This window comes from Sphaerisporangium flaviroseum, from assembly GCF_039537005.1.
GTDB lineage: Bacteria > Actinomycetota > Actinomycetes > Streptosporangiales > Streptosporangiaceae > Sphaerisporangium > Sphaerisporangium flaviroseum.
This window is the reverse complement of the sequence record NZ_BAAAZR010000002.1, coordinates 599,132-714,020: the sequence shown is the minus strand read 5'-3', so window position 1 is coordinate 714,020 and position 114,889 is coordinate 599,132. Positions and strand designations below refer to the sequence as shown.

The 114,889-nt window shown below is 70.4% G+C and carries 92 protein-coding genes (1 of these 92 only partly in view); 39 read left to right on the top strand and 53 right to left on the bottom strand.

What is annotated here, in order from left to right; all coding sequences use genetic code 11:
- Positions 1 to 436 precede the first annotated feature (436 nt).
- Together ABD810_RS09360 and ABD810_RS09355 are read left to right on the top strand one after the other, a co-directional pair.
- Positions 437 to 2,218 carry an RICIN domain-containing protein gene (locus ABD810_RS09360; RefSeq protein WP_344936839.1) on the top strand — a complete coding sequence of 594 codons (1,782 nt, stop codon included), beginning with the start codon at positions 437 to 439 and terminating at the stop codon, positions 2,216 to 2,218.
- Between the two features lie 6 nt (positions 2,219 to 2,224).
- Entirely contained in the window at positions 2,225 to 3,676 is a 1,452-nt protein-coding gene (locus ABD810_RS09355; RefSeq protein ID WP_344936836.1) for an arabinofuranosidase catalytic domain-containing protein, read from the top strand.
- A gap of 138 nt (positions 3,677 to 3,814) precedes the next feature.
- On the opposite strand, the gene ABD810_RS09350 is transcribed toward ABD810_RS09355, so the two are convergent.
- From ABD810_RS09350 to ABD810_RS09335, 4 genes are read right to left on the bottom strand one after another with little or no spacing between them, the layout of a single operon-like run.
- Positions 3,815 to 5,539, bottom strand: coding sequence for an amylo-alpha-1,6-glucosidase (locus ABD810_RS09350; protein WP_344936834.1), 1,725 nt, complete (start codon positions 5,537 to 5,539; stop codon positions 3,815 to 3,817).
- Between the two features lie 35 nt (positions 5,540 to 5,574).
- Positions 5,575 to 6,393, bottom strand: a complete 819-nt coding sequence (locus ABD810_RS09345; protein WP_344936831.1) for a carbohydrate ABC transporter permease — start codon at positions 6,391 to 6,393, stop codon at positions 5,575 to 5,577.
- On the bottom strand, positions 6,390 to 7,355 hold the full coding sequence (locus tag ABD810_RS09340; protein WP_344936828.1) for a carbohydrate ABC transporter permease: 966 nt from the start codon (positions 7,353 to 7,355) through the stop codon (positions 6,390 to 6,392). The genes ABD810_RS09345 and ABD810_RS09340 overlap by 4 nt, the downstream gene beginning before the upstream one ends.
- A 19-nt stretch (positions 7,356 to 7,374) precedes the next feature.
- The gene (locus ABD810_RS09335) at positions 7,375 to 8,643 is read right to left on the bottom strand and encodes a sugar ABC transporter substrate-binding protein (RefSeq protein ID WP_344936825.1); all 1,269 of its coding nucleotides are present in this window, start codon (positions 8,641 to 8,643) and stop codon (positions 7,375 to 7,377) included.
- Positions 8,644 to 8,805: 162 nt separating this feature from the next.
- Between ABD810_RS09335 and ABD810_RS09330 the strand changes: the two genes are divergently transcribed.
- A complete protein-coding gene (locus ABD810_RS09330; protein ID WP_344936823.1) occupies positions 8,806 to 9,849 on the top strand; it encodes a LacI family DNA-binding transcriptional regulator in 1,044 nt (347 codons plus the stop codon).
- 10 nt (positions 9,850 to 9,859) lie between these two features.
- Here ABD810_RS09330 and ABD810_RS09325 read toward each other — a convergent pair whose 3' ends face one another.
- The 6 genes from ABD810_RS09325 to ABD810_RS09300 form a co-directional block, all read right to left on the bottom strand.
- A complete protein-coding gene (locus ABD810_RS09325; RefSeq protein WP_344936821.1) occupies positions 9,860 to 12,715 on the bottom strand; it encodes a glycosyl hydrolase family 95 catalytic domain-containing protein in 2,856 nt (951 codons plus the stop codon).
- Between the two features lie 670 nt (positions 12,716 to 13,385).
- Complete coding sequence (gene larC, locus ABD810_RS09320; RefSeq protein WP_344936818.1) at positions 13,386 to 14,501, bottom strand: nickel pincer cofactor biosynthesis protein LarC; 1,116 nt, start codon at positions 14,499 to 14,501, stop codon at positions 13,386 to 13,388.
- The gene (gene larB, locus ABD810_RS09315) at positions 14,498 to 15,163 is read right to left on the bottom strand and encodes a nickel pincer cofactor biosynthesis protein LarB (RefSeq protein WP_344936815.1); all 666 of its coding nucleotides are present in this window, start codon (positions 15,161 to 15,163) and stop codon (positions 14,498 to 14,500) included. Before larB ends, larC begins: the two co-directional genes overlap by 4 nt.
- 61 nt (positions 15,164 to 15,224) lie before the next feature.
- Positions 15,225 to 16,481 carry a nickel-dependent lactate racemase gene (gene larA, locus ABD810_RS09310; protein ID WP_344936813.1) on the bottom strand — a complete coding sequence of 419 codons (1,257 nt, stop codon included), beginning with the start codon at positions 16,479 to 16,481 and terminating at the stop codon, positions 15,225 to 15,227.
- Positions 16,482 to 16,526: 45 nt separating this feature from the next.
- Positions 16,527 to 17,282 (bottom strand): SDR family NAD(P)-dependent oxidoreductase, encoded by a 756-nt coding sequence (locus ABD810_RS09305; RefSeq protein WP_344936810.1) that lies wholly within the window; start codon positions 17,280 to 17,282, stop codon positions 16,527 to 16,529.
- Positions 17,279 to 17,773, bottom strand: a complete 495-nt coding sequence (locus ABD810_RS09300) for a fumarylacetoacetate hydrolase family protein (RefSeq protein WP_344936808.1) — start codon at positions 17,771 to 17,773, stop codon at positions 17,279 to 17,281. Before ABD810_RS09300 ends, ABD810_RS09305 begins: the two co-directional genes overlap by 4 nt.
- A 164-nt stretch (positions 17,774 to 17,937) precedes the next feature.
- On the opposite strand from ABD810_RS09300, the gene ABD810_RS09295 reads away from it, so the two are divergent.
- The 3 genes from ABD810_RS09295 to larE are packed head-to-tail and all read left to right on the top strand — an operon-like array spanning position 17,938 to position 20,786.
- Positions 17,938 to 19,230 carry an L-fuconate dehydratase gene (locus ABD810_RS09295; protein ID WP_344936806.1) on the top strand — a complete coding sequence of 431 codons (1,293 nt, stop codon included), beginning with the start codon at positions 17,938 to 17,940 and terminating at the stop codon, positions 19,228 to 19,230.
- A 1-nt stretch (position 19,231) separates the two neighbouring features.
- Positions 19,232 to 19,942 (top strand): FadR/GntR family transcriptional regulator, encoded by a 711-nt coding sequence (locus tag ABD810_RS09290; protein ID WP_344936804.1) that lies wholly within the window; start codon positions 19,232 to 19,234, stop codon positions 19,940 to 19,942.
- Positions 19,935 to 20,786 carry an ATP-dependent sacrificial sulfur transferase LarE gene (gene larE / locus ABD810_RS09285; RefSeq protein WP_344936802.1) on the top strand — a complete coding sequence of 284 codons (852 nt, stop codon included), beginning with the start codon at positions 19,935 to 19,937 and terminating at the stop codon, positions 20,784 to 20,786. The genes ABD810_RS09290 and larE overlap by 8 nt, the downstream gene beginning before the upstream one ends.
- 32 nt (positions 20,787 to 20,818) lie before the next feature.
- Here larE and ABD810_RS09280 read toward each other — a convergent pair whose 3' ends face one another.
- The 11 genes from ABD810_RS09280 to ABD810_RS09230 all read right to left on the bottom strand — a co-directional run bounded on the left by ABD810_RS09280 (position 20,819) and on the right by ABD810_RS09230 (position 32,365).
- Entirely contained in the window at positions 20,819 to 21,865 is a 1,047-nt protein-coding gene (locus ABD810_RS09280) for an ABC transporter permease (RefSeq protein WP_344936800.1), read from the bottom strand.
- Positions 21,858 to 23,426 (bottom strand): sugar ABC transporter ATP-binding protein, encoded by a 1,569-nt coding sequence (locus ABD810_RS09275; RefSeq protein WP_344936798.1) that lies wholly within the window; start codon positions 23,424 to 23,426, stop codon positions 21,858 to 21,860. Before ABD810_RS09275 ends, ABD810_RS09280 begins: the two co-directional genes overlap by 8 nt.
- An 11-nt stretch (positions 23,427 to 23,437) precedes the next feature.
- The gene (locus ABD810_RS09270; protein WP_344936796.1) at positions 23,438 to 24,517 is read right to left on the bottom strand and encodes a sugar ABC transporter substrate-binding protein; all 1,080 of its coding nucleotides are present in this window, start codon (positions 24,515 to 24,517) and stop codon (positions 23,438 to 23,440) included.
- A 342-nt stretch (positions 24,518 to 24,859) separates the two neighbouring features.
- Positions 24,860 to 25,570 (bottom strand): FadR/GntR family transcriptional regulator, encoded by a 711-nt coding sequence (locus ABD810_RS09265; protein WP_344936794.1) that lies wholly within the window; start codon positions 25,568 to 25,570, stop codon positions 24,860 to 24,862.
- A gap of 210 nt (positions 25,571 to 25,780) precedes the next feature.
- Positions 25,781 to 26,821, bottom strand: coding sequence for an alpha/beta hydrolase (locus tag ABD810_RS09260; protein ID WP_344936792.1), 1,041 nt, complete (start codon positions 26,819 to 26,821; stop codon positions 25,781 to 25,783).
- 183 nt (positions 26,822 to 27,004) lie between these two features.
- Entirely contained in the window at positions 27,005 to 28,615 is a 1,611-nt protein-coding gene (locus ABD810_RS09255; protein WP_344936789.1) for a solute symporter family protein, read from the bottom strand.
- Positions 28,608 to 28,940 (bottom strand): DUF485 domain-containing protein, encoded by a 333-nt coding sequence (locus ABD810_RS09250; protein WP_344936786.1) that lies wholly within the window; start codon positions 28,938 to 28,940, stop codon positions 28,608 to 28,610. The genes ABD810_RS09255 and ABD810_RS09250 overlap by 8 nt, the downstream gene beginning before the upstream one ends.
- Positions 28,941 to 29,141: 201 nt before the next feature.
- The gene (locus tag ABD810_RS09245; protein ID WP_344936783.1) at positions 29,142 to 30,872 is read right to left on the bottom strand and encodes a sodium/solute symporter; all 1,731 of its coding nucleotides are present in this window, start codon (positions 30,870 to 30,872) and stop codon (positions 29,142 to 29,144) included.
- Complete coding sequence (locus tag ABD810_RS09240; RefSeq protein ID WP_344936781.1) at positions 30,869 to 31,015, bottom strand: hypothetical protein; 147 nt, start codon at positions 31,013 to 31,015, stop codon at positions 30,869 to 30,871. The genes ABD810_RS09245 and ABD810_RS09240 overlap by 4 nt, the downstream gene beginning before the upstream one ends.
- The gene (locus ABD810_RS09235) at positions 31,012 to 31,395 is read right to left on the bottom strand and encodes a hypothetical protein (RefSeq protein ID WP_344936778.1); all 384 of its coding nucleotides are present in this window, start codon (positions 31,393 to 31,395) and stop codon (positions 31,012 to 31,014) included. Before ABD810_RS09235 ends, ABD810_RS09240 begins: the two co-directional genes overlap by 4 nt.
- Before the next feature lie 196 nt (positions 31,396 to 31,591).
- The gene (locus tag ABD810_RS09230; RefSeq protein ID WP_344936776.1) at positions 31,592 to 32,365 is read right to left on the bottom strand and encodes a LytR/AlgR family response regulator transcription factor; all 774 of its coding nucleotides are present in this window, start codon (positions 32,363 to 32,365) and stop codon (positions 31,592 to 31,594) included.
- A 230-nt stretch (positions 32,366 to 32,595) separates the two neighbouring features.
- Between ABD810_RS09230 and ABD810_RS09225 the strand changes: the two genes are divergently transcribed.
- Both ABD810_RS09225 and ABD810_RS09220 read left to right on the top strand, forming a co-directional pair.
- Entirely contained in the window at positions 32,596 to 33,087 is a 492-nt protein-coding gene (locus ABD810_RS09225; protein ID WP_344936774.1) for a SigE family RNA polymerase sigma factor, read from the top strand.
- Positions 33,084 to 34,127, top strand: coding sequence for an SMP-30/gluconolactonase/LRE family protein (locus ABD810_RS09220; RefSeq protein ID WP_344936772.1), 1,044 nt, complete (start codon positions 33,084 to 33,086; stop codon positions 34,125 to 34,127). Before ABD810_RS09225 ends, ABD810_RS09220 begins: the two co-directional genes overlap by 4 nt.
- A 30-nt stretch (positions 34,128 to 34,157) precedes the next feature.
- On the opposite strand, the gene ABD810_RS09215 is transcribed toward ABD810_RS09220, so the two are convergent.
- The 5 genes from ABD810_RS09215 to ABD810_RS09195 all read right to left on the bottom strand — a co-directional run bounded on the left by ABD810_RS09215 (position 34,158) and on the right by ABD810_RS09195 (position 38,657).
- Entirely contained in the window at positions 34,158 to 35,351 is a 1,194-nt protein-coding gene (locus ABD810_RS09215) for a sensor histidine kinase (RefSeq protein ID WP_344936770.1), read from the bottom strand.
- A gap of 307 nt (positions 35,352 to 35,658) precedes the next feature.
- Positions 35,659 to 36,111 carry an HIT family protein gene (locus ABD810_RS09210; protein ID WP_344936768.1) on the bottom strand — a complete coding sequence of 151 codons (453 nt, stop codon included), beginning with the start codon at positions 36,109 to 36,111 and terminating at the stop codon, positions 35,659 to 35,661.
- Positions 36,112 to 36,203: 92 nt separating this feature from the next.
- Complete coding sequence (locus tag ABD810_RS09205; protein ID WP_344936765.1) at positions 36,204 to 37,361, bottom strand: acyl-CoA dehydrogenase family protein; 1,158 nt, start codon at positions 37,359 to 37,361, stop codon at positions 36,204 to 36,206.
- A gap of 13 nt (positions 37,362 to 37,374) precedes the next feature.
- Positions 37,375 to 37,926, bottom strand: a complete 552-nt coding sequence (locus tag ABD810_RS09200) for a MaoC family dehydratase (protein ID WP_344936763.1) — start codon at positions 37,924 to 37,926, stop codon at positions 37,375 to 37,377.
- Positions 37,927 to 38,276: 350 nt separating this feature from the next.
- Complete coding sequence (locus ABD810_RS09195) at positions 38,277 to 38,657, bottom strand: DUF5335 family protein (RefSeq protein ID WP_344936761.1); 381 nt, start codon at positions 38,655 to 38,657, stop codon at positions 38,277 to 38,279.
- Between the two features lie 250 nt (positions 38,658 to 38,907).
- On the opposite strand from ABD810_RS09195, the gene ABD810_RS09190 reads away from it, so the two are divergent.
- Positions 38,908 to 40,134: a MalY/PatB family protein gene (locus ABD810_RS09190; RefSeq protein ID WP_344936759.1), complete on the top strand. Its 1,227-nt coding sequence runs from the start codon at positions 38,908 to 38,910 to the stop codon at positions 40,132 to 40,134.
- 16 nt (positions 40,135 to 40,150) lie between these two features.
- Here ABD810_RS09190 and ABD810_RS09185 read toward each other — a convergent pair whose 3' ends face one another.
- Both ABD810_RS09185 and ABD810_RS09180 read right to left on the bottom strand, forming a co-directional pair.
- Complete coding sequence (locus ABD810_RS09185; RefSeq protein WP_344936757.1) at positions 40,151 to 41,089, bottom strand: diacylglycerol/lipid kinase family protein; 939 nt, start codon at positions 41,087 to 41,089, stop codon at positions 40,151 to 40,153.
- Positions 41,090 to 41,216: 127 nt separating this feature from the next.
- Positions 41,217 to 43,985 (bottom strand): immune inhibitor A domain-containing protein, encoded by a 2,769-nt coding sequence (locus ABD810_RS09180; protein WP_344936756.1) that lies wholly within the window; start codon positions 43,983 to 43,985, stop codon positions 41,217 to 41,219.
- 338 nt (positions 43,986 to 44,323) lie between these two features.
- Between ABD810_RS09180 and ABD810_RS09175 the strand changes: the two genes are divergently transcribed.
- From ABD810_RS09175 to ABD810_RS09130, 10 genes are all read left to right on the top strand, one after another.
- Positions 44,324 to 45,682, top strand: a complete 1,359-nt coding sequence (locus ABD810_RS09175) for an FAD-binding oxidoreductase (protein ID WP_344936754.1) — start codon at positions 44,324 to 44,326, stop codon at positions 45,680 to 45,682.
- A gap of 78 nt (positions 45,683 to 45,760) precedes the next feature.
- Entirely contained in the window at positions 45,761 to 47,560 is a 1,800-nt protein-coding gene (locus ABD810_RS09170) for a serine/threonine-protein kinase (protein WP_344936752.1), read from the top strand.
- Positions 47,561 to 47,798: 238 nt separating this feature from the next.
- Positions 47,799 to 49,343, top strand: a complete 1,545-nt coding sequence (locus ABD810_RS09165) for an acyl-CoA carboxylase subunit beta (RefSeq protein ID WP_344937571.1) — start codon at positions 47,799 to 47,801, stop codon at positions 49,341 to 49,343.
- A gap of 4 nt (positions 49,344 to 49,347) precedes the next feature.
- Positions 49,348 to 51,366 (top strand): acetyl/propionyl/methylcrotonyl-CoA carboxylase subunit alpha, encoded by a 2,019-nt coding sequence (locus ABD810_RS09160; RefSeq protein ID WP_344936750.1) that lies wholly within the window; start codon positions 49,348 to 49,350, stop codon positions 51,364 to 51,366.
- Positions 51,363 to 52,169 (top strand): enoyl-CoA hydratase-related protein, encoded by an 807-nt coding sequence (locus ABD810_RS09155; RefSeq protein WP_344936748.1) that lies wholly within the window; start codon positions 51,363 to 51,365, stop codon positions 52,167 to 52,169. The genes ABD810_RS09160 and ABD810_RS09155 overlap by 4 nt, the downstream gene beginning before the upstream one ends.
- Positions 52,166 to 53,953 carry an acyclic terpene utilization AtuA family protein gene (locus ABD810_RS09150; RefSeq protein WP_344936746.1) on the top strand — a complete coding sequence of 596 codons (1,788 nt, stop codon included), beginning with the start codon at positions 52,166 to 52,168 and terminating at the stop codon, positions 53,951 to 53,953. Before ABD810_RS09155 ends, ABD810_RS09150 begins: the two co-directional genes overlap by 4 nt.
- 41 nt (positions 53,954 to 53,994) lie before the next feature.
- A complete protein-coding gene (locus ABD810_RS09145; RefSeq protein WP_344936744.1) occupies positions 53,995 to 54,498 on the top strand; it encodes a DinB family protein in 504 nt (167 codons plus the stop codon).
- Positions 54,499 to 54,629: 131 nt separating this feature from the next.
- Positions 54,630 to 54,872 (top strand): hypothetical protein, encoded by a 243-nt coding sequence (locus ABD810_RS09140; RefSeq protein WP_344936742.1) that lies wholly within the window; start codon positions 54,630 to 54,632, stop codon positions 54,870 to 54,872.
- 71 nt (positions 54,873 to 54,943) lie between these two features.
- Positions 54,944 to 55,795, top strand: a complete 852-nt coding sequence (locus ABD810_RS09135) for a helix-turn-helix domain-containing protein (protein ID WP_344936740.1) — start codon at positions 54,944 to 54,946, stop codon at positions 55,793 to 55,795.
- A 75-nt stretch (positions 55,796 to 55,870) separates the two neighbouring features.
- Entirely contained in the window at positions 55,871 to 56,128 is a 258-nt protein-coding gene (locus ABD810_RS09130) for a hypothetical protein (protein WP_344936738.1), read from the top strand.
- Here ABD810_RS09130 and ABD810_RS09125 read toward each other — a convergent pair.
- Genes ABD810_RS09125 through ABD810_RS09115 form a run of 3 tightly spaced genes read right to left on the bottom strand, consistent with a single transcriptional unit; the run spans position 56,101 to position 60,426 of the window.
- The gene (locus ABD810_RS09125) at positions 56,101 to 57,516 is read right to left on the bottom strand and encodes an aspartate aminotransferase family protein (RefSeq protein ID WP_344936736.1); all 1,416 of its coding nucleotides are present in this window, start codon (positions 57,514 to 57,516) and stop codon (positions 56,101 to 56,103) included. The two genes, ABD810_RS09130 and ABD810_RS09125, sit on opposite strands and share 28 nt — an antisense overlap.
- A gap of 1 nt (position 57,517) precedes the next feature.
- Positions 57,518 to 58,750 (bottom strand): aromatic ring-hydroxylating oxygenase subunit alpha, encoded by a 1,233-nt coding sequence (locus ABD810_RS09120; RefSeq protein WP_344936733.1) that lies wholly within the window; start codon positions 58,748 to 58,750, stop codon positions 57,518 to 57,520.
- On the bottom strand, positions 58,747 to 60,426 hold the full coding sequence (locus ABD810_RS09115; protein ID WP_344936732.1) for a phytoene desaturase family protein: 1,680 nt from the start codon (positions 60,424 to 60,426) through the stop codon (positions 58,747 to 58,749). Before ABD810_RS09115 ends, ABD810_RS09120 begins: the two co-directional genes overlap by 4 nt.
- 210 nt (positions 60,427 to 60,636) lie before the next feature.
- On the opposite strand from ABD810_RS09115, the gene ABD810_RS09110 reads away from it, so the two are divergent.
- The 5 genes from ABD810_RS09110 to ABD810_RS09090 all read left to right on the top strand — a co-directional run bounded on the left by ABD810_RS09110 (position 60,637) and on the right by ABD810_RS09090 (position 65,345).
- Positions 60,637 to 61,806: a polyamine ABC transporter substrate-binding protein gene (locus tag ABD810_RS09110; RefSeq protein ID WP_344936730.1), complete on the top strand. Its 1,170-nt coding sequence runs from the start codon at positions 60,637 to 60,639 to the stop codon at positions 61,804 to 61,806.
- On the top strand, positions 61,803 to 62,711 hold the full coding sequence (locus ABD810_RS09105; protein WP_344936729.1) for an ABC transporter permease: 909 nt from the start codon (positions 61,803 to 61,805) through the stop codon (positions 62,709 to 62,711). Before ABD810_RS09110 ends, ABD810_RS09105 begins: the two co-directional genes overlap by 4 nt.
- Positions 62,708 to 63,682, top strand: coding sequence for an ABC transporter permease (locus tag ABD810_RS09100; RefSeq protein ID WP_344936727.1), 975 nt, complete (start codon positions 62,708 to 62,710; stop codon positions 63,680 to 63,682). Before ABD810_RS09105 ends, ABD810_RS09100 begins: the two co-directional genes overlap by 4 nt.
- Before the next feature lie 144 nt (positions 63,683 to 63,826).
- Positions 63,827 to 64,456: a PadR family transcriptional regulator gene (locus tag ABD810_RS09095; protein ID WP_344936725.1), complete on the top strand. Its 630-nt coding sequence runs from the start codon at positions 63,827 to 63,829 to the stop codon at positions 64,454 to 64,456.
- A 169-nt stretch (positions 64,457 to 64,625) separates the two neighbouring features.
- Positions 64,626 to 65,345, top strand: a complete 720-nt coding sequence (locus ABD810_RS09090) for a class I SAM-dependent methyltransferase (RefSeq protein ID WP_344936722.1) — start codon at positions 64,626 to 64,628, stop codon at positions 65,343 to 65,345.
- 296 nt (positions 65,346 to 65,641) lie between these two features.
- Here the strand turns inward: ABD810_RS09090 and ABD810_RS09085 are convergent, their stop codons facing one another.
- From ABD810_RS09085 to ABD810_RS09070, 4 genes are all read right to left on the bottom strand, one after another.
- Positions 65,642 to 66,901, bottom strand: a complete 1,260-nt coding sequence (locus tag ABD810_RS09085; RefSeq protein WP_344936718.1) for an MFS transporter — start codon at positions 66,899 to 66,901, stop codon at positions 65,642 to 65,644.
- A 114-nt stretch (positions 66,902 to 67,015) separates the two neighbouring features.
- Positions 67,016 to 68,185 carry an acyl-CoA dehydrogenase family protein gene (locus ABD810_RS09080; protein WP_344936716.1) on the bottom strand — a complete coding sequence of 390 codons (1,170 nt, stop codon included), beginning with the start codon at positions 68,183 to 68,185 and terminating at the stop codon, positions 67,016 to 67,018.
- 43 nt (positions 68,186 to 68,228) lie between these two features.
- Complete coding sequence (locus tag ABD810_RS09075; protein WP_344936713.1) at positions 68,229 to 68,402, bottom strand: nuclear transport factor 2-like protein; 174 nt, start codon at positions 68,400 to 68,402, stop codon at positions 68,229 to 68,231.
- Between the two features lie 264 nt (positions 68,403 to 68,666).
- Positions 68,667 to 69,317, bottom strand: a complete 651-nt coding sequence (locus ABD810_RS09070) for a TetR/AcrR family transcriptional regulator (protein ID WP_344936710.1) — start codon at positions 69,315 to 69,317, stop codon at positions 68,667 to 68,669.
- A gap of 121 nt (positions 69,318 to 69,438) precedes the next feature.
- Between ABD810_RS09070 and ABD810_RS09065 the strand changes: the two genes are divergently transcribed.
- Both ABD810_RS09065 and ABD810_RS09060 read left to right on the top strand, forming a co-directional pair.
- Entirely contained in the window at positions 69,439 to 71,643 is a 2,205-nt protein-coding gene (locus ABD810_RS09065) for an acetate--CoA ligase family protein (RefSeq protein WP_344936709.1), read from the top strand.
- Positions 71,644 to 72,709: 1,066 nt separating this feature from the next.
- Positions 72,710 to 73,126, top strand: coding sequence for a ferritin-like domain-containing protein (locus tag ABD810_RS09060; RefSeq protein ID WP_344936707.1), 417 nt, complete (start codon positions 72,710 to 72,712; stop codon positions 73,124 to 73,126).
- A 289-nt stretch (positions 73,127 to 73,415) separates the two neighbouring features.
- Here ABD810_RS09060 and ABD810_RS09055 read toward each other — a convergent pair whose 3' ends face one another.
- Positions 73,416 to 74,957, bottom strand: a complete 1,542-nt coding sequence (locus ABD810_RS09055; RefSeq protein ID WP_344936705.1) for a phytoene desaturase family protein — start codon at positions 74,955 to 74,957, stop codon at positions 73,416 to 73,418.
- 99 nt (positions 74,958 to 75,056) lie between these two features.
- On the opposite strand from ABD810_RS09055, the gene ABD810_RS09050 reads away from it, so the two are divergent.
- From ABD810_RS09050 to ABD810_RS09040, 3 genes are all read left to right on the top strand, one after another.
- Positions 75,057 to 76,061: a pseudouridine-5'-phosphate glycosidase gene (locus tag ABD810_RS09050; protein WP_344936704.1), complete on the top strand. Its 1,005-nt coding sequence runs from the start codon at positions 75,057 to 75,059 to the stop codon at positions 76,059 to 76,061.
- Positions 76,061 to 76,984: a carbohydrate kinase family protein gene (locus ABD810_RS09045; RefSeq protein WP_344936701.1), complete on the top strand. Its 924-nt coding sequence runs from the start codon at positions 76,061 to 76,063 to the stop codon at positions 76,982 to 76,984. The genes ABD810_RS09050 and ABD810_RS09045 overlap by 1 nt, the downstream gene beginning before the upstream one ends.
- Before the next feature lie 120 nt (positions 76,985 to 77,104).
- The gene (locus ABD810_RS09040; protein WP_344936700.1) at positions 77,105 to 78,931 is read left to right on the top strand and encodes a hypothetical protein; all 1,827 of its coding nucleotides are present in this window, start codon (positions 77,105 to 77,107) and stop codon (positions 78,929 to 78,931) included.
- On the opposite strand, the gene ABD810_RS09035 is transcribed toward ABD810_RS09040, so the two are convergent.
- The 5 genes from ABD810_RS09035 to ABD810_RS09015 all read right to left on the bottom strand — a co-directional run bounded on the left by ABD810_RS09035 (position 78,921) and on the right by ABD810_RS09015 (position 85,327).
- Positions 78,921 to 79,379, bottom strand: a complete 459-nt coding sequence (locus ABD810_RS09035; RefSeq protein WP_344936698.1) for a GNAT family N-acetyltransferase — start codon at positions 79,377 to 79,379, stop codon at positions 78,921 to 78,923. The genes ABD810_RS09040 and ABD810_RS09035 overlap by 11 nt on opposite strands.
- A 171-nt stretch (positions 79,380 to 79,550) precedes the next feature.
- Positions 79,551 to 80,717, bottom strand: a complete 1,167-nt coding sequence (locus tag ABD810_RS09030) for an acyl-CoA dehydrogenase family protein (protein WP_344936696.1) — start codon at positions 80,715 to 80,717, stop codon at positions 79,551 to 79,553.
- A gap of 4 nt (positions 80,718 to 80,721) precedes the next feature.
- On the bottom strand, positions 80,722 to 81,732 hold the full coding sequence (locus ABD810_RS09025; RefSeq protein WP_344936694.1) for a hydroxymethylglutaryl-CoA lyase: 1,011 nt from the start codon (positions 81,730 to 81,732) through the stop codon (positions 80,722 to 80,724).
- The gene (locus ABD810_RS09020) at positions 81,729 to 83,738 is read right to left on the bottom strand and encodes an acetyl/propionyl/methylcrotonyl-CoA carboxylase subunit alpha (protein WP_344936693.1); all 2,010 of its coding nucleotides are present in this window, start codon (positions 83,736 to 83,738) and stop codon (positions 81,729 to 81,731) included. The genes ABD810_RS09025 and ABD810_RS09020 overlap by 4 nt, the downstream gene beginning before the upstream one ends.
- 2 nt (positions 83,739 to 83,740) lie before the next feature.
- On the bottom strand, positions 83,741 to 85,327 hold the full coding sequence (locus tag ABD810_RS09015) for a carboxyl transferase domain-containing protein (protein ID WP_344936692.1): 1,587 nt from the start codon (positions 85,325 to 85,327) through the stop codon (positions 83,741 to 83,743).
- A gap of 85 nt (positions 85,328 to 85,412) precedes the next feature.
- On the opposite strand from ABD810_RS09015, the gene ABD810_RS09010 reads away from it, so the two are divergent.
- The 4 genes from ABD810_RS09010 (at position 85,413) to ABD810_RS08995 (ending at position 88,630) form a co-directional block, all read left to right on the top strand.
- On the top strand, positions 85,413 to 86,009 hold the full coding sequence (locus ABD810_RS09010; protein WP_344936689.1) for an SACE_7040 family transcriptional regulator: 597 nt from the start codon (positions 85,413 to 85,415) through the stop codon (positions 86,007 to 86,009).
- A gap of 87 nt (positions 86,010 to 86,096) precedes the next feature.
- Entirely contained in the window at positions 86,097 to 86,774 is a 678-nt protein-coding gene (locus tag ABD810_RS09005) for a PadR family transcriptional regulator (protein WP_344936687.1), read from the top strand.
- Positions 86,771 to 87,754, top strand: coding sequence for an ATP-binding cassette domain-containing protein (locus ABD810_RS09000; RefSeq protein ID WP_344936685.1), 984 nt, complete (start codon positions 86,771 to 86,773; stop codon positions 87,752 to 87,754). Before ABD810_RS09005 ends, ABD810_RS09000 begins: the two co-directional genes overlap by 4 nt.
- Positions 87,755 to 87,757: 3 nt before the next feature.
- Positions 87,758 to 88,630: an ABC transporter permease gene (locus tag ABD810_RS08995; protein WP_344936681.1), complete on the top strand. Its 873-nt coding sequence runs from the start codon at positions 87,758 to 87,760 to the stop codon at positions 88,628 to 88,630.
- 74 nt (positions 88,631 to 88,704) lie between these two features.
- On the opposite strand, the gene ABD810_RS08990 is transcribed toward ABD810_RS08995, so the two are convergent.
- Positions 88,705 to 90,081: a hypothetical protein gene (locus tag ABD810_RS08990; protein ID WP_344936679.1), complete on the bottom strand. Its 1,377-nt coding sequence runs from the start codon at positions 90,079 to 90,081 to the stop codon at positions 88,705 to 88,707.
- Positions 90,082 to 90,360: 279 nt separating this feature from the next.
- Here ABD810_RS08990 and ABD810_RS08985 point away from each other — a divergent pair, with 279 nt between their 5' ends.
- The gene (locus ABD810_RS08985) at positions 90,361 to 92,496 is read left to right on the top strand and encodes a thiamine pyrophosphate-dependent enzyme (protein ID WP_344936677.1); all 2,136 of its coding nucleotides are present in this window, start codon (positions 90,361 to 90,363) and stop codon (positions 92,494 to 92,496) included.
- Positions 92,497 to 92,505: 9 nt separating this feature from the next.
- Here the strand turns inward: ABD810_RS08985 and ABD810_RS08980 are convergent, their stop codons facing one another.
- The 4 genes from ABD810_RS08980 to ABD810_RS08965 form a co-directional block, all read right to left on the bottom strand.
- On the bottom strand, positions 92,506 to 93,054 hold the full coding sequence (locus ABD810_RS08980; RefSeq protein ID WP_344937569.1) for a TIGR03086 family metal-binding protein: 549 nt from the start codon (positions 93,052 to 93,054) through the stop codon (positions 92,506 to 92,508).
- A 66-nt stretch (positions 93,055 to 93,120) separates the two neighbouring features.
- Positions 93,121 to 94,269, bottom strand: a complete 1,149-nt coding sequence (locus tag ABD810_RS08975) for a magnesium and cobalt transport protein CorA (protein ID WP_425566870.1) — start codon at positions 94,267 to 94,269, stop codon at positions 93,121 to 93,123.
- Between the two features lie 66 nt (positions 94,270 to 94,335).
- On the bottom strand, positions 94,336 to 94,854 hold the full coding sequence (locus ABD810_RS08970) for a nuclear transport factor 2 family protein (protein ID WP_344936671.1): 519 nt from the start codon (positions 94,852 to 94,854) through the stop codon (positions 94,336 to 94,338).
- Between the two features lie 21 nt (positions 94,855 to 94,875).
- Entirely contained in the window at positions 94,876 to 95,709 is an 834-nt protein-coding gene (locus tag ABD810_RS08965; RefSeq protein WP_344936668.1) for an amidohydrolase family protein, read from the bottom strand.
- A 264-nt stretch (positions 95,710 to 95,973) separates the two neighbouring features.
- Here ABD810_RS08965 and ABD810_RS08960 point away from each other — a divergent pair, with 264 nt between their 5' ends.
- Positions 95,974 to 96,651 carry a M50 family metallopeptidase gene (locus ABD810_RS08960; RefSeq protein WP_344936665.1) on the top strand — a complete coding sequence of 226 codons (678 nt, stop codon included), beginning with the start codon at positions 95,974 to 95,976 and terminating at the stop codon, positions 96,649 to 96,651.
- A gap of 332 nt (positions 96,652 to 96,983) precedes the next feature.
- Here ABD810_RS08960 and ABD810_RS08955 read toward each other — a convergent pair whose 3' ends face one another.
- The 4 genes from ABD810_RS08955 to ABD810_RS08940 form a co-directional block, all read right to left on the bottom strand.
- Positions 96,984 to 99,083, bottom strand: coding sequence for an AAA family ATPase (locus tag ABD810_RS08955; protein ID WP_344936664.1), 2,100 nt, complete (start codon positions 99,081 to 99,083; stop codon positions 96,984 to 96,986).
- Positions 99,084 to 99,152: 69 nt separating this feature from the next.
- The gene (locus ABD810_RS08950) at positions 99,153 to 99,425 is read right to left on the bottom strand and encodes a hypothetical protein (protein ID WP_344936663.1); all 273 of its coding nucleotides are present in this window, start codon (positions 99,423 to 99,425) and stop codon (positions 99,153 to 99,155) included.
- A 154-nt stretch (positions 99,426 to 99,579) separates the two neighbouring features.
- Entirely contained in the window at positions 99,580 to 103,980 is a 4,401-nt protein-coding gene (locus tag ABD810_RS08945; protein WP_344936662.1) for an AAA family ATPase, read from the bottom strand.
- Positions 103,981 to 104,036: 56 nt separating this feature from the next.
- On the bottom strand, positions 104,037 to 105,164 hold the full coding sequence (locus ABD810_RS08940) for an exonuclease SbcCD subunit D (RefSeq protein ID WP_344936661.1): 1,128 nt from the start codon (positions 105,162 to 105,164) through the stop codon (positions 104,037 to 104,039).
- 209 nt (positions 105,165 to 105,373) lie between these two features.
- On the opposite strand from ABD810_RS08940, the gene ABD810_RS08935 reads away from it, so the two are divergent.
- The 4 genes from ABD810_RS08935 to ABD810_RS08920 all read left to right on the top strand — a co-directional run bounded on the left by ABD810_RS08935 (position 105,374) and on the right by ABD810_RS08920 (position 110,826).
- Positions 105,374 to 106,870 carry an alpha/beta hydrolase family protein gene (locus ABD810_RS08935; protein WP_344936659.1) on the top strand — a complete coding sequence of 499 codons (1,497 nt, stop codon included), beginning with the start codon at positions 105,374 to 105,376 and terminating at the stop codon, positions 106,868 to 106,870.
- 201 nt (positions 106,871 to 107,071) lie between these two features.
- Positions 107,072 to 108,535 carry an LCP family glycopolymer transferase gene (locus ABD810_RS08930; protein WP_344936657.1) on the top strand — a complete coding sequence of 488 codons (1,464 nt, stop codon included), beginning with the start codon at positions 107,072 to 107,074 and terminating at the stop codon, positions 108,533 to 108,535.
- Between the two features lie 302 nt (positions 108,536 to 108,837).
- A complete protein-coding gene (locus tag ABD810_RS08925) occupies positions 108,838 to 110,424 on the top strand; it encodes an FAD-binding oxidoreductase (protein ID WP_344936655.1) in 1,587 nt (528 codons plus the stop codon).
- A gap of 192 nt (positions 110,425 to 110,616) precedes the next feature.
- Positions 110,617 to 110,826: a hypothetical protein gene (locus ABD810_RS08920; RefSeq protein ID WP_344936653.1), complete on the top strand. Its 210-nt coding sequence runs from the start codon at positions 110,617 to 110,619 to the stop codon at positions 110,824 to 110,826.
- Between the two features lie 230 nt (positions 110,827 to 111,056).
- Here the strand turns inward: ABD810_RS08920 and ABD810_RS08915 are convergent, their stop codons facing one another.
- From ABD810_RS08915 to ABD810_RS08905, 3 genes are all read right to left on the bottom strand, one after another.
- Positions 111,057 to 112,328, bottom strand: coding sequence for an enolase C-terminal domain-like protein (locus ABD810_RS08915; protein WP_344936651.1), 1,272 nt, complete (start codon positions 112,326 to 112,328; stop codon positions 111,057 to 111,059).
- Between the two features lie 736 nt (positions 112,329 to 113,064).
- Positions 113,065 to 114,480 carry an MFS transporter gene (locus tag ABD810_RS08910; protein ID WP_344936648.1) on the bottom strand — a complete coding sequence of 472 codons (1,416 nt, stop codon included), beginning with the start codon at positions 114,478 to 114,480 and terminating at the stop codon, positions 113,065 to 113,067.
- Positions 114,481 to 114,731: 251 nt separating this feature from the next.
- Positions 114,732 to 114,889, bottom strand: partial view of a VWA domain-containing protein gene (locus tag ABD810_RS08905; RefSeq protein ID WP_344936646.1) — the 3' portion only. It continues 1,024 nt past the right edge of the window; only the last 158 of its 1,182 coding nucleotides appear in the window; its start codon lies beyond the right edge, outside the window — the gene reads right to left on this strand; the stop codon is at positions 114,732 to 114,734.

Here is a 114,889-nt window from a genome sequence, read left to right as displayed (position 1 = left end):
GGGCAGGACCTCGGTGTGGCCGCCGGATCCGGCGGCCACACCGGCAGCGGTGGACGCCGCAGGCCGGGCCTCCGCCGACGACGCGGCTCGGTTTCCGAACCGATTCGAGTACCCGTTGTCTCTCATCTGGACGGCGAAGCCGAACCTCCGGAACTCCCCCTGGCAGGGCACTTAACACGCCCTTTACTCCCGGAACACCTGCCATTGACATGTATCGAAAGCCGGTCTTAAGCTTCGAGCGAATCGATTCGACAATGAGTTTCCGATAGACCGCCGCCGCCTGCGTCGAGCCCTTCACCCGCGTGTACGGCACCCGGACCAGGTCGCGAGGACTCCGCGACGAACCTGGGCGAGGTCGCCCACCGGGCCGAGGTACGGCGCGCCACATCGCTTGTGATCCACACGCCCCCCGCTCTCACCGTCCAAGGAGTCACGAGTGGACATCACATCCGGCACGCGGCGCGGAAACCGTCGCCGGCTTGCCGCACTCCTCACCGCCGGCGCGTTCGTCGCCGCCTCCATCCTGACGGCCGCCTCGCCCGCCGCCGCGGCCGACCAGTCCATCGCCGTCGACTTCTCCGTCGCGGGCGGCTCGCCCAGCTACCGGGCCTCGGGATGGATCTACGGCATGACCGAGAACGCGTCGGGCCCGCCGGACCACTTCTTCACCGACGTGAAGTTCCGGTACATGCGCGCCGGAGGCGCGCAACTCGACAGTCCGGGCGGCTGGGTCTCGGGCAAGTACGACCGCCGGTGGAACGCGACCCGGGCCCAGTTGCTGCGCACCAGGGCGCTGGGCGGCGAGTTCATCCTGCTCGTCCACGACCTGTGGGGCGCCGACGGCTACCCGATCTCACGCTTCCCCGGCGACAACGGCAACTGGACCGACTACGACAACTTCCTCACCCGCCTGATCAACGACGTGCGGGCGACGGGCGCCCCGGTGCAGTGGGACCTGTGGAACGAGCCCAACATCACGTTGTTCTGGAACCGCCCCCAGTCCCAGTACTTCGAACTGTGGCGGCGCACCTACCAGCGCGTCCGGGCCGCGTTCCCGTCGCACCTCATCGTCGGGCCGAGCTGCGCGTGCGTGCCCTCCACCACCCACGCGTTCTGGAACCAGTACCTGGACTACGTCAAGGCCAACAACGTCGTGCCCGACATCATCAGCTGGCACTCCTTGCCGGGCGACCCGGTGGCGAACGTGGCGGCGGCCAACACCACGCTCAACTCACGGAGCATCCCGCACCCGCGTCCGTACCAGATCAACGAGTACGGGGCGTCCAACGAGCAGAACCCCGCGGACGGCGCCTGGTACATCGCCCGCCTGGAAAGGGCCGGCGCCGACGGCCTGCGCGCCAACTGGGCAGGCGGAAACAACCTGCACAACGACCTCGGCAACCTGCTCGTCCACAACTCCTCCGGCCAGTACCAGCCGAAGGGCGAATGGTGGGCCTACCGCTTCTACGGCTCGCAGACCGGCCAGATCGCGTCCGTCACCCCCAGCTCCTCCTACGACGCGTTCGCCACCAAGGCGGCCGGGACGGCCAAGATCCTGGTCGGCGGCGGCACCACCACCGGCAACATCGCCGTCAACCTGCGGGGCCTGGACACCACGAGCGGCATCGTCGAGAACAACCAGGTGAGGGTCGTCGCCGAGCGCATCCCCTACAACGGCGGCGGCGCCGTCACGGGCCCGGTGACCGTCCAGAACTCCGTGGTGACCCTGTCCGGCAACGCCACGACGGTCAACCTGCCGCACACCGCCATCGACGACACCTTCACCATCACGCTGCTGCCCCCCTCCTCCGGCCCCGGCAACGGCAACGGGTCGACGTCGGTGTTGCGCAACGTCAACGCCGGCCGGTGCCTGGACGTCCCCAACTCGACCACCACCAACGGCACCCAGCTCCAGCTGTGGGACTGCGGCACCGGCAACAACCAGCAGTGGACCCTGACCTCCACCAAGCAACTGCAGGTGTACGGCAACAAGTGCCTGGACGCCAACGGGCAGGGCACCACCAACGGCACCCAGGTGATCATCTGGGACTGCAACGGCCAGACCAACCAGCAGTGGAACGTCAACGGCGACGGCACCATCACCGGTGTGCAGTCCGGCCTGTGCATGGAGGCGAGCAACTTCGGCACCGGGAACGGAACCAAGGTGCAGCTGTGGTCGTGCACCGGTACGAGCAGCCAGAAATGGACCAGGAGCTGACACATCATGCCTCTCGGAAACCTGAAAAGGGCGCTCGCGGCCGGTACGAGCGCGTTGATCGCCGCCGCCTGCCTGGTAGGCGGCGGTACCGCCCAGGCCGCCACCACCGGCCCGTGTGACATCTACGCCGCGGGCGGGACGCCGTGCGTGGCGGCGCACAGCACGACCCGTGCGCTGTACGGCACCTACAACGGCCCGCTGTACCAGGTGCGCCGCGCCTCGGACAACACCACCCGCGACATCGGCGTGCTGAGCGCGGGCGGGGTCGCCAGCGCCGCCACCCAGGACTCGTTCTGCGCCGGCACCAACTGCGTCATCACCATCCTTTACGACCAGTCCGGCCGCAACAACCGCCTCACCCAGGCGCCCCCCGGCTACTGGCCTGGTCCCGCCCCCGGCGGATGGGACAACCTCGCCGACGCGAAGGCGGCCCCGATCACCATCGGCGGCCAGAAGGCGTACGGCGTCTACATCGCTCCGGGCACCGGTTACCGCAACAACAACACCAACGGCGTCGCGACCGGCGACCAGCCCGAGGGCATCTACGCCGTCGTCGACGGCACGCACTACAACCAGTGGTGCTGCTTCGACTACGGCAACGCGCAGACCGATGGCCAGGCCGACGCCCCCGCCATCATGGAGACCGTCTACTTCGGCGCCAACAAGCAATGGGGCTACGGGGCCGGGGCCGGTCCCTGGATCATGGCCGACCTGGAGTGGGGACTCTTCTCCGGGGTGAACGCGGGCTACAACAACCTCGCGTCGATCAACCACCGTTTCGTCACGGCCATGGTCAAGGGCGAGCCGAACCACTGGGCGATCCGGGGCGGCAACGCGCAGTCGGGCGGCCTGACGAACTACTTCGACGGACGGCGCCCCAACGGCTACCACCCGATGAAGAAGGAAGGCGCCATCCTGCTCGGCATCGGCGGCGACAACAGTGTCTCAGGCCGCGGCACCTTCTTCGAGGGTGTGATGACCTCCGGCTACCCGTCGGAGGCCACCGAGAACGCCGTACAGGCCAACATCACCGCCGCCGGCTACGCGCCCTCGGGCGGCAACCCCCAGCAGGGCGTCCAGATCGTCGGCGGCCAGTCCAGCCGATGCGTCGACGTGCCGAACTCCAGCACCACCAACGGCACCCAGGTGCAACTGTGGGACTGCGGCAGCGCCACCAACCAGCGGTTCACCTACACCTCCGGCAAGCAGCTACAGGTGTACGGCAACAAGTGCCTGGACGCCTACGGGCAGGGCACCACCAACGGCACCCAGGTCATCATCTGGGACTGCAACGGCCAGACCAACCAGCAGTGGAACGTCAACTCCAACGGCACCATCACCGGCGTGCAATCCGGCCTATGCATCGACGCCAACGCCGCCGGCACCGCCAACGGCACCAAACTCATCCTCTGGTCCTGCAACGGACAGGCCAACCAGCGATGGACCCTGCGCAGCTGAACTCTGTGCGGCCCTGGTCGCGCCGGCCTCCTAGGCGGCGATGGCCGCGAGAAGCCCGGCGGCGAGATCCTTCTCGCCGCCGGGCCATCGCCGTTCCTCGTCCGAATCGATTCGACTGTGGGAAGGCCACCTCGCCTCTCAGGGGGAAAGCGCCGTCACCCTCCCTTCCCGGCGCTCGTGGGCGGCGGCGAGGATGAGATACGCGCTGGCCGTCCAGGTGTAGGCGCGGTCGCGGAGGCCGGCGCCGCTGCGGGCGTCGAAGTTCTCCGCGAACCCCGACTTCTCGCACAGGGCGCGGAAGCGTGCGCTGATCTCGTCGGCCGGCTCCGTGTATCCGGCACGGCGAAGGCCGTCCTCGATCAGGACGGTGGAGGGCGCCCAGATGGGCCCGCGCCAGTACCCGTCGTCCTGGTAGTGCGGGGACGTGGTCAGCTCCGTGGCGAGCCCGAACGCCGTCAGATGTGTCTCGATGCCGCCCGCCAGCGACGCGCGGACGGCTTCGGGCAGTTCCTCCCCCAGCACGATCGGCATCAGGTCGAGCAGGCTGGAACTGGACCAGGTGCGTCCCGAATGCGCGCCCCGGGCGACGAACCGGTCACCGGTCCACAGCTCGGCGAGCAGCGCGTCGCGCATGCGGTCGGCCGCCTGCGACCAGCGCGCCGAGTCCGCGGGCCGGGCGAGTCCGTCGGCCAGACGAGCGAGCTCGCGCATCTGGAGGATGAGGAAGGCCGCCAGGTCGGCGGTCTCGACGACGCGCCCAGGGTCGAAGGTGGTGGCGTTGTCCCAGCCGCTGTCGTTGCCGTGCTGGTAGTGGGCGAGTTCGTGACCGGGCACGCGCCGGCAGGTCAGCCAGAAGGACGTCCACCGCTCCAGCCGGCTGTAGACCTCGGCCGGCTCGCGTCCGTGCGACGGGTCCAGATGCCGCAGGGCCCAGCCGTGGATGGGCGGTTTGACGAAGTTGTAGAGGATCTCGGAGTGCGTGACGGAGTCGGGCAGCGCGCCGGCGGGGTCCTGGTGGTCGAACACCAGCCGGTACTGGTCCCACGCCAGGTCAGGCAGCCCTTGCGCGAGAGCGATGGCGTTGAAGCAGTGGTCCCAGCTCCACACCTTGTCCATCCAGTGCTTCGACATCAGCACCGCGGGCCGGGTGACGAACCCGGCAGGCCGGACCGTGGCCGACCAGAGCACGTAGGCGGCCAGCTCGGCGGCGGGCGTCCGGTCGCCGCGCCACGGCGCCACCGCGTCGCGGAACGTCTCGAACTCCGACCGCGCGGCCGTGACCACGTGCTCGAAGCCCTTTCCGCTCCGATAGGGGGCGCGTGCGGTTTCGTACTCCTCGATGGCGATCTCCCACCGCTCGCCGCCGGGTAGCACGACGCCACGCTCGGCCGTACCGAGCGCCTCCGTGCCCGGTTGCCCGGCGACCCGCCCCGCGAGGAGGGTGACACGGTAGCGGCGCCCGGTCTGGTACACGGTGAAGACCCACGCGCCGTCACCGGGGTCCTGGTAGAAGTACGGGCCGCGGAACGGCGTGAGCACCGCCTCGGCCGCCAGCAGGCGCAGGCCGAGGCCCTGACCGCGCACGCGCACGGTGTCCGGGCTCTCGTAGGCGAGGTCGATCCGGCCGGCGTCGCAGCTCCAGGTGAGCCGGTGCGGGGTGGCGGTGACGACCGTCTCGGCGCGCGCGCCCCCCACGGTGGGGATCAGCCGCAGGATCGGATGCATCCCGGTCTGGTGCGAGACCAGATGGAGATCCTCCACGTAGGTCTTCTCCGCGATCACCGGGGACAAGTCGAACCAGGATCCGCGGTAGCTGAACGGGATCTCCTGCGAGGAGAAAACCGGGCCTGCGGCGACGGTCATGAAGTAAGGGTCCCTTCTGTCGTGCGGAGGGCCGCTCAGTTCTTCACCGCTCCCGCGGTGACACCGGCGGCGACGTAACGCTGGGTGATGACGAGCAGGACGGCGGTGGGGATGGAGGCGACCACGGCGGTGGCCATGATGGCGTTCCACTGCTGGTTGTTGTTGCCGATGTAGTGGTAGATGCCCAGAGTGATCGGCTGGAGAGGGCCTCCGCCGTCGAGCGTGCTGGCGAAGACGAAGTCCGACCAGGCCCACAGGAACGCGAACAGCGACACCGTGATGATGGAGTTCCGGCTGACCGGCACGACGATGGACCAGAAGGTCCGCAACGTTCCGGCGCCGTCCACCCGGGCGGCCTGGATCAGCTCGTCGGGGATCCCGGACATGAACGCGGTGAGAATCAGTACCGCGAACGGCACCGCCAGCGTGGAGTCGGCGACGATCAGTCCGGGGACCGTGTTGAGCACGCCGACGTTGAGGAAGATGGCGTAGAAGCCCATGGCCATGATGATCCCGGGGATCATCTGAGCGATCAGCAGGACCAAGCCCAGCACCCCGCCGCCGCGCGGTCTCAGCTTCGCCAGCGAGTAGGCGGCGGGCGTCGCGACCAGCAAGGTCAGGGCCACCGTGCCCAGGCCCACGACCACGCTGGTGCCCAGGTAGGGCCACTGCTGGTCGAGAACCGCCCGGTATCCCTCCAGGGTGCCGTTCACGGGGAACCAGGAGGGCGGGCTCCTGCGCATGTCCTGGTCGCGGGTGAAGGACACGTTGATCATCCAGTAGACCGGGAACAGCATCACGCCGGTGAGCACCAGCCCGATCACGGTCTTCCACCACTTGCGAGGGGTGCTCATGAGAGGGTCCGCCTTCGCTGCGCGCGGATGTAGATCAACCCGAAGACCAGAGCCATCACGATCAGCAGGTTGCCGACCGCCGCGCCGGGCCCGAACGCCGGCAGGAGGTTGCCGAAGCCCAGCCGGTACGACCAGGTGGCGAACGTGGTGGAGGAACCGCTGGGCCCACCCCTCGTCATTATCCAGACGATGTCGAACACCTTCAGCGTGTAGACCAGGCCGAGCAGCAGCGTGACCGCCGACACCGGGCGGAGCAGCGGGAAGGTCACCCTCCAGAACCGCTGCCAGCCGGTGGCTCCGTCCAGCTCCGCCGCCTCGTAGATGACAGGGTCGATGGCCTGGAGACCGGAATAGAGCACCACCAGGTTGAACGGGATGCCGATCCAGATGTTGGCGATGATCACCGACCACAGCGACCAGTCCGGCGAGGTCAGCCAGTGCACGGGGCCGGCGCCGAACACGGCGAGGAAGGCGTTGACGACACCGGAGTCGCTGTTGAGCATCCACGACCACGTGGAGGACGACACGATCAGCGGGAGCAGCCACGGCACCAGGAACAGTGCTCGCAATGTGGCCGACAGCCGGAAGTTCTTGAGGAAGAACATGGCCAGGGCGAGACCGATGGTGAACTGGAAGGTCAGTGACACCAGTGTGAACACCACCGTGTGCCACAGCGCGGGCCCGAACGTCGGGTCGCCGAGGATCTTGGCGTAGTTGGCGAACGCGATGAAGGGCGCGTCCCCCTGGACGAAGGAGCGCACCGTGTAGTCGCGCAGGCTCAGTTCGACGTTGCGGTACAACGGGTAGGCGTAGAACACCAGCAGGTAGACGACCACCGGCGCCAGGAAGGCCCACCCCGTCCACTGAGCGGACCATGGGCGCCGTACCGCCCGGCGGCCCCCTCCCGCCGCCAGAACGGGCCTGGCGACGGGAGGGGGCTGCGTCTGTATGACTCGATTCATGCCCGTGTCCTCCGGGTGCCTACTGGGTGGCACTCGCCGCGGCGGTCTGCGCGTCGGCCATCGCCTGTCGCGGGCTCGCCGATCCGCTCAGTGCCGCCTGTACCGCACCCCACATCGGCTCGGAGATCTTCGGATACTTGGTGCCGAGGTCGTCGCTGGTCCGGCCCTTGGCGGCCTTCACCGCCTCGACCCACACCTTCAGGTCCGGGTTCCGCGCCACCTGCTCGGACTGCACCTGCTCGGTGGGCGCGACGTACGACAGGGTGGTCGTCGTGGTGAGCGAGTTGCCGGTGTTGGTCAGGCAGCTGACCAGCTTCTGCGAGGTCGCGTAGCGGGCGGTGTCCTTCTGCACGGGGATGCTGACGAACTCGCCGCCCGTCGGCGCCGGCGCCGTTCCGCCGTCCTTGCCGGGGATCGGGATGATGCCGTAGCCGAAGCCGGCCTTCTCGGCGTTGGCCAGCTGCCAGGTGCCGTTCTCGGCGAAGGCGTAGTCGCCGCCGGCGAACTCCTGCCAGCTCGTGGTCTGGGTGTTGTTGATGACCGAGTTCGGGGCGTATCCCTTCTTCAGCCAGTCCGTCCACAGCGTCACCGCCGCGACCCCCTCGGGGGAGTCGAGCTTGGTCAGCTGGGCGCCCGATCCCCAGAACCAGGGCAGGAACTGGAAGCTGCCCTCCTCCGTGCCGATCGCGGAGAACGTGATGCCCTTGTCGCCGGATGCCTTCACCTTCTGCAGAGCCTCGGTCAGCGACGTCCAGTCCTTGACCGACGCGATGTCCACATCGGCCTTCTTGAGTACTTCCTTGTTGTAGTAGAGGGCCAGGGTGTTGGCGCCGATCGGGACGCCGTACGCCTTGCCCTGGCTCTGCCCCGCGGCCAGCAGGTTCGGCGCGATGGCCGAGGTGTCGAGCTTGTTCTCCTGCGTCGTGGTGAGGACCCCGGCCTCCGCCAGGGTGGACACCACCGGGTTGTCGACGATGAGCACGTCGGGGGCGTTGCCCTGCTGCGCCGCCAGCAGCGCCTTGTTCGTCAGGTCGCTGGTGTCGTACGCGGTGCGCTCGACCGTGACGCCCGCCTGGGTGCCGCACGCCCTGAGCAGCTTGACCCATGCGGAGTCGCCGTCGTACTGGGGGTAGGGGTCCCAGATGGTGTGGTTTCCGCCACCAGCGGCTTGGCTCGTGCCCGCCGGTGCCCCGCCGGACGACGATGAGCACGCGGCCAGACAGCCCAGGGCGGTCAGTACCGCCAAACCCAGGCCGACAGCACGCCGGTTCGTTGCCGCTGATCCCATGTTCGTGACCTCCGCTGCGCATGACGCGGCTGTTTCTCCCCCGATATCGAATCGGTTCGACCGAAGATAGGCCCGCCCATACCACTAGTCAATGGGGGTCGAAGAGAACACCCTGGAGCCGTCCCGGTTCCGGCATGCGAACGATTCGACTTACGATGGCGCGTGTCGGTACGACGAGACGAGGAGCGCCAGGTGAACATCGGGGAGATCGCCCGGCGGTCGGGTGTGTCGCGCAGCACGGTTTCCTATGCTTTGAGTGGCAAGCGCCGGGTGTCGAAGGTGACCCAGCAGCGCATCCAGGCGGTGATCGACGAACTGGGGTACCGCCCCAACGCCTCGGCCAGGGCCCTCAAGGAGGGCAGGACTCGCACCATCGGCCTGGTGATCCCGCCGGCCGGCCGGCGCCTGACCGACATGCAGCTCGGCTTCGTGGCCAGCGTCGTCGACGCCGCCGGCCGCGCCGACCTGGACGTGCTGTTGTCGCCGTCAGGCGGCGAGCACGACCGCTCGTTCGAGCGCATGGTCGGCGGGAAACGCGTGGACGGCGTCGTTCTGATGGAGATCCGGCTGGAGGACGACCGCGTCGCCCGCCTGCGGCAGACCGGATTGCCGTTCGTCGGTATCGGCCACACCAATCACCCAGAGGAGATGTCCTGGGTGGACATCGACTACGAGACGCTGATCTCCAAGTGCGTGCACCACCTGGCCGATCTGGGCCATCGCCGCATCGCCCTGGTCAATCGCTCCGCCGAGCTGGTGGCCGCGGGGTACGGCCCCGGCCACCGGGCCCAGACCGGTTTCGCGCGCGCCGTCGCGGAACGCGGGCTGGACAGCGTGCAGAGGTGCTGCGCCGACGACGCCCAGTCGGGGGTGGCCTGCGTCGAAGCGCTCCTCGGTGAGCACCCTGGGCTGACCGCCATCGCCACCATAAACGAGGCGGCCATGCCCGGCGTGTACCGCGCGCTCGCGCAGGCGGGCCTGGCCGTGCCCAGGGACTTCTCCATCGCCGGTGTCGCCGCCCAGCATTGGGCCGAGAACCTGCACCCGCCCCTCACCGCCGCCGACGTACCCGCCGACGAGCTCGGCGCCCGCGCCGTCGAGCTGCTCATCCAGCGCATCGCCGATCCCGCCACCCCGCACCTCAGCCTCCTGCTCGCCCCGGCCATCTCGCTGCGCGGGACGACCGGGCCCGCGCGTCCCCGGTGACCGCAGGGCGTCAGACGCCTGTGATGGTCCACTGGTTGTTGGTGCTGGTGTTGGGTGCCCACATGGCCACGGTGGAGCCGGCGGTGGCGTTGCCCATGCCGTCGAGGGCGGTGCCGGTGCCACGGTTGATGATCTGGTAGCGGCCGTTGCCCATGCTGTTGAGGCGCCATTGCTGGTTGTTGCCGTTGCTCCAGGCGGCCTGCCGGGCGTTGGCGCCGTTGGCGGTGTTGCCCCAGCTGTCGATGACCATGCCGTTGGTACGGTTGACGATGCGGTACCAGCCGCTGCCGAGGTCGACGAGCTGCCACTGGAGGTTGCTGTTGCCGTCGTAGTTCCACTGCTTGACGTTGGACCCGGAGGCGACGTTGCCGCCGCTGTCCAGCACCAGGCCGGTGGTGACGTTGGCGACGCGGACGTAGCTCGACGGACCCGGACCGCTCGGCTGGCCGGTCAGGCGGTATGTGCGCCCGGCCTCACCGGTGAGCCTGATGACGTCGGACTCCGGTTTGGTGACGGTGACGGCGGCGCCGGTCGAGGTGTCCACGACCTCGTAGGTTCCGGTGAAGATCCGGTTGCGCACGTTCACCGTGCCTGCGCGGTCGAACTTGACGAGGATCTCGCCGGCCACGCCGGAGCTCCAGGTGGTGTCCACGGTGTAGCCGCCGCGGCCGCGCAGGCCCTGGACCTTGCCGCTGGGCCAGGCCGAGGGCAGTGCGGGCAGCACGTGCAGTTCGCCGTTGTGGCTCTGCAGCAGCATCTCGGCGATGCCGGAGGTGGCGCCGAAGTTGCCGTCGATCTGGAACGGGGGGTGCAGGTCGAACATGTTCGGCGCGAGCCGAGCCGTCGACACCAGCAGGCGGATCAGGGTGTGCGCCCGGGCGCCCTCCTCCATCCGCGCCCAGTAGTTGATCTTCCAGGCGAGCGACCAGCCGGTGCCGTCGTCACCCCGCAGCTCCAGGGTCCGCCGCGCGGCGGTGTACAGCGCTGGGGTGCCGCGCTTGGTGATCTGGTTGCTGGGGTGCAGGCCGTACAGGTGTGAGACGTGCCGGTGGTTCTGCTCGGTCTCCACCCAGTCGTACAGCCACTCCTGGATGTTGCCGCGCGAGCCGACCTTCATCGGCGCGAGCCGGTCCCGGGCCGCCAGCACCCGGGTGCGGAAGTCGGTGTCGGTGCCGAGTACCTGACTGGCCTGGGCGCAGGCGTTGAACAGGTCACGCAGGATCTGGTTGTCCATCGTGGGGCCGGCGCACACGCTGACGCCTGAGTGGTGCGGCAGTTCGGGAGAGTTGGACGGGTTGGTGACCAGGTACCCGAGGCTGGGTTCGTTCACCAGGGTGTCGAGGAAGAACTGCGCGGCGCCCTTCATCGCGGGGTAGTACGTCTGCAGGAACGCCAGGTCGCCGGTGAACTGGTAGTGGTCCCAGATCAGCGTGGACAGCCACGCGCCACCGGTCTGCCACATGCCCCAGAGCGCGCCGTCGACGACCGACGAGGCCCGCCAGGCGTCGGTGTTGTGGTGGGTGACCCAGCCGCCCGCGTTGTACTGCACCCGCGCCGTGCGGGCGCCGGTGACGGTGAGGTCGCCGATCATCTTGAACACCGGGTCGAAGCACTCCGACAGGTTCGTCGTGTCGGCCGGCCAGTAGTTCATCGGCAGGTTGGCGTTGATGGTGTACTTCGAGTCCCACGACGGGGCCAGCGAGTCGTTCCAGATGCCCTGCAGGTTCGCCGGCTGGGTGCCCGGTCGCGAGGAGGAGATCAGCAGGTACCGGCCGAACTGGAACAGCAGCACCGAGAACTGCGGGTCGTTGGTGCTGTTGTGCTGCGCGATGCGCACGTCGGTCGGCTGGTCGGCGGCGGACGTACGGCCGAGGTCGAGCGTCGTGCGGCCGAACAGCCGCTGGTAGTCGGCCACGTGCCGGGAGCGCAGGTCGTCATAGGTCCTGCCGGCGGCGGCGTTGAGGTGATTGCGGGCGATGCCCTGGTAGTCGCCGCCGACGTTCTGGTAGCTGACGTAACTGGAGCCGATGGAGATCAGCACCGTCACGCTGTTGGCGCCCCGTACCTGCAGCGTGCCGCCGGAGCTGCTGACGGTGCCGCCGTCGGCGAGGACCCGGGCCAGTGCGAGGAACCGGACCGAGCCGGTCTTCCCCTCCATGTCGCCCGAGACGCCGTCCAGGCCGATGGTGGTGCTGTCGGGGCTGGTGCGGGTGGTGCGCTGGGGGCTGTCGAACGTCGCGGAGAACGTGATCGAGCCGGCCCGGTCGGCGGTCAGCCGGATCGCGATGACCTGGTCGGGCGCGCTGGCGAACGTCTCACGCCGGTACCGCACACCGTTCTGCAGGTACGTCGTCGCGGTGGTGGCGGTGGTCAGGTCCAGGAGGCGGTTGTGCTCCGACACCCCGCCGCCGCCGGCGCCGAAGGCGAGCCGCAGGTTGCCGACGGTCTGGTAGGCCAGCTGGCCCGCGGGGCTGCCCAGCATGTTCTGGTCGATCAGGGTCTGGGCCTGGCTCCACTGGTTCTGGAACACCAGCTGCCGGATCTGCGCCAGCGCCCCCGCGCCCCGGGTGTTGCTCTGGTCATAGGGCCCGCCCGCCCAGACGGTGTCCTCGTTGAGCTGCAGTCGCTCCACATCGACGTTGCCGAACACCATGGCACCCAGCCGCCCGTTGCCGATCGGGAGCGCCCGCAGCCAGTCGGTGCCGGCGCCCTCGTCGTACCACAACGCCAGATCGTTCGCCGCCAGCACCTGGGCCGGCACCACCGACGCGGCCCGCGCCACCGCCGTCCACTGGAACGGCAGCAACGCGGCACCGGCTCCCGCCGCACCGAACCTGAACAGCTGCCTACGCGAAAAGTCAGACATGTCGCTTCTCCATCCCGAAGAGCGGTGATCGCGCTGATCTCGGTCTCAGCCACCCGATGTTAAGTGCAGGTTTCCGGGAGTCAAGGCCGCCGGTAGGCCATCTTTCGGGCCATACATCGGATCTCTGGCTCAGCGTCGCGGGCCATGGCCCTACACCAGGGGTTTCGGCGTGGACGGCGGACGAGAAGGGCTTCCTCTGAACGGAAAATGAGAGGGGGGCGAAGCGTCTGATCTGAAAATTTCAGCACAGACATGGGATGTCAAGCACCTCTCACCCCGGAGGGCCCTCAGGATCAAGCTCCGCGACTCCCCCTTGTCTACCCTGATTGAGGCGAATACTGCCGAGTGGGTCTGGACAAATATCGGAGCAGGCCGTAGAAAGACATCCCATGTCGATGTCAGCGCTTCGGCACCTCCTCCCGCGGGTCGGTCGCGAGGCCCTGGTCCGATCGCGCGCGTACCGAGGCCCGTCCCCCGGCCGCCGCACATCGTCTTTTCATCCCGCATGCTCCCGTCCGCCCGTCCGACGAGCCCGCCGGTGCCGTCGCGGGACGCCACTCGTCCGGCACGGGCGGACGGGTCCGGCCGGCCCACGGTTCCAGGCACGCCCTCCCTGCCAGGGACTCCAACCAGGCCTGCGGCCGCCGAGATAGATCCTCGTCGATTTCGGTCACAGTGCCTCCAAAGCCTCTCGTGCGAGTTGCCTCAACGGTCTGCCGGTGACCGCGGCCAGCCTCACCAGGTCGTCGTGCTCGGGCTTGACACCCCACGGTCCCCGCTTCATCCGCACGTCCTGGCCGTACAGGCGCACGGTCTCGAAGTGCCGGGGCAGCACGACCTTCTCGACCACGCCTCGCCGCAGCCCCAGGCTGCCCGTCTCGGCGAGGACCAGCTCCTGCAGGCGGCCGGCCACCTCGGGAGAGGTGAGCACGTGCAGGACATGGGCGGGGCGACCCTTCTTCATGACCGCGGGCGTGACCCAGGCGTCGGCGGCGCCCGCGTCCAGGGCCCGCTCGATGACGTGCCCGAGAACCTCGCCGGTCACGTCGTCCAGGTTGGTCGAGAGGACCACCTGCCGGGTGGCCTCGGCCGTGGGCTGCCCGAGCATGGCCACGACCACGTTCGGGCGGTCCGGTATCTCCCGGGTGCCGGCACCGTACCCTGTGGCACGCAGCGTCATCTCCGGCGCCGCGCCGTAGGTCGTGCCGGCGGCACGGAGCAGGGCGGCCCCGGTCGGGGTCACCGCCTCCCCCACCGCCCCGTCCCGTACGATCGCCCCCCCGAGCAGGGCGAGCGTGGCGGGAGCGGGCACAGGCAGCAGACCGTGACGGGTGTGCACGGTGCCCGAGCCGAGCGGCAGCGGCGCGCTGTGAACGTGCGTCACACCAAGGTCGTGAAGCGCCGCCGCACAGCCGACGATGTCGATCAGCGTGTCGTGCCCGCCCAGCTCGTGCAGGTGCACGTCGGCGGGCGGAACGCCGTGCAGCCTGCCTTCTGCCTCGGCGATCGCGGTGAGCGCCGCCTCGGCGACCGGCAGCCCGGTCCGGGCCGCCATCGCCAGCAGCTCCGACGCGGAGCGCTCCGTGGCATCGTCCTCGACGTCGACCCGGACACGGACGGCGACCAGCGGGCCGGTGCGAACCTCCTCGGCGTCCACCCGCCATCCGGTCAGGCCGGTGAGGGCGACAGCGCGCCGGACGGCGTCCAGGGAGGCCCCCGCGTCCAGCAACGCTCCGAGCAGCATGTCCCCGGCCAGACCGCTGAACGGATTCAGGTGGAGGATCACCCCGGCCTCCTCGTGAGGCGGTAGGCCGCGAGTGCGGCGCCGAATCCGGAGTCGATGTTCACCACGGTGATCCCGGCCGCGCAGGAAGTGAGCATCGCCAGCAGGGCCGTCACTCCCTCCAGCGCCGCGCCGTAGCCGGTGGAGGTGGGTACCGCGATCACCGGCGTCTCGACGAGACCACCGACCACGCTGGCCAGCGCCCCCTCCATACCGGCGATCACGATCACGCTGTCTGCCGCGCGCAGGTCAGGGGCGGCGGCCAGCACCCGATGCAGCCCCGCCACCCCCACGTCCCGCACGACCGTCGCGCGCAGGCCGAGAGCGGACGCGACGGCGGCGGCCTCGGCGGCCACCGGACCGTCCGCGGTGCCCGCGGTGACCACTGCCACGGTGTGCCCGGCCGAGCGGGCCTCGCGCCAGACCAGCAGCCGGGCGGCCGGCTCGTACCGGCCGGCGGGGACGGACGCGAGCACCGCCGCGGCCGCCTCGGATTCGACGCGCGTCACCAGGACGGGCCCGGTGTTCCGGTCGAGCAGGGCGGTGACGATTCCGACGATTTCGGTCACCCGCTTACCCGGGCCGTAGACGATCTCCGGCAGCCCTTGGCGGGCCTCCCGGTCGAGGTCGACCCGCGCGTACCCGAGGTCGAGCGACCCGCTCATGCCGGGACGATGCGGCCGGCGGCCGTCAGCGGCGGATGGGTCAGGGGATGGCGAAGCACGGCTACTCCTGAGCGAGGTAGGGGACGGTCATGGGGCCCTCCGGCAGCACGCACACCTGCCCGGGGAGGGCCGCGACGGTGGCGGCGACGTCGTGCGTCCGCTCCAGGTGGGCGGCGGCCAGCTCGGCGTCGCCGAGGCCGGAGGTGTACATGATCACGCGGGCGGCGCGCTGGATGCGAGCCTGGAGCTGCACCTGCCACTGGTCGGGCACGGTGACGGTGCGGCGGGAGATCTCCTCGAACAGCGCCTCCGGTGATGCGGCGGAGGTGAGCACCTCCCGGTAGGAGCCATGGTCGGGGAAGCCGTCCCGGCACTCGGCGGCGCAGACGATGGTTCCCCCGGGCCTTACCACCTGCGCGGCGGCACTCATGCCCTTCACCGACTGATAGAGATTCTGGTCGAGCGGGAAGCCCGCATTGGTGGTCACCACCACGTCGAACGGCCCGGCGACCGGCCGCATCGCCGTCGCCCGGACGGCGGCCGTGGCCGCAGCGTGCATCGGGAGCAGGTCGCCGCCGAACGCCCGCACGATCCTCTGCCGGCGGTTCAGCATGACGTCGAGGGCGAAGGTGACGCCGGTCGCGGCGGCGATGGCCCGGACGTCGTCGTGGACCGGATTGCCCTCGATGACTCCCCAGGTGGCCCGCGGATCACCGATACGGGCCGCGTCATGCAGGGTGAGCACGGTCTCCAGGGCCGCGAGCCCGGGCGCCACGAGCTTCGGACCGCCGGAGAAACCGGCGAAGAAGTGCGGCTCCACGAAACCGGTCGTGATCCGCACGTCCGCGTCGAGCCACTCGCGGTTGAGCCACACCGGGACATCCTTGCCGTACCGGCCCGCCCAGCGCAGCGACGAGGCGTCGCGCGCGTCGTGGTTGACGATCCGCACGGCGTCCACGACCTGGTCTCCGAACATGGCGCGCAGCTCGGCGACAGTGTTGCCGCGATGCGTGCCGGTGGCGACCAGGATCACGATGTCGTCCAGGCCGACCACGCCGTCCAGCTCGTCGAGGATCGCCGGGATCATGAGGTGCCTCGGCTGCGGCCTGGTGCCGTCACAGGCGGAAATGGCGACCGTCTGCCCCGGGCGCACGCGCTCGCGTAGCGGCGGCCCCGCGACGGGGTCGCGCAGGGCACGCCGCAGCTCGGCGGCCTCGTCCGCGACGGCCGGCCGGTCGACCGGCGTGATCACCGTGGTCCGGTCGTCCGGGAGGTCCACGACGAGCCCGTTTGTGCCGTAGGCCAGGTCAACGCGCATGGTCCGGTTCCTCCCACAGCGTCGCGGCCGGCTCGGAGCCGGCCGTCACGGGGTCACGGGTCTCAGGCGCAGCCCGGCCATGCCGCCGTCCACGGGCAGCTCGATCCCGACCGTGGAGCCACTGGCGGGGCCGGCCAGGTAGGCGACGGCGCAGGCGACCTCCTGCGCGGTCACCAGCCGGCCGTGCGGCTGCCGGGCACACAGCGCCGCCCGCTCGGCATCCGGATCGGGGGCCGTGTCCAGCAGCCGCCTCACCCAGGGGGTGTCGACCGTACCGGGGGTGACGCAGTTGACGCGTATGCCCTCCCGGATGTGGTCGGCCGCCATCGCGCGGGTCAGCGCGAGCACCGCGCCCTTGGACGCCGAGTACAGCGCCCGTTGCGGCAGCCCGGCGGTGGCGGCGATCGAGCAGGTGTTGACGACCGCCGCGTGCGGCGACCGGCGCAGGTACGGCAGCGCCGCCCGGGTCACGCGGGCGATGCCGACCACGTTGACGTCGAACACGCGGAGCCATTCGGCGTCGTCATTTCCGGCGACCGTGCCCTGCGCGCCGATGCCCGCGTTGTTCACCAGCACGTCGATCCGGCCGAACCGCTCCGCCACGGCCGTGACCGCCCGCCGTACGGAGTCGTCGTCGGTGACGTCGCACACGAATTCGGTGTCCTTGAGGTCCAGCACCCCGACCTGGGCGCCCCGCGTGGCCAGCTCCTCCGCGACCGCCTTGCCGATGCCCGAGGCGCCCCCGGTGACCACGGCGACCAGGCCGTCGAACTCCCCCCGCACGCCCGCCGGCTCGCTCATGCCTGTCCTATCCGCTGGCACTGGCGGCCGATCGCGTATCCGGCGATCACGTCCGCCGCCTGCTCCGGCGAGGACAGGTAGCGGGCCGTACGGCCCAGGACCACCGCCAGCTCGACCTCGTAGTCGGTCTTCACGCTGCGGCGCGGCACCAGGACCTCGTCGTCGGGGCCGACGAGCGTGTTGGGCGCTTTCATGAAGACGACCGGCTCGGGAGGGCTCGGGGCTCCGGTCTCCTCGGCGTGGTCGGAGTAGTTCAGCCCGATGCAGACGATCTTCCCTGGTCTGGCCACCGGCGCGCCGACCCGCTCGTACGGTCCGGCCTCGGAGAGCAGGCCGTCCGCCAGGGCGGACCGTACCCGCTCGACGCCTCCTCCCTCGAGGAACGCGCCGTCGATGTCCGTCGTCAGTGACGACAGCTCCAGCACCCGTCCGTCGGGACCCATGACGCAGGGCCGCTCCCGGCCCGGTGGACCCACACGCATCAGCTTCATGGTCTGCCTTCTCCGCTGGTTCTCACGAGCATGTGTTGTGGCGAGCCTGTCAGATTCATCGGGTTAATATAAGATCTTTCCAATAATATTCTCGGTCACCTTGACCTCTTGCTCGCAGGACCTTACTGTTCGAAGCATATTCATCGGGTCAATTGGAGTCTCCCATGTCGACGATCACCTCCGTGAACGTGATCGACATCAGGTTCCCGACGTCCGCCACGCTCGACGGCTCGGACGCGATGAACCCCGACGGTGACTACTCGGCGGCGTACGTCGTGCTGGAGACCGACGACCGCGATCTGGCGGGATACGGCCTGACGTTCACGATCGGCCGGGGCACCGACCTGTGCGTGGCCGCGGCCGAGCAGATCGCGAAACGCCTGGTGGGCTGCGATGTGGACGAGGTGGCGGCCGACCTCGGTGGTCTGTACCGCGACATCATGGCCGACAGCCAGATGCGCTGGCTGGGCCCGGAGAAGGGCGTGGTCCACCTGTCCGCCGCGGCGGTGCTGAACGCCGCCTGGGACCTTGCGGCGCGCCGGGCGGGCAAGCCGCTGTGGCGCCTCATCGTGGACATGTCGCCCGAGGAACTGGTCGCCGCCTGCGACTTCCGCTATCTGTCCGACGTGCTCACCCCCGCCGAGGCCGTCGAGATGCTGGCCGCACTCGCTCCCACACGCGAGGAGCGGATAGCCGAACTCACCGAAAACGGGTACCCCGCTTACACCACCTCCCCCGGTTGGCTGGGCTACGACGACGACAAGCTCCGCCGCCTGTGCCGTGAGGCCCTCGCCGACGGCTGGACCCACGTCAAGCTCAAGGTCGGCGCGAGGGTCGAGGACGACATCCGCCGGCTGTCGATCGCCCGTGAGGAGATGGGCGACCGCACGCTCATGATCGACGCCAACCAGGTGTGGGACGTGCCTCAGGCCATCGAGTGGGTGAACCGGCTCGCGCCGTATGAGCCCCTGTGGATCGAGGAGCCGACCAGCCCCGACGACATCCTCGGTCACGCCGCCATCCGCAAGGCGGTCGCGCCCGTCGGAGTGGCCACCGGCGAGCACTGCCACAACCGCGTCATGTTCAAGCAGCTCTTGCAGGCGGGGGCGATCGACTACTGCCAGATCGACTCCTGCCGCCTGGCCTCGGTCAACGAGATCGTCCCGGTCCTGCTGATGGCGGCCAGGTTCGGAGTGCCGGTGTGCCCGCACGGCGGGGGCGTGGGCCTGTGCGAACTGGTCCAGCACATGGCGATCGTCGACTACGTCTGCGTGAGCGGCAGCCTCGAAGGACGCGTCCTCGAATACGTGGACCATCTGCATGAGCACTTCACCGACCCCGTGCGTGTCGAGCGGGGCCGCTACCTGTTGCCGGAGTCACCCGGCTACAGCGCCCGCATGCGCCCCGGTTCCGTGGCCGCCTACCGCTACCCTGATGGGCACCGCTGGGGAGGCTGAGATGGGCGTCATCGAGGGCGCGATCGACACGATCAAACAGATGATCATCGATGGGAAGCTGCGCCCGGGACAGAAACTCCCCGTCGAGAAGGACCTCGCCGAACGGCTCGGCGTCGCCCGCAACACTCTGCGCGAGGCCGTCCGGGCGCTGATCGCCATGCGGGTCCTGCAGACGCGGCAGGGCGACGGCACCTACGTCACCAGCCTCTCCCCCGACCTGCTGCTGGACGGGATGGGCTTCGCCGCCGACATCCACGTGGCCGCAGGGGCCGGGCAGTTCCTGCACGTGCGCAGGATCCTGGAACCGGAGGCGACGGCGATGGCGGCCACGCGCATCCCCGACGCCGACCTCGTGCGGCTGGGCGAGCTGCTCGACGAGGCCGAGCGTCTCGTCGCCGAGAGCGAGATCGACCACGGGAAACTGGTCGCCCTCGACGAGGACTTCCACTCGCTGATCACCTCCCACTGCGGCAACGCCGTGCTCGCCGCGGTGATCCAGAACATGTCCGGCCGCACCGTACGGGCCAGGATCTGGCGCGGCATGACCGACCCCGAGGCGCTCCAGCGCACCCTGCGGGAACACTGGGCCATCCATCGGGCTCTGCTGGCACGGGACCCCGAGCGGGCCCGCCTTCACGCCGCCCTGCATGTCCTCGGCGTGGAAGAGAGCCTCACCGGCTCGCCCACCTTCGGCGGTGCCGTCGATGACTGATCACCCCGCTTCGGCGAAACCGGCCGACGCCGCGGTGGGCGACGGCATGGCGCGCCTGACGGCCCGGCTGCGCCTGGAGAACGCCGTCGTCGTCGCCTACTCCGGCGGCGCCGACTCCGCGCTGCTGGCCTTCGCCGCCGCCCGGGTGCTCGGCGCGCGGGCGCTCGCCGTGACCGCGGTCTCCCCCAGCCTGGCCGCCTCCGAACGGGCCGCGGCCCGCGCGTTCGCGCGACAGCACGGCCTGGCCCACATCGAAGTGTGCACGGACGAAGCCGACCGGCCCGAGTACACCGCCAACGGCGCCGACCGCTGCTACCACTGCAAGTCGGCACTGTTCGACGCGCTGGCGCCGCTGGCGGCCGCGATGGGCGCCCGCGTCGCGCTCGGCACCAACCTCGACGACCTCGGCGACCACCGGCCCGGACAGCGGGCGGCGGCCGAGCACGGGGCCATCGCGCCGCTGGTGGACGCCGGGTTGACGAAGGCCGGCGTCCGCGCGGCCAGCCGGGAGCTGGGCCTGGCCACCGCCGACAAGCCCGCCGCGCCGTGCCTGGCCTCGCGGGTGAGCTACGGAGACCCGGTCACCCCCGAGGTCCTGCGTAGGGTGGAGGCCGCGGAGGCGGCACTGCGCGATCTGGGCTTCCCGGTGTGCCGGGTGCGCGCCCACGCCGGTGGCACGCTCGCCCGGGTGGAGGTGCCCCGGGCCGAGATCCCCCGCGTCGGTGAGCTGCGCGAGCGGGTCGACGCCGCCGTCCGCGGCGCCGGCTTCACATTCTGTTCGCTGGATCTGTCCGGGTTCGCGTCCGGCCGCCTCAACGCGCTGCTGCCGCTGCTGCCGTCGTAGGCCCCGCCGGGACGACCGGCTCCCGTCACCGGTCATTCCTGGACCTTTCCGCCGGTGAGGCGGGAGATGGCGAGGGCCGTGAGGATGATCGCCCCGTTGAGCGCCTCGATCCACTGCGCCGGAACGCCCGCGAGGGTGAGGACGTTCTGGATCATGTAGAGCAGCAGGATGCCGGTGAAGGCGCCGAACACCGTGCCCTTGCCGCCGTTGAGGCTGACGCCGCCGATGACGGCGGCGGCGAACACCGTGAAGATCGCTCCGTTGCCCTGGCCGGCGGCGACGGACGCCAGCCGGCCCGACAGCAGGAGGCCGCCGATCGCGGCCAGAACGCTGGCGGCGATCAGCGTGATCCACAGGACCCGGCCGGTGCGGATGCCGGCGGCCTTGGCGGCGTCGATGTTCCCGCCGATGGCGTACAGCGAACGGCCGAACCGGGTGTACCCCAGGAGCACGATGCCCACCGCGAAAAGCAGCAGGCAGATCCAGATCGACGCGGGCACGCCGAGCCACATGGCCGAGCCGAAGTAGGTCATGGACGGCGGCAGGTTGAAGAACGTCTGCCCGCCGGAGATGCCGGTGAGGAGCCCTCGCAGCACGATGAGCATGCCGAGGGTGACGATGAAGCCGTTGAGCCCGAAACGGACGATGAACAGCGCGTTCACCACCCCGGCCAGCACCCCGACGGCGAGGGTCACCGGGATGGCCCACATCCCTGGCAGCAGCCCGAGCCCGTGCCCGGCCCCCGCCGCGACCGTCATCCAGGCGGCCACTCCGGGCGCCAGCCCGAAGGTCGACTCGAGCGAAAGGTCCATCCTTCCGCCGACCAGCACCAGCGTCTGCGCCAGCACGAGCAACGAGATCTCCGACATGGTCTGCAGGATGTTGATCACGTTGTCGCCCTGCAGGAAGATCGGGTTGACGATCTGACCGACGATCGCGATCACGACGACCGCGGGGACCAGCGCCAGGTCCCGCAGCCGTGCCAGGCGGAGCCCGGCGCGACGCCTTGGCGCCCCCTCCGGGGGCGGAGAGCCCGGCGGGCGTCCGGCCGTCGTGTGAGCGGCGGTGGTCTCAGGCATCGAGGTCGACTCCTTCCATGGCGGCCACCATCTCGTGGTCGTGCCAGCCGGCGGCCAGTTCCGCGACGACGCGGCCGTGGAACATCACGAGCACCCGGTCGCACAGCCGCAGATCGTCCAGTTCGTCGGAGGCGATCACGACGCCGGTCCCGTTTCCGGCGATCTCCTCGACCTTGCCGAGCAGGAATTCCTTCGACCGGACGTCGACCCCGGCGGTCGGCGTGATCAGCACGAGCAGGCGTGGGTCGTTGGCCAGGGCACGCGCCATGACGACCTTCTGCTGGTTGCCGCCGGACAGACCCGAGACGGGCAGTTCGGGGCCGGGCGTCTTGATCGCGAGGTGCTCGATCATCTCGCCGGCCAGCTCATCCTTGCGCCGGCCGCTGACGAAGCCCGCCGAGCCGAGCCGTTCGGGAACGGTCATGGTGGCGTTGTCGGCGATCGACATCAGCGGCACCAGGCCCTGGTGGTGGCGGTCTCGCGGCACGAAGCCCACGCCGGCGGCCAGCGAGGCCGGTACGCTGCCGGGGCGCGGACGGCCGTCGGCGACCTGCACGGTTCCCGCCCGTGGAGCCCGCAGGCCCACGATGGTCTCGGCGAGTTCCGTCTTCCCGCTGCCTTCGAGGCCGGCCAGTCCGACGATCTCCCCCGAGCGGACCCGCACGTCCACCTCGTGGTAGGCGTGGCCCTCTGTCAGGCCTTGGACGTCGAGGACGACCGGGGCTTCCGGCCGGACCGGCGGGCGGGGGACATGCCCGCGGAGCCCCGCGGCCTCGCCGGTCATCGCGGCCACCAGCTCCGCCTGCGGCAGTTCCTCCACCGGCGCGGTGAGGATGTGCCGGGCGTCCCTGAAGACCGTGACCGTGTCGCAGATCTCGTAGACCTCCTGCAGATGGTGGCTGATGAACAGGAAGGTGACTCCCTGCTCCCGCATCCCGCGCATCCGCTCGAAGAGCCGGGAGATCGCCGCGCCGTCGAGCTGGGCGGTGGGCTCGTCCAAGACGATGAACCTCGCGCCGAACGACAGCGCCCGCGCGATCTCCACGAACTGCCGCTGCTCCACCCCGAGCTCACCGGCCGGCCGCCGGACGTCGACGTCCACCGACCACGTCTCCAGCAGCTCGGCCGCCTTCCTCCACAGGCCCTTCCAGCCGACCAGCCCGAGCCTGTTGCGCTCGTGCCGGTTCAGGTACAGGTTCTCCGCCACGGTCAGCTCGGGGATGATCGTGGACCTCTGGTACACGCAGGCGACCCGCTCGCGCCACGCGTCGCGGTCGGACAGCCGGGGAGCGGGCTCTCCGGAGAAGCGGATCTCGCCGCCGTCCGGGGCCTGCAGCCCGGTGAGGACTGATACCAGGGTCGACTTGCCCGCGCCGTTGCGGCCCACGAGGGCATGGGCCTCCCCTGGATTGATGGTGATGTGCGCGTGGTCCAGCGCCACCGTCTCGCCGTACCTCTTGGTTATGCGCTCCGCCTCCGCGACGGCGGGGCGCCCCATGCGGACCGCCCCGCCCTCGCGGGCGGGTGAAGGGCTCGCGGGCCCTCCCGCGAACTCGCCCATGACAATGCCTCTCAGCTCAGGTTGTTGCCCCAGAGCGACTTGTCGTCGTTCTTCAAGCTGGAGATGCCTCCGTACGTGCCGCCGTCCTTGGTGACCAGGGGCGCGGACAGCTGGTCCTCCAGGAGTCCCGGACGGACCTGGATGATCGTGCTGTCGTGATCGGTCTTACCGGGCTGGAAGGTCTTGCCTTCGGTCGCGGCCTTGGCGTACGACAGCGCGTATTTGGCGTAGAGGTCCGCGGGCTGGGAGACGGTGGCGTCGATGTTCCCGGCGGCGATCTCCTTGAGCTCCTGCGGGATGCCGTCGTTGGACACCACGAAGACGTGCTTGGGGTCGTCCGGCGGGACGAGAAGGTCGCGCTGCTTGAGCACCTGGAGCGTGCCGGCGAGGGCGAAGCTGGACTGCATGTACACGCCCTTGATGTCCGGGTTCGCGGTGAGGTCCGTCGACAGCTTCTGCGCGGCCACCGCCCCGTCCCACTTGGTGGCCTCGCCGAAGACCTTGATGCCGGGGTAGTTCTGCTTCATGCATTCGTTGAAGGCTTCGGTGCGGTCCCGGCCGTTGATGGACGCCAGGTCGCCCTGCAACATGACCACCTTGCCCTTGCCCTGGAGCTTCTCGCCGAGGAAGCGGCAGGCTTTCTCCCCGTACGCCCGGTTGTCGGCGCGCACGACCATGAAGGCGTTGCCGGTGTCCGGCCGCGTGTCCACCAGGACGGCGGGGATCTTCTTGGTCTCGAGCTGCTGGAGCGTGGGGGCGACGGCGGCGGTGTCCTGCGGCGCCATCACCACGCTGCGCACGCCCTGCCCCATCAGGGTCTGCACGTTGGCGGTCAGCCTGGCGATGTCGTTCTGGGAATTGGTGGTCTTGAGCTCCATCCCCAGCTCGCCGGCGGTCTTCGGCACATAGCTGATGTAGGAGTTCCAGAAGTCGGTGTCCGAGCGCGGGTAGTCCACACCGATGACCGGCTTCGCCGGCGCGCCCCCGCTTCCGCCCCCGCCGTCGCCGCCACCGCCGTTCCCACCGCAGGCCACGGCCAGACACCCCGAGATGGCCAAGGCCGCGACGAGCGCGAACCGTCTGCGTTCCATCTTCTCTCCTTCTGAAGCACCACGGCTGCGTTGCCGTCGCTGACCGCACCGCGATCAGACGGGCCCACGCTCCTGGCACGTGGAACTCCGGAGGATCGCCTTCAGCCCGCTTATAACCAACAGAACATGGGATGTCTTTCTATGACCAAACCCCAGCCGGTGTCCAGACCTCTGCGACATAATCGCTCTAATCTGGAATGTGCCGCGACTTCCGGCTCCAGATCCGAACGAGGAGGCCCTCGCAGAACAGGGCTCGATACAGAGACATACTATGTCTCGCACCAGCAGGCCGATCCGCGGCCGACCTCCATCATGTCGGGGTCGTTGAACGCTCCAGGCGTTTCATACCGGCCGCGCCTCAGTGTCGGTGAAGGACCTGCCGAGGTTCTCCCTCAGCCAGGTCTCTGTGGTGCTCACGTGCACGAGCGCCGCCGCATGGGCGAGGGCGGCGTTGCCGTCGGCCAAGGCCTGGTAGATGGCGGTGTGCTCGGCGACGGTGCGGCCGGCCACGTTGTCCTCGACCAGCCCGCGCCAGACCCGGGCACGGAGTGTCCGGCCCGAGATGCCGCTGAGCAGGGCGAACAGCGATCTGTTGCCCGTCGCCTCGAACACGGCACGGTGGAAGGCGTCGTCGTGGTGGTTGAGCGCCTCGACGTCGTCCTGGGCGGCGATCATCGCCTGAAGGTGGCGCTCGACCACCGCGAGCTGGCCGGCGGTGATACGTGTGGCCGCCAGCCCGGTCGTCACGGGCTCGAACAGCCGGCGCACCTCCATGATCTCCAGGAGGTCGTCGCCCCGCATCATCTCGACGGCGAGGCCGACTCCTTCGAGCAGCAGCTCAGGCTTGAGACTCGTGACGAACGTGCCGTCGCCCCTGCGCACCTCCAGCACGCGGGTGGTGACCAGGGAGCGCACGGCCTCCCTGAGCAGATTCCGGGACAAGCCCAGTTCCACGGCCAACTCCTGTTCAGGAGGCAACCGGGAACCCGGCGACAGCACTCCTTCCATGATGAGCCGCCTGATGTGCTCGATCGCCTGCTCGGTCAACGACATGGAAGAATTTTCGTCCCTTGGGACGGCAGACGACGACCCGCCCCCGCTGCCCGTCGGCGCGGTCTCAACGCCGCAGCCGATGGCCTCCCGCAACCTGACCACTCACCTGTTGCCCGCCGTCACCGCCATCACGCGGCTCAGGCGCCGCGCCATCCCCCAGCCCCACCCCGCCGCCTCTTCCCGGTAACCCTCCATGGGCCTCGCCTTCGGTCAGGTGCGCCCGGCTCCGATGGCCTCGGTCAGCATTGGGTATGCCCGGTGGAGCTCGGTCTGCCAGTACGAGAAGGTGTGGCGTCCCCGGTAGAAGTGGGTTGTGACGGGGACGCCGAGCTCCTGCAGCCGGTTGGCGAAGGCCTTGGCGGACTTGTAGGCCAACTCCTCCGGCCCGTCGCCGAACCACTCGCCGGGCTTCTTGCGGCCGTCCCCCGAGGCGACGTAGAGGCGGACGCCCCGCAGCTTTCCGGCAAGGTCGTACGGATTGTGCTGCTGCCAGATCTCGCGCTGGTCCGCCGGGTCGCCCCAGATGCGTTTCCAGTCGGTGCCGAAGCAGCCGGCGGTGGTGCCGAGGAAGACGGCCTGCGGGACGCCCGGGGCGAGGATGTGCACGGCGCCGCTGAACGAGGCGGCGGCTTTGAACATGCCCGGATGCCGGGCCGCGTACAGCATCGCGCCCTGCCCGCCCATGGAGTAGCCGGCGATCGCGCGTTGCGTGCCCGCGCGGTAGTCGCGTTCGAGGATCTCGCGAAGCTCCGTGAGGTGGAAGGTCTCCCATCGCGGTGGCCCGCCGTCGCCGCCGTTCCACCAGTCGGAGTAGCCGCCGCAGCGCCCGCCGTCGGGCATGACGACCAGCGCGCCGGTGTTCGCGGTGAGCCGCTCGACGTCGGTCCTGCGGGTCCACGCTTTGTGGTCGTCCAGGCCGCCGTGGAGCAGCCAGAGCACCGGCCAGGTGCGGGTGGCGTCCTTGGACCAGCCGGGCGGCAGGAGCAACCGGACGCGCACGGTGGCGCCGAGAGCCGGGGACCGGATCGTCAGCTCCATCCGCCGGTCCCCCGCCCGGTCCTCGGCCACGACCCTGGCCCCGGAGCGGGGACCGGCAGGCGGGGAGGCGGACGACGAGGGGCCGGGCGCTGCGGGCGGGTCCGGCCGCGGCCGTCCGGGCAGCGCGCTCAGTGCGGCCACGACCAGCACCGTCAGCCCCGCCACGACGATCACGGCGGCGACCAGCGCCTTGACCGGCGACCCTTGTGCCATGTCCGTCCCCTCGAGGCTTACTAGACACGGCGAATAATAACGCTGGACCCAGAGCCGGACACGGCGAAGCCCGGTCGCGGGGGCCTCTGGAGGGGAGGGAGACCCGCGACCGGGCGTCTGTGGGAGTGTGCCGTACGTCGAAGCCCGGCTCCGGCGCGAGGACTCCCGCGCCGGAGTCAAGTCCTAGTGGTAGACGGCCTTCTCGGCGCCGGCGCCGGTGAGCGACCGCACCTCGATCTCCGCGTACTTCTGCGCGTTGTACTCCTTGCTCAGCCGCGCCCCGATGTACCCGGCGAGGAAGCCGATGGGGATCGAGACCAGGCCCGGGTTCTCCAGCGGGAACCAGTTGAATGCGGCGTCGGGGAACAGCGAGGTCGCGGTGCCCGAGACGACCGGCGAGAAGATCACCAGTACCACGGCCGACACGAGGCCGCCGTAGATCGCCGAGACCGCTCCCGCGGTGTTGAACCGCTTCCAGAACAGGCTGTACAGAATGGCGGGCAGGTTCCCCGAGGCGGCGACCGCGAAGGCCAGCGCCACCAGGAAGGCCACGTTGAGGTTCTGCGCGAAGATGCCGAGCACGATCGAGACCGCGCCGATGGCGAACGCGGCGATCCGCGCGACCCTGATCTCCTGCTGGTCGGTCGCGGTGCCCCTCTTGAAGACGTGCGCGTAGAGGTCGTGGGCGAAGCTGGACGAGGAGGCCAGCGTCAGGCCCGCCACCACCGCCAGGATCGTCGCGAACGCCACGGCGGCGATCACCGCCAGCAGGATCGTGCCTCCGACGTCACCGAAGATGAGCTGACCCACCTTCTCCGCGAGCTGTGGAGCCGCCGTATTACCCGCCTTGTTCTGGTCGGCGATGGCCTTGCTGCCCACCAAGGCGGCGGCGCCGAAGCCGAGCACCAGGGTCAGCAGGTAGAACACGCCGATGATGCCGATGCCCCAGATGACCGACTTGCGGGCGTCCCTGGCCGTCGGCACGGTGTAGAAGCGGATCAGGATGTGCGGCAGGCCCGCCGTGCCGAGGACCAGAGCGAGTCCGAGGCTGATCAGGTCGAGCTTGCCCGCCAGGCCCTTGGCCTCGACGCCGTACTTCAGCCCGGGCTCCAGGAACGCCTGCCCCTTGCCGCTCTGCTGCGCGGCGGTGCCGAGGAGGGTGGAGAGGTTGAATCCGAAGTGGCCGAGCACCAGCACGGTAACCAGGGCGGCGCCCGTCATCAGCAGCACGGCCTTGACGATCTGCACCCAGGTGGTGCCCTTCATCCCGCCGACGACCACGTAGACGATCATCAGCAGGCCGACGACCACGATCGTGCCCGCCTTGCCCGCGGGCGAGGTGATGCCGAAGAGCAGGCCCACCAGGGCGCCCGCGCCGACCATCTGGGCGAGCAGGTAGAAGATGCTGACCGTGATGGTCGAGACGCCGGCGGCCGTACGGACCGGCCTCGGGCTCATCCGGAAGGCCAGCACGTCGGCCATCGTGTACTTGCCGGAGTTGCGCATCAGCTCGGCGACCAGCAGCAGGGCCACCAGCCACGCGACGAGGAACCCGATGGAGTACAGGAAGCCGTCGTACCCGGACAGGGCGATGATGCCCGCGATGCCCAGGAACGACGCGGCCGACATGTAGTCGCCGCCGATGGCCATGCCGTTCTGCACGCCGGTGAACGACCGTCCGCCGGCGTAGAAGTCGGTGGCGTCCTTGGTGTGGCGGCTCGCCCAGAAGGTGATGCCCAGGGTGGCGGCCACGAAGAGGAGGAAAAGCGTGATCGACAGCGCGTGATTACTCATTGGACGTTCCCTCGATCTCACCGCGAAGCTTGCTGGACAGCGGGTCGAGTTTCTTGTCGGCATGCCGGGCGTACGCCCAGGCGATCAGGAACGTCGACACGAACTGCAGAATGCCGAAGATCAGCGCCACGTTGATGTTTCCGAAAACCTTGGTGCCCATGAAGCCCCGCGCCCAGCCGGACAGGACCACGTACAGCAGGTACCACGCCAGGAACGCAACGGTCACAGGGAACGCCCAGTTGCGATAACGACGGCGCAGCTCCTGGAATTCGGAGCCGGCCTGCACCTGTTCGAACGCCGATGACTCGTCTTGTTGAGTGGCCACAAGACCTCCCACGTTGTGATTTGGATCACGCTTACCGTAGGAGGGAAGGAGGCCGCCGCGGGGTTCGCGGGCATGATCATCGCCAAGTCGCCCCGACCCGTCGCTCACGTGGCGGGGTCTTGCGCCGAAAGGCGCATTCTGCACGACGAACGGTCTGATGCCATGACGGTATGGCCGTCGTCCGGCGGGTGGCGGGGCCGCTCAGGTGGAGCGTGGGCGCCAGTCACCCCGGTTGACGTCGAGCGTCTCGGGAGCGTGCAGTCGTACCATCGTACGCGCCACCCCCCGGGGCACCCGGCCGGGAGTGAGCAGCGACACGATGATCATGACGCCGAACGAGATCGGGACCGTCCACGCCGCCGGCTGCGCGAGGAGCGCGCCGGTCCAGCCGGTGTACGGGCCGCCGGTGATCACGGCGATCACGGCGACGCTGGCCAGGCCACCGCCGGCGAGCAGCCCGGCCATCGCCCCTGTGGTGGTCAGCCGCCGCCACCAGATGCCGAGGACGAGCAGCGGGCAGAAGGACGAGGCCGCCACGGCGAAGGCCAGGCCGACCACGTCGGCGACGGCCAGCGACCGGGCCCCGGTGGCCAGCAGGAGCGGCACGATCACGGCCAGAATGGTGGCGATCCGGAACGACCGCACTCCCCCGCGCAGGATGTCCTGCCCGATGACGCCGGCCACCGACACGGCGAGCCCGGAGGAGGTGGACAGGAACGCCGCGAACGCCCCCGCCGTGACCAGGGCGCCGAGCAGGTCCCCCGCCGTCCCGCCGATGATGCGGCCCGGCAGGGTCAGCACCACCGCGTCCGTACGGCCCGTCATGAGCAGCTCGGGCGTGTAGAGGCGGCCCAGGGAGCCGTAGATGGCCGGGAGCAGGTAGAAGGCGCCGAGGAGCGTCAGCACCACGAGGGTCGTGCGACGGGCGGCCTGGCCGTCGGGGTTGGTGTAGAACCGGACCAGGACGTGCGGCAGGCCCATGGTGCCGAGGAACGTGGCCAGGATCAGCGAGTACGTCGCGTAGAGCGGGTGCTCGCGGCCGTGGAGCGGCAGCGCCCATTCGTGGTCGGTCAGCACAGGCAGGGTCTCGACGTGCGGCACCGGCGCGCCTGCGGGGAATCCCACGGTCGCGTCGTGCGCGATCGCGTGCCTGCCGGGCTGGAGCGTGAGCCGCTGCCCGTGGAAGGCCCGGCCGTCCACGCGGCCCGTCACCGTGACCTCGACGGGCCGGTCGACCCGCACGGTCACGTCCGTGCTCACCGACACGGTCACCGGGTCGGCGAAGACGGGGGGCGCGTCCCGCCCGAGCTCCGGCCGGCCCTGTCCGTGCCAGGCGAACAGCAGGAACACCACCGGCAGCGCCAGCGCGGTCAGCTTCAGCCAGTACTGGAACGCCTGGACGAAGGTGATCGAACGCATTCCCCCCGACAGCACGTTGACCGCGACGACGACGGCCACCAGCAGGCCGCCGACCCACGACGGGGTCCCGGTGATCGTGCGGAACACCAGGCCGGCGCTCTGGAACTGGGGCATGAGGTAGAGCCAGCCGATCAGCACGACCAGCACGCTGGCCAGGCGGCGTACGGCCATCGACTCCAGCCGGGCCTCGGCGAAGTCCGGAAGGGTGTAGGCCCCCGACCGGCGCAGCGGGGCCGAGACCAGCACCAGCAGCACCAGGTACCCGCCGGTCCAGCCGACCGGCAGCCACAGCATGTCGGCCCCGTAGGCCAGGATCAGCCCCGCGATGCCGAGGAAGGAGGCCGCCGAGAGGTACTCCCCGCCGATCGCGGAGGCGTTCCACAGCGGCGAGACGGTCCGCGAGGCGACGTAGAAGTCGGAGGTGGTCCGGGACAGGCGAAGCCCGAACGCCCCGATGAGGATCGCCGCCACCACCACGACCAGCACCGCCGTCAACCCCAGCGCGGCGCTCATGACACCCACTCCCCCAGGGCGGGGGTCGCCGGGGCGGGGGTCGCCGGGGCGGGCGTCACCGTCGCGGGCGTCGCCGTCGCGGGCGTCACCAGCGCTCCCGGCAGGCGTCCCACCGGCGCCCGCTGTCCCCGCGCAGGGCTCACTGGCGCTCGACCAGGTCGGCGAAGTGGCGTTCGTTGCGTTCCGCCTGGCGCACGTACAGCCAGGCACCGGCCACGAACGCCGGGTAGATCAGCCCGGCGAGCACCACCCAGGGCAGCGGCAGGCCGAGGAGGCGTACCTCGCGCAGGCTCGGGGCCAGCAGGAACAGCAGCGGCAGGCCGCCGATCACGCAGCCGAGCACCGTGCAGACGAACAGGGCGAGCCGGAACTGGGTGCGGATGAGGGAGCGCATGTAGACCTCGCCGAGGCGGGTCTGCTCGTCGATCTCCATGGTCACCGGATAGCGGGGCCGGCGGGCGGCGGTCGTACGCGGGCTCGTCACCACCTCACGGCGCGGCCGCTCGGGCGTCTTCGGCGTCATCCCGTACGACCCCCCGGCGTCGGCGTCGTTCCGTGCGGCCTGCCGTCGCGGGCCTCGGCACGCACCCTCCCCGTGCAGGACATCATCCCGTACGGCCTGCCGTCGCGGGCCTCGGCACGCACCCTCCCCGTGCAGGACATCATCCCGTACGGCCTGCTGTCGCGGGCCTCGCCACGCACCGTTCCTGGCGGGGGTGTCATTCCGTACGGCTCTTCCTGGCGCGGCGTACCAGCAGGTCGCGTAGCTCGCGGGTGTGGCGGCGACTGACCGGGATCTCGGTGTCGCCGATGCGCACCGTGCAGCGGCCGGAGTCGATGTGCAGCTCGTCGATGTGCTTGACGGCCACCAGATGGCTGCGGTGGACGCGGATGAAGCCGGCGGCGGCCCAGCGCTCCTCCAGGGCGGCCAGCGGGATGCGCACGAGATGGCTCCCTGTGGCGGTGTGCAGCCGGGCGTAGTCGCCCTGGGCCTCCACGTAGCGGACGTCCGAGCTCGCGACGAACCGGGTGACCCCCGCCAGCTCGACCGGGATCGTCTCGCCGTCCGCCGCCGCGCGCCCTGGATCCTCCGCCGATTCGGGAGCGTCCGGGATGCCGGCGCAGACCCTGCGGATCGCCTCGGCGAGGCGTTCGGGCCGTACCGGCTTCAGCAGGTAGTCCTCGGCCTTGATCTCGAAGGCGTCCACCGCGTGCTCTTCGTAGGCGGTGACGAACACGACGCGGGGCGGCCGGGCGAACTGGGCCAGGAGGCGGCCGAGTACGACACCGTCCAGGCCGCGCATGCGGATGTCGAGGAACACCGCCTCCACGGGCCTGCCGTCGGCCATGGCGCGGTCGAGCATCTTCAGCGCCGACGCGCCGTCACGGGCCATGGCCACCTCGCCGATGCGCGGATCGGCACGCAGCAGGTAGGCCAGGTCCTCAAGCGCCGGCTGCTCGTCGTCCACCGCCAGCACGCGAAGGCCGGTCACATCGATTCCCTCCGCCCGTTCGCCCCTCCCGAATCCACTAGAGAGTGATGAATCCGGCAGTGGAAGTCAACGGGTCTGGCGACCGGCGGGGGTAACTATACGGAGACGTCTGAGCCGCGCCCACGTGCGGCGAACGCGGCCGGCCGGCACGGCAACGACTACGGGTTGTGCAGGTCTACGTGAAACGCCAAGTGCGGCGTCGCCGGCAAAGATTCTTGCAACGAAAGCGGGTGCCCATACGTCCCTGGAAGGTGGAGTTCGAGGATTTCGTCCGCGCCAGGGGGCCGGCGCTGCTGCGGTACGGCCTGGTGCTGACCGGCAATGCCGATGACGCCGCCGACCTGGTCCAGGAGGCGTTGCTCAAGTTGAGCTCCTCCTGGCGGCGGGTTCGAAACAAGGACGATCCCGAGGGCTATGTCCGAACGATCATGGCCAGGCAGCACGTGAGTTGGTGGCGCAGGCGGCGGCGGGAACAGCTCACCGATGAGGTCCCTGCGCTGGTCCGGGAGGACGAGCACGATCTCAAGGACGTCTGGCAGCGCTTGCGCGCCTTGCCGCCCAGACAGCGCGCGGTGCTGGTGCTGCGCTACTACGAAGAACTCGCCGACGATGAGATAGCCGCGATTCTCGGCATTTCCCAGGCGACCGTCCGCAGCCAAGCTTCACGCGCGCTCGCCACGCTCCGCGTCAGGGCACAGGCGCTCATCGGGAGGTGGGGATGAAAACCGAAGAAGAGTTGGCCAGGGCTTTGCGAACGATCGCCGAGCGGGCGCAGGAGCGCGACCTGCTGTCCGGCATGGCGACAAAGCGGCGCCACCGGCGGCAGAGCAGGGCGCGTGCGGCGCTCGCGTCGGTCTGCGCTGCCGCGCTGGGGTGGGGCGCGCTGGTCGTGTGGCCTTCGCCGCCCAGACCCATGGTGGGGACGACGAAGCCAGACAAGACGATCGAGCAGATCTGGCCACAGGCCGTGTTCACCCTTCCGGGGAGGTACCGGCCTGTGGCCGCGATCAGCGCTACGCGGGTGCTGGTGACGACAGAGCGGAGGACGATCGAGGTCTATGACGTCACCACGAGACGTGCCAGAGTGGTGGCGACGCTTCCCCCAGGTCCGCAGACGGTGGCCGTCGATGACGACCGGGTCGCCTGGCTGGCCGAGGGATACGTGTGGGTCGCACCCGTGCGCGGCGGCGGGGAGGCCAGACGAGTCGGGCCGGTCAAGGGCGAGGCGGTCGATCGGATCGCGCTCGCGGGCGACCAGGTCGTCTGGTCCGCACCGCTCGACGGGGTGTGGCGGATGAGCATCGAAGAGGGAGTATCCGAGAAAGTGGCCAAGTCCAAGGGGCTGCAGCTTGCCGCCTGGCCTTGGGCGATCGACGAGCCTCTCGATCTCCGAACCAATCCCACCAAGATCGTCAACCTGGAAACAGGCACGATTGTCGCGATCACGCCGGCGCACGGGGTGGAAGGGTTGCGTTGTGGCCCTACTTGGTGCCTCGGGACTCGGAGTGACGAGTCCGTGGTGCAGCGGATCGACGGGAGCCAGGTCCGCGTCCTCAACGGGCTGAGCGTTCTTCCGTCCTCGTATCCATACAAAGATCGGTTCGTCATCGGAGCCATGGCCATCTACGACGCCCACGCCGATGGGCTCGTCCCCTTCCGAACCGCCGATCGGAAGTGGTCGACGGATCAAGGCGTGATCTTCTGGTCGTGGAAGGGCGGGGTGCGTGTGGTGAATCTTGCCGCCGTTCCCCCGGCGCAGTAGGCGTGCCGCCCCAAGCCGATGATTTCGAACCTAAACCGAGACGCCCTGGCGGTACTTGGGAAGCCGGACGCTGATCTTCGCGCCCGCCCCCCGCGCCGTCTCGACGACGAGCCCGTACTCGTCGCCGTAGACCTGGCGCAGCCGCTCGTCCACGTTGGCCAGGCCGACGCCACCCGCGCCCGAGCGCTCGTCGGAGTCGCCCGCCAGGATGCGCCGCAGCCGCTCGGGGTCCATGCCGATGCCGTCGTCCTCCACGCTGATCAGGCACTGCGCCCCCGCGTCCTCGGCGATGATCGTGATGTGGCCGACGCCGTCCTTGCTCTCCAGCCCGTGCCGTACGGCGTTCTCCACCAGAGGCTGCAGGCAGAGGAAGGGCACGGCCACGGGCAGCACCTCCGGCGCGATGCGCAGCGTCACCCGGAGCTGGTCGCCGAACCGGGCCCGTTCCAGGGTGAGGTAGCGGTCGATCGAGCGCAGCTCCTCGGCGAGCGTGGTGAACTCGCCGTGCCGCCGGAAGGAGTAGCGGGTGAAGTCGGCGAAGTCCAGCAGCAGCTCGCGGGCGCGCTCGGGGTCGGTGCGGACGAAGGAGGCGATGGTCGTCAGCGAGTTGTAGATGAAGTGCGGGGAGATCTGCGCCCGCAGCGCACGCACCTCGGCCTCCATGAGCAGCGTCCGCGACCGGTCGAGCTCGGCCAGCTCCAGCTGCGAGTCGACCCAGGTGGCGACCTCCTGGGTGGCGCGGACCAGGCCCGCCGAAGCGTGGTCGCCGTAGGCCGCCAGGGAGCCGACCACCCGATCGTCGGTCGTGAGCGGCACCACCACGGCGTACCTCACCGGGCACTCGGGCAGGTCGCACGAGACCGTGTCCGGGCCCAGCACCTGGATACGGCCGTCCCGGAGAGTCTCGGCGGCGTGGGCGAACGCGTTCCTCGAGTGGTGCTCCCCCGCGCCGTCGTACACCAGCAGTTCCTCGCCGTTGGTGATCGCGATGGCGGGCGAGCCGAGCAGCTCGCGCAGGTAGCGGGACGCCTTCAGCGCCCCGGCCGCCGTCAGCCCTGCCCGCAGCGGAGGCGCGGCCAGGGACGCGGTGTGCAGGGTCTCGAAGGTGGCGCGCTCGGCCGGGCTGGTGCCGAGCTCGCGCCGCCCGCGCAGCATCCGCCAGAGCACCACGGCCGGGACTCCGACGAGGACGAGGAGCAGAGACACGGCCAGCAGCGGTTCCACGCCGCCGGAGCCTACTCCAGGCAAGCGATCGCATGTCGTTGCCGGCCGCCGTACAGCGGCGCCGGCATCGCCGTACCCCAACTCGCCGACCCGGCGCCGGATACAACCGACCACGGTCGCGAGTCCAGTGGGAACCCGGCGAAGACCAATGAGAACCCGGCGAAGCCTGGTGGAGACCGGGCGAAGGCCAGTGGAGACCAGCGAAAGCCCGATGGAGACCGGGCGAAGGCCAGTAGAGACCCAGCGAAGACCGATGGAGACCAGCGAAAGCCCGATGGAGACCCGGCGAAGGCCGGTGGAGACCGCACTACTCCGCGGTGGTGCTGTCGAGGGCTTTGCGGATCTTGGTGGCGTAGGACTCGGCCTCGGCCTCGTCGGCGTACTTCACCCGGGGCCAGAAGAAGCCGCGCAGGCCGTCCTTGCGGTTGCGGGGCACCACGTGGGTGTGCAGGTGCGGGACGCTCTGGCTGATCCGGTTGTTCATCGCCACGAAGGTGCCCGCCGCTCCGAGACCGTCCTCGACGGCACGTGCGACCGCCCGCACGCGCTCGAAGTACGGCCCTACCGCCTCTGTCGGCAGGTCGACGAGGGTCTCGACGTGTTCCCTCGGTATGACGAGCACGTGCCCCTTGAACACCGGGCGCGCGTCGAGGAAGGCGACCGCCACATCGTCCGCGAGCACCACGTGCGCGGGCGGAGCCCCCGAGGCGATCCCGCAGAACAGGCACGCGTCATCCGACCCGGCCGCTCCCCCAGACACGGAGCCCGCCCCGGACACGCTGCCTCCCCCAGACACGCTGCCTCCCCCAGACGCGGAACCCGGCCCGGACGAGGTGCCGTCGCCGGTGGGGATCACCAGCCGACCTTCGCGGCGCCGGACAGCAGCGAGCGGGCGATGACCATGCGTTGCACGTCGTTGGTGCCCTCGCCGATCGCCATGAGCGGGGCGTCGCGGTAGAGGCGCTCGACCACGAACTCCTGGGAGTAGCCGTAGCCGCCGTGCACCCGCATCGACTCCATGGACGCCCGGATCGCCACCTCCGAGGCGAAGTACTTCGCCATCGCCGCCTCGGAGTTCACCGCCCCGGCCTCCGAGCGCGTGGCCGCCCAGTAGGTGAGCATGCGGGCCGCCTGGATCTCGGTGGCCATGTCGGCGAGCTTGAGCTGGATCGCCTGGAACTCGGCGATGGGCCGCCCGAAGGCCTGGCGCTCCCTGGAGTAGTTCAGCGCCGCCTCGTAGGCGCACTGGGACACGCCGACCGCGCGGGCCGCGATGTTGATGCGGCCGAGCTCGAGCGCCGACAGCACCTGCTGCATGCCGCGCCCTTCGGCCCCGCCCAGCAGGCTGGACGCGGGAACCCGGACCCCGTCGAGGACCACCTCACAGGTCTCCGTGCCCTTGTAGCCGAGCTTCGGCAGGTCGCGGCTGACGACGAAGCCCCTGTCCGCGTCGACGAGCAGGACCGACATCCCCTTATGGGCCGGTTCGGTGAGGGAGGTCTTCACCAGCACCGGCAGCGGGTCGGCGTGCCGGGCGTTGGTGATCCAGGTCTTGGTGCCGTGGATGACGTACTCGTCACCGTCCCTCACCGCGCGGGTCTGGATGCCCTGTAGGTCGGTGCCCGCTCCGGGCTCGGTGAGGGCGATGCCGGTGCGGCGGGCGCCGGTGGCCAGGTCGGGCAGGTAGGCCGCCCGCTGCTCCTCGGTGCCGTACTTGGCGATCATCCACGCGGCGAGGGTGTGGGAGCCGAGCACGCCGGCCACCCCCATCCATCCCCTGGCGATCTCCTCGAACACCAGGGCGAACGAAACCCGGTCCAGATCGAGGCCGCCGTACTCCTCGGGGATCGTGATGCCGAACAGCCCGAGCCGCTTGAACCCCTCGACGATCTCCTCGGGGTACCGTCCGTCGCGCTCCCATTCGGAGGCGACCGGGACGATCTCCTTGTCGACGAACTCCCGTAGGGTCCGCCGGAACAGGTCCTGGTCCTGGTTCAGCTCGAAGTCCATATGGGGGTCCGATCTAGAGGGGGCCGGTCTTGGCCTGGGGGAAGTAGTTCTTGTCGTGCGGGGCGTCCCGCTTGTAGACCATGACGGACCTGCGCCACGACATCACCTCGTCGCCGTCCTGGTTGAGGCCGCGGGTGTGACAGGTCACGATGCCGGCGTACGGCCGCGACCTGGACTCGCGCTTCTCCAGCACCACCGACTCGGCGTAGAGCGTGTCGCCGACGAAGACGGGGTGGGTGAGCTTGATCTCCTCCCACCCGAGGTTCATCATCGCGTTCTGGCTGACGTCCATGACGGAGATGCCGAGCACGATGGCCACCGACAGCCCCGAGTTCACGATGATCTTCCCGACCGGGGCCTTGGCCGCGAAGTGCGCGTTGAAGTGGTTCTGGTTGGTGTTCATGGTCAGCAGGGTGAACCAGGTGTTGTCGGCCTCGCTGATCGTCCGGCCGAGCGGGTGCTGGTATATGTCGCCGACGGTGAAGTCCTCGTAGTAACGCCCGATCCGGGCCTCGTGCACGGTCACGCCGTCACCCCTCTCACGCTCGCCGGAACATTCCAGCATGTCGCCTCGTCCCTGGCCACGCCCATCCAGGGTCGGAGCGCCAATGATCTCGCGGCGAGCCGTCCGCCAGGCGCTGAGCTGGGCGGCGCTCCGTCTTGCGATCGAACGCGAGTCGCTGCCCGAGGTGGCGAGCCGGCTGTTCGTCGAGGAGTGATCCAGGGACTTCGCGCCTCAGTGGGGAGCCGCTCGGCGACCCGTTCCGGGCGCGCTGCGGCTCGATCCGCGCGAGCTAAACCCGATCCTCTGTACGGCATGAAGATGCCGCAGGATCGGCTGGAGGGGCGACTGGAGGAACACGCCCGCGAGCCGGGCGTGGACCGGCGCCCGGGGAAGGAGTCGACCCGGGCGACTCAGGCGGAGGCCTCCTCGGGGACCTTGACCAGGTAGACGGTCACGATCGTCTGGTTTCCCTCGGCGTCGAAGACGTCGATCGCCCGTATCGCGCCGTGCTGCACCGTGTCGGCCAGGATCCGCTGCGGATGGTCGATGGCGTGGCGCATCACCACGGGGTACCGCGCGTCACGACCGCCCACGCCGACCGAGAACTGGTCGTCCTTGGGGTCGTACTCCACATAGGCCAGCGGTATCCGCTCCGCCGGGACCAGGTCGCCGAAGTCCTTGTCCAGCACTTCGATCGTCAGGTCGGCGCCCTCGTAGTTTCGCGTGACCGTGTCGAAGTACTGCCGCCATTCTTCCCGCGGTAGCTCCGGCCGCTGCTGGTTCATGGTCATGGTCTCCTTCGCGCCGCCGTGCCCGCAGGCCACGTCGTCACCATGCTCTGCGAAGCCGTGCCCCTGCCACATCACCCGATCGAGTAGAACTCCCATCTGGAAGGGGTGCCGGATGGGAGCGCGCACCCAGGCCATGGCCCGACGCAACCGGTGCGCGCCCCAAATCATGTGCTATGACGTGATTGACGAATGAACCGGACAAGGCTGGGCGTCCGTCCGTCCGGCCGTGTCCCGAGAGTGAAGGACTGCCTTGACCGACACCGGCACCACCCACGGACCCGTGGGCTCTCACACGGACCTCCTGGCCGCGTACAGCCTCGACGAGCTGCGGGAACGGCACAGCGCCAAGTGGCGGGAGTACCCGCCGGAGGTGCTACCGGTGTGGGTGGCGGAGATGGACACCCCGCTCGCCGAGCCGATCAAGGCGGCGCTGGTCGAGGCGATCGGCCGCGGTGACACCGGGTACGCCGTCGCCGGCGGGCTGCCGGAGGCCTTCGCCGGGTTCTCCGCTCGGAAGTTCGGCTGGCGGCCCGATCCCACGGGGATACGCCTGGTGCCGGACGTGATGGCGGGGATCGTCGAGGTGCTGCACCTGGTCACCGAGCCGGGTGACCGAGTGGTGATCAACACCCCCGCCTACCCGCCGTACTTCTACTGGCTGCCCCGCATCGGCCGGCAGGCCGTGCTGAACCCGCTGTCGCTGACGGCACGCGGCTTCCGCCTGGACCTCGACGCGCTGGAGCGGGAATTCGCCGCCGGCGCCGCCGCGTACCTGCTGTGCAACCCGCACAACCCCACAGGGCTGGTGTTCGGCGAGGACGATCTGATGGCGGTCGCGCGGCTCGCGGAGCGGTACGGCGTGCGGGTCGTGGCGGACGAGATCCACGCCCCGCTGGTCTACCCCGGCGCGCGGCACGTGCCGTTCGGATCGCTCGACGCCCCGGCGGCGGCTCGCTCGATCATGCTCGTCTCGGCGTCGAAGGCCTGGAACCTCGCCGGGCTGAAGGCCGCGCTGGCCGTGCCTGGCGCGGAGGCCCGTTCCGACGTCACGGCCATCGACGTGGAGGTCAGCGAGAGCGCGGGGCTGCTCGGAGTGATCGCCTCGGAGGTGGCGTTCACCGCCGGGGAGCCCTGGCTGGACGAGCTGATGGCCGGGCTCACCGCCAACCGCGCCCTGCTGGGCGAGCTGCTCGCCGAGCACCTGCCCGAGGTGGTGTACCAGCCGCCGCAGGCGACCTACCTCGCCTGGCTGGACTTCCGCGCGCTCGGGCTCGGCGACGACCCGGCCGAGTGGTTCCTGCGGCGGGGCGGGGTCGCACTGTACCCGGGCCCGAAGTTCGGCACGCCCGGGTGCGGCTTCGCGCGCTTCAACTTCGCCACCTCCCCGGACCGGGTGTCCGCCGCCGTCCGCCAGATGGCCGCGTCGTCCCACCGGCAGGGCGCACGCGGCATGATCAGGGCGCTGGACGCACTGTAGGGCAGGCCCGGTCAGATCAGGTGTCCACGAAGCCCGGGGGGACCATGACCCGCATGCCGTTCGGGACGGACCGGATCGTCAGCGGCGTGCGCAGGTGCACCTCGCCGTCCACGTCGGCGGCCATCGGGGGCTCGGTCTCCAGCAGCATCTCGCTCCCGGTGACGAACGGGCCGCCGGCGAGGCTCCGCCAGCGGCCGCTCGTGGCGCGGGCCAGGGTCTCGGCGAGCAGCCTGAGCCGCTTGCCCGAGCCGAGCTGGTAGGCGACCAGCCGGCGGTTGTCGATGCTGATGTCCCTGGCGATCTGCCAGCCGCCGTGGTAGCGCCCGTTGGCGATGTTGAGCTGGTGGGTCAGCAGCTCGTGGCGCCGGCCGTCGACCGTGATGAAGGCACGGAACGGCTGGTGCTTCGGCAGGATGGTCAGCGCGGTCAGCGGGTAGGCCGCCCGGCCCAGTGCCCGCTTGAGCCACGGCTTCACCGTGCCGGCCACCTCGACCGAGACCCCGAAGCTGGCGAGGTTGGCGAAGGGCCGGTCGCCGGCCATGCCGAGATCGATGTCGGCGACCTTGCCCCGGCTGAACACCTTGATCGCCAGGGCCAGGTCGAGCGGGAGGCCGAGGCTGCGGGCGAAGTTGTTGGTCGTGCCGAGCGGCAGCACGCCCAGGGCCACGTCGCGGTGGGCGACGTGCTTCACGGCCTCGCTCAGGCTGCCGTCGCCCCCGCCGACCACCAGCAGGTCGGGCTCGAGCCCCAGCGCCTCCTTGATGATCTCGGGAAGACGGGACGGATCCATGACGGCGTAGGTGCGCATCGGCCGGAAGCCGTCGGCCTGGAGCAGCCGCAGCGCCTCGAAGTAGCGGTGCCGGCCCTTCCTGGACCGGGTGTTGACCACCAGAACCACCCTGCGCAGGTCGCGGATCGCCTTTGTGTGTTCCGCCTTGCTCCGCAGCTCGCTCACCGATCACCCATCCCCGTAGACGCCTCGGGACACATGCTATGCAGTCGCCGGAAGCAGGCGGGACGGGTACGGCGTGGCCGTACCCGTCCCGCTTGGAGCCACAGCCGGTGGTCACCGGCCGGTTCTGCTACTTCTTCGGCGGGGTCACCTGGACGATCGCGCCCAGGTTGCCGGGAAGCGGTGTGATCAGTTTGAGCTGCACGCCGAGCTGCTTGCCCTCGTCGCCGGGGTTGCCGGAGCCGAGGGTGAAGCCGTTGACGGTCTCGCCGTACAGGTCGGTCGCCGGAGTGCCGTCGGGGTTGACGACCCGCACCGAGTAGGGCTGGTTGCCCTTGGAGGGGACGACCGTCGACGCGTCACGGAGCCGGTAGTAGAGCCCGTCCTCCCGGCTCTCCAGGCCCGGGTACCAGGTCTTGGCGTCGGTGAAGGTCTTCACCGGGTCCTGCGGCGCGAACTGCGTGCAGTACTCGGTGAAGGCCTCGCCCTCGATGCACTCCTTGAAGGAACGCGTCTTGACGAAGCCGAACGCCGCGTTGGACGACTGCGGGCGCGAGGGGATGTTCTTCAGCGCGCTCGGGTCGATCGCGGCCGCCTCGCCGGTACGGCGCAGCGGGTCGAAGTGGGAGTCCACCAGGAGCAGCTGTCCCTTGGCGCCCGCCGACGGCAGCGACCAGATGTTGGACGCCGCGTTGTTGTAGCCGTAGGAGGCGTCACGCAGCCAGACCAGCATGCCGGGAGCGTTGTAGGGAACCTTCTCCACCTTCCAGGCACCGTCGTGCAACCAGGTGGTGTCGTAGGTGTAGCTCAGGCCCTTGTCGAACCCGTCCAGGTTGCGCCACTCGGCCAGGTAGTACTGCGCGCTCTTCAGCGAGCCGCTGTGCTGCACCCAACCGGCGCCGCTGGTGTCGGTGAAGGTGCCGGTGGCGGCGGTCCAGCCGGCCGCGCCTGACTCGACGTCGTCGCTCCAGACGGTGGTGCCGCCGCTGGTGACCGAGAAGTCGTCGGCGAACCAGCCGCGCTCGTTGGCGGCGGCGTCGGTGGCGTACCGCAGGCGCAGCTTGATGTTCTGGCCCGCGAACGGCGCGAGGTCGGCGTAGAAGTGCTGCCAGCCGCCGGAGTCACCGGTCAGGCCGTACTTCTTGTTGCCGTAGTCGCGCAGCCGCTTGTTCGGGTCGGCGTAGTCGTCGCCGGTGGAGACGAGCGCGCCGTCCTCGCCGTAGATCTTCTGCTCGGCCCAGGTCGTGCCGCCGTCGGTGGAGACCTCGATGAAGCCGTAGTCCCAGTCCTGCTCGATGGTGAAGTCGTTCCACAGCCAGAACCTGGTGTCGGTGCCGGCCGGGACCGCGATGTCGCGGGTGATCTTCACGTCCGCCCAGTCCTGGTCGTTGTTCGACCACCACACCTTGGTACCGCTGTGCGGGGTGGTGAGCGTGACGTCCTTGTCGGGCAGGTTGACCCGGACGCCGTCCTCGGTGAGCTTGGGCGTGCGCGAGGCCTGGCCCAGGGTCACCAGCTTGGTGGCGTCACCGGGGTTGAGCACCTTGGGGTTCGCCCAGCCGAGCACCCACTTGTCCCACAGGCCCATGTGGGTCGGCATCGACTGGAAGATCGGCCCGGAGTGGGAGCCGGTGGACATGAGGTCCCAGAACTCCACGTCGCTGTCCCCGGCGCCGGTGGCGTCGTACAGGTCCGGCAGGCCGAGGTCGTGGCCGTACTCGTGGGCGAACACGCCGACGCCGGAGTCCTCCGGCTGCACGATGTAGTTGGAGATCTTGACGCTGGTCCCGGGCACCGTGTAGCCGCCGGGGATCGCGCTGGAGTGGGCCCAGATGGCGAAGGTGCCCTGGGCGCCGCCGCCGCCGGACTTGTCCTCGCCCGCGTGGACGAGCACCAGGTGGTCCACCACGCCGTCGGGCTCGTTGTAGTTGCCGTCGCCGTCGGCGTCGGAGGTGTCCTCCTGGTCGTAGTCGGCCCAGGGGAAGCTCGGGTTGGACTTGGCCAGCTCGTTGACGGCGTCGATGCCCATCTGGGCGGCGCCGCGCGGGTTGTCGGGGTGGCCGGAGGTGTCCTGCACAGCGGCGTGGCAGGCGCCCGCGCCGTACCAGGCCTCGGAGTGCGGGACCTTGATCCAGCCGATCGCCTCACCGGTGACGGTGTAGGCGCCCTTGGACATCTCCTCGTACATGTTCTTCATGGTGTAGCCGGCGATGTCGATGCCCGGCTTGCCGTCGCGAGGGTCCTTCAGGTCCGTGCGGACCCGCTTGGTGATGCCCTTGCTGGAGTAGAGCATGTCGTTGTAGTGGGCGTTGTTGAAGTCCGGGACCCACATGGAGTTGTTGTCCTTGCCGCCGCCTGCCTCCAGCGCGGGGTTCGGGATGTTGTTGTGCAGCGGCCCGTTGATCTTGGTGCCGGGCGGCTCGGTGACGCAGTCGTCCGCATCGTTGATCGTCTTGGGGTGGCTGAACCCGGAGAAGTCGTCGTTCGCCTGCTCGTTGAACTCGACCAGCAGCGTCAGCAGCTTCGCCTTCTGCGTGGTCTTCGCCTTCTTGTACAGGAACTCGAAGGGGTTCTTGCCGGTGCGGACCGCCGTGCGCTCGTGCTTGGCCAGTTCCCTGGCCGCCACGGGGTTGCCCTCGGAGAACTTGCGGTCGAACACCTCCGCGGTGGGCGTGCCACCGCGCCGCTTGTCCGCGCCGGTGTCCACCTTCTCCCCGGCCTTCGACGTGGTGTCGCTCTGAACCCTCGGGGGGGCGTAGTTGATGTAGTAATCACTCGCCGACGGCTGATACCGGGCCACCGAGGTGCCGTCTGCCGCGGCACCCGTGACCGCGAGACCCGCCGCCGCCAGTCCCACGACTGGAAGCATCGAGACGAGACGCCTGACTCTGCGTGCCAACAGGAATTCCTCCTCCGCCCGGGGTATCCGGGCGACTTCCAAGGCGCGCCAGGATGAACGCGCCGACCGTTGGAGATCTGCGGCGTTTGCCATGGAACGCCCCAGAATCGGCAAAGCGGACGTTAGATGATGGAGTAAAGCAAAAGTAAAGCCGACCAAAGGTGTTGCGAAATTGTCATCGTCGGAAGTCCGACGGCCACGGGGTTCCCGCTCTCGGCGCTCACCGTGATCTGGCCTTTTTCGTGCACCGGAACGCTCCACTCCGGCGCCTGTACACCACATCCACCCTTGTGCGCCCGAATCGGCATTCATCGGGGGCAGAACGTACAGTCGCTGGCGTGAACGCAGTTGATGAGCTCGTCGGCGCGCTCCCCGCAGGCAGAGTGCTGACCGACCCCGACGTGGCCGCCTCCTACGCCCGTGACCAGACGTTTCTCGAACCCGGCAAACCCCTGTGCGCGGTGGCGGCGCAGACCCGGGACGACGTGGTCGCCACGATGCGCTGGGCCACCGAGCACCGGGTGCCCGTGGTCCCCCGTGGAGCGGGCACCGGCCTCGCGGGCGGAGCGACGGCGGTCGAGGGCTGTGTGATGCTGTCGCTGGCGCGCATGACCGAGATCCGTGAGCTGTCCCCGGCCGACGAGATCGCCGTCGTCGAGCCGGGTGTGATCACCGCCGACCTCGACCGCGCCGCCCGTGCGCACGGCCTGATGTACGCCCCCGACCCGTCCTCGTACGAGATCTCCACCATCGGCGGCAACCTGGCCACCAACGCGGGCGGGCTGCGCTGCGTGAAGTACGGCGTCACCCGCGACTCCACGCTCGGCCTGGAGGTCGTGCTGGCCGACGGACGGCTGCTCACCACCGGCCGCCGGACCATGAAGGGGGTGACCGGGTACGACCTCACCGGGCTCTTCGTCGGCTCGGAAGGCACCCTCGGGGTGATCACCTCGGCCACGTTGCGGCTACGCCGGGCGCCGGCCGCGCCGCCGGTCACCGTCGCCGCCGAGTTCCCCTCGCAGCGCGCCGCGGGCGACGCCGTCGCCGCGATCGTCGCCGCGGGATGCCGGCCGTCGCTGCTGGAGCTGATGGACCGCAACACCCTCAAGGCGATCGACGACTGGAAGAACATCGGCCTGGACGCCGGGGTCCAGGCCATGCTGATCGCGCAGTCGGAGGGCGAGCTTCCCGGCAGCGCCGACGCGATGGCGCGGCTGTGCGAGGCGAACGGCGCGAGCTTCGTCGCGATGTCCTCCTCCCCCGAGGAGGCCGACGAGTTGATCGGGCTCCGGCGGCTGGCCTACACCGCCAAGGAGCGGCTGGGCGCCTGCCTGGTGGAGGACGTCTGCGTTCCCCGCTCGGTGCTGCCGGACATGATCACCATCATCGAGGAGACCGCGGCCCGCCACGACACCCTCATCTGTACGGTCGCGCACGCCGGCGACGGCAACCTGCACCCGGTCTTCATCTTCGACCGAGGGCTCTCCGAGCCGCCCGCGAACGTGTGGGCGGCGGCCGACGAGGTCTTCCGTGCCGCGCTCCGCCTCGGCGGGACGCTGACGGGCGAGCACGGGGTGGGCCTGCTCAAGCGCCGCTGGCTCGGCCTGGAGAGCGGCCCGGTGGTGAGCGAGGTCCAGCAGAAGATCAAGCAGGTCTTCGACCCCCTGGGCATTCTCAATCCCGGCAAGGCCATCTGATCTCCCCGGCGTCCCTGGGTTCCCACTGGTAGCGTTCTTAACCACAGGTGCGGATAAATCGGGATATCGGGGGTCGAGGTGACACAGGGACTCACGGACGAGGACCCGCGCCGCCTCGGTGCGTACGACATCATCGGACGCCTGGGCGACGGCGGCCAGGGCGTCGTCTACCTCGGCCGGTCCACCTCGGGCGAGCCGGTGGCGATCAAGCTGCTCCACGCCCGGCTCTCCGGCGACGCCGACGCCCGCGCCCGGTTCCTTCGCGAGGTGTCGGTCGCGCAGCGGGTCGCGAGGTTCTGCACCGCCTCGGTGCTGCACGCCGACCTGGCCGGCAACCAGCCCTACATCGTCAGCGAGTACGTGCCCGGCCCGTCGCTGCGCGAACTGGTCGAGCGGGAAGGTCCTCGCCGGGGCGCCGCGCTCGATCGCCTCGCGGTCAGTACGGCCACCGCGCTCGCCGCCATCCACCGGGCGGGCATCCTGCACCGGGACTTCAAGCCCGCCAACGTGCTGATGGGGCCAGAGGGACCGGTCGTCATCGACTTCGGCATCGCGCGGGCCCTGGACGCCCCGGGCGCCACCGCCACCGGCGACACCCTCGGAACCCCGTCGTTCCTGGCGCCGGAGCAGCTCAGCGGCGCGGCGGTGACCTCCGCGGTCGACGTGTTCGCGTGGGGCGTGACGATCGTCTTCGCCGCCACCGGACGGCCCGCCTTCGGCGCCGACTCCATCCCCGCGGTGATCAACCGCATCCTGAACGAGCAGCCCGACCTGACCGCCCTTGACGACTCGCTGCGCGACCTGGTCGCCGCGTGCCTGTCGAAGGACCCTGCCCGCCGCCCCTCCTCGGAGGCCGTGGCGGGCCACCTGATGGGCAGCGGCGACATCGGGCCGGCGCGCGCGCAGAACCTCCAGGGCGGCGGGCACGGACCCGTTCACGGCGGCGGGCACGGACCCGTTCACGGCGGCGGGTCCGGGAGCGGTGGCTTCGGCGGCGGCCAGGCGGGTGGCTTCGGGGAGCGCCGGGAGGATGCCGTCGGCAACGGTCCGGCGGGCTCTCAGGGAACCGTGCGGGGCGCTTCGCGCCGCACGGCCCGGCGGCGGCGTCCCGGGCCCGCGGTCGTGCTGCCGCTCCTGGCGGCGCTCACCGCCGCGGTCGTGACGGCGGGCACCGTCACCCTGGTCCAGTCGATGACGAGGTCCGATGACACCGCGGCCGGGCGGTCCGCGAACGCCCAGGCGAGCGGGCAGCAGGTGACCGACGAGCCCTCCGTGGAGGGGACGGCGGCCGAGCTCTCGCCCTCGGCGTCGCCGAGCCGGACCAAGCGGGCCTCGCACCCTGGCAGGCCCTGGGCCGGCGAGTCCCCCGGCCGGCGGTCCGCCTCCCCCTCGCACGGGCGGCCCACCACCGCGGCACCCTCACGGACGCCGACCCGGAAGCCGACGGCCACCCCCAAACCGACGACCACGGCTGAACCGACCGTCTCTCCCACCAGGAAGCCGACCTCCAGCCCGACCGGGAAGCCCACCCCCAAGCCGACGGCGACCCCGAAGGCCAACCCGTACACGGCGGCCGGGCTCTGCGGCGCGGGGTACAAGGCCATCGACTCGCACTCCTTCGGCGGCGCCACCGTCCACCTGCTCTACAACGGCACGGCGAAGAAGAACTGCGTGGTCACGCTGTCGAAGTACGTGGTGCCCCAGAAGATCAAGATGAGTGCCGTGCTCCAGGTGCAGGGCGGTTCTTCGGCCAATGACGGCGGCGTCTACGAGGCCTACGCGGGCCCGCTCCGGCTCGCCGCCGGCAAGACGTGCGTGATCTGGGGCGGCGGGTACGGCACGGCCTCCTGGAAGAGCGGCTGGTCCCACTGCGGGTAGCACCGTGCCACGTGACCACGGGCCCGCCACCTGCCCCCCGGCCGAGCCCACGCGGCCGCGGATCCACCACGTCCATCCCCCGCCGCCGGGACACGCGCGGTGCCGGTCCCCCGCCGCCCGGTGTACCGGTCCGATGTACTACCTTCTGGGCCACGGCCACTGGGACCCCCGGGAGTGAAGCGTGATCGACAGCCGGCTCGACACCGCGAGCGCCGACTTCCAGGCGAGACGGGCCGCCATGCTCGCCAAGCTGCGGGACCTCGACGCCGAGCAGGCCAAGGCCGTGGCGGGCGGTGGCCCCAAGTACGTCGAGCGCCATCACCGGCGCGGCAAGCTGCTCGCCAGGGAGCGCGTCGAGTTGCTGGTGGATCCCGACTCGCCGTTCCTGGAGCTCTCGCCGCTCGCCGCCTGGGGAACCGACTTCCCGGTGGGCGCGAGCGTGATCACCGGGATCGGAGTCGTCGAGGGGGTCGAGTGCGTGATCACCGCGAGCGACCCGACCGTGCGTGGCGGTTCGTCGAACCCGTGGACGCTGCGCAAGACGCTCAGGGCGGCGGACATCGCGCTGGAGAACCGGCTTCCGCTGATCAACCTGGTCGAGTCCGGCGGGGCGGACCTGCCGACCCAGAAGGAGATCTTCATCCCAGGCGGCCGGATATTTCGTGATCTGACCCGCTTGTCGGCCGCCGGAATCCCCACCATCGCCCTCGTGTTCGGCAACTCCACGGCCGGAGGCGCGTACGTCCCGGGCATGAGCGACCACGTGGTCATGGTGAAGGAACGTGCCAAGGTCTTCCTGGGCGGCCCCCCGCTGGTCAAGATGGCCACCGGCGAGGAGTCCGACGACGAGTCGCTGGGCGGCGCCGAGATGCACGCCCGCACCTCCGGCCTCGCCGACCACCTGGCCGTGGACGAGCACGACGCGCTGCGGATCGGCCGCCGCATCGTCAGGCGCCTGAACCGCCGAAAGGCGGGTGAGCGCGGCGGCGGTGGCCCGCAGGACGTGCGGGCTCCGCTCTACGACGAGGAGGAGCTTCTCGGCATCGTGCCCGAGGACCTCAAGATCCCGTTCGACCCGCGCGAGGTGATCGCCCGCATCGTCGACGCCAGCGAGTTCGACGAGTTCAAGCCGCTGTACGGCGCGAGCCTGGTGACGGGGTGGGCCACCCTGCATGGGCACCCGATCGGCATCCTGGCCAACGCCCGCGGCGTGCTGTTCAGCGAGGAGGCCCAGAAGGCGGCGCAGTTCATCCAGCTCGCGAACCAGTCGCGCACTCCCCTGGTGTTCCTGCAGAACACCACCGGCTACATGGTCGGCAAGGACTACGAGCAGCACGGCATCATCAAGCACGGCGCCATGATGATCAACGCGGTGTCCAACTCCACCGTGCCCCACTTCACCATCGTCATGGGGGCCTCCTACGGCGCCGGCAACTACGGCATGTGCGGGCGGGCCTACGACCCGCGCTTCCTGTTCGCGTGGCCGAGCGCCAAGTCGGCGGTCATGGGCCCGGCCCAGCTCGCCGGAGTGCTGTCCATCGTCGGCCGCGCGTCCGCCGAGGCACGCGGCCAGGTCTACGACGAGGCGGCCGACGTGGCGATGCGGCAGATGGTCGAGTCCCAGATCGAGTCCGAGTCACTGCCGTTCTTCCTGTCCGGGCGGCTGTACGACGACGGGGTGATCGACCCGCGCGACACCCGCACCGTCCTCGGCCTCTGCCTGTCCGCCGCCGGCAACGCCCCGGTCCCCGCCCCCGCCGGTTTCGGCGTCTTCCGGATGTGAGCGAATGATCAGACGACTGCTGGTGGCCAACCGCGCGGAGATCGCCCGCAGGATCTTCCGTACCTGCCGTGACCTGGGCATCGAGACCGTCGCGGTGTTCTCCGACGCCGATGCCGCCTCGCCGCACGTCACCGAGGCGGACCATGCGGTACGGCTGGCCGGGGTCAGGCCCGCCGACACCTATCTGGACATCCCCGCGATCGTGGAGGCGGCGCTGAAGGCCGGCGCGGACGCCGTCCACCCGGGTTACGGGTTCCTGTCGGAGAACGCCGCGTTCGCCCGAGCCGTGCTCGACGCGGGGCTGACCTGGATCGGCCCCCACCCCGACGCCATCACCGCGATGGGCTCCAAGATCGAGGCCAAGCTCCTGATGGCCCAGGCCGGCGTCCCGGTGCTTCCCTCGCTGACCCCTGGACCCGGCGGAGCCTTCCAGCCGGAACCGCCCGGGTCTGCGCGGGCCGGGCGCCAGGAATCCGGGGAACCGGTGTTCCCGGTCCTGGTCAAGGCCTCGGCGGGCGGCGGCGGGCGGGGGATGCGGATCGTGCGCGACCCCGGCGCGCTGGAGGAGGCGGTCGCGTCGGCCCGCCGGGAGGCGCTGTCGGCGTTCGGCGACGGCGCCGTCTTCGTCGAACCGCTCCTTGAGGACGCCAGGCACATCGAGGTGCAGATCCTGGCGGACACGCACGGCACGGTGTGGACGCTCGGGGAGCGGGAGTGCTCGATCCAGCGCAGGCACCAGAAGGTCGTCGAGGAGACCCCCTCGCCGGGTATCTCTCCCGGCGTGCGAGAAGCCCTGTTCGACGCGGCGGTCAAGGCCGCCAAGGCGATCGGCTACGTCGGCGCCGGGACCGTCGAGTTCCTGGTCAAGGGCGCCACGATCGCGTTCCTGGAGATGAACACGCGGCTCCAGGTCGAGCACCCGGTGACCGAATGCGTGTACGGCGTCGACCTGGTCCGCCTCCAGTTGGAGATCGCCGAGGGGTCCCGCCTGCCCGCCGAGCCGCCCGGGGCCGCGGGCCACGCCATCGAGGTCCGCCTGTACGCCGAGGACCCGGCCCGCGACTGGCGTCCCCAGAACGGCACCCTGCACCTGTTCGAGGTGCCCGGGGTCGACGCCCGGTTCGAGGTGCCGGCGACGGGCGGCGGGCACGCGACGCGCCCGTACGGCCTGCGGCTGGACTCAGGGGTGGAGAGCGGGTCGCAGGTGGGCGTGCACTACGACGCGATGCTGGCCAAGGTCATCGCCTGGGGGCCCGACCGGGCGGCGGTGGCGCGGCGGCTCGCGACCGCGCTGGCCCGTGCGCGCGTCCACGGTCTCACCACCAACCGCGATCTCCTGGTGGCGGTGCTCCGGCACCGGGCGTTCCTGGCGGGCGACACGCACACGGGGTTCCTGGACGCGCACGAGGTCACCGCGCCGGCCGTGCCGCCCGTGCCGGTGTTCGCCCTCGCCGCCGCCCTCGCGCTCGCCGCCGGCAACCGCGCGGAGGCGAGCGTTCTGGGCGGGCTGCCGAGCGGCTGGCGCAACGTGGCCTCACAGCCGCAACGGGCCGCGTTCGAGGGTCCAGGAGGGCGTGTCGAGGTCGGCTACCGGCTCGGCCGCGACGGCGGGTTGGCGGAGGGGCCGCCCGAGGTGCGCCTCCTGTCCGCCACCCCCGGCGAGGTGGTCCTCGAGGTGTCCGGAGTGCTCGGCCGCTTCGCCGTCGCACGCTACGCCGACGAGGTGTACGTCGACTCGGCCCTCGGCTCGATGCGGCTCCGTCGTCTTCCGCGGCTCCCGGAGCCGGTCGTGCTGATCGCCCCGGGATCCCTGCTCGCGCCCATGCCGGGTACCGTTCTGCGCGTCGAGGTCACATCCGGGGCGCCCGTCGTCGCGGGACAGCCGATTCTCACCCTGGAGGCGATGAAGATGGAGCATCAGATCTCCGCTCCGGCCGCGGGCGTCGTCTCCGCGCTGAACGTGACCCCCGGCCGCCAGGTCGAGGCCGGGGCCGTGCTCGCCGTCATCGAGGAGCAGCAATGAACGCGCTGGTTCACCACGAGGTGCGAGGCGGGATCGCCACGCTCACGCTCGACTCGCCGGGCAACCGCAACGCGCTGTCGGTCCGCCTGCTCGGCGACCTGGAGCGCGCGCTCGACCACGCCATCGGCCGGGAGGACGTCCGCGTCATCGTGCTGACCGGCGCCGGCCCGGTGTTCTGCTCCGGCGCCGACCTGAAGGAGCAGGCGCCCGGCCAGAAGGACCGGCCCCACGACGCCCCCGTGACCGCGTCCTTCCCGGAGATCATGAGCCTGATCTGGGAGAGCCCCAAACCGGTGATCTGCCGCCTCAACGGCACCGCGCGCGCCGGCGGCCTCGGGCTGGTGGCCGCGTGCGACTTCGCGATCGCCCCCGACTCGGCGACGTTCGCGTTCAGCGAGGTACGGCTGGGCGTGGTGCCCGCCATGATCTCGGTGACCGTGCTGCGCCGCCTCGATCCGCGTGCCGCCGCGGAGTACTTCCTCACCGGGGAGGTGTTCGGCGCCGCCCGTGCCGCGGAGATCGGCCTGCTGACGCGGGCCGTGCCGGCCGAGGAGCTGGACGCGACCGTCGCCCACTACGCCGACATGCTGCTGCGCGGCGGCCCGGAGGCGCTCGCGATCACCAAGCAGCTCGTGCGCACCGTTCCCGGCCTGTCGGTCGACGACGGCATGCGGCAGATGGCCGAGCTCTCGGCGCAGCGCTTCACCTCCCCCGAGGGCCAGGAGGGCATCCGCGCCTTCATGGAGAAGCGCCCCGCCTCCTGGATCCCGAAGGCGGATCCCGAAGGGGACCAGGTCTCGTGACCGGCGTCCCCGCGAGCACCGGCGCGGCGGGCGGCGAAGCCCCGCTGCGCGTCGCCAACTGCAGCGGGTTCTACGGCGACAGGCTGTCGGCCGCGAGGGAGATGGTCGAGGGCGGGCCGATCGACGTGCTCACCGGCGACTGGCTGGCCGAGCTGACCATGCTGATCCTGGCCGGCAACCGGCTCAAGGGCAGGCCCGGGTACGCGCGGACCTTCCTCACCCAGATGGAACAGGTCCTCGGCACCTGTCTCGACCGCGGCATCAAGATCGTGTCGAACGCGGGTGGTCTCGACCCGGCCGGGTGCGCGCAGGCCGTCACCGAGCTGGCCGACCGGCTCGGGCTGAGCGCCCGGGTGGCCCACGTGACCGGTGACGACCTCACCGGGCGCGACTTCGGTGACATGGTCAACCTCGACACCGGCGAGAAGCCGCCGGCCCCGGCACTCACCGCCAACGCCTATCTCGGCGGCAGGCCGATCGCCGTCGCGCTGGAGAGCGGCGCCGACGTGGTGGTGACCGGCAGGGTGACCGACGCGGCCCTGGTGACCGGGCCGGGCATGTGGCGGTTCGGCTGGCGGCCTGGGGACTACGACGCTCTGGCCGGGTCCGTCGTCGCCGGGCACATCATCGAGTGCGGCTGCCAGGCGACGGGCGGTAACTACGCGTTCTTCACCGAGGTGCCCGATCTGGCGCACTGCGGCTTCCCGATCGCCGAGCTGTACGCGGACGGCTCCAGCGTGATCACCAAGCATCCGGGCACGGGCGGGCAGGTGTCGGTCGGCACGGTGACCGCGCAGCTTCTCTACGAGATCGGCTCGCCGCGTTACCTCGGCCCCGATGTGACCGCGCGCTTCGACACCATCGAGCTGGCGCCGGCCGGCGACGACAGGGTGCGGGTCTCCGGTGTCAGGGGCGAGGCGCCGCCGGAGACGCTCAAGGTCGCGCTCAACCATCTGGGCGGCTACCGCAACACGATGACGCTCGTGCTGACCGGGCTCGACATCGAGGCCAAGGCACGCCTCGCCGAGGAGGCCGTGTTCACCCGCGTCCCGAGGGACTCCTTCGACCAGGTGCATGTGGAGCTGACGCCGCTCGGCGCCCCACGGGGCCCGGACGCCGTCGCGCTGCTGCGCGTCACGGTCATGGACGCCGACCGGCGCAGGGCCGGGCGCGCGTTCTCCTCCGCCGTGGTCGAGACCGGGCTGGCCTCCTATCCCGGCTTCTACGGGCTCACTCCCCCGGGCGACGCCTCGCCGTACGGCGTCTACTGGCCCACGACCGTTCCGGCGCACGCCGTACAGGCCGAGGTGTGGGCCGGCGGCGAGGCGATCTGGCGCGCTCCCGCCGGAGCGCCGGACGCCCACGGCACGGCGAGCCCCGGCGGCGAGGCGGCCATTGGCGAGCCCGCTGGGGAATCCGGTCGGCCGCCGGCCTCGGGTGCGGGCACGTCCGCGCCGCGGGAGGTCCCCTTGGGGACGATCGCGGGCGCCAGGTCCGGGGACAAGGGCGGCAACGCGAACCTCGGCGTCTGGGTCCGCACGGCCGCGCAGTACGCCTGGCTGGAGGAGTTCCTCACGGCCGACCGGCTCCAGGGCCTGCTGCCGGGCACCTCGGCGCTCCGGGTCGAGCGCCATCGCCTGCCCAACCTGCTCGCGCTGAACTTCGTCGTGCACGGGCTGCTCGGCCGGGGCGTCGCGGCCAGCCCGCGCCTGGACGCCCAGGCCAAGGCCCTCGGGGAGGAACTGCGCGCCCGCGCGGTCCCGATCCCCGGGGAGCTGCTCTAAATGGTTGGACAGGGGTCGCCCGGTCTAGCAGGCTCCCGCACATGACTCGTACCGATATGCCCCCGACCTGGGACGAACGCGCCCACCTGACCACCTTCCTCGACTATGTCCGTGCCACCGTCCACGCCAAGTGCGCGGGCCTCTCCGAGGAGAACGCCAGAAGCGCGCCCCTGCCCGGCTCGCCGCTGATGACCATCAGCGGGCTGGTCAGCCATGTGCGATGGGTGGAGTACTCCTGGATCCAGACCCGGTTGCTCGGCGAGGAGGACCAGGGGCCGTGGACCGATGACGATCCCGATCGGGAGATGCGGATCGCCCTCGACATCCCGCTCGCCCGGCTCCTCGATGAGTACGAGTCGCAGTGCGCCCGCTATCGCGAGCTGGTGGCCTCCCTCGACCTGGACACGGTGGCGAAGACACCCCTCAGGGACGGCACGCATGTCACGCTGCGCTGGATCCTGCACCACCTGATCGAGGAGATCGCCCGCCACAACGGCCACCTGGACATCCTGCGGGAGATGGCCGACGGCGTCACCGGCGACTGACCGGCCATGGCTCGTCAGACGACATAGCCGTCAAGTACGGATATAGCGGTCATCAACAGGCTTTTAGGGCTTTGCGTGCTCTACAATTGCGCGCAATTGCGCCACACTGGGTGCGTTCGGGGAGGATACTCATGCGTCTGCGGTTTCTCGGTTCTACCTCGGAGGCGGGCGCCTGCCCTTCGCTGTACGCGACCGACCGGGGAACGATCGTCGTCCAAGGGCTCACGCTGACCGATCCGGACGCCCAGGCCGATCTGCGCCACGTGCTCCACGGCGAGTCGGCGGTGGAGGTGCCGCGGGAGTTGCTCCTCGAGATCGCACGCGACGTGCTTTCCGCGCCGGAGCCGGGTCGATGTGTCGCTGATCACGATTAGGGAGATCCCTATGGCATGATCTCGCCACCCGGTCTACCCTCGTGCGAGTCCGACGCCGACCGGAGGTGAGCGTGAGTGGCTTTCAGCAGGCGCGGGCCGATCTCGGCGCTCAGCTCAGGCAGCTACGCGAGGCCGCCCAGCTCTCCGGCAAGGATCTCGCGGCGTCCCTGAACTGGCAGGCCTCCAAGGTCTCCCGCATCGAGAACGCCAGACAGAGCGCCACCGAGGACGACGTGGTGGTGTGGGGCCAGGCCGTCCAGGCGGACCCCGAGATCATCGACGAGCTGATCGCCCAGGCCGTGACGCTGCTGGAACGGCAGGACTCCTGGCGCCAGCGGCACAAAAGCGGGCTGGCCGCCCTCCAGGAGGACGTCCGCGACCTGGAGGCACGCACCAGGCTGTTCCGGGTGTTCGAGCCGGGCGTGGTGATCGGGCTGCTGCAGACCGCCGAGTACGCCCGCAACATCTTCTCCAAGGTCCGCCGGCTCTACGACGCCGCGGACGACATCGACGCGGCGATCCAGGTCCGCATGCGACGGCAGGAGATCCTGTACGACTCGGCGCGGCGGTTCCGCTTCGTCATGCCGGAGGCGGCGCTGCGCTACCGGCTCGCGCCGGACGATGTCATGCGAGGCCAGCTCGACCGGCTGCTGGCCGTCACCACTCTGCCCAACGTCGAGTTCGGGGTCATCCCCTTCTCCGCCCAGCTCCCCTCCGCTCTGCTCAACGGCTTCTGGATCTACAACGAGGCCATGGTGGGCGTGCCGACCAGGACCAAGGACCTGGTGCTGCGCGACCCCGAGGACGTGGCCTTCTACGCGGGCGCGTTCCAGGACCTCTGCGAGGTGGCGGTGTTCGACGAGGAGGCCCGCGAGGTGATCGTCCGCGTGCTCGTTGACTTCGCCAAACAATCGTCACTCTGAGCCCGGCAATTGCTTGCCTATCACGGCAAGATCATGCAATCCTTACCTGCCATAGGTGATGTGGAGGTGAGGCACATGCTGGACACCATGTCCTGCCTCGATCAGTTCGCCTTGGCGACGCGCCGGCACATCGACCTCTCGGTGCAGGTCCTCACCGGCCACCCCGGCGGCGTCCGGGCCCGTAATCGCTTCAGCAACACGCTGGTCGAGGTCGTCACCTGCACGCAGGAGGGCGTCTACCTCACCTCCTGGGGCTACCGGCTCGGCACGGTGGACAACATCGAGGACGCCGCCGCCCGCCTGGCCTACCTTCTCGCCGCGCTGCCCGCCTGACGGTCGCCGGGCCGCAGGCTCGCCGCCATCCGTTCGAGGTTGCTCACGAACCGCCGCACGTCGGTCTCCGAGTGCTGCACCGACACCGTCCACTGCTCGCACTTCCCCCACGGCGGCAGGAAGACCCCGCCGTTGTGCTGGTAGAGCCAGTGCGCGTTGCCCCACTGGTCGGGGTACTCCACGAAGTCGCGGTAGTCGTGCAGGGGCCGGTCATGGAAGATGACCGCTCCCTTGGCCCCGTACGACCGCACATGACCGGGCAGCCCGAAGCGGCGCAGCACCTCCTCGACGCCTTCGGTCATGACCCGCCGCAGCCTCGCGAAGTGCCGGTAGGCGTCGTCGGTGAGGATCTCGCACACGACGGCGCGCGCGGCGGCCATCGTCAGCGGGTTGGCGTTGAAGGTGCCGACCTGCTCGTAGGTCCCGTCGGCGATGAGGCCCATGAGTTCGGGGATCCCGCCGATCGCGCCGCACGGCAGCCCGCCGCCGAGCGCCTTGGCGAGGCACAGCAGGTCGGGCACCACCCCAGACCACTCCGCCGCGCCGCCCGGCGCGACGGCGAGGCCGGTCTTAACCTCGTCGAACGCCAGGTAGGCGCCGTGCCGGTGCAGCAGGCTCCTCAGCCCGGCCAGGTAGCCGTCGGGCGGCGGGATGAGCCCGATGTTCATCATGATCGGCTCGATGATCATGCCGGCGATCTCGCCGGGGTTCTCCTCCAGCAGCCGCTCGACGGCCCCGAGATCGCCGAAGGGCGCCACGAGCGTGAGCCGCGCGAGCGCGGGCGGGATCGCGGGGCCGGACGGCACCGAGTTCGGACGGCCGGACGGCCCCGCCTCCTCGGTGTCCGGGTACACCGACACCTGCACGCTGTCGTGGTGCCCGTGGTAGGTGCCCTCCACCTTGATGATCTTCATGCGGCCGGTGGCGGCCCGCATCAGGTGCACCGCGTCCATCGTGGACTCGGTGCCGGAGTTGCCGAAGCGCCACAGCGGCAGGCCGAACCTTCGGGCCAGCTCGCGGGCGACCACGACGGTGTCCTCGGTCGGCTGGGCGAAGTGCGTCCCCCTGCGCACACGGTCGGAGACCGCCTCGACGATCGCCGGATGGGCGTGGCCGGACAGCCCCACCCCGAATCCCCCGTGCAGGTCCACGTAGGAGGTGCCGTCGACGTCGACGATGCGGGAGCCCGTCCCGTGGGAGATCCAGACCGCTCCGGGCGGCGCGTCCTGCCAGTTGGAGGCGACGCCTCCGGGAAGCACGTCGGCGCACTCCCTGCGCATGCGCCGGGACTCCGCGTTCCGCCCCAGGAAGACCGCCTCCTCCTCGGCGATCAAACTGTCGAGCAGGACGAGATCACGCTCGATCACCGACTCGCCGGTGACTGACATCTCATTTCCTTTCAGCCGGCGACAGCCGGCCTGTGAGGTAAGCGGTCGCCACGGAGGCGATCCACTGATGGGTGACCTCTTCGTCGGGCGCGAACGGGCCCGGCACGTAGCCGCGCGAGGCCACACCCCGCTGCACGCCCTCACACGCTCCCCAGTCCTGGCGGTTGGTGAGGTCCCAGAAGTCCACGGCGTACGACGGGTCGGCGCCCTCGGCCTCCGGCGGGAACAGCCACTGGCAGGTGACCTTCGTACGGCCCGCGCCGACCGGGTCGAGCAGGTGGGTCATGACGTAGTCGGGGTGCAGGCTGAGCAGCAGGTTCGGGAAGAGGTGGAGGTATTCGACCTTGCGCAGGAGCGGGCCGGTGACGCCGCGCAGGAACGCGCCGCCCGAGGCGCCCGACATCGACATCGTCTCCGCGCCGTCGGCCAGGGTCATGCTGCCGCCGGCCCACAGCCCCTCCGGCCGGTGGTTGTCGCCGCTGTCCGGCGGGGACACCCTGCACAGCTCCGGATGGATCGCCGGGCAGTGGTAGCACTCGTGGTAGTTCTCCACCGCGAGCTTCCAGTTGGCCGCCAGGTCGTACTCGTGCGAGGCGGCGACCGTGAGCCGCTCCATCTCGTACGGGGCGATGATCTCCTCGATCCCGGCGAGGTGGCTCTCCAGGGGGTCCGCGTCGCCCGAGGTGTTGACGAAGATGAAACCGTGCCATTCCTCGGCCCTGGCCGGGACCAGGCCGAGCCGGTCCGGCCGGTAGGCGTCGCCGTGCTCACGCGGGACGCGGTCGAGACGTCCCGACAGGTCGTACACCCAGTTGTGGTACGGGCAGGCGATGAAGCGGCCCGTCGCGCCGGATCCACACGGCATAAGCTCGTGACCCCGGTGGCGGCACACGTTGTAGAAGGCGCGGAGCGTGCCGTTCTCGTCCCGGGCCAGCAGCACGCTGTCGTCGCCGACGGCGACGGCCCTGCGGGCGCGCGGGCCGAGGTCGGCGGAGCGCCCGGCGCAGACCCACCCCGCGCCGAAGAGGACCCGCCGCTCGAAGTCGAGCACGTCGTCGCTGAGGTAGGCCGCCGCGGGCAGCATCATGCCGGGCGGCTCCAGGCACCGCCGCACCTGGAGGAGATCGAGCGGGGCCGTGCGGCCGCCGTCGCCCGCCGTCCGGGACAGGCCGGCACCCGGCGCGGTACGGCCCGAGCCGGTGCGGCTCTCGCCGGTACGGGACAGGTCGGTCATCGTCGCCACCTCCGGTCGCGCAGGATTCGTCTGGAGCACAGGTACCCGGCGATGCCGGTGACCCCGCCGCCGCCGTGGGTGGCGGATGAGCACTGGTAGAGGCCCTTGACCGGGGTGGTGAAGTCGGCGTATCCGGGCGCCGGCCGCAGGTGGAACAGTTGGTCGGGGGAGAGCTCGCCGTGGAAGATGTTGCCGCCGACCAGCCCGTACTCCCGCTCCATCTGATGGGGTCCGATGACCTGCCGGTGGACGACCGACGCCTTGAACCCGGGGGCCAGCTCGTCGTACAGGCCGATCACCCGGTCGGCGTAGGCGTCCAGTTCCTCGGTGTGCGGTTCGGCGGACCAGGTGTGCGGCACCCATTGGGTGAACATCGACATGACGTGCATGCCCTCCGGGCACAGGGTGGGGTCCAGGATCGAGGGGATCACGCTGTCGGAGAAGGGGGCGGCCGCGGGCCGGCCCTCGCGGGCGTCCTGGAAGGCGCGCTCGATGTACTCCAGCGAGTGGCAGAGCTCGACCGAGCCGCTCAGCTCCTGCGGGGACAGATCGGGATCGGAGGTGAACCTCGGGAGCCTGGACAGCGCTAGGTTGATCTTGACGACGCCACTGCGCGAGCGCCACCGCTCGATGTCCCGGACGAAGTCCGGGGGAAGCTCCGAGCGATCGATCTGGTCCAGGAAGGTGATCTTCGGATGCGTGGCGGCCACGACGATGGGGGCGCCGAACTCACGGCCGTCCCTCAGCGCCACGCCGCGGATCCGGCCGTCGACGACGATGAGGCGCTCGACCGGAGCACCGGTGAGCACGTGCGCGCCGGACGACTCGGCCGAGCGGCGGATCGCCGCCGCGACCGCGCCCATCCCGCCGATCGGGTACCCCCAGCCGCCCATCTTGCCGTCGCCGACGTCGCCGATGGTGTGGTGCATCATCACATACGCGGTGCCCGGCTCGGCGGGGCCCGCCCAGGTGCCGATGACGCCGTTGATGGCCATGGTCCCCTTGACCTCGGGGGACTCGAACCACTCGTCGAGCAGGTCGGAGACCGACATCGTGAACAGCCGGACGGCGTCGGCCGCGCCGCGCGTGGAGAGCCCGCGCATGCCCCAGGCCATCCGGAGCTGCTCGATCAGGTCCCGGGGCCGCGTCGAGCCGATCTTCGGCGGTGTCTTGAGCAGCAGCGGGGACAGCACGTCGCCGATGCCCCGCAGCCACGCGTCGTACCGGGGCATGTTCTCCGCGTCCCGCCGCGAGAACGCCGAGAGCCGCGCCCGGTCGTGGGCCTCCTCCCCGGTGAGCAGCAGCGACCGGCCGTCCGGGAAGGGCATGAAGTCGGGGCCCATCGGGACGACGCGGTAGCCGTGCTCCTTGAGCCGCAGGCCGTTGACGATCGTGGGCGGCATGAGGCTCATCACGTACGACAGCGCGGTGACCTTGAACTCCGGTCCCCACGGGGTCTCGGTGGTGGCCGCGCCGCCGGTGGTGGCGCGGGCCTCGACCACGAGCGGCGTCAGGCCGGCCCTGGCGAGGCAGGCGGCGGCGACCAGCCCGTTGTGCCCGCCGCCCACGACGATGGCGTCGTAGGTCTTGCGTATATGCCCGGTCGCGGCGCTCCGCGAATCCGGGATGTACTGGTCCCTGTCCAAAGCGTTCTGCGAAACTCCGTGCCGGTCCACTCGCCGGAACCTTTCCCGCCGCGTCCACGCCGACGCCTTCCGTTCGCACGTAACGACCGGAAAACTTGGGCCTGGAGCCTTGATACCGCTGACCCTCGTCATCAGACTAACTGGTTAACCAGTCAGTCTGGCAAGAGGTGACCTTACATACGAAAAGAGCCGTACATGCCTTCTCACCCTCGCGAGCCTCTGGATCGTCGACGATTCCTCGTGGCCAGCGGCCTGCTGGGCCTCGCCGCGGCGTGCGGCGCCGACCCGTCGAGAAGGCCCTCCGCCACCGCCTCGGTGCCGCTCAGCCGTCCGGACAGGCCGGTGCAGCTCCCCCTGCACACCGACGTCCCCGCGGTCGCGAGCAAACGCCCGCCCGAGGCCGGAGGCAAGCTGAAGCTGCTCAACTATCCCGAGTACATCTCTCCTGACGTGTGCAAGAAGTTCGGCGAAGAGCACGGGGTCGAGGTCGAGGTGACGACCTTCACGACGATGGACGAGATGGTCGCCAAGCTCCGCACCGGCGGGGAGAGCTTCGACGTGTGCTTCCCGACCCCGGACATCATCGCCAAGATCAGCGCAGGGAAGCTGCTCCAGCCGCTCAACCACAACTACCTGCCCAATTTCGCCAACGTGTGGCTGCAGCTCCGCGACCCGTTCTACGACAACGGCTCGCGCTACACCGTGCCGTACAACGCCTACACCACCGGCGTGGGCTACCGCGCGGACCGCGTGACGACGGTCCCGTCCAACGGCTACGAGCTGCTGTGGGACCCCGCCTACAAGGGGAAGTCGTACATCCTCGACGACGCCCGCGAAGGGCTGGCGCTGGCGATGCTCCGCAGGAATCTCACCAGCGTCAACACCGAGGACGCAGCGCGCATCAGACAGGCGGGCGTCTGGCTCTCCGAGCTGATCGACCTGACCCACGTCAAGATCGGCATCAACGCCTACCAGCTCGTCGCCGAGGGCCAGGCGACGGTGCACCAGTGCTGGTCGGGCGACATGGTGAACGCCCAGTCCTACCTTCCGAAAGGCGTCAAGGCCGACGTCCTCGGCTACTGGTACCCCGATGGCGCCCCCGGCGTGGTCGGCACCGACTCGCTCGCGATCCCGCGCACGGCCACCAAGCCCGTGCTGGCGCACATGTTCCTCGACCACCTGCTCGACCCCGCCGTGGCACAGGAGAACTTCTCCTACACCGGCTACCAGCCCGCGATCGCCTCCATCACGCCGGAGAAGATGGTCGCCGACGGCTTCGTCACCGAAGCGCTCAAATCGACGATCGTCACCCCCGAGATCTACGAGCGCGGCCTGCAGCTCCTCCAGCTCAGCCCACCCGCCGAAGCACTGTGGAACGACGCCTGGGCTTTCTTCAAGGCCGGGCGGTGAGCCGAGCCCCGGCCCGCCGCAGACGGGCCTCACCGCTGTGGCCCGCGCTGGCGGCGCCGGGGACCCTGTGGATCCTCGCGCTGTTCGCGGTGCCGTTCTACGCGGTGGCGGCCGTGGCGTTCGGGTACACCGACCCGGTCTTCAACGCCCCGGTGCCCGAGTGGGACCCGCGCTACTGGGATCTCACGGCCTTCGGCGAGATCCTCCAGCGGAGCCTGAGCGGCGACCTGCGGCCGGTGTTCCTGCGCACCCTGCTGTACGTGGGGGTGTCGCTGGCGCTGTGCGTGCTGGTCGGGTACCCGGTGGCGTACTACCTGGCGCGGCACGCGGGCAGGCGGCGCGGGCTGCTGCTCGCGCTGGTGCTGGCACCCTGGTGGATCAACTACATCACCCGCATGCTGGCCTGGCTGAACCTGCTGCAGGACGACGGGTACGTCAACGACCTGCTGCTGGCGAGCCACCTGGTCGCCGAGCCGGTGCGATGGCTGTCCGGCAACCCGTACACGGTCGTGCTCGCACTGGCCTACGGGTACATCCCGTTCTTCATCGTCCCGCTCTTCTCCACGCTCGGACGCGTCGACGAGCGACTGCTGGAGGCCGCCCGCGACCTCGGGTGCTCGGGCCGCCGGGCCTTCTGGCACGTCACGCTGCCGCTGTCCCGCCACGGCCTGATGACCGCCTCGGCGGTGACCGCGCTGCCGATGTTCGGCGACTACTACACCAACACGCTGGTGTCCGGCTCCCCGACCACCACGATGGTCGCCAACCAGATCGAGTTCTACCTGCTGGGCGGCAGCCGCAAGGAGCTCGGCGCCTCGCTGGTCCTGCTGTTGTCCGCCCTGCTCATGGCGTTGATGGCCTACTACCTCATCGCCTCGGGCCGGGCGGAGAGAGAGCTCACATGATCCTCCCCTTACCCGAGAACCCTTCCACGGGCGACCGCGGCGACCACCGCACAGGCCGAAGCCGCCCCAGGGAGAACCCGCCCGCCCGCAGCCGCCCTGCGGAGAACCCGCCCGCCCGCAGCCGCTCCCCGCGCCGGCGGTCCGCGCGCCGCCGTCCCATCGTGCTGGCGACGCTCACCTGGCTGTACGTCGCGTGGTCGCTGCTCCCGGTGCTGATCGCCATCCAGTTCTCCTTCAACGCGGGCAAGTCGCGCAGTTCGTGGCAGGGGTTCTCACTGCGCTGGTACGCCGGTGACCCGAACTCGGTGGCGGCCGACCCGAGTCTGCGGCTGGCCCTGGCCAACAGCCTGATCCTCGCCGTGCTGACCACACTGGTGGCCACCCCGCTCGGCGTGGCGCTCGCGCTCGGGCTCGCCCGGTGGCGCGGCCGTACGAGCCGGACGGCGAACGGGCTGATGCTGCTGCCGCTCGCCACCCCCGAGATCGTCATGGGCAGCGCCCTGTACCTCGTCTTCACCAACCTGTACCTGTTCGTGCCGCTCGGCAGGCCGGCCCAGGTGCTCGGCCACGTGACGCTCTCGGTCTCCTACGTCGTCGTCATCGTCCGGTCCCGGCTGGCGTCCATCGGCGAGGAGTACGAGAGCGCGGCCCGGGACCTCGGCGCCGGCCGGGTGGCGGCCCTGCGTCTCGTCGTGTTCCCCCTGCTCACCCCGGCGATCTTCGCAGGCGCGATGATCGTCTTCGCGTCCTCGATGGACGACTTCGTGATCTCCTCGTTCCTCTCCCCCGACGCCTCCTCGGTCACGGTTCCCATCAAGCTCTACAGCGCGGTGCGCAACGCCCCGTCCCCCGCCCTGAACGCCCTGGCCACGCTCCTACTGGCGGGCTCGGCCCTGGCACTTGCCCTGGCCTGGCTGGTCCTGCGCCGCCGAGGCGCCTCCGATGCCCTGAAGCAGATGGCCCCCATGTGACCGCGTGTTCGTCCTTGTGAAGGGTGGTGTGCGCGGAGCGGTCGGCGCTCAGCCGGACCTGAAGGTTGACCCTGGGTCCTCGCAACCGTATATTCGCCTACGAGTATTTGTGTGCGGGGGGTGCCAGTGGCAAAGCGACGCAGGGTGGCCAATCTGCTGGCGCTCGCCGTGCTCTCAGCGGTCGTCTTGCGGCCGATGCACCCCTACGAGATGGCCTCGGTGCTGCGCGCGCGCGGCAAAGAGCAGGACATGGCCATCAAGTGGGGCACGCTCTACACCGTCGTGCGCAACCTGGAGAAGCACGGCCTGCTGGCGGCCACAGAGAGCACGCGGCAGGGCGGGCGCCCGGAGCGGACGGTCTACCGCATCACCGACGCCGGCCGCGCGGAGCTGGAGGACTGGGTGCGCGAGCTGCTCTCCACTCCCGAGCGGGAGCACCCGAGGTTCGCGGCGGGCCTGTCGGTGTGGGGCGTGCTGTCGCCGGAGGAGGTGACCGGCCTTCTCCAGCGGCGGCTCGGCCTGCTGGAGGCCGAGCTCGCCGAGGAGCGCGAGGCCATGGCGCGGTACGGGCAGGAGATACCGAGGCTGTTCCTGGTCGAGGCCGAGTACGACCTGGCGGTGCGCGAGGCGGAGGCGGCCTGGCTCGCCTCGCTGCTGGCGGAGCTCACCGGCGGATCGTTCCCCGGCCTCAAGGAATGGCGCGACTGGCACCTGACGGGAGTCCTCCCACCGGACCTGGCGGAGCTCGCCGAAAGGGGCAGCGTCAAGGACTGACCAGACAGGAAGGTCCCCGGCGGGGGTGCGGGAACACCGCCGCCGGGGACCTCGGCCCTCGAAGCACGGCCCGCGGAACGGACCCGGCCACGAGGTGGCAACCGCAAGGATAGCCGGGCTCCTCTTCACGGGCCTCTTCGGACACTCACCATCCGAAACCGGAGGAACCATGAAGAACACGACCGACAGTACGAGGTACCCGAAGCAGGCCGGAGATCGGCATCAGCGGCGATCGCAGGCCCGGATGATGGAGGGCCGGATCGCCCGGTGGTACACGCGGCAGCGCGCCTCCGCCGACCAGATGGCGGTGGTGCGCAGGTCGGCCGCGGAGCTGACCGAGGGCCTTCCGAGCGGCGCCGACGTGCTCGAAGTCGCGCCGGGGCCGGGGTTCCACGCCGTCGAGATGGCGCGGTCGGGGCGCTTCCGGGTGACCGGCCTGGACATCAGCCACACGTTCGTGGAGATCGCCACCGAGAACGCACGGAAGGAGGGCGTGAGCGTCGCCTTCCGGCACGGCGAGGCGGCCGACCTGCCCTTCGAGGCCGAGTCCTTCGACCTGATCGTCTGCCAGGCCGCCTTCAAGAACTTCGGGCAGCCGCTCAAGGCGATCGACGAGATGCACCGGGTGCTGCGGCCCGGCGGCACGGCCGTGATCCAGGACATGAACGGCGAGGTCTCCGGCGCCCAGATCCACCAGGCGGTGAAGGAGATGGGGATCAGCGCGCCGAACGCCCTGCTGACGAGGGTGGCGCTGACCGCGCTCCGCCGCCGGGCCTACTCCCCCGCCCGGTTCAGGAAGCTCGTCGCCGAGAGCGCGTTCGGGACCTGCGTCGTCACGACGGAAGGGATCGGCGTGGACGTGCTGCTGACCAAGCGGGCCACGAGCTGAACCGGTAACGGTCTGAACCTGCCCCGGCCAAGCGCGGAACCGGTGACGTTCCCTCGACGGCCCGCGCCGCACCTTGTACCCCCGCCCTGCCGTCCGCACCGAGGTGGCTCGGCGGGGTGGGGGCTCACAGCAGTACGGCGCAGCCCCGGCTCACCGCTCGGGTAGCTCGGTGAGCCCCTTCCACGCCAGGTCGACCCGTCCGTCCACCACGCCGACATCCAGATCCGGCACGTGCCCCCCGCCCATTCCTCTGCGGCCGTCGCCACTTTGGTACCGCATCCCCCGGGGCGCCCCGCTCACGCGGTCTTGAGGTGGGACTCGTGCACGGGGACGTCGCGCAGGGCGCGGAGCGGGGAGAGCCACAGGATCAGGGCGGGCACGGCCAGTGCCACGACGAAGCCCACCAGGGTGGTGCGAAGACCCAGAAGCGATCCGAGCGTTCCCGCGAGCAACGCGCCCAGCGGCGCAGCACCCCAGCTCAGCCACCTGTTCGTGGCGTTCATCCGGCCGAGCAGCCGCGGCGGGCAGACGAGCTGCCGGAAGCTGCTGTGGGTGATGTTGTAGACGAACGCGGCGACCAGCTCCACGGTGAACGCGATCGTGATGACGACCTGGCCCGCGACCCCCGGGCTGATCAGCACCAGGGGGATGTAGGTCACCGGGTAGCCCAGCCTGGCCACCAGCATGACCCGGGGCAGGCCGTACCGCGCGCCGAGCCGGGAGGCGACCAGCCCGCCGATGGTCCCGCCCACCCCGCTGATCCCCCAGACCAGGCCCAGCACGGCCGCCGACCAGCCGAGTTCGCGCACCAGGTAGACCGTCCAGATCGCCCGCACCCCGGCCAGCAGGAACGCGCAGACGGCGCCGGAGAGGATCACCGGCCGGAGCATGGGGTGGCGCAGCGTGAAGCGAAGGCCCTCGGCGATCTCCATGCGCAGCCGGGCCCCGGAGGGACGGGGCCCGGGGTCGGGTTCGGGAGTACGGATGAGCATGACGGTCACCGCGCTCACCAGGAACGACAGCGCGTCGGCGAGCACGGCCCTCGCGGCGCCCACCAGCGTGATCAGGCCGCCGCCCAGGATCGGTCCCGTGATCACCGCCAGGGACAGGGAGGTGGCGAGCTTGGCGTTGCCGTCCAGCAGCCGCTCGGGACCCAGCAGGTTCGGCGGATAGCTCTGGTAGGCGGCGCCGAAGAACACCTCGCAGAGCCCGGCGAGTAGCGCGACCACGTAGAGGTGCGGCATGCCAAGCGCACCCGCCACCGCGGCCACCGGCACGCTCGCCATCACCGCGGCGGCGACCAGGTTGCTGGCGATCATGATCGGGCGCTTCCTCGACCGGTCGACGATCGCACCCGCCTGCAGCGAGGCCAGCAGCACCGGCACGCTGTGAAGCGCGGCCAGCACGCCCACCTGCATCACGGAGGCGTCCAGCACCAGTACCGCGATCAGCGGCAGCGCCAGCGTGGACACCTCCGCACCGAGCAGGCTCGCCGTCTGCCCGCTCAGCAGCAGCATGAAGTCCCGATGCCGCCACAGCGACCGTTCCCCCGCCATGCGCCTTTCCCCCCAAAAAGCATCCACCGTAGAGGGGACAGGTGACGAGACGGTCTCGACCCCGACGGGATCACCTCACGGACCGCCGGCCCGGCAGGGGTTCGACGAGGGCCTTCAGGCGATGACGGCTCGGACGCCGCGGCGGACCAGGGATCGGGAGACGATCAGGCGCTGGATCTCGCTGGTGCCCTCCCAGATGCGGTCGACGCGAACCTCCCGCAGGAAGCGCTCCGCCACGTTGGTGCGCATGTACCCACGCCCGCCGAAGGTCTGCACGGCCCGGTCCGCGCACCGGTAGGCGGCCTCGCTGGCGAACAGCTTCGCCATCGAGGCCTTGGCGTGCACGATCTTCCTGTCGGCTCCGGAGTCGGCGAGCTGGGCCACTTCGTACACCAGCAGCCGGGCGGCCGCGGCGTCGGCGGCCGAGTCGGCGAGCGGGAAGGAGACCCCCTGGTGGTCGATGAGCAGGGCGCCGCCCTGCTCGCGGCCCGCCGCCCAGCCGACGGCCTCCTGCAGCAACCGGCCCATCGCGGCCACGCAGTGGGCGGCGATCCCGAGCCGTTCCTCCACGAACCAGCCCTGCTGGAGCGCGTCGGCCGCGCCGAGCCCGCCGAGCACGGCGTCCGGGCCGACCCGGACGCCGGTGAGGCGCACCGTCGGATGCCCGTGCGGGAAGGTGTGGGTGAACGGGGGTTCGTCGACGAACTCCAGGCCCTCGGTGCCCGCGTCGACGATGAACAGCGTCGGGCCGTACCCCGCGCACACCGCCACGACGATGTGCGCGGCGGCGACGTCCCCGCTGGTCACGAACCACTTCTCCCCGTCGATGACCCAGCCGCCCGCGCCGTCGGGCCTGGCGCTCGTGCGGATGCCGGAGGGATCGGAACCGGCGTGCTCCTCGGTCACGGCGTACGACAGCCATCCCTCTCCCTTGAGGGCGGGCCGCAGGTAGCGGTCGACCTGCTCGGGCGTGCCCGCCGCGAGCACGTTGTAGGCGTCCGGCACCCACCACCACAGCCCGTTCGTGTTACGGCCGAGCTGCTCGTGCACGACGACGTAGTCCATCGTGGACCAGCCCTGGCCGCCGTGCCCGGGGGCGTGCCGGCCGCCGTGCAGGCGTGCGGCGATGGCGGCCTTCATGATGCCGTCGACCACGTCCTCGGGCAGCCGTCCGCCCGCGCGCTCGGCGGCCTCCTCGTGCGGGATCAACTCCTCGTCGACGAACCGTCGTGCCCGCTCCTGAAGTTCGGCCTGCTGCGGCGTGAGCCGTACCAACGACGTCATGTCACCACCCGAATCGCTTTTTGCTGACTGGTCACCCAGTCAACTAATCGGAGGCGCCCCCTGTCAATAACCTGCTCATCGCCTGGGCCATGACGATGGGGTTCTGGTACTCGCGCCAGTGCACCACCATGCCGTCGCGAGCCCTGAGCACCCCGATGAACGGAGCCCACTCCTCCTCCCCGGTATCGGGCATCGTCCCGCCGAGTTCGTACTCCACCACGATCACCTCGGGGTCGGCGGTCTCGTGGATCCGGATAGGCCATGCCCGTGAACCGTCGGCCCCGCGCCGCCGGCTACCTCCGGCCGATCCAGCGCCTGATCGCCCACTACGACCTGCTCGGCCGAGAAGGCCGCGCTCAGCCGTCGGATGGTGCCGACCCATGGAGAGCCATATCCCGGCTGGGGTCGGAGGGTGGCGTTGATGCGATTGGCCTCGCACGGACTGCCCGGCGATGATGGATCAGGGGCCTGGCGCGGAGTGTCAGGCGCCGGGGAAGGCGGAGCGGTCGACGCCGACCTCGCGGGCGGCGGCGATGCGCGCATGCTCCAGGAGCCGCTTGCGCGACAGCACCGAGGGGTGCAGCGTGTAGCGGATGATCAGCCCGTCGAGCATGCTGTCGAGACGCTCGGCCGAGCCGTGCGGATCATCGCAGGTGAACTCGCCCGAGTCGACACCGGCCTGGATGACCTGCTCGACCGAGCCGATCCACGCCGTCTCCAGCTCCAGCAAGATGTTCTGGACGACCGCCTCGCGCAGGCCGGCGGCGAAGGCGTCGATCCACAGGATCCAGCTCTGGTCGGTACGCGAGCGAGGGATGTAGAACCGCAGGACCCGATCGAGTCGCTCGACGGCGGTCCCGGCGCCCAGGACCAGCTCCTTGAGCCGGGCGACCTCGGTGTCGATGGTCGACCGGAGCATGGCGGTGATCAGCTCGTCTTTGGTGGCGAAGTGATAATGGATCAACCCACCGCTGACGTTCGTCGCCTTGGCGATGTCGGCGACCCTGGTGCTGGAGATGCCTCTTTCGAGCACCACCCGCCGCGCGGCCTCAAGCAGCTCCGCCCGGCGCTGGTCCGCCTGGTCCGCCCGGCTCCCGCGTGCCGCCTCCGCCGTACCCTCCGCACTACGCACGGCCCGAATCCTACCGGTCGGCTCACTCACGTTGTTACTAACTGGACGTTCAGTCAGCACAATTATGGCCGACCGTCCGGGTGTTGACGGTTGACTGGCTGATCAGTCAGTCTCTGAAGGTGTGAAGCTGACGCGTCTGCTCGCGCCCGAATCCGTCGCCGTCGTCGGAGCCTCCACCCGTCCAGGCTCGTACGGCAATCTCGCCGTGGCGAACCTGGTCGCCGCCGGCTTCCCCGGCCCGGTCTTCGGCGTCCACCCGACCGCCACCGAGGTCCACGGTGTGCCCTGTTTCCCGACGATCAAGGACCTGCCCGTCGTACCGGACGCCGTCGTGATCGCCACACCTGCCGCCACCGTCCCCGGCCTGGTGATCGAAGCCGGAGAGCACGGCTGCGGCGGAGCGGTCGTGTTCGCGGCGGGATTCGCGGAGGTGTCCCACGAAGGGAGCGGCCGATCGCTGGAGAACGCGCTGGTAGCGGCGGCGGCTGCGTACGACATGCCGGTGTGCGGGCCGAACGGCAACGGGATCGTCGCGGTCGCGGCACGCGCACCCCTGTGGGGAGACGCCTACACACCACGGCGGCCGGGACCCGTCGCCTTGATCTCCCAGAGCGGAAACGTCGCCGTGAACGCGCTCCTCAGCAACCGCGCCCTGCGGCTGCACACGGTCGTGTCATGCGGCAACCAGGCGGTGGTGGACGCCGCCGGTTACCTCGCCGCCCTCGCCGAGACAGGCGGGGTCCGGTCGGTCGCGCTCTACCTGGAGGACGAGGGCGACGGAGCCCGCCTCGCCACGGCCCTGGCCGCCTGCGCCGATCAAGGGATCGGCGTGGCGGTGCTCAAGGCCGGGACGAGCGCGCTCGGCGCCTCCGCCGCCGCCGCGCACACCGGCGCGGTCGCCGGGGACGCCCGAGTGCTCCGGGCCCTGGTAGAAGAGGCCGGAGGCGCCTGGGCCCACAACCCCCACGAGCTACTCGAACTAGCCAAGACCCTGGCTTACGGCTCCCGCCGCCTCCCCAAACCACCCCCCTGCCCCGGCCCACCCGCTCACTCCCTTCGACCAACGGAACCGGCCCCCTACGGCTCCCCTCTAACGGGGTCGCTCGTTTACGGCTCCGATCCGGCGGCACGGGCCGATCGCGGCGCGCGTGGTGATGAGAGGGGTGCGTTGATCGTCACTTGCTCCGGCGGGGACGCGGCGGTCGGCGCCGACGAGGCGGCCCGCCTGGGAGTACGGCTGCCGCCGCTCGCCCCGTCCACCCTTTCCGCGCTCACGGCCGTCCTGCCACCGACGGCCACCCCGGGAAACCCGCTCGACTACACAGCGGTCATCTTCGGGGACGTACGGCGCACCGCCGACCTCATCACGATCGCGGCGGCCGACGAGGCGATCGGGCCGGTGCTTGTCTACTACGACCGGCCGGGAAGGATGAGCGGCGACGCCGCCGTGGAGTGGGACGGCGCGCTGGAAGGGGTCATCGAAGCCGCCTCCGCACTTCCAGGGCGAGTGATCGTCGCGTCCACCCTGCCGGACCTCATGCCGGAGGAGACGGCCGAACGACTGGCGGACCACGGGATCACCCCGGTCGCCGGGCTCACCGAAGGCGTCCTCTGCGTAGGAGCCCTGCTCAGACCTCCGGGGAACGGGGACCGGCTACGCGCGATCGCCGCCGCCGGAGCACGTGGATCCGGCGAGAGCGGCCTACTGGCCGAGCATGAGGCGAAGGTGCTGTTGAGGGGGCACGGGGTGCCCGTTCCCACAGGCCTTGTCGTTCACACGGCCGAGGAGGCCGTTGAGGCGGCGGCGGCGCTTGGTAGGGCTGTCGCGCTCAAGCTCAGCAGCAGGGATCTTCGGCACAAGACCGACTTCGGCGCCGTACTCCTCGGCCTGGTGGATGAGACGGCCGTACGCGAAGGGGCGAACAGGCTCCTGACCTCACCGGCGGCCTCATCGGGCGCGGCCATTCTGGTCGAGGAGATGGTCCCGCCGGGGGTGGAGGTGATGGTCGCGGTCCGGCGCGACGGAGTGGTACCGGTCCTGGTCCTCGCCATGGGCGGGACATGGGTGGAGATCCTCGATGACGCCGTCCTTGTCCCGCTACCGGCGGATCCGGAACGGGTGATCGAAGCCTTGCGACGGTTACGGGGCGCCGCACTGCTGACCGGCGCACGGGGCCGGCCTCCCGTCGACCTGATGGCGCTCGGCGAACTCGCCTCTCGAGTCGGCGACCTGTCGCTCGTGGAGAACCTCACCTTTGTAGAGCTCAACCCGGTGATCGCCACCTCCGACAGTGTGACGGCGGTCGACGCCTTGATCGAGAGATAGGTCATCAGTTGCTTCGATCACGTCTGCGTGGCTTTAGCGGGTCACGGGTTCGCTCTCGGAGCGGGGTTGATTGGGCGTAGGCGGCTGAGGGGCGAGAGAACGGGTCAGAGGGCTGAGCAGTGAACAACCCGTTGAAGCCCTCCCGACACCGTTTGATCGGGGCACCCAGGTGCTGCCCACCCAAGTGAGGGAACACCCGACCGGCTGACGTGTGGTCATTGAAGGAGCGGCTGGGTGGGGGACGATGGTGAATAGGCCCTCCCGGCACCCGTTTGATCGGGGCACCCGGGTGCTGCCCACCCAGGTGAGGGAACACCCGACCGACTGGCGTGTGGTCATTGAACGGGCGACTGGGTGGGGCACGATGGTGAATAGGCCCTCCCGGCACCCGTTTGATCGGGGTGCCCGGGTGCTGCCCACCCGGGGTGAGGGGACTCCTGACCGGCTGGCGTGTGGTGGGACTCCTGACCGGCTGGCGTGTGGTGGGACTCCTGACCGGCTGGCGTGTGGTGGGACTTCTAACCGGCTGGCGTGTGGTGGGACTTCTAACCGGCTGGCGTGTGGTCATTGAAGGGGCGACTGGGTGGTACACGATGGTGAATAGGCCCTCCCGGCACCCGTTTGATCGCGGTACCCGGGTGCTGCCCACCCGGGGTGAGGGAACGCCCGACCGGCAGCGCGTACGGGGCTCACGCCGCTAGATGTACTGACCACGGACGTTGGTGACAGCAGGACAGGATCAGCGACACGCTGTTGATGGTCTTGAAATGGGTGAAGGCCGGCGGGACCGTGGTCGGGGCCTCCGAGTACGGTGAAACGGAGCGCGTAGTCCCCTACAAGCTCGGCTGAGCAGGGTGCCGGCGTGGGTACTGGGCCTCTTCTCTGAAGGCCCGGCTGGGCGGAGGAGGCCTCCTTCACAGCTTTGCCGATCGGTGGGCACGGTTCCTTCGCCGGACTGCTGGTGCCTTCTTTACATGCCTGGCCGAGCAGGTGTGAGGGGCGCCGCATTGTCGCCGGGATAGGGGGTAGGAGGGGACCTCGACGGTTAACGGAAGGATGATCAAGCGTGGACCAGCAGAGTTTCATAGCCCTCCTCAACGAAGACCTGGAGAGCGAGTACCGCTCGATCGTGCAGTACACGCAGCACACCGCGACGATCAAGGGTCCTGAGTACCAGAGCATCATCGAGGAGCTGGGCGCCCACCTGCACCAGGAGTTGGCCCATGCGACGACCCTGGCCGGGCAGATCGCCTTTCTTGGTGGGGTCCCCTCCGTCTCGGTCCCCGAGATCCCCAGCGTGCCCGACGGCGCCGCCGCTCTCCAGCTCGACCTCGACCTGGAGGAGGCACAGCTCCAGCGCTACCGCGAACGCGTCAGCCAGGCCATCGAGCTCGGCCTCCCCGACGTCGCCGAAGCGCTCCGCCCGCTCCTTCAGCAGACCCAGGACCACGTCATGGACCTTCAGGGCGCTCTGGGCAAGTAGGCGGCACATTCGGGGACCGCATTACGGCATATACGGTGGCAGAGCTGTTATGGCCGGGTGGCGGCTGAACGTGAAGAGGCCCTCCCGGCACCCGTTTGATCGGGGCACCCGGGTGCCGCCCACCCGGGTGTGGGGTCAGGTGATCGGCCGGCGAATGGCCATAGGCCGGACCCGGACGCAGGTGTTGTAACCGTTGGCGCGTCGGCCCATGGGCATCTTGTTCATGCGAAGTCGGCCCATGGGAGCCCGATCGCCGTGATCCCGTACAGGCCCGCGACGGTGAACGCCGTCAGGAGGGCTTCTGCAGGACCGCCATGGCCGCGTTGTGGCCGGGGATGCCGCTCACGCCGCCGCCGCGCCGGGCGCCCGCGCCGCACAGCAGGATGCGCTCGTGCGGGGTCTCCACGCCCCATCGGCCGACCTCGGCGGGGTCCTCGGCGAACGGCCAGGACAGATCCTCGTGGAAGATGTGCCCGCCGGGAAGCCCGGCCTCGTTCTCCAGGTCCACGGGGGTCTTGGCCTCGATGCACAGCGATCCGTCGGGCGTCCGCAGGAGGCAGTCCTCGATCGGCTCGGCCAGCACGCTGTTGATGGACGCGAGCGTCGCCGCCAGCGCCTCCTTTCGTGATTTATCAGCATCTCCGCGGAAAAGACGGGCAGGCATGTGCAGACCGAACAACGTCATCGTCTGGGCCCCCGCCTCCTGGAGCGAAGCACCGAGGATCGAGGGATCGGTCAGCGAGTGGCAGTACACCTCGGCCGGCGGCAGCGCGGGGATCATGCCCGCCGCGGCCTGCTCGTACGCGAGGGCGAGCTGGTCACGGCCCTCGTTGATGTGGAACGTGCCGCTGAACGCCGCCACCGGGTCCACCGAAGCGTCCTTGAGCCGGGGCAGGCGCGAGAGGACCATGTTGACCTTGAGCTGGGCTCCCTCCGGCGACTCCCGCGTCTGGCCGAGCAGCCCGGCCAGGATGGCGGGCGGGGTGTTGACCAGCACATGGTCCCCGGTCACGGTGTGCTCGGCGCCCGCGGCGTCGCGGAACACCACCTCCCCGCCCGGGTCGACCGACAGCACCTCCATCCCCGTGTGGATCTCCGCGCCGGCCCGCGCGGCGGCCGCGCCCAGCGCGCCGCTCACCGCGCCCATGCCGCCGACCGGCACGTTCCATTCCCCTGTGCCGTCGCCGACGACGTGGTAGAGGAAGCAGCGGTTGGCGAGCAGGTCCTTGGCCGGGTCGGCGAAGGTGCCGATCAGGGCGTCGGTCAGCACCACGCCCCTCACCGTGTCGTCGCCGAAACGCTCGTCGGTCACCTCGCCGATCGGGCGCTCGAACAGATCACGCCAGGCCTCGTCGTCCGCGACCACCTCGTCGCGCAGTGCCGCGCGGTCGCGCAGCGGTTCGAGCAGGGTCGGCGCGATCCGCCGGGCGACCCGGGCCGTGAGCCCGTAGAACCGGTCCCACTCGGCGTGGTCGGCGGTTCCCCCGGTCACCTGGGCGAAGGAGGCGGCGGTCCTGTCCACGTCACCGTTGTCCACGAGCAGCCCGATGTCGCCCACCGGGGTGTACGACGCGTAGCGGCGCCGCCGCAGTTCCAGCGCCAGCCCGAGGTCAGAGACGATCTTGCTCGGCAGGAGGCTGACCAGGTACGAGTAGCGCGAGAGCCGGGCGTCGACCCCCGGGAACGCCTGGGCCGACACCGTGAGCCCGCCCACGTGGGACAGTCGCTCCAGCACCAGCACACTGCGTCCCGCACGTGCGAGGTAGGCCGCGGCGACCAGACCGTTGTGTCCGGCACCCGCGATGACAGCGTCGTAATGCGAACGAGGCATGACAAAGTCTCCTAATCCGGACAGTACGGTGAGACGTCACATCAGGGGAACAATCCCCCTGGAGCGTACATACAGAGAGGACCGAGAGCGAGCATGCATATGACCGGCCCCGGCGAGCAGATCATCCAGACGTCCGAGGAAGTCGCCGAGGCCCTGGCCTCGGGCGCTCCCGTGGTGGCGCTCGAGACCACGATCATCTCGCACGGTCTGCCCCAGCCCCGCAACCTCCAGGTGGCCCGCGAACTGGAGGAACTGGTCCGGGAGGCGGGGGCCGTACCGGCGACCATCGCCGTGCTCGACGGGGTGGCCCGCGTGGGTCTGGACAAGAGCATGCTCGAGCGCGTCGCCACCGAGCCCGGCCTGCGCAAGCTGGGCTTCCGCGACCTTCCCCTCGCCGCCGCGCTGTCGGCCAGCGGCGCCACCACCGTCTCGGCCACCGCGTTCCTCGCGGCCCGCGCGGGGATCCGGGTGTTCGCCACGGGCGGTCTGGGCGGCGTGCACCGCGAGTGGACGGCCAGCCAGGACGAGTCCGCCGACCTCGACATGCTGGCCGGCACCAGGATCACGGTGGTCTGCGCCGGCGTGAAGTCGATCCTCGACGTTCCCGCCACCCTCCAGCGGCTGGAGACCCGGGGCGTGAGCGTGGCCGGATACCGCACGGACTTCTTCCCCGGCTTCTACCTCCACACCTCCGGGCTCCCGGTCGACTGGCGCCTCGAAAGCCCCGCGGAGGCCGCCGCCGTCATGCGCGCGCAGGACCTCCTGGGCGGCCCGGAAGCGGCGCTGATCGTGGCCAACCCGGTGCCGGAGGACGAGCAGCTCGACCCGGTCCTGCACGACCGCGTGCTCGCCGAGGCCCTGGCCGCCGCGGATCGCGAGGGGATCACCGGCCAGGCCATCACCCCGTTCCTGCTCGACTACCTCGTCCGGGGCACCGGCGGCGCCTCCCTGGAGGCCAACCTGGCCGCCGTACGCGGCAACACCCGCCTGGCCGGGCGCATCGCCGCCTCGTGGGCCTCCCCGCCCTCCGGCTCCCCCGCCCCGCAGGCCCGCACGACCTCGGCGGACCCGTCTGCCGGGTCCTCCCCCGCCGTGGAGAACTAGTGGGCGGTCTGCTCGTCATCGGTGACGCCGTCACCGATGTGGTCGCGCGGCACCACGGGCCGGTCGCGTCCGGCACCGACACCGCCGCCGACATCGTCGTACGGCCCGGCGGCTCGGGGGCGAACACGGCGTCCTGGGCCGCCCACCTGGGCGCGGACGCCCGGATCCTCACGCGGGTCGGGTACGACACCGGCCAGTGGCACATGGCCGAGCTGCGCAGGTCGGGCGTGCGGCCGCACGCCCGGGTGGACCCGGACCACCCGACAGCCGTCGTGATCGCGATGGTGGACCGCACCGGCGAGCGTTCCATGCTGACCAACCGTGGCGCGGGCGGCCGCATCGGGCCGGCCGACTGGGAGGACGACCTGCTCGACGGCGTGAGCCACCTGCACCTGTCCGGATACACGCTGTTCGCCGAGTCCGGCCTGGAGCTGGTCCGGATGGCCGTACGGGCCGCGGTGGCCCGGGAGGTGCGCATCAGCGTGGACCCGGCCTCCACCGGATTCCTGCGGGAGTTCGGCACCGAGAGGTTCCTCGTGGAGACCGCCGCCGCGTCGATCGTCATCCCCAACCTGGACGAGGCCCTGCTGCTCACCGGCGCGACCGACCCCGCCGCCGCGGCGGCGGCGCTCGGCGCGCGGTACGGCATGGCGGCGGTGAAGCTGGGCGCGGCCGGGGCGTTGCTGGCGCGGCGCGGCCAGGTGACGCATCGAGCACCGGCCGTAACCGCCAGAACGGTGGATTCGACGGGAGCCGGCGACGCCTTCGCCGCCGGGTTCCTCGCCGCTCTGATTTCCGGTGACCCACCAGAGCTCGCGCTGGAAACGGGCTGTTCAGCGGGGGCCTCGGCCGTCACGCGGCTCGGGGGGCGGCCGGAGCCGGCAACCGGGATCCGCTCAGTGACGGGCTCTGGGATCGGCTAGCCGCTATGTTCTCCCTAGATGGCGCTAATTGATAGCCTCCGGCGTAAGCTGCACCATTAGCAACATGCGTCACACTCGGGAGGATGCGGTCAGCCGATGGACGCCGATTCAATGATCTGCTTGAGTGATCTGGTCCCGGCTCTCCGGTGGAGCCGTCCTCAGCAGATCGCCGAAGTGCTCGCCGACCCCCGGCTTCCCGTGGGCTGGTGGGCTTCGGTCGCCCTCAGTCGTGCTATGGGCACGACCGGTGTCGACTGGCTCTGTGACCGCCTCTCGCGGCTGGCCGTCAGCCGCTGGGACCATCTGGCGCTGATGGACGTGCTTCCCGCGCTCCAGATCCACACAGTGGATCCCGGGCTGCCGGGATGGCCGGAGCCCGCGCGCTCCGCGATCAGCGGGATGGGCGGATGGCAGCGTCTGCGCCGGCTCAGCGCCGCGGACCTGCGGCTTCCGACGGTTCCCGCGTCACCTGAAGTGATCATCACCGCCGTCTTCCGCGAGATCCTCGGCCGGCTCCCGGCGATCGCGTCGCAGGTGCCGCCGCAGATCGCCCCGCAGGCGTCCCCCGGCATCGCCCCGCAGGTGCCCCCGGGCATCGCGCCGAGGGTCCCGGCGCCCGCCGCGCCGCAGGTCCCCGCGCCGGCCGGGACGCAGACCGGCCCGCACCCCGCTCAGCCGACCGGCCCCCATCCGGCCCAGCCGACGGGCCCGCGTCCCGCTCAGCCGACCGGTCCCCACCCGGTACAGCCGCCCGCGGGCGTGCCGGGCATGAACGGGGTACCAGGCATCCCCGGCATGCCGGGGAGAAGTGGCGTGCCGCAGGCGCCGGGCCCGTACCGCGAGGCCCCCCCGGCCGCCGTGGCGCAGCCTCCCGTCGCCCCTCCCCCGCCGCCGGTCTCCGACAACCCCCTCGTCAGGCTCGTCGACGCGGTGTTCCGCGAGTGGACGCCGCTGGAGCGGGCCGTCGCCATCGAGCGGCTGTTCGCCGAGGAGCCGATCAGCCTGCGCACGCTCGCCCACGAACTGCACGTCGATCGTGACGTGCTCTCCCAGGCTCAGCGGGCGGCCGAGGAGCGGGTGCTGCACTGGTTGCGCTCACCCGAATCCACCGCCGTGACCGGTCACCTGTTCCGGCTCACGGAGTGGCTCGGCGTCGCCGCCACGGAGGACCAGCTGATCGGGGCCGACCCCGCGCACCCCATCCAGGTGCCCTCGCTCGGCACGCCGCTGTGGCGCGTCCTGGTGGCCCTCATGCCCGACCGGCGCCTCCAAGACGGCTGGCTGGTCGTGGGCGACCTCACCCGCCTTCGCGAGCGTACGGCGAAGCTGCTGGGCGACAAGACCTCGGGAGAGGACGCGGCGGAGCTGCTGGCCCAGGTCGGCATCCGGGCGCACTCCGCCCAGGCCTGGATCGACGCGCTGCCCAGGGCCATGACCCGCCAGGAGCCGCCGGCCACGAACGGCTTCACGCCGCTCCCCCGCCGCACGCCCGGGGCGAACGGCCACCAGATGCGGGGCGGGCTGCCCGTCCCCTCCGTCGCCGACAACCTTCCCGACGCCCAGACGGCCCTGGCCGCGCTCACCGCGCTGTCCGGTCCTCCGCGGCCCCATCTGGTGCCGGAGCCGCGTGCGGCCACCCACGCGCCGCCGCTGCCCAGCCCGGCCTCCGACCCGCGCCGCTGGCAGCGGATCGACGTCACCAGCGAGCACCTGCGGGGCGAGCCGGTGGCCGTGCCCGAGGGGTACGCCACGCAGCTCGGCATGCGCCCCGGCACGCTGCTGTCGGTCACCGGGCCGGGCGACAACGCGGTCGTCCTGGTCTGGCGCGACCGCCAGCCGGTGTTCGACTCGCTGCAGCCGGTGCTGATGCGGCTGAACGCCCGGCCGGGCGACGCGATCTACGTCACCGTGGACGGCTACCGCCTGGACGCCCAGCTCACGTCGTGAGGGGTCCAGGCGGCCCCCCTGAGGTGGCCACGCCTGGCTTGAGCACCTTGCGGTAGTAGGTCCCAGCGGACTCGTACTGCAGCGCCTGGTAGAACTCGGGAGCCCGCCGGGTCGCCAGCGCGATGTATCCGGCGTCCCGGGACCGGGCCCAGGTCTCGAACTCCTCCAGCAGCGCCCGGCCCAGACCGCGCCTGCGGAAACCGTGCTGGGTCATCGCCTCCTCGACCCAGGCGACGTGGCCGTTGGCGAACAGGGTCAGGTGCACGTAGCCGAGGAGGTAGCCGCGCACGTCTCCGCCCACGACCGCCACCAGGACGAGGGCGTCGGGGTTCTCCAGCAGGAGCGGGAAGGCCGCGTCGAAGGCCGACCGCTGAGGGCGGAAGGACAACGCGAACTCGCGGGCCAGTCCGAAGATCTCCTCGGTGTCCTTCTCTTCAGCCCTCCGCACCAGGAGATCATCAGATGTCATGAAAAGGACTTTAGGTACTGGACAGCCTGTTCGTCCATTCGGGACACCTCACCTAGATCACAGTTCACCGTCTTCGAAGACCGCGCAGCCCCCGAGCTGGGCGACCAGTTCGAGCTGGTCCGCCTGATCACCGGACCGCGCGGGCACGGCTCAGGCGGGCATGCCGAGCTGGCGGGCGATCAGCATGCGCTGGACCTCGCTGGTGCCCTCGCCGATCTCCAGGATCTTCGCGTCGCGGTAGAAGCGCCCGACCGGGTACTCGTTCATGAAGCCGTAGCCGCCGAAGATCTGGGTGGCGTCACGGGCGTTGTCCATCGCCGCGTTGGAGCTCACCAGCTTGGCGATGGCGGCCTCCTTCTTGAACGGCTCACCCGCCAGCATCTTCTCCGCGGCGTGGTAGTAGGCCAGCCGGGCCGTGTGGGCGCGCACCTCCATGTCGGCGACCTTGAACTGGATCGCCTGGTACCGCCCGATCGGCCGGCCGAACGCCTGCCGGTCCTGGACGTACCGCAGGCTCTCGTCGACGCATCCTTGCGCGAGCCCCACCGAGAGCGCCGCGATGGCGATGCGGCCCTCGTCGAGGGTCTGCAGGAACTGGGCGTACCCGCGCCCCCGCGCGCCGAGCAGGTTGGCGGCGGGCACCCGGCAGTCGGTGAACGACAGCTCACGGGTGTCGGAGGCCGACCAGCCCACCTTGGAGTACTTCTTGGAGGCCGTGAAACCGGGCGTGCCCGACGGGACGAGGACGGTGGAGATCTCCGGGGTGACCCGCCCGTCGGGCCGCTCGTTCCTGCCGGTGATGGCGGCGACGGCGACGAACCCGGTGATGTCGGTACCGGAGTTGGTGATGAACGCCTTCGAGCCGTTGATCACCCACTCGTCGCCGTCCAGCACCGCCGTGGTCCGCATCCCGCCCGACACGTCGGATCCGCCGCCGGGCTCGGTCAGCCCGAACGCTCCGAGCACCTCGCCGGAGCTCAGGCCGGGAAGCCACCGCTCCTTCTGCTCGGCCGTGCCGAACCGGTAGATCGGCATCGCGCCCAGGGACACCGCCGCTTCGAGGGTGATGGCGACCGAGGAGTCGACCCGGGCCAGCTCTTCCAGAGCCAGGCAGAGGGCGAAGTAGTCGCCGCCCATGCCGCCGTACTCCTCGGGGATCGGCAGGCCGAACAGCCCCATCCGTCCCATCTGCGAGACGATGTCGTACGGGAACGCGCAGCGCTCGTAGAAGTCGCCGATCACCGGCGAGACCACGTCCCTGGCGAACTCCTCGACGGTCTTGCGCAACGCCTCGTACTCGTCGTTGAGCCGGTGCATGCTCTCACTCCTCTTCTTCGGCCAGGGCCTGTTCCGAGGACAGGCCCCCTTCCGCGGACGGGGGCTGCCCCTTGGACAGGGGCTGTTCCTTGGACAGGGCCTGGACGACGCGGGACGGGCTCGGGCGGCCCAGCTCCGCGGCCAGCCAGGCGCTGGTGGCGACCAGCGACTCCAGGTCGACGCCGGTCTCGACGCCGAGCCCGTTGAGCATCCAGACCAGGTCCTCGGTGGCGAGGTTGCCGGTGGCGCTCTTGGCGTAGGGGCAGCCGCCGATCCCGCCCGTGGAGGCGTCGACGACGGTCACCCCCGCTCTCAGGGCGCTGAGGGTGTTGGCCAGGGCCTGGCCGTAGGTGTCGTGGAAGTGCACGGCGAGCCGTTCGGGACCCACGCCCGCGCTCGCGAACGCCTCAAGGAGGGCCGAGACGTGTCCGGGGGTGCCGACGCCGATGGTGTCGCCCAGGGACAGCTCCGAGCAGCCGAGGTCCAGCAGCCGCGCGCCGTGCCGGACGACCTGGTCCACCGGGACCGGCCCTTCCCACGGATCGCCGAAGCACATCGACAGGTACGCCCGGACGGCGAGCCCGTTGTCCCGAGCGAGCTCCACCACCGGGGCGAACATCTCCATCGAGCCGTCCACGCTGCGGTTCAGGTTCCGCCGGGCGAAGGTCTCCGTGGCGCTGCCGAAGATCGCGATGTCGGTGACGCCGAGGTCGAGCGCGCGGTCCAGGCCGCGCTCGTTGGGCACCAGCACCGGGTAGCGGACGCCCGGCACCCGTTCCATCCGGCGCAGCAGTTCCTCCGCGTCGGCGAGCTGCGGCACCCATTTGGGGTGCACGAAGCTGGTCGCCTCGATGGTGGTCAGCCCCGCCTCGGCCAGCCGGGCGACGAACGCCGCCTTGACCTCGACGGGTACGATCGCGGACTCGTTCTGCAACCCGTCCCTGGGCCCGACCTCGTAGATCGTCACCCGGTCCGGCAGCCCCTCCATCGGGACCTCGAGCGGTGCGCGCATCATGACCCTCCCGCCTGCTCGGCGCCGGGGTTCTCGTCGCGGACGACGGCCAGCACGGCGTCCATGTCGACCGGCTGGCCGGCCCGTACGGAAAGCTCGGCCACGACGCCGTCCGCGGGGGCGGTGACGGTGTGCTCCATCTTCATCGCCTCGACGATCAGCAGCGGCTGCCCCTCGGTGACCCGCTCGCCCGGGACGACCTTGACCAGCAGCACGGTGCCCGGCATCGGGCTGCGGACCACGCCGTCGCCGGTGCGCCCGGCGTCGGCCAGGTCGCGGTCTCCCGGCTGGTGCGGCGTGAGCGCCCACGATCTCCCGTCCCGGCCCAGCCACACGGTCTGGCCGTCCGCGGCGAGGGCGAAGCGGGAGGCCAGCCCGTCCAGCGTCACCAGCGCGTCGCCGCCGTCCCGCCCTCGGGCGAGCAGCGCCTCGACCGGCCGCGCGTCGCCCACGATCACCTCGGCTGCCCGCCGGGGCAGGCCGCGGACCTTCACCTCGATCGTCTCACCACGCGACGTGAGCAGCCACGGCGTCCAGGCGGGCTCGCCGACCCGCCACCCGTCCGGCACGTCCCACGGGTCGTCGCCCGCGGCGGACACGAGCCGGTCGTGCAGGACCAGGGCGGCGGCGGCCGGCACGTCGTCCGGCAGTGCCCCGGAACCGTAGGCGGTGGCGAGCAGCGCGCCGAGACGCCGGTCGATCAGGCCGGTGCCGAGATCGCCCGCCGCCACGTCCGGGTCGGCGAGCAGCGCCCGCAGGAACGCGATGTTGGTCGTCACGCCGAGGACGGTCGTCGCCCGCAGGGCGGAGTCCAGCCGCCGCAGCGCGCTCTCCCGGTCCGGGCCCCAGGCGATCACCTTGGACAGCATCGGGTCGTAGTCGCTGCCGACGACCGTGCCCACCTGGAGCCCCGAGTCCACCCGGACGTCGGTCTCGGCCTCCGGCTCGGCCAGGGCGAGTACCCGCCCGCCCGTGGGAAGGAAGTCCCGGGACGGGTCCTCCGCGTACACGCGCGCCTCGATGGCGTGGCCGCGCAGCCGGACGTCCTCCTGCGACAACGGCAGCGGCTCCCCCGCCGCCACGCGCAGCTGGAGCTCCACCAGGTCTAGGCCGGTGACGAGCTCGGTGACCGGGTGCTCGACCTGGAGCCGGGTGTTCATCTCGATGAAGTAGGCCGGGTGCCCGGGCTCGTCGCCGGAGACGATGAACTCGACGGTGCCGGCGCCCACGTACCCGACCGACCTCGCGGCCCGGACCGCGTCGGCGCCCATGCTCTGCCGCGTGCCCTCGTCCAGCAGCGGCGAGGGCGCCTCCTCGATGATCTTCTGGTGCCGGCGCTGCAGGCTGCACTCGCGCTCGCCCAGGTGCACGACGTTGCCGTGCGCGTCGGCCAGCACCTGGATCTCAATGTGCCGGGGATCGGCGACGAACCGCTCGACCAGCAGCGTGGCGTCCCCGAAGGCGGCGGCGGCCGTGCGACGGGCCGACTCGATCGCCTGGGGCATCTCCTCGGCCGAGCGCGCCACCAGCATGCCCTTGCCGCCGCCGCCCGCCGACGGCTTGATCAGCACGGGAAACCCGATGCGCCGGGCGGCCTCGGTGAGGTCGTCGGCGGGCTCCGCGCCGCCGGGCACGACCGGGACCCCGGCCGCCGCCACGGTGGCCTTGGCCCGGATCTTGTCGCCCATCGCCTCGACGGCCTCGGGCGGCGGCCCGACGAAGACCAGGCCCTCCTCGGCGCAGCGCCGCGCGAACGCGGTGTTCTCTGCGAGGAACCCGTAGCCCGGGTGCACGGCTCCGGCGCGGGTGAGCTTCGCGGCCGCGACGACCTGCTCGATGTCGAGGTAGCCGGAGGCCAGCCGTACGGCCGTGTCGGCCTCGCGCACGTGACGGGCGCCCGCGTCCGCGTCGCTGTACACGGCGACGGACCGGATGCCGAGCCGGCGCAGGGTCCTGATGACGCGGAGCGCGATCTCGCCCCGGTTGGCGACAAGAACGGTGTCGAACATGGTCACATCCGGAAGACGCCGTAGCCGATGGGGTCGAGGGGGGCGTTGGCCGCCGCCGAGAGGGCCAGCCCGAGAACCGTGCGGGTGTCGAGGGGGTCGATCACACCGTCGTCCCAGAGCCGGGCCGTGGAGTAGTACGGGCTGCCCTGCTGCTCGTACCGTTCACGGATCGCGCGCTTGAACTCCGCGTCGTCGCCGGCCTCCCCGCCGGGGCGTACGGTGGCCAGCACGTTGGCGGCCTGCTCGCCGCCCATGACGGAGATGCGGGCGTTGGGCCACATCCACAGGAAGCGCGGGGAGTACGCCCGCCCGGCCATCGCGTAGTTGCCCGCCCCGAAGGATCCGCCGATGACCACGGTGAACTTGGGCACCCTGGCGCAGGAGACGGCCGTGACCATCTTGGCGCCGTGCTTGGCGATGCCCCCGGACTCGTAGGCGCGGCCCACCATGAAGCCGCTGATGTTCTGCAGGAAGACCAGCGGCACCTTGCGCTGGTCGCACAGCTCGATGAAGTGGGCGCCCTTCAGCGCCGACTCGCTGAACAGGATGCCGTTGTTGGCGATGACGCCCACCGGATGCCCGTGGATGTGGGCGAAGCCGGTCACCAGCGTGGGCCCGTACTCGGCCTTGAACTCCAGGAAACGGCTGCCGTCGGTGATCCGGCCGATGACCTCGCGCACGTCGTACGGGGTGCGGGTGTCGGCGGGCACGATGCCGTACAGGTCGCGGGGATCGTGCAGCGGCTCCTCCACGGTCGCCCGCTCCCACGGAGCGGGGTTCCTGGGCGCGAGCGTGGCGACGATGTCGCGGACGATGGAGAGCGCGTGGGCGTCGTCCTCGGCGAGATGGTCGGTGACGCCGCTGACCCGGGCGTGCACGTCTCCGCCGCCGAGCTCCTCGGCCGTGACCTCCTCCCCGGTCGCGGCCTTGACCAGCGGGGGCCCGCCCAGGAAGATCGTGCCCTGGTTCCTGACGATCACCGCCTGGTCGCTCATGGCCGGCACGTACGCGCCTCCGGCCGTGCACGAGCCGAGCACCGCGGCGATCTGCGGGATGCCGCGCCGGGACATGGTCGCCTGGTTGTAGAAGATGCGCCCGAAATGCTCCCGGTCGGGGAAGACCTCGTCCTGGAGCGGCAGGAAGGCGCCGCCGGAGTCGACCAGGTACACGCACGGCAGGTGGTTGTGGAGGGCGACCTCCTGGGCGCGCAAGTGCTTCTTGACCGTGAGCGGGTAGTAGGTGCCGCCCTTCACGGTCGCGTCGTTGGCGACGATCGCGCATTCCCTGCCGCCGACCCGGCCGACGCCGGTGATGATGCCGGCGGCGGGGGCCTCGTCCCCGTACAGCCCGGTGGCGGCGAGCGGCGAGAGCTCCAGGAAACGGGAGCCGGGGTCGAGCAGCGTGCCGACGCGGTCGCGGGGCAGGAGCTTGCCGCGCTCCACGTGCCGCACGCGCGAGCGCTCCGGACCGCCCAGAGCCGCGAGCGCGAGCCGTTCGCGCAGGTCGGCGGCCAGGCGCTCGTTGACCTCCGCGTTGCGCTTGAACTCCTCGCCGACCGGACTCACCACCGTCCGCAGCACAGGGGCCATGATGCGCACCTCCCAGCGGTTAACGTTCGCTAACACCGCCCTGGATGTTAGTCATCATTAACTGATTCGTCTACCATTGCCGGTCATGACCGTTGTGCGGAGTCCTACCCGCGTTCCGAGCCCTCGGCGCAGGGAGATCCTGGACGCGGCGGCCACCTTGTTCGCGGCGCGGGGTTTCCATGGGGTGTCGATCGAGGAGATCGGCGGAGCGGTCGGCATCTCGGGGCCCGCGCTCTACCGCCACTTCAGTGGCAAGGAGTCCCTGCTCGCCGAGATGCTGCTCGACATCAGCGAGCGGCTGCGCACCTCCGCCGTGGAACGGGCCACCCGGTCCTGTGACGGGGGCGAGGCGCTGGACGCGCTGATCGCCGGGCAGATCGAGTTCGCGCTCGACCACCCGGCGCTGATCACCGTGCACGACCGCGAGCTCGGCAACGTGCCCGAGCCGGCCCGCCGCCAGATCCGGCGGCTCCAGCGGCTGTACGTCGAGGAGTGGGTCACCGTCCTCAGCGAGCTGTACCCCGATGTGCGGCCGCCGGTGCTGCGCGCCGCCACCCACGCCGTCTTCGGCCTGCTGAACTCCACCCCGCACAGCGCCGGGGAACTGCCCCGCGAGGCCATGGCCGCGCTCCTGCACCGCATGGCGCGCGTCGCCCTCGCCAACCTCGTTAACGAGCACTAACACCACCACTATCCGGACATAGCCCCTTGTTCTGCCAACTATCTAGATATATCTTTTACGTATCTCGATAGTTGGAAGGATCATGAGATGAACAATCCGCACGAGTGGTACATGCGGATGGCCGCCTCCGGCCCGCCGCCGCACCTCGGCCCGCATGGCCCCCACGGCCCGTATCCGCCGCATCAGCGGCCCGGGCCCTACCCGCCGCCCGGCGCCCCCGCCTATCCGGCCCACCCCATGGCCCCGATGCCCCCCATGGCACCGGGCATGCCGTTCGCCCCGCCCGGCGGCCACTTCCCGCCGCGGGTACGCCGGGGGGACGTCCGGGCCGCGTTGCTGTCCCTGCTGGGCGAGAAGCGGCGCAACGGCTACCAGATGATCCAGGAGATCCACAACCGCAGCCATGGGATCTGGCGTCCGAGCCCCGGGTCGGTCTATCCCGCGCTCCAGCAACTCGAGGACGAGGGCCTCGTCACCGGCGAGGAGTCCGGCGGCAGCCGCACCTACACGCTCACCGACGAGGGCCGGCGTTACATCGCCGACCACGCCGACGAGCTCGCCAGCCCCTGGGCGGAGGTCGCGGGAAGCCTGCCGGAGGAGATGATGGAACTGCGCTTGCTCTGGGGGCAGCTCAGCGAGGCGTTCGGCCAGCTCACCCAGGTCGCTAACGCCAGGCAGGTGGCCGCGGCCCGCGCACTCCTGCGGAGCACCAGGCGGTCGGTGTTCGCCATCCTCGCCGACGATGAGGAGGAAGAGGAGAAGTGACGACAAGCGAGGCGCCCGCCGTCGCCGTACGGGGGCTGAGGAAGACATATGGCAACGTCGAGGCCGTCAAGGGCATCGACTTCGAGGTGCGGCCGGGCGAGGTGTTCGGCTTCCTCGGGCCCAACGGCGCGGGGAAGACGACCACGATCAGCATGCTGTGCACGCTGCTCGGCCCGACGGGCGGATCGGCCGAGGTGGCCGGGCACGACGTGGTCAGGGACCGTGACGAGGTCCGGCGCAACATCGGGCTGGTCTTCCAGGACCCGACCCTCGACGGCTACCTGTCGGCCGAGCAGAACCTGCGCTTCCACGCGGAGCTGTACGGGGTGCCGAAGGACGTGGTGGGCGAGCGCCTCAAGCAGGTCATGGAGATGGTCGCCCTCTGGGAGCGCAAGGACGCCAAGGTGATGACCTTCTCGGGAGGCATGAAGCGCCGGCTGGAGATCGCCCGGGGCCTGCTGCACTCGCCGCGCGTGCTGTTCCTGGACGAGCCGACCGTGGGCCTCGACCCGCAGACCCGGTCCGCCATCTGGGGATATATCAACAAACTGCGCCACACCGAGGACATCACGATCTTCATGACGACCCATTACATGGAGGAGGCGGAGTACTGCGACCGCATCGCGATCATCGACCACGGCGAGATCGTGGTCATCGACTCCCCCGAGGCGCTCAAGGCCAGCGTCGGCAAGGACCGCGTCCAGATCCAGACCGCCGACGACGAGACCGCGATCACCGCGCTCAAGGACCGTTTCGACATCGAGGCGGCCGTCCGCGAGGGCACGGTGACCTTCGCCGTCACCTCCGGCGAGGAGTTCGTCCCCCGGCTGTTCGCCGAACTGGGAGTGCCGATCCGCTCGGTCAGCGTGTCCCGGCCCTCGCTCGACGACGTGTTCATGAACTACACCGGATCCACCATCCGCGACGCCGAGGGCGAGAGCGGCGTGGCGTCGTGGATGCGCGCGATGGCGAGGAGGTAGACGATGACAACCGGCGTCACCGCGACCGGAGTGGTCCGGGTCCACGTGCCCGGCCGCAGCATCAGGCACGACATCCGGGCGATCAAGATCGTGCTCCATCGTGAGCTGCTGAGGTTCGTCAACGACCGCACCCGCATGGCCTCCACGCTGGTCCAGCCCGTGCTCTGGCTGTTCGTCATGGGCACCGGCCTGAGCACGCTGGTCTCCCAGGGACCGAGCCAGGGCGTCGACTTCCGCACCTTCATGTACCCCGGTGTGATCGCCATGACGGTCATCACCACGGCCATGTTCTCGGCCGGCTCGATCGTGTGGGACCGCGAGTTCGGCTTCCTGCGCGAGATGCTGGTCGCCCCGGTCAGCAGGGCATCGATCGTCATCGGCAAGTGCCTGGGCGGCGGCATCGTGGCGACCGTGCAGGGCGTCATCATCCTGGCCCTGGCCGGGCTGGTCGACGTGCCCTACTCCCCGGGGCTGATACTCCTGCTGCTCGGCGAGATGTTCCTGGCGTCGATCACGATCACCGCGTTCGGCGTGAGCCTGGCCGCCCGGATGAAGAACATGCAGTCGTTCTTCGGCATCATGCAGATGGCCATCATGCCCATGATCTTCCTGTCCGGGGCGATGTTCCCCCTGGCCAACCTGCCCGGATGGCTGGCCTTCCTGACCAAGATCAACCCGCTGACGTACGCCGTCGACCCGATGCGCCACGCCGTGTTCAGCCACCTGAACGTGAGCCCGCAGGCCGTCGAGGCGCTCAACCCGGGGGTCCACTGGTTCGGATGGCATGTCCCCGTCGCCATGGAGCTCGCACTGGTCGCGCTCATGGGCGTGGCCCTGGTCGGCGTGGCCATCTTCCAGTTCCGCCGCACCGACTGATCGACGTCGAACGGCCCGGGAGCTCGCGCTCCCGGACCGTCGCGTTCACCGGATCAGTGGTTCGATCCGATCGTCTACTTCTTCACCTTGACGTAGTCGCTCCTGCTGGCGGAGGACTCGGCCTCGTCGTTGCCCTTGAAGCGGATCTTCCAGTAGCCGGAGTGCCAGGCCTTCACCTGGGTCCAGAAGTTACCGGAACCGTTGGTGCGGACCGTCTTGACGTACTCCCAGTTCGAGTGGCCGGCGCGCTTGAAGTAGAGCGCGACCTTCTTGTGGTCGTACGAGGTCCAGTGGTCACCGTCCCAGATCTGCAGCTTGCCCTTGTTCTTGACGTACTTGCCGTACTTCACCGGCTCGGGGTACGCGTTGAACTTGATGATCCGGGTGTCGGCCGGCGCCGGCGGCTGCTTGACCGTCACGTACACGGCCCGGCTGCTGGTGCCCTTGACGCCCTTGGAACCGCGGAACTCGGCACGGTACCAACCGGACTTCTCCGCCTGGGCGTCGATCGAGAACCAGCCACCACGGCCGGTCCAGTCGTAGGCGACGAACTGCCACGACCGCGAGCCATCGGGCTTGAACAGCAGGTTGACCTTCCGTCCCCGGATGCCGTCCCACCCATGCGAGGTGTCGATCTGAAGGCGCCCGCGCGCGGTCAGCTCGTCACCCTGGTCGGCGGGGTCGGGGGCCACGTCGAAGCCGACGATCCGGCTGCTGGTGGACTTCCGCAGCACGTCGACCTGGTCGCTGTCGCTGACCGACTTGTGCGCCACCGACGAGCCGTCGTACTCGGCCCGCCACCAGCCGTCGCCCTCGGCCTTGACGCCGGCCGAGAAACGACCCTTCCAGTCGGTGTAGTCGTAGTCGACCCGCTTGTACCCGGAGCTGCCCTCGGCGCGGAAGGCGATGTACACCTTCTGCCCCTTGTACGAGCGCCACCCGTCGGTGCTGTTGATCAGCAGCCGACCGCGGAGGGTGAGCGTGTCGCCCTGGTCGATGGGCTCGGGCGAGGCGCCGAACCCAGCGAGATCGGTCTCCCAGACCTGCTTGACCTGGAAGTTCTTGCTCGCCGTGCCAGTGCCGACCACGCTGGTGGCCTTGGCGGTGACCTTCCAGTCACCAGGCGCGTCCGATCGGCCGAAGGTACGGGTGCCCTGCCACTTCTGCTTGCCGCCACTGAGGTCTTCGACCTTCTTGGCGTCGAAGCTGGTGTGCGAGCCGTTGGGCCGCCTCAGCGTGAAGCCCCCGCTGGTGGCGCCGTCGACCACGAAACTGAACGTGACGGACTTGCCGTCCTTGTTCTCGACGACGACCGGGCTGGGGCTCACCTCCACCGAGGAGACATCGGGGGCCGCGAGTGCCGCCCCTGCTGACGCCGGCGAGGTCACCAGAGTGAGGGCTCCGGCTCCCATCGCCATCGCGACTACGACGGCACGGATGCGTTTTAACACGGGTTCCGTCCTTCCCGTTGCTTTAACGCGGCTTGAGGGTGCCACGTCATTCCTTAGTAGTAGACGGCCCTTTGGTCGTAGTGGTTGTGCCGTCTGACAAACCGTCAGTAATTTAAGTCAAATACAACGGTCCACTCGGACACTGAGCCAGTCTGGGCAAGCACCGGGACGCGGCGCGGTTCATCGCGACATAATCGGCTTGTGGCCCGCGACACAGTTGAGACCCACTTCCTCGAGTCGGTTGCCGCACTCTCCCCGGGCAGCCGCCGCGATCCCGGCATGCCCGTGCGGCCCGGCACGACCCTGACCGGCGCCCGCTGCCGTGAGCTGTTCGAGATCCAGCTCGCCAGCCGGCTCCTCGACATCGCGGCCCGCTGGCTGCGCGAGCAGGGCGAGGGCTTCTACACGATCGGCTCGGCCGGCCACGAGGGCAACGCCGCGGTGGGCGCCGCCGTGCGCCTCACCGACCCCGCGCTCCTCCACTACCGGTCGGGCGCCTTCTACCTGACCCGGTCCGCCCAGGCCGGGCGGCTCGCCGAGGAGGGGCTGCGCGACGTCCTGCTCGGCTTCGCCGCCGCGGCCGAGGAGCCCATCTCCGGGGGGCGCCACAAGGTCTTCGGCCACCCCGACCTCGCGGTCATCCCGCAGACCTCCACGATCGCCAGCCACCTGCCCCGCGCCGTCGGCGTGGCCTTCGCCATCGAACGGGCCCGCAAGCTCGGCGTCGAGGACGCCACCTGGCCACCCGGGTCGATCGCGGTGTGCAGCTTCGGCGACGCCTCGGCCAACCACGCCAGCGCCCTGAGCGGCTTCAACACGGCGGCCTACTGCGCCTATCAAGGGCTGCCGCTGCCCATCCTGTTCGTCTGCGAGGACAACGGCATCGGCATCAGCGTGCACACCCCGCCGGGGTGGATCAAGGCCTCCGGCCACCCCCTCATCCCCCGCTTCCAGGCCGACGGCTGCGACCTGCCCGAGGCCTACGACGCGGCCTGCGAGGCGGTGGAGCACGTACGCACCCGCAGGTCACCGGCGTATCTGCACCTGCGTACGGTCCGCCTGATGGGTCACGCCGGCTCCGACGTGGAGTCGGCGTACCGCGCGCCGCGCGAGATCGCCGCCGACCTGGAGCGCGACCCGCTGCTCGCCACGGCCCGGCTGCTGGTGGAGGCGGGGCTCGCCGTCCCCGACGAGCTGCTCGGGCGCTACGAGACCATCCGTGAGCACGTGCTCAAGCTGGCGCTGGAGTCCACCCGGCGGCCCCGGCTGCGGTCGGCCCGCGAGGTCATGGAGCCTCTCACCGCCCGGCGTCCCGTCCAGGTCGCGGCGCAGTCCACCCGCAAGGCCGGCGACCGGGCGAAACTGTTCGGCGAGACCCTGCCCGAGCGTGAAGGCCCCCTCACCCTGGCCCAGGCCATCAACCGCACGCTGGCCGACATACTCGGCGCGTACCCCGAGGTCATGGTCTTCGGGGAGGACGTCGCACGCAAGGGCGGCGTCTACGGCGTCACGCGCGGGCTGCTGAAGCGCTTCGGCGCCGGGCGGGTGTTCGACACGCTCCTGGACGAGCAGGCCGTGCTCGGGCTGGCCCTCGGGTCGGCGACCTCGGGCCTGCTGCCGATCCCCGAGATCCAGTACCTCGCCTACCTGCACAACGCCCTCGACCAGATCCGCGGCGAGGCGGCGACGCTGCGGTTCTTCTCCAAGGGCGCCTACCGCAATCCCATGGTCGTCCGGGTGGCCGGGTACGCCTACCAGAAGGGCTTCGGCGGCCACTTCCACAACGACAACTCCGTCGCCGCCCTCCGCGACATCCCCGGGCTCGTCGTCGCCTCCCCCGCCCGCCCCGACGACGCCGCCGCGATGCTGCGCACCTGCGTCGCCGCGGCCAAGGCCGACGGCGAGGTGTGCGTGTTCCTGGAGCCGATCGCGCTCTACAACACCCGTGACCTGATGGACGAGGGCGACAACGGCTGGCTCACCCCGTACGCGCCCCCCTCCCGGTGGGCGGAGACGCACGTGCCGATCGGCAAGGGCCGCGCGTACGGCGACGGCCGCGACCTGACCATCGTGACCTTCGGCAACGGCCTGCGCATGAGCCTGCGGGCCGCGATCCGGCTCACCGCCGAGGGGTACGGCTGCCGCGTCCTCGACCTGCGCTGGCTGTCACCGCTCCCCGTGGACGACCTGATGCGCGCGGCGGACCTGACCGGCAAGGTGCTCATCGCCGACGAGACCCGCAGCACCGGAGGGGTGTCGGAGGGGGTGATGGCGGCGCTCGCCGACAGCGGGTTCACCGGCCGCGTCGCCCGGGTGGCCTCCAAGGACAGCTTCGTCCCGCTGGGCGACGCCGCCGCGCACGTCCTGCTCTCCGAGTCCCACATCGAGGAGGCGGCCCGCAAGCTCCTCGCCTGAGTCCCGCGCTCAGGGGCGGCGGCCGGTGAGGGCCAGCGTCCGGGTCTGGGGGTCGGCGTCGTCGGGCACGGGCACGGGCGCGGCGAACATGCCGCTTCCCTCCAGCGCCCCCGTCATCGGGGCCAGGTACTCGTACACCTCGGCCATGAGACGGGGGTCGATGCGATCGTCCACCCCGAGACCGCGGGCCAGGTCCCAGGCGTGCACGGCGAGGTCGCTCGCCATCTCCATGCAGTAACGGCGCGCGTTCACGGTCCCGTAGGACAGCTCGACGTCCCGGCCGAGCGCTCCCGGCTCGGCCAGCGCCCGTTGCGCGGCCACGCTGGCCTCCGTCCACCGGGCCATGGGGTCGTCGCCCAACTGGTCACCGTCGAACCGGTCGCCCACGTCGGACACCGTCGCCCCGGCGAGCAGCGGGGGCACCCACAGTTGCTCCACCACGAGATGGTTCACCAGATCGCGGACGGTCCACTCCGAACACGGCGTCGGCGCGCTCCAGTGCCTATCGTCGATCATCGCGACCCTGAGACCGAACTCGTCCATCGCGATGGCATGCATCTCCAGCACACGATCCTCCATACGCCGGACCTACCCGCAATGCCGAGATCATCCCTCCTGGACGGATCACAGCCAGTCGCGGCGTTTGAAGATCAGGTACAGGGTGCCGCACACCGCGCCCATGAGCGCGACGGCGAAGGGATAGCCGAAGACCCAGCCGAGCTCGGGCATGTGCGTGAAGTTCATCCCGTAAATCGTGCCCACCAGGGTGGGGGCGAAGAGGATCGCCGCCCAGGAGGAGATCTTCTTGACCTCCTCGCTCTGCGCGTAGCTCGCCTGGGTGACGTTCTTCATCTCCTCGTTCTGCGCCTGGCTGACCAGCGTCGAGTTGACGATGAGGATGTCCTGGAGCATCTGGCGGAAGTTGTCGACCCGCTCCACCACCGTGATCGCGTGGTCGGCCACGTCGCGCAGGTAGCGCTGGAGCTCCTCGTCGACACCGTACTTCGGCGAGCCCGCGATCAGGCCGCTCAGCATGTCGAGCAGCGGGCGGGTCGCACGCTGGAACTCGATCACCTCGCGCGACAGCGCGTAGATGCGCCGGGGCGCCGCCGGGTCGCCGCCGAAGACCTGCACCTCGATCTCGTCGATGTCCTTCTGCAGGCCCGCCACGACCGGCGCGTACCCGTCGACGACCGCGTCCAGGATCGCGTAGAGGACGGCCTGCGGACCCTGCCGCAGCAGGCCGGGGTCGGTCTCCATACGGCGGCGGACCTTGCTCAGGTCGGGCGCCTCGCTGTGGCGGACCGTCAGCACGAAGTCGGGGCCGACGAAGACGTGGAGCTCGCCGAACTCCACCTTCTCCGGCGAGTCGAGATACTGGGCGGCGCGAAGGACCAGGAAGAGGGTGTCGCCGTACCGGTCGGCCTTGGGACGCTGGTGGGCGACGATGGCGTCCTCGACGGCCAGCTCGTGCAGCCCGAACTCCTCGGCGACCCTGTTGATCTCCGTCTCCGCCGGGCGGTAGAGGCCGATCCACGCCAGGCTCCCGGGTCGCGAGCGCAGGAGCGCCACGGCCTCGCCCAGCGACGGCGGGCTGGCCACGCGCACGCCGTCGACGTAGACGGCGTTGTCGATCACCCCTTGCGGGGCGGCCCGGGTGTCGGGCTGCTTGGGACGGGGGTCCATGGAATGCTCCGGGGCGACCTCGTGGTCGTTCCCACGTACGGGCACTCGCATCAGATCTCTCAGCCCACGAACACGTCGCTCCGGCACGGCACACCTCCCCATGACAATCGGGACGGCGCAGTCACCGATCGGCGGTTCCGCCCGTGTCAGACCCTAACCCGATATGGGCGAATCACTCCGCAGGTACGCCTCCAGTTGACCACGCGCCTGCTCCCGTACCCGGCGGCGCAGCACCGGAGCCCAGCCGATCATCAATCCCGTGGGCTTGCCGAGCGCCATCTTCGCCCACTGCCGGAAGTCGAACTCGTCGTGGTGCCGCACGATCAGCCTGTCCTCGAAGCGGAACTGGGCGTCGACCTCGTTCACCACCTGCCGGCCGGAACGCGGGAAGACGTACCGCGCCGTCCAGTGAGCCGTGCCCGCGTGGTTGTCGGCCGCGATGTCGCGCGCCGACACCTCCAGCCCTCCGTCTCGGCCGAGAAGCATGCGCCACATGCCGAGGACGCGCTCACGGCCTTCCAGTTCGAGGAAGAGGGGATCACCGAAACTGACATCCGGGTGGTAGCACTGGCCCATGGCGTCGACGTCACTACGGGCGAAGGCGTCGAAGAACGTGCGCAACAATTGCCGGTGCTCGTCGCCCCATGACGCCGGTGTACGGGAGTTTGGCATTCACCCAGCTTAGAGGGGTTTTCAGAGCAAGCGGTTCCCATTCTCCCAGCAAACCGCCCGCAACCAGTCGTCGCCCAGATCGAGCCGCGCGAGAGCGTCCAGCTGATGGGCGTAGGGATGGGGAATCGTGGGGAAATCCGAGCCCAGTACGACCTTCCCCGCCAGCCCCAGATCGCGGAGCGGCGGCCTGAGCCGGGCCGGGAACGGCGTCGTGACCTCGGCGAAGTCCGTGAACGTCATCGTGGTGTCGAGGCACACGTTCGGGAAGCGCACCGCAAGGGCGAGGAACTCGTCGTACTCGGGCATGCCCAGATGGGCGATGACGACGGCCAGCGCCGGATGCGCGGCCAGGACGTCCGCGATCGGTCCTGGACCGGTGCACCGGCCGGGCACCGGCATGGACGAGGCGTGCACCACCACCGGGACCCCCGCTTCGGCCAGCAGGCCCCACACCTCCTTGATCTCCTGGTCGCGCGGGTCGAACCCGCCGACCTGGAGGTGGACTTTGAAGACACGCGCCCCTGCCTCCAGCGCGAGCCGTACATAGTCGAGGACGCCGGGCTCGGGGAAGAACGTCGCCGAGGGCACGCAGCCGGGGGTGACGCGGGCGAACTCCAGCGTCCACTCGTTGAGGCTCCGCGCCATGTCGGGCCTGTGGGCGTAGGCCAGTGCGGTGAAGCGGCGCACGCCGAGGGCGCGCAGCACTTCCACGCGGTCCTCCCGCGGAAGGCGGTAGCGGATATCCCACCCGTCCCCGATCAGCGGGCCGCCGTGCTCGAAGTGATGCCAGACCCGCCGCTCCATGCGCTCGGGAAGAAAGTGCACATGCACGTCCACGAGCCCAGGCAGGCCCAACGCCCCCCACCACCCGGTGACGTCCCCATCCTGGAGCCCGTACTGCCCCCAACGAGACGTGCCTGAGCGGAGGCCCTCTCCGAACGACCCCGGGACCGAAGGTTGTTCTAGCATCACAGTGACGACCTTACCTCGCCGACCATGCGACGCTATGTCCGCGCGTTCGCGCCCGCGCGCATGCCCATGGCGTATCAACGGAGGTGGACCCTGCAAAGCCTCAGCGGTTTCTGGACACGACTGACCACCGTGCAGCCGGACCCGCCTATGTGGATCACGGCTCTGGCGGCGTTCATCGCCCTCGGCGTGGTGCTCTATCCCACCTCTTGGGCCATTTCCAGAGGCCTGATCACGGTCGCGCACGAGGGAGGCCACGCGCTCGTGGCCCTGCTCACCCGGCGCAAGCTCCAGGGGATCCGTCTCCACTCCGACACCTCGGGGGTGACCCTGACCCGGGGGCGTCCCACCGGTCCAGGCATGATCTTCACGGCCGCCGCCGGGTACGTCGCCCCGTCGCTGCTCGGGCTGGGCGCGGCCTGGCTCACCGCCGCGGGATACATCACGATCCTGCTCTGGACGGTCCTGGTGCTGCTGGCCGGCATGCTGCTGATGATCCGCAACGTGTTCGGCGTGGTGGCGCTGGTGTCCATCGGCGGTGCCGTGTTCGCGCTGTCCTGGTTCGCCCCGCCCGACATCCAGAGCGTGGGAGCGCAGCTGGCCGCGTGGTTCCTGCTCATCGGAGGCATCCGGCCGATCATGGAGTTGCGGCGCAAGCGGCGGCGCGGCAGGGCGCCGGATTCCGACGCCGACCAGCTCGCACGGCTGACGCCGTTTCCCGGCGGGTTCTTCGTCTTCCTGTTCCTGCTGATCTCGACCGCCGCCCTGCTCACCGGAACCTACCTACTCACCCCAACCGACCTACTCGACAGCCTCAAGGGTCTCTGACCCGCCCGACAACCCGAACGGCCCCTGATCTGGGCGACGACCCGAAGCCGCCCGCACGAGGATGCGTGCTTCCTCGGAAAGCCGCATCTCGAGAAGTGGCGGCGGGTGGCCACCCGATCGTGAATATCGGATAGCCGACAACCCGAAGGGCCTCTGACACGCACGCGCCGCGCCGGGTCGCCTTGAGGCCATGACGGGCTCACTGGGACGTCCCAAGGACTCACCAGCACCCCGCGTACCCAGCGGGCCATGCCACCGGCTTACCCCCCTCGACCGAGCAGGGCTGCGCACCGGCCCGGCGAGTCCCCCGGCCCGACCCGTCCCGAGGGGGGTCAGACTCCGGCGAGCGCCTGCGGGCCGGGGGTCGACACCAGCGTGTCCGCCACGATCGCGGCGGCCGTACGGTCGCGCAGCTCCGCCTCCGGAGTGAGGATGAGCCGGTGGGCGAGCACCGAACCCGCAAGCGCCTTGACGTCCTCCGGGATGACGAAGTGCCGTCCGGCCGCCGCCGCCCTCACCCTGCACGCCCGGAGCAGGGCCAGACCGGCCCGGGGACTCGCCCCCAGCCGGACCTCGGGCGACCGCCTGGTGGCGCTGACCAGGTTCACGACGTAGTCATAGATCGAGTCGGCGACGTGGATGCGGGTGACGAAATCGATCATTCCGGCGATGTCGGCCGCCCGTGCGATCAGAGGCAGGCGCTCCACCTGCGGGCCGGCCGGCATGCCCTTGAGCAGTTCGACCTCCGAGGCGTGGTCGGGGTATCCCACCGACACGCACATGAGGAACCGGTCGAGCTGAGCCTCCGGCAGCGGATAGGTGCCGTCCATGTCGACCGGGTTCTGCGTGGCCAGGACCATGAACGGACGTGGCACCGGATGACGTTCGGCGTCCACCGTGACACGCCGCTCCTCCATGACCTCCAGCAGCGCCGCCTGGGTCTTCGGCGACGCACGGTTGATCTCGTCCGCGAGCACGATGTTGGCGAACACCGGGCCCTGGTGGAACTCGAACCGCCCGCTGGACTGGTTGAAGATCGACACTCCGGTGATATCGGAGGGGAGCAGGTCAGGGGTGAACTGGATCCTGCGCACCTCGGCCTCGATGCCGGCCGCCAGGCTTCGGGCCAGCGTCGTCTTACCGGTTCCCGGAACGTCCTCGATGAGCAGGTGCCCCTCGGAGAACAGGCAGACGAGCGCGAGCTCGATCGTCTCCCTCTTGCCCCGGATCACCTGCTCGATGTTCCCGGCCAGCGCGTGGAACCGATGCTGGAACTGAACCGCGAGCGCCGCCACATCCACCTGCCCCACACTCCCGCGAGCGACAGGCACACCACCACTGGTCACCCCAGCATCCCCCACTCCGCCCACAGACCCCCCATACCGCCCACCGCCGTACCCCACCCCACCACTCTCCAGCACCGCCCGCTCCGCACTCCCATACTCCCCACCGACATGACCGGGAGCCTTGGTTCTCACGGTCGGCTCATCCAGGCCTCTGTATCGGCTGCTCCCGGGTTGCGCGGCCTCGTACCTCTGGTCGGCGGCGTCCGCGCCCGACTCCCCGGACGCCGGGTCACCCGACGGCTGAGACGCGTTGTAGCGTTCGGCCCCGTACCGGCCACTGTTGTAACCCGTGCCGGCCGCCTCTGAGGTGTGCTGCTCTTCAGCCTTGTACTGCCCTGCCGCATACTGCCCACTGCCAGGAGCCGCAGGACCGCCGATCTCGGCGCCCGGCTGTTCAGCAGCCGGGTACTGGCCCGCGCCGTATTGCCCGTCCCCGTACACCGGAGCCGGGCCGGTTGCGGAGGCGGCCTGTACGGAGGTCGGCTGTACGGAAGTCGGCTGTACGGAAGTCGGCTGTACGGAGGTGACCTGTGCAGAGGTCGCCTGCTCGGTCACGCCATACTGCTCCGGGCCGGGCTGCACGTCCCCGTACCCCGCACTTCCGGGCGCTGGACCCGTCAGTGCCGGGGTGCCATACGGGCGCGCGTCGTACTCACCGGCGTACGGCCGGCCGCCGCCATCCGTCCCGCCGTACTGCGCGCCGCCGTAACCGGCCGCCGACTCGGCCCCCGGGTACTTGCTCTCACCGTAACCAGCCCCAGGCTCCGCGCCTGAGTACTGCGTGGCGCCGTACCGTGCTCCCGTGTACGGCTGCTCGCCGTACTGGGGTTCCTCGTACGGCGGCCGGCCGTACTGCGGTTCGCTGTAGTGCTGGTCGCCGTACTGCGGATCGTTGTACTGCCGGCCGCCGGGCTCATGGCCGCTGTACTGCGGACCACTGTCCCCGTACTGGCGGCTGCCGTTCCCACCGTCGCCGTTCGCAGCGTTGAGGTGGGCAACGTCGACGTTCGGGACGTTGCCGTTCGCAGCGTTGCTGTGCTGGGTGTTGGTGGGTTGTGTGTTGTTGTGCTGCGGACTGTGCTTCACGACATGGCCCCCCTGATCAGTCGTCGCATCGGAACAACAGCGCGGCGCCTACGCCACCACGCGGAGTGATCACAAGCGTGTCGCCCAGATGGCCGACGGCGCCGTCCCCTCGATTCGGTACCAGACGTCCCTGACGTCACCCGGCTCCGGCTGCGTGACCGGGTCCCCATCGAGCCGGCGGATCACGGTGATGGGCCCGCATCGGCCCTTCGGGATCCTGCCCGCCTCGCCGGTCTTGCTGGTGCCAGGTCGTACGTTCATACCGGTCTGGTCATCGTTGTTGTTCTGATATGCCTTCCCCGTATAGGTGAGTTCGGCCGTGACCATCGCGGCGACGGCCACCCCTCAACATCGGGATCTTCGTCCCGTAACTCCCTTTGCCCCGCATTTAACGTTATTCACTCTAGTCTGCCCCGCGCCACCCGAAAGATGAAGCCGTTGATCCTCAAACGCATCAACCGCCCCAGTGCTCAACTAAGTTCCCGTATTTAGCGACTTATCCGGGAACGGACACGGAAAGGCTGGAGCCGAAACGGTTCTTGACCACTTTGAGCTGTGCGGGGACCCGGGCGCGTAGCTCTCCGACGTGGCTCACGATGCCGACGGCCCGGCCGCCGTCCCTCAGTTCGTCGAGGATGTCGAGGACGCCGTCCAGGCTCTCCTCGTCGAGGGTGCCGAACCCTTCGTCGATGAAGAGCGTGCCGAGCTCCACCCCGCCCGCCTCGGCGGTCACGACGTCGGCCAGCGCGAGCGCAAGCGCCAGAGATGTCATGAACGCCTCACCACCGGACAGGGTGGCGGGGTCACGGTCGGCACCGGTCCAGCCGTCGAGCACGCGCAGGCCCAGTCCACCGCCGGACCGTTTGCGGTCGGCGGCGGACTTGCGCACGTCGTACAGAAGGAGATAGCGCCCACCGGACATGTGGTCGAGCCGCTGGTTGGCGGCGTCCACCACCTGCCGCAGGCGCTCTCCGAGCACGTACGACGACAGGCGCATGTCGAGCGTGTTGTCCGGGGAGGTCCCGACGGCCAGCTCGGCGAGCCGCTTCGCCAGGCGATGGCGCGCTTCGGCCGGGCGCCACTCCTCAAGGGTGCCTTCGAGGGTCTCGGTGAACCGGACGAGCTGGTCGCACCGCGCGCCCGCCTGGTCGCTGGCGGAGGAATGTGTACGGTGCTCCCGTTCGGCGCCGTCGAACGCCTCCGTGAGCGCGGCGAGGTCAGGCGCGGGCATTGCGCCGGCGGCGAGGAGCTCTGGATCGGCGAGCAGCTTGGTGACGGCCGCGCGTTCGGCGTCCAGCTCCCGGAGCCGCTCGGACATGGACTCCCGGGCCGCCGCGGTCCGCGTGGCGGCGCGGGCGTCCGCGACGCTCGGGAACCCCGCGTCGGTGGCCGCGCTCTCGGCCCTGGCGAGCGCCGCGTCGCGCTCGGCACCCGCCGAACGGGCGTGCTCGGCGGCCTCCGCCGCGTCCCTGAGCAGCTCAGCCTCGTCGGTGAGCCTCTCGAGCCGTACCGCGAGCGAGGCGTCCTCGCCTCTGGCGGCGTCGAGCCGCACGGCGAGCCGCTCGGCATCGGCCGCGAGGCTCTTCTCCTGGGCGCGCTCGGCGGCGATCTCCAGGCCGATGCGCGTGGCACGCTCGGTGAGGTCGGTGAGCTCCGCCTCGATCCGCGCGGCCTCCTCAGCAAGCGCGTCCGCGCCGTCGGCCACCTCCCGCAACCGCCCCAGCGCCGCCTCGGCCTCCCCAAGAACCCGCACAGCCTCCTCAACGGTCGGATCCCCGGGATCCACAACCCCGTCGCCGCCCCCAACGGTGGCATCCCCAGGACCGGCAACCCCCTCAGCCGCGCCCCCAACGGTGGCATCCCCAGGATGCGCAACCCCCTTGGCCCCGGCTCCAACCGCTGGATCCCCAGGATGCGCAAACCCCCCGGCTCCGCCTCCAAGGATTGGATCCCCAGGATGCGCAACCCCCTTGGCCCCGGCTCCAACCGCTGGATCCCCAGGGTGCGCAAACCCCCCGGCCCCGGCTCTGGTCGGATGGCCCCCGCCCCACCCGCGGCGTGCGGCGGAGCGTGCCTCGTCGTGGGCGCCCGCGACCTCGGCGACGCGCGCGGCGGCCTGGATGGCGGCAACCAGGAGCCGCGCTTCCCCGGTGACCCGGTCACGGCGGGCCGTCACGGTCGGGTCGCCCTCGCGGGCGGCGTCGAGGACGGCCGCGAGACGGTCGGACTCCTCCCGCAGCCCAGCCTGGTGCGCACGATGCTCCGCGACGACAAGGTCGAGGTCCTGCGCCTTGCTTCTGGCCAGGTCAAGCGCATCCTGGACGCGCTCAGCCTCCGCCGCGAGCGCGGGCTCCTGCTCCGCCACGGCGCCAAGGGCGGCCAGCTCGGCCTCCGCCGCTTCTCTGGCGGCGACGGCCTCCTCCATCGAGACGCCGTCGGCGCGAGCGGTGGCCTCGTCGAGCTGGGAGGAGACCACGGCGACCCTGCCCTCGGCCGCCTGACGCGCCTCCTGCGCCGCGTCGGACAGCGCCTGGGCCTCCTGCTCTTCGCCGACCGTGGGCGTGGTCTCCGCAGGGGACGCGGGCGCCGGGTGATCGGTGGAACCGCATACGGCGCACGGCTCCCCCGGGGCGAGATCGCGGGCCAGCTCGGCCGCCATGCCCTCGATGCGGGCCTGCCTGACCGACTGCAGACGGTCGCGCAGCTCCTGCGCCTCGTCGATGGCCAGACGTCGCTCGCCCTCGCACGCCTCCAGTTCCGCCGTCAGCGCGTCGCGACGGACGACGTGCTCTAGCAGGGCATCGGCGGCCAGGCAGGCCGCCTCCGCCACCGGGATCCGGGCCGCCTCCGCTCTCATCGCCGCGAGCCGGCCGTCGATCTCCTCCAGACGCCCGGGCAGCTCCGCCTGCGTGTCGGCCAGAGCGGCCTCCCGCTCGGCGAGCTCCGCGAGGTCGGCGTCCAGTGCGGCCAGCTTGGCGTGGATCTCCGCGAACCTCGCCTCATCGGCTCGGCGATGCTCCAGTCCGGCCAGCTCGTCACGATGCGCACGCTCGACCGCCGCCAGCCGGTCACCCACCTCCCGCGCGGCCTCCTTGACCCCGGCCCCAAGGGCACCGGGCACCCACAAACGTCCAGCAGCATCCTTGACGCCGACGCCAAGGCTGTCGGGCACCCACAAGCTCCCGGCAGCCTCCACGACGTCGACACCAAGGCTGTCGGGCACCCACAAGCTCCCGGCAGCCTCCACGACGTCGACACCAAGGCTGTCGGGCGCGCACCGGCTCTCGGCGGGGGCTCGGGCGGCGAGGAGGGTGTCCGGCAGGGTGGCGGTCAAGGCTTCCGGTAGCTCGTTGAGCGCGTGGAGAAAGCCGTGCTGCGCGGCGGTCAGTTCCTCGGCGAGCGCGTCGCGCCGTCGTACGGCGTCCAGATCGCGGCCGGCGTTCGCCACGGCCGCTCGCGCGGCGGGCAGGCCGGAGGCGGCGAGCCGGGCCTGGGCCAGGCGCTCACCGGTCGCCCGGCGGACCTCCGGCAAGACGGCGAGCCGCTCGGCCGTTTCGGCCTCCTGCGCGAAGAGCGCGGACAGCCGCTTCCCGGCCAGAGCGAGCTCCTCGCGTACGCGCGCGAGCCGCGCCTCCTCGGGCCGGAGCTGCTCCAGCCTGGCGATCTCGTCACGGCGCGCCCGCTCGAGCTCGGCGAGCCGCTCCGGCTCCAACCGGGTCAGCTGAGCCGCCTGCCCGAGCTCCCCCGGCTGCCCGACGAAAGGGAGCGCGCGGGCCATCGCGTCGGCGGCGATCTGCTCGGTCTTGGCCGCGACCTCCGCGCGCTGCTCGGCCTGCTGGACGAGCGGCAGCACCTGATCGGCGCGCAGCGCCTCGGTGAGGATGGCCTCAAGGTCGGATCGCTCGTCGGCGGTCCTGTCGAGCTCGTCACGGCGCGCCTCGGCCTCGGCGCGAGCGCGCTGCCGCTGGGCCAGCTCACGGGCGGACTCCAGCTCGACCCGTGCGGATCTCAGCGCGGCCTCGCTCGCCGCCCTCGCCTCCGCCTGGCCCGCGCGCGCCTGCCGCGCCACCTCCACCAACGCGTGAGCCCACTCCAACGGCTCGGCCCGCGCATCCCATCGCGCCGAGGGCTCCCCTTGCGCGTCCCCACCCGCATGACCGTCCAGCTGCGCCTGCGCGTCCTGCTCCGTGTGTGTGTCGTGGGTGTTCATGGCCTCCAGGAGGGCCGGGCCTGCGGCGCCGCGCATGTGGTCGATGACGGAGTCGACGCGCTGGCGCAGTTCCTGGCGGTCGTGACCGGTGCGTGTGCGGTGGTCGGCCAGCCAGTGTTCGACGTCACTGAAGATCTTGACCGAGAACAGCTTCTCCAGCAGCTTGCGCCGCTCGTCGCCATCGGCACGCAGAAAGCGGGCGAAGTCACCCTGGGGCAACATCGCGACCTGGCAGAACTGGTCGGCGTTCATACCGAGCAGCGAGCCGACCAGTTCCCCGGTCTCGTCGGCGCGGCTGGAGAGGAACCTCCACTGGCCCGAGGCCTGCAGGTCCTCCAGCAGGACCTTGGCCTTTTCCTCGATGAGGCCCTCGCCTCTCAGCTTGGGCCGGTGCCAGACGGGCGACCGGGTGATCCGCAGCCGTCTGCCGCGTACGGTGACCTCCAGCACGACCTTCGGGCCGCGGCCGGCAGGGGCGTGGTCACAGCGCAGGCGCCGGGCGCTGTTGCGCTGGCCCGGAACCTGGCCGTAGAGGGCGTAGCAGACGGCGTCGAGCACGGTGGTCTTCCCCGCGCCCGTCGGACCGTGCACCAGGAACAGGCCCGCCTCGCCGAGCGCGTCGAAGTCGACGTCCTCGTCTCCGGGGAAGGAGCCGAAGGCCGTGAGCCGCAAGTGGTGCAGCCTCATCTCAGGCGCCCTCCACGCGTCACAAGGTCACGGCCGCCGGCCTCGCACAAGCCCATTCAGACCAGTGTCTCCTTCACCCGGCACGCCTGGACCGCTTCCTGGAGGAGCCGCCGCTCCTCGTCGTCGGCCGGCTCGCCGCGCACCTCGCGGATGAAGTCGAGCGCCACCTCGATCTCGGGACGGCCCGCGAACCGGGGGGCGCGAGGCGCGGCCGGGACAGCGCCGCCCGGCTCGAAGGCGAGAGCGAGGGTGTGGGGGAAACGCTCGCGCAGCTTCTCCATGGCTCCCTTCGGCCGGATCGGATCGGTGAGGGTGACCTGCAGCCAATGGTCCTCGTACCGGTCCCACTCGGCGGACACCAGCAGGTCGGCGAGGTGACCGCGCAGGCGGGCGATCGGACGCGGGACCGGGGCGGGCACGAACTCGGCGGCGGTGAACCCGGCGGGGCCGATGTCGACGAGCCAGGACCCCTTCAGATGGTCGGCCTCCGAGAAGGAGTAGGCGATCGGCGAGCCGGAGTAACGCACGGACTCGCTCATGCGCTGCCGTCCGTGCAGGTGGCCGAGTGCGGTGTAGTCGACGCCGGCGAAGGCGGTGACGGGCACGTGGGCGACCCCGCCCACGCTGATGTCGCGCTCACTGTCGCTGCTCTCGCCCCCCGTGACGAAGGCGTGGGCGAGCACCACCGACCTCGTGCCACGGCCGGCCAGGTCGTCGCGGATGAGGGTCATCGCGTGTTCGATGGCGGCCGTGTGGCTGCGCTCGGCCAGCTTCCACGGCTCGCGGACCATTTCGGGCTCGAGGTAGGGAATGCCGTAGAAGGCGACGTCGCCGATGACGACGGGCTCGCCGACCCTGGCCGGGTCGGTGCGCAGGTGCACGCCCGCCGCGTCGATCAGGTCGGCGCCGAAGCCCAGCCTGCGGGCGGAGTCGTGGTTGCCGCTGATGAGCAACGTGCGGACGCCCTCGGCGACCAGCCGCCCCAGCGCCTCGTTGCACAGCGCCACCGCGTCGACCGAGGGGAGCGCGCGGTCGTAGACGTCACCCGCGACCACGACCACGTCGACACGTTCCGAACGGATCGTCTCCACCAGGTGGTCGACGAAGGCGGCCTGGGCGCCGATCAGGCTTTCGCGGTGGAATGCCCGGCCCAGATGCCAGTCGGAGGTGTGCAGGACACGCATGTCGCAGGAAGCTAACAGGTCCCACTGACAAATGAGGTACCAGCCGCACCATCGTTCCCCCCGCGTGACTTAACCTGATGATCGGAGGTCGTATTTGGGGCGGAAAGCCCTCGTACAGAGGACACGTGCGACCGAGAGCGGAGTCCCTGCGAGCGATCACAGCGATCACATGGACCAGTCCGCGGCGAGCCGCCCGACGAGGAGGTGGCGTGAGCGACCGTAGCCGGTTGAGCGTGGCGACCGGAGCGCTTCTGGCGATCCTTGCGACGGTGGGGTACATGCTGTCCCCGCCGTCCTTCGACCCTCCGAGACTGAGCCAGAGCCAGACCTTCCAGTCGCTTCCGGCGCAGCCCGCGGCGGAGTACCGCCCGGTCCCCCACAACGCGCCCATCGCCGTCGAGGAGATCTCCGTCCCGGTGCACGGCACCACGCTCACCGCGACGATCAGGTCGCCGCGCACCCCGGGCCGCCATCCCGCGATGGCCTTCGTCCAGGGCTCCGGCCGTGGCGACCGGGGCGAGTTCACCAGCCAGGCCACGTGGCTGGCGAGGGCCGGGGTGGTGACCCTCACCTACGACAAGCGCACCGTCGGGTACGACTTCCGTCACCGGGACTTCGGCCTGCTCGCCGACGACGCGCTCCGGATGGTCGAGGTGCTGCGGAAGCGCGCCGACGTCGACCCGGTGCGCGCGGGCCTTTGGGGCGTGAGCGAGGGGAGCTGGGTCGTCCCCATCGCGGCGGCCAGGAGCGTCGACGTCGGCTTCACCGTGCTGGTCTCCTCCCCCAACGTCTCGCCGGTGCGACAGGTCGCGTGGGCGCTGAACGAGCAGCTCGAACGCCTGCACGCGCCCGCCGACGTCCGCGAGTTGCTGACCAAGGCGATGGGCGGCGTCGGGTTCAACTTCCTGCGCTACGACAGCGTCCCGGCGCTGAAACAGCTGAAGAAACCGGTCCTGGCGCTGTACGGCACGATGGACCCCTCGATCCCGTTCGTGGAGAGCACCCAGAAGCTCACCTCGGCGCTGGGCGACGCGGGCAACTCCGACTACACCATCCGGTTCCTCCGCGGCGCCGACCACGCCATGAGGATCCACGGCGGCGCGTTCACCCGCGGGTACCTCGAGACGATGGCCAACTGGATCATCGGGCTTCCCGGCACCGCGCGGCCGCCGGCGGGGGCGCAGATCGCCGGAGCCACGCCCGTGCAGCGGTACGAGGCCACCGACGTGCCGCGCGCGCCCTGGTACGCCGGCACCGCGGTCCTGGGCCTCGCGCTCACCCTCACCGCCGTCGGCTACGTCGCGGCCCCGGTCACCGAGATGGTCGTACGGCTGCGCGGCCGTGACCTGCTTCCCTCGGCGCACTCGGAGTCCTGGCCGGCGATCCGCCGCCGCCTGCGCCGGATGGCGTGGACCGGTGTGGCCCTGCTCGCGTCGGTGCTGGCCTTCATCATGCTGATCGTGCTCTTCTCGGTGAACCAGGCCGGGGCATGGCCCGCGGTGCTGTCCGGATGGCTCATCATCCGCGTGCTGGCGGTCCTCATGCTGGTGCAGGAGGTCACGACCGTGGCGGCCGTCGTCACCGCCTTCCGCGCGGGCTGGGAGCCGGGCCGCTGGCAGCGGTTCACGGTGGCCACGATGCTGGGTGGCACGGCTCTGCTCCTGGTCACCGCCGCCTACTACGGGCTGTTCGGTATTCCCTGGTAGCCGCCCGGCTCCGTGCCGGGGATTCGGGTCCGGGCCTGCGGGCATGGATTCGGAATGCTCGTGAGGGAGTGCCTGTCGGTGCGGCCGGCGGGTTCCGGCCCGTACGTATCCGTATAAATCGTGAGCTGTTCTCGGCGTGTTCACGTGCTCGTCGGCTCGCCTGAATACATTTCCCCTCCTGGCCAGGGGGGTGGGAGAGCGTTGCCTGATACGAGGAAGCCAGGGGGAGCCGTCGCGGTCATCGGCTGGACGGCCCTCTCCGCCCTTCTACCGGGCTCGGCACATCTGCGCGCGGGCCACCGTCGTACCGGTTTCGCCCTGCTCGGGACGTACGTGCTGGTGGTCGCCGCCCTCGGCGTGGTCGCCTTCACGGCGGACGCCGATCTCGCGGGGCGGCTCCTCGATCCCGGCTGGCTGCGCGCCATCATCGCCCTGGCGGTCATCGCGGCCGTCTGCTGGTTCGCCCTGCTGGTCCGCTCGTACGTGATCCTCCGGCCCGGCAACCTGTCCCAGGTGGGCCAGATCGTCTCGGGGATCCTGACCGGGACGCTGGCCGTCGCCGTGACGATGCCCTTCGTCGTCGTCGCCCAGTACGTGATGGTGTCCGAGGAGACGCTGAACAGCGTCTTCGACGCCCCCACGGCCGTCGCGGCCGCCCCGACCGCAGGCGCGAAGCCGGCGGACCCCTGGGACGGCAGGACCCGGGTCAACGTCCTGCTCCTCGGCGGCGACTGGCAGCCCGACCGCGTCGGCGTGCGCACCGACAGCATCAACCTCGTCAGCGTGGACGTCCGCACGGGCAACACCGTGCTGCTCAGCCTGCCCCGCAACCTGGAGAACGTCCGCTTCCCCCCGGGGAGCCCGATGCACCGGCGGTTCCCCACCGGGTTCCGCCTGCCGGCCAACCCCGACGGGTCCCGGGAGGACCTGCTCTTCTCGGTCTGGGAGTACGCCGAGGTCCATACCGAGATCTTCGGGGGACGCAAGGGCATGGGCCCGGAGACGCTGAAGGAGACCATCGGGTACACCCTCGGGGTCGATGTCGACTGGTACGCGCTGGTGAACATGTGGGGGCTGGCCCGGATCATCGACGCGCTGGGCGGCCTGACCCTCACGGTCCCCACCGATGTGGTGTTCGGCAAGTACGACGAGGGACTCGTCAAGGCGGGCACCCGCAAGCTGCGCGGCGCGGACGCGATGTGGTTCGCCCGCTCGCGTACGTTCAGCGACGACTACACCCGCATGGGACGCCAGCGGTGCGTGCTCGACGCGCTGCTCCACCAAGCCGACCCGGCGACCGTGCTGCTCCGCTTCAACCAGCTCGCCCAGGCCTCCAAGGGCATGTTCCGCACCGACATCCCCCGCCCGATGCTGGGGCACTTGGTACCGCTCGCGCTGAAGGTCAGGAACGCCCAGGTGACGGGCGTGCAGTTCGTCCCGCCTTTGATCTACACCGGCAATCCGGACTGGGCACGGATACGCAGGCTCAGCGCCAAAGCGATCCGCGACTCCGTCGCACGCTCGGCCGCGCCTTCGGCGACCACGTCGCCGGACCCGCAGGCGTCTGCGGCCGGGGCCACCGCCTCGCCCTCTTCCAGCACCAAGCCGCGGAAGCCGTCTTCGACCAGCTCGGAGTCTCCCGCGGGCGACATCTGCGGCACCTGACACCCAAGATCACGGTTCTGTAACGGTAGTGCTTCAGTTACATGAAGTAGCCGGGTGACTACGGTAAGTCTTTCTCGTGTGTCTGCCCCCCGTGACGCGGTCGCGTCGAGTGACCTTTGACGATGCGTCCTGCCCGTTCCCTCCTCCGCGCTCCGGGTGGCCTGTTCCGCGCGTTGTTCCGGCAGCCGGGACGGAGCCTCGTGACGGCCGCCGCCGAGCTCCAGGCGAGCCCGCCGGGCCCGTCCCACGCCCTTCCCGGGCGCTCCGCCGGCGACGCCGTCAATTCCGATAAGGAGAGCGCAGTGTCCAACGTGGAAGCCGGTTCGGGCATCACCGTGACGGGGATCGACGACAGGTACGGCGCGATGTGCCAGGGGTTCAACCAGCGCTGGACCGCCCATCCCGACTACATCAAGGTCGTGCGATCGACCGCCGACGTCGTGGGTGCCCTGAACGAAGCGCTCAACAGCGGCCGCACGCGCATCGCCGTCCGCTCCGGTGGCCACTGCTACGAGAACTTCGTGGCCAACCCCGGCGTACAGGTGATCATCGATGTGGGCCAGATGGACCGCGTCCACTACGACCCGGGCATGGGGGCGTACTGCGTGGAGGCGGGCTCGACCAACTGGCACGCCTACACCCGGCTGTACCGCGAGACCGGCCGCACTCTGCCCGCCGGGTCCTGTTACTCGGTGGGCGCGGGCGGTCACATCTGCGGCGGCGGATACGGGCTGCTCTCGCGCCGGCACGGTCTCACCGTCGACTACCTGTACGCCGTCGAGGTGGTCGTGGTCCGCCGCCGGCCGCACGGCGACTTCGAGGCGGAGGCGGTCGTCGCCCGCAGGAGCGACGAGGGCGACCTGCACGACCTGTGGTGGGCGCACACCGGTGGCGGCGGCGGCAACTTCGGGGTGATCACGCGCTACTGGTTCAAGGACTTACCACGGCCGCCGATAAACGTCTGGCTCAGCGCCGTCGCGTGGGACTGGGACGGCATGACGTACGACCCCTTCGCCCGCCTTGTCGCGAATTTCGGACGGTTCTGTGCTGAGAACAGCCATCCCGGCAGCGAGTACGCCGACCTGTTCTCCATCCTGAAGCTGACCCACAAGAAGGCGGGCAAGATCGGACTGATCACCCAGGTCGACGCCACGAATCCCGCGGCCGGGCGTGACCGGCTGGACGCCTTCCTCAGCCAGATCGAGGACGGCGTGGGGCTGGAGCGTGCCGAGCTCGACGTCGACCTGGGCGAGCATCCCCAGATCCGCGGCCTGCACCGGGAACCTCTCCTGATGCCCTGGATCCAGGCGACACAGACGCTCAACGGCTCGGGGGACAACCGGCGAGGCAAGTACAAGTCGGCTTACATGCGCAAGCCGTTCCCCGATGACCAGATCCAGGGCATCTGGAACTACCTGTCCAGCACGCGGGACGGCGACGGCTACGACAACACGCAATACGACAACGCTGAAGCTCTGATCCAGGTCGACACCTATGGCTGCAAGATCAACGCTCTGGGCGCCCACGAGACGGCCACGGTCCAACGTGATTCGATCATGAAGTTGCAGTACCAGGCCTACTGGACCGACCCGGCGGAAGACGGCGTCCACGAGCGCTGGCTGCGCGAGCTCTACCGCAGGGTCTACGCCGCCTCCGGGGGCGTCCCGGTCCCCGCCACCGCCGAAGGCGCCATCGACCCCGCCGCGATCACGGACGGGTGCTACATCAACTACCCCGACCGCGACCTGGGCAACGACGAGTGGAACACATCGGGGGTTCCCTGGTACCACCTCTACTACGGCGACAACTACGAGCGCCTGCTCAAGGCCAAGCGACGATGGGACCCGCACAACGTCTTCCAGCACGAGCAGTCGATCAGGGTCGTCTAACACGGGTAGTCGATCAGGGTCCCCCAGCACGAGCAGTGAGCGGGCTCCCTGAGCACGAACAGTCGATCAGGGTCCTCCAGCACGAGCGGCCGATCAGGCTCTTCCAGCACGAGCGGTCGATCAGGCTCTTCCAGCACGAACAGTCGATCAGGTGAGATGCTGTCCGTGCTCGCTCGCCTGAGGAGGATCCCCGTGAAGAACTGGCTGCTCATCGCAGGAGGCGCCCTGCTGGTCCTCATGGGCGCCGTCTGGGCTCTCCAGGGGCTCGGCTACGTAGGAGGCAGCTTCATGAGCGGGGCCAAAGAGTGGTTCGTGATCGGCCTGGTCGCCGTCATCGCGGGCCTCGCACTGGGCGTCCCCGCCCTCCGCCGCCAGCTCAGAGCCTCCAAACGACACAACTGACCACCTGAAGGCACCCGAGCCCACGGGACTTGACCATCCTGGAACACATCGGGTGCCTGAGGCGGTGACGGCCATCCCAGCGGCTTCAGACGCCCGTAAACGATGCGCACGGCTTGATCGGTGGCTTCGGTGGGATTGGCTTGATCGCTGGCCTGGGCGGGACCGAATTGATCGGTGGCTTCGGTGGGGCCGGGGCCTGAGGTGGCTCGCCCGGGTGGGTGCGTGGGTGGTTAGAGCTTGAAGGAATCGCTGGCGAGGCGGCGGACTCGGTCCTCGTCGACGATATGGCCGAGCCCAGACTGGGTCAGCGGGACGGCGACGACCCCGCCTGACGCCCCCACGGGCGGGGTGACGATCTGGGCGCTGCGCGGCGGCTCCGTCACGTCGCTGGGCAGCGTGCATCCCGGCAGGCTCGCCACGGCGACGGTCGCCGCGCGCGCCAGGCCCGTGCCCCTTCCACCGGCCGCGGTGATATCCCATCCAGCCGCCAGCGCACGATCATGCGCGGTCCGTACGGCGCGAAGCGATCCGAACCTGGACGGACGAAGCAGGAGCGCGCTCGCCGCCCGGGCCGCGATGGCCTCATCCAGCTCCGCCACCGAATGGACCTCGATCGCGACCAGCGAGGAGACCCGGCCCTGGAGCTCGGCATGGAGATCGAGATCAGCGGGGAACTCGGGACCTCCGAAGGGACGTTCGATCGCGGTCACGTCGTAGGCGTCCAGCGCCTCGAGAGCCGTGGTCTCGGTGTAGGCGCCCCGGCCGTCGACGGCGAGTGCCAGAGCGGGATAGGCCTGGCGGACCGCCCGCACCGGCTCGACGTCCCAGCCAGGGTGCACGTCAAGTGTGACATGGGCATATCCAGCGCAAACATGCCGGTTGACCCGGGCGACCATGGCTTCCAGAGACCGCTCCGCCGCCAGCCGTACGGTCGCCATCACGGACGTACGGGTACCCCCCAGGGCGTACGCCAGGGGAACCCCCCGCATGCGCGTCCACAGGTCCCAGCAGGCGAGGTCGACGGCCGTGCCACCAGGGACGGTGCCCAGCTCGTCGGGATGCTCCCAGTCAACGCCCAGGAGGGCAGGAGCGAGCGACTCCTCCAGCGTGGCCCAGGTCTTGGCAAGCAGGTGATCCCGCTCGCTTTCGGCGCTGCCCTGAATTTCACGGCTCATCCCCTCGCGGCTCATCCCCTCGCGGGACATCCCCTCGCGGGACATCCCTTCACGGGCCGTCCCCTCGCGGGACATCCCTTCACGGGCCGTCCCCCGCTGGTCGGCCGTTCCCGCCTGAGCGGTCCGATCCTGCTGGCGACCCATCTCCGCCTGAGCCGTGGCCGCGCCGGAGGCACCCGGGCGGGCGAGGCGGCGATCCGGGGACTGGACGACCTCGCCCCATCCCGTCATGCCCCCGTAGTCCGTGAGCTTCACCAGGATGCTCTCCGGACGTCTGCCATAGGGCAGCACAAGCCGGAAGACCTCGAGCTCACGGACACGTGGCATGGAACCCCCTCGTCGAACACCTGCCCTTCCATGGTGCCCGTTAAGAGTGATCCGCTCCAAACCCGGCCGGTGAACGCACGATTTCCACCAAGCCATCACCCCCTCCGACGGCCGCAGAAACAGCGAGAACCAGCCGGTAATCCCCGCCTCCGCACCCAAACCGTCCATCACACCAACCCCAACACATCCAACCCAGCCCCGGCAGGTCCCATCCCCGCCGCCCTGGTGAGTCCCGACACTCCGACCCTGGTAGGTCCCAACACCCCGCCCTGGTGGGTCGCGACACCCCCGCCCTGTCCCGGTGGACCATGACCTGGGCGGGTAGCCCCGGGTGCCCCGATCAAACGGGTGCCGGGAGGGCCCCCTGTCGTTCCATCAACACCCGCCGACGATCCCAACGTCCACGGCCCGGATCGCCTGTTCGGACCCGGCCCGGGCAGACCTTGGCCCTGACACCCCGGCAGGCCCGACACCCCCCGCCCCGGCAGGTCCCAACACCCGCCCTGGTGGGTCGCGACACCCCCGCCCTGTCCCGGTGGACCATGACCTGGGCGGGCAGCCCCGGGTGCCCCGATCAAACGGGTGCCGGGAGGGCCCCCTGTCGTTCCATCAACACCCGCCAACAATCACAAGATCTACGGCCCGGTCCCACCTGGCCTGGAATGGCCTGTTCGGGCCGGGGCCCCCGTAGACCTTCGGCCTGACACCCCGGTAGGTCCTGGCGCGTGGTGCCGCGCTACCTCGAGCGGTGGATGCGGCCGGCGGTGAGGGCGCCGAGGGCGGCGGGGGCGACGATCAGGCCGAAACACGCCAGATAGACCCACCACGCGGTTTCGAATCCGGCGAAGATCGCACCGGTGACGGCGACGATCACCACGGAGAAGACCGACTCGCCGATCTGCAGTGATGAGCTGTTCTTACCCTCCTCCCCCGGCTCAGAGAGCTCCAGTGTCAGCACCGACAGCGTCGGATAGACCAGCCCGATACCGAACCCGGCGAGCATCCACGCCACGAGCCCGGCCATCAGCGGAACCACGTCGAACACCAGCAGCGCCGTGCCCGCGATGCCGAGGCCGAGCAGAGCCGTGCCGCCCCGGAGCAGCAACCCCCGGTCGTACTGCTTGCGTCCCTGGATCCACGACGCAAACGACCAGCTCAGCGCCGATCCGGTGAGGAAGAGCCCCGCCTGGGTCGGGCTCAGCTGGCGTTCCCCGATCAGCATCAGAGGCACGAACACGTCGGCGGCGAAGGACGCTCCGGCCGCGACACCGCGCAGGAGCACCACCGTGGGGAACCCCCGCGCCGCACGCATCGTGCCGGGAGGCAGCAGGCGCGGAAGGGCGAATGCCAGAACGACCAGCCCGAGCACGATCAGGATGATCCCGCTTCTGCCCAGCCCGCCGCCGTACTGCAGGAGCGCGGCGCCGACGGCCACCACGGCGCCCCACCCGAGCCGGGCTCTGAAGCCCGCCCCCGAAGGCACCGGCCCCGGGCCGCCCTCCTGCGGGACGGCGGTGGCCCGCCCCGCCAGGCCTCGCCACAGCATCACGGCGGCGGGAGCGACGAGGATCGCGATACCGAGAAAGATCCAGCGCCAGCCGATGTGCTCCACCACGGCGCCCGTGATCGCCGGACCGACGATGGACGGGAGCACCCATGCCGCCGCCAGCAGCGAGAACACCCTCGGATGCATCGCCGAGGGGTAGACCTGGGCCACGACGACGTAGAGAGCGACCGAGAACAGGCCGCCGCCGATGCCTTGGACGAACCGGCCGATGAGCAGAACGTGCATCGTGGGCGCGAGACCGGCGATGAGCAACCCGGCCACGAACCCGGCGACCCCCGTCCACAACGGCGCGACCGGTCCCCGGACATCGCTCCACCGGCCGCCGGCGACCGTGGCGATCACGCTCGCTGCCATCGACCCGCTGAAGGCGAGCCCGTACAGAGGACGACCGTCGAGTGCCAGGGCCACCACCGGCATGGCCGTCGCCACCGCCAGGTATTCAAACGCGAGGAGCAGGATGAGCGCGACCATGCCGACGCTCAACGCGCGGTACGGACGGCTGAGCACGCCAGGAGGCGCCACGGGAGGAGAGTCGATCACTACTGAGGACACCCGCCCAAGGTACGGGCCCTCCTCATCCGCCACATCGGCCCTCACCTCGTCCTTTGGTCCTAGGCCACCCATAGGTCCTGAGCCATCCCCTGGTCCTGAGCCACCCACTGGTTCCGAGCCGCCCCTCGGTCCTGCGCCAACCCCCTGGTCCTGAGCCACCCACTGGTTCCGAGCCGCCCCTCGGTCCTGCGCCATCCCCTGATCCTGAGCCACCCCCCGATCCCGAGCCGCGCCCCCATCGCGGCGTTCCGCACGCCGTTGGGGGCGCGGCCGGTCGTGGTTGTTCATACGGCGCGGACCGCGAGGGTGCGTTCGGCCCACTGGGCGATGTCGCGGCGTTCGATGGCCGCGGCCATGAGGCCGGGGAAGGCGTCGGGCGTGCAGGCGAAGGCCGGGACACCTAGAGCGGCCAGCGCCTCGGCGTTGTCGCGGTCGTAGTGCG

Excerpts from the sequence above, each read along its gene's own strand:
- ABD810_RS09140 (WP_344936742.1), top strand. The coding sequence starts at position 54,630 with ATGCGTCTGCGGTTTCTCGGTTCTACCTCGGAGGCGGGCGCCTGCCCT.
- ABD810_RS09155 (WP_344936748.1), top strand. The coding sequence starts at position 51,363 with ATGAACGCGCTGGTTCACCACGAGGTGCGAGGCGGGATCGCCACGCTC.
- ABD810_RS09295 (WP_344936806.1), top strand. The coding sequence starts at position 17,938 with ATGTCGACGATCACCTCCGTGAACGTGATCGACATCAGGTTCCCGACG.
- larE (WP_344936802.1), top strand. The coding sequence starts at position 19,935 with ATGACTGATCACCCCGCTTCGGCGAAACCGGCCGACGCCGCGGTGGGC.
- ABD810_RS09030 (WP_344936696.1), bottom strand. The coding sequence starts at position 80,717 with ATGCACCGGCTCAACGACGAGTACGAGGCGTTGCGCAAGACCGTCGAG.
- ABD810_RS09090 (WP_344936722.1), top strand. The coding sequence starts at position 64,626 with ATGAAGAACACGACCGACAGTACGAGGTACCCGAAGCAGGCCGGAGAT.
- ABD810_RS09280 (WP_344936800.1), bottom strand. The coding sequence starts at position 21,865 with ATGCCTGAGACCACCGCCGCTCACACGACGGCCGGACGCCCGCCGGGC.
- ABD810_RS09085 (WP_344936718.1), bottom strand. The coding sequence starts at position 66,901 with ATGGCGGGGGAACGGTCGCTGTGGCGGCATCGGGACTTCATGCTGCTG.
- ABD810_RS09200 (WP_344936763.1), bottom strand. The coding sequence starts at position 37,926 with ATGCTGGAATGTTCCGGCGAGCGTGAGAGGGGTGACGGCGTGACCGTG.
- ABD810_RS08995 (WP_344936681.1), top strand. The coding sequence starts at position 87,758 with ATGACAACCGGCGTCACCGCGACCGGAGTGGTCCGGGTCCACGTGCCC.
- ABD810_RS09050 (WP_344936704.1), top strand. The coding sequence starts at position 75,057 with ATGACCGGCCCCGGCGAGCAGATCATCCAGACGTCCGAGGAAGTCGCC.
- ABD810_RS08985 (WP_344936677.1), top strand. The coding sequence starts at position 90,361 with ATGCCCGTGCGGCCCGGCACGACCCTGACCGGCGCCCGCTGCCGTGAG.
- ABD810_RS09080 (WP_344936716.1), bottom strand. The coding sequence starts at position 68,185 with ATGACGTCGTTGGTACGGCTCACGCCGCAGCAGGCCGAACTTCAGGAG.
- ABD810_RS09245 (WP_344936783.1), bottom strand. The coding sequence starts at position 30,872 with ATGAGCGCCGCGCTGGGGTTGACGGCGGTGCTGGTCGTGGTGGTGGCG.
- ABD810_RS09015 (WP_344936692.1), bottom strand. The coding sequence starts at position 85,327 with ATGGCCCCTGTGCTGCGGACGGTGGTGAGTCCGGTCGGCGAGGAGTTC.
- larA (WP_344936813.1), bottom strand. The coding sequence starts at position 16,481 with ATGCGCGTTGACCTGGCCTACGGCACAAACGGGCTCGTCGTGGACCTC.
- ABD810_RS09055 (WP_344936705.1), bottom strand. The coding sequence starts at position 74,957 with ATGCCTCGTTCGCATTACGACGCTGTCATCGCGGGTGCCGGACACAAC.
- ABD810_RS09130 (WP_344936738.1), top strand. The coding sequence starts at position 55,871 with ATGCTGGACACCATGTCCTGCCTCGATCAGTTCGCCTTGGCGACGCGC.
- ABD810_RS09205 (WP_344936765.1), bottom strand. The coding sequence starts at position 37,361 with ATGGACTTCGAGCTGAACCAGGACCAGGACCTGTTCCGGCGGACCCTA.
- ABD810_RS09355 (WP_344936836.1), top strand. The coding sequence starts at position 2,225 with ATGCCTCTCGGAAACCTGAAAAGGGCGCTCGCGGCCGGTACGAGCGCG.
- ABD810_RS09165 (WP_344937571.1), top strand. The coding sequence starts at position 47,799 with ATGCTCGCCAAGCTGCGGGACCTCGACGCCGAGCAGGCCAAGGCCGTG.
- ABD810_RS09345 (WP_344936831.1), bottom strand. The coding sequence starts at position 6,393 with ATGAGCACCCCTCGCAAGTGGTGGAAGACCGTGATCGGGCTGGTGCTC.
- ABD810_RS08960 (WP_344936665.1), top strand. The coding sequence starts at position 95,974 with ATGTGGATCACGGCTCTGGCGGCGTTCATCGCCCTCGGCGTGGTGCTC.
- ABD810_RS09100 (WP_344936727.1), top strand. The coding sequence starts at position 62,708 with ATGATCCTCCCCTTACCCGAGAACCCTTCCACGGGCGACCGCGGCGAC.
- ABD810_RS09275 (WP_344936798.1), bottom strand. The coding sequence starts at position 23,426 with ATGGGCGAGTTCGCGGGAGGGCCCGCGAGCCCTTCACCCGCCCGCGAG.
- ABD810_RS08940 (WP_344936661.1), bottom strand. The coding sequence starts at position 105,164 with ATGCGTGTCCTGCACACCTCCGACTGGCATCTGGGCCGGGCATTCCAC.
- ABD810_RS09005 (WP_344936687.1), top strand. The coding sequence starts at position 86,097 with ATGAACAATCCGCACGAGTGGTACATGCGGATGGCCGCCTCCGGCCCG.
- ABD810_RS09270 (WP_344936796.1), bottom strand. The coding sequence starts at position 24,517 with ATGGAACGCAGACGGTTCGCGCTCGTCGCGGCCTTGGCCATCTCGGGG.
- larB (WP_344936815.1), bottom strand. The coding sequence starts at position 15,163 with ATGAGCGGGTCGCTCGACCTCGGGTACGCGCGGGTCGACCTCGACCGG.
- ABD810_RS09260 (WP_344936792.1), bottom strand. The coding sequence starts at position 26,821 with ATGGCACAAGGGTCGCCGGTCAAGGCGCTGGTCGCCGCCGTGATCGTC.
- ABD810_RS09305 (WP_344936810.1), bottom strand. The coding sequence starts at position 17,282 with ATGAGCGAGCCGGCGGGCGTGCGGGGGGAGTTCGACGGCCTGGTCGCC.
- ABD810_RS09125 (WP_344936736.1), bottom strand. The coding sequence starts at position 57,516 with ATGTCAGTCACCGGCGAGTCGGTGATCGAGCGTGATCTCGTCCTGCTC.
- ABD810_RS09010 (WP_344936689.1), top strand. The coding sequence starts at position 85,413 with ATGACCGTTGTGCGGAGTCCTACCCGCGTTCCGAGCCCTCGGCGCAGG.
- ABD810_RS08980 (WP_344937569.1), bottom strand. The coding sequence starts at position 93,054 with ATGCATGCCATCGCGATGGACGAGTTCGGTCTCAGGGTCGCGATGATC.
- ABD810_RS09255 (WP_344936789.1), bottom strand. The coding sequence starts at position 28,615 with ATGAGTAATCACGCGCTGTCGATCACGCTTTTCCTCCTCTTCGTGGCC.
- ABD810_RS09145 (WP_344936744.1), top strand. The coding sequence starts at position 53,995 with ATGACTCGTACCGATATGCCCCCGACCTGGGACGAACGCGCCCACCTG.
- ABD810_RS09335 (WP_344936825.1), bottom strand. The coding sequence starts at position 8,643 with ATGGGATCAGCGGCAACGAACCGGCGTGCTGTCGGCCTGGGTTTGGCG.
- ABD810_RS09220 (WP_344936772.1), top strand. The coding sequence starts at position 33,084 with ATGAAAACCGAAGAAGAGTTGGCCAGGGCTTTGCGAACGATCGCCGAG.
- ABD810_RS09340 (WP_344936828.1), bottom strand. The coding sequence starts at position 7,355 with ATGAATCGAGTCATACAGACGCAGCCCCCTCCCGTCGCCAGGCCCGTT.
- ABD810_RS08945 (WP_344936662.1), bottom strand. The coding sequence starts at position 103,980 with ATGAGGCTGCACCACTTGCGGCTCACGGCCTTCGGCTCCTTCCCCGGA.
- ABD810_RS09350 (WP_344936834.1), bottom strand. The coding sequence starts at position 5,539 with ATGACCGTCGCCGCAGGCCCGGTTTTCTCCTCGCAGGAGATCCCGTTC.
- ABD810_RS09235 (WP_344936778.1), bottom strand. The coding sequence starts at position 31,395 with ATGACGCCGAAGACGCCCGAGCGGCCGCGCCGTGAGGTGGTGACGAGC.
- ABD810_RS09265 (WP_344936794.1), bottom strand. The coding sequence starts at position 25,570 with ATGTCGTTGACCGAGCAGGCGATCGAGCACATCAGGCGGCTCATCATG.
- ABD810_RS09025 (WP_344936694.1), bottom strand. The coding sequence starts at position 81,732 with ATGATGCGCGCACCGCTCGAGGTCCCGATGGAGGGGCTGCCGGACCGG.
- ABD810_RS09300 (WP_344936808.1), bottom strand. The coding sequence starts at position 17,773 with ATGAAGCTGATGCGTGTGGGTCCACCGGGCCGGGAGCGGCCCTGCGTC.
- ABD810_RS09120 (WP_344936733.1), bottom strand. The coding sequence starts at position 58,750 with ATGACCGACCTGTCCCGTACCGGCGAGAGCCGCACCGGCTCGGGCCGT.
- ABD810_RS09195 (WP_344936761.1), bottom strand. The coding sequence starts at position 38,657 with ATGACCATGAACCAGCAGCGGCCGGAGCTACCGCGGGAAGAATGGCGG.
- ABD810_RS09020 (WP_344936693.1), bottom strand. The coding sequence starts at position 83,738 with ATGTTCGACACCGTTCTTGTCGCCAACCGGGGCGAGATCGCGCTCCGC.
- ABD810_RS08970 (WP_344936671.1), bottom strand. The coding sequence starts at position 94,854 with ATGCCAAACTCCCGTACACCGGCGTCATGGGGCGACGAGCACCGGCAA.
- ABD810_RS08915 (WP_344936651.1), bottom strand. The coding sequence starts at position 112,328 with ATGCCACGTGTCCGTGAGCTCGAGGTCTTCCGGCTTGTGCTGCCCTAT.
- ABD810_RS09290 (WP_344936804.1), top strand. The coding sequence starts at position 19,232 with ATGGGCGTCATCGAGGGCGCGATCGACACGATCAAACAGATGATCATC.
- ABD810_RS09160 (WP_344936750.1), top strand. The coding sequence starts at position 49,348 with ATGATCAGACGACTGCTGGTGGCCAACCGCGCGGAGATCGCCCGCAGG.
- ABD810_RS09325 (WP_344936821.1), bottom strand. The coding sequence starts at position 12,715 with ATGTCTGACTTTTCGCGTAGGCAGCTGTTCAGGTTCGGTGCGGCGGGA.